The organism is Tsuneonella sp. CC-YZS046 (assembly GCF_035581365.1).
In the GTDB taxonomy this organism is placed as follows: Bacteria; Pseudomonadota; Alphaproteobacteria; order Sphingomonadales; family Sphingomonadaceae; genus JAWKXU01.
This window is the reverse complement of the sequence record NZ_CP141590.1, coordinates 1,640,274-1,751,023: the sequence shown is the minus strand read 5'-3', so window position 1 is coordinate 1,751,023 and position 110,750 is coordinate 1,640,274. Positions and strand designations below refer to the sequence as shown.

Annotated in this window: 115 protein-coding genes (2 of these 115 cut by a window edge); 53 read left to right on the top strand and 62 right to left on the bottom strand. The window is 64.6% G+C overall.

Annotated features, from left to right (window positions below):
* The 3 genes from U8326_RS08665 to fmt all read right to left on the bottom strand — a co-directional run.
* Window positions 1–752: the start of a putative bifunctional diguanylate cyclase/phosphodiesterase gene (locus U8326_RS08665; protein WP_324739754.1), read on the bottom strand. The gene continues 1,645 nt to the left of window position 1, outside the view; only the first 752 of its 2,397 coding nucleotides appear in the window; the start codon lies at window positions 750–752; its stop codon lies beyond the left edge, outside the window.
* 139 nt (window positions 753–891) lie between these two features.
* Complete coding sequence (truA, locus tag U8326_RS08660; RefSeq protein ID WP_324739753.1) at window positions 892–1,632, bottom strand: tRNA pseudouridine(38-40) synthase TruA; 741 nt, start codon at window positions 1,630–1,632, stop codon at window positions 892–894.
* Between the two features lie 10 nt (window positions 1,633–1,642).
* Complete coding sequence (gene fmt / locus U8326_RS08655; RefSeq protein WP_324739752.1) at window positions 1,643–2,548, bottom strand: methionyl-tRNA formyltransferase; 906 nt, start codon at window positions 2,546–2,548, stop codon at window positions 1,643–1,645.
* A 105-nt stretch (window positions 2,549–2,653) separates the two neighbouring features.
* On the opposite strand from fmt, the gene recR reads away from it, so the two are divergent.
* From recR to rmuC, 3 genes are all read left to right on the top strand, one after another.
* Window positions 2,654–3,250, top strand: coding sequence for a recombination mediator RecR (gene recR, locus U8326_RS08650; protein ID WP_324739751.1), 597 nt, complete (start codon window positions 2,654–2,656; stop codon window positions 3,248–3,250).
* Window positions 3,251–3,333: 83 nt separating this feature from the next.
* On the top strand, window positions 3,334–3,903 hold the full coding sequence (def, locus tag U8326_RS08645; RefSeq protein ID WP_324739750.1) for a peptide deformylase: 570 nt from the start codon (window positions 3,334–3,336) through the stop codon (window positions 3,901–3,903).
* A 106-nt stretch (window positions 3,904–4,009) separates the two neighbouring features.
* Window positions 4,010–5,452 carry a DNA recombination protein RmuC gene (rmuC, locus tag U8326_RS08640; RefSeq protein ID WP_416385464.1) on the top strand — a complete coding sequence of 481 codons (1,443 nt, stop codon included), beginning with the start codon at window positions 4,010–4,012 and terminating at the stop codon, window positions 5,450–5,452.
* Window positions 5,453–5,470: 18 nt separating this feature from the next.
* On the opposite strand, the gene U8326_RS08635 is transcribed toward rmuC, so the two are convergent.
* The 8 genes from U8326_RS08635 to U8326_RS08600 form a co-directional block, all read right to left on the bottom strand.
* Window positions 5,471–5,902, bottom strand: coding sequence for an META domain-containing protein (locus tag U8326_RS08635; RefSeq protein ID WP_324739748.1), 432 nt, complete (start codon window positions 5,900–5,902; stop codon window positions 5,471–5,473).
* A gap of 22 nt (window positions 5,903–5,924) precedes the next feature.
* On the bottom strand, window positions 5,925–6,725 hold the full coding sequence (locus U8326_RS08630) for an RNA methyltransferase (protein WP_324739747.1): 801 nt from the start codon (window positions 6,723–6,725) through the stop codon (window positions 5,925–5,927).
* A gap of 31 nt (window positions 6,726–6,756) precedes the next feature.
* Window positions 6,757–7,035 carry an HPr family phosphocarrier protein gene (locus U8326_RS08625; RefSeq protein WP_324739746.1) on the bottom strand — a complete coding sequence of 93 codons (279 nt, stop codon included), beginning with the start codon at window positions 7,033–7,035 and terminating at the stop codon, window positions 6,757–6,759.
* Window positions 7,036–7,063: 28 nt separating this feature from the next.
* Entirely contained in the window at window positions 7,064–7,468 is a 405-nt protein-coding gene (locus tag U8326_RS08620) for a PTS sugar transporter subunit IIA (RefSeq protein WP_324739745.1), read from the bottom strand.
* A gap of 69 nt (window positions 7,469–7,537) precedes the next feature.
* The gene (gene rapZ / locus U8326_RS08615) at window positions 7,538–8,461 is read right to left on the bottom strand and encodes an RNase adapter RapZ (RefSeq protein ID WP_324739744.1); all 924 of its coding nucleotides are present in this window, start codon (window positions 8,459–8,461) and stop codon (window positions 7,538–7,540) included.
* A 46-nt stretch (window positions 8,462–8,507) separates the two neighbouring features.
* Window positions 8,508–8,927 carry an HPr kinase/phosphatase C-terminal domain-containing protein gene (locus U8326_RS08610; protein ID WP_324739743.1) on the bottom strand — a complete coding sequence of 140 codons (420 nt, stop codon included), beginning with the start codon at window positions 8,925–8,927 and terminating at the stop codon, window positions 8,508–8,510.
* On the bottom strand, window positions 8,924–10,507 hold the full coding sequence (locus U8326_RS08605; protein ID WP_324739742.1) for a stimulus-sensing domain-containing protein: 1,584 nt from the start codon (window positions 10,505–10,507) through the stop codon (window positions 8,924–8,926). The genes U8326_RS08610 and U8326_RS08605 overlap by 4 nt, the downstream gene beginning before the upstream one ends.
* Entirely contained in the window at window positions 10,500–11,258 is a 759-nt protein-coding gene (locus U8326_RS08600) for a response regulator transcription factor (RefSeq protein WP_324739741.1), read from the bottom strand. Before U8326_RS08600 ends, U8326_RS08605 begins: the two co-directional genes overlap by 8 nt.
* Window positions 11,259–11,488: 230 nt before the next feature.
* On the opposite strand from U8326_RS08600, the gene U8326_RS08595 reads away from it, so the two are divergent.
* The 5 genes from U8326_RS08595 to U8326_RS08575 all read left to right on the top strand — a co-directional run bounded on the left by U8326_RS08595 (window position 11,489) and on the right by U8326_RS08575 (window position 15,552).
* Window positions 11,489–13,084, top strand: coding sequence for a phosphoenolpyruvate carboxykinase (locus U8326_RS08595; protein ID WP_416385463.1), 1,596 nt, complete (start codon window positions 11,489–11,491; stop codon window positions 13,082–13,084).
* A gap of 162 nt (window positions 13,085–13,246) precedes the next feature.
* Window positions 13,247–13,570 carry a hypothetical protein gene (locus U8326_RS08590; RefSeq protein ID WP_324739739.1) on the top strand — a complete coding sequence of 108 codons (324 nt, stop codon included), beginning with the start codon at window positions 13,247–13,249 and terminating at the stop codon, window positions 13,568–13,570.
* A gap of 156 nt (window positions 13,571–13,726) precedes the next feature.
* Complete coding sequence (locus U8326_RS08585) at window positions 13,727–14,239, top strand: DUF937 domain-containing protein (RefSeq protein ID WP_324739738.1); 513 nt, start codon at window positions 13,727–13,729, stop codon at window positions 14,237–14,239.
* Window positions 14,240–14,245: 6 nt separating this feature from the next.
* On the top strand, window positions 14,246–14,458 hold the full coding sequence (locus U8326_RS08580) for a hypothetical protein (protein WP_324739737.1): 213 nt from the start codon (window positions 14,246–14,248) through the stop codon (window positions 14,456–14,458).
* A 158-nt stretch (window positions 14,459–14,616) separates the two neighbouring features.
* Window positions 14,617–15,552: a DUF7064 domain-containing protein gene (locus tag U8326_RS08575; protein WP_324739736.1), complete on the top strand. Its 936-nt coding sequence runs from the start codon at window positions 14,617–14,619 to the stop codon at window positions 15,550–15,552.
* Between the two features lie 54 nt (window positions 15,553–15,606).
* Here U8326_RS08575 and U8326_RS08570 read toward each other — a convergent pair whose 3' ends face one another.
* Window positions 15,607–16,263: an alpha/beta hydrolase gene (locus U8326_RS08570; RefSeq protein WP_324739735.1), complete on the bottom strand. Its 657-nt coding sequence runs from the start codon at window positions 16,261–16,263 to the stop codon at window positions 15,607–15,609.
* Window positions 16,264–16,365: 102 nt separating this feature from the next.
* Here U8326_RS08570 and U8326_RS08565 point away from each other — a divergent pair, with 102 nt between their 5' ends.
* The 4 genes from U8326_RS08565 to parC all read left to right on the top strand — a co-directional run bounded on the left by U8326_RS08565 (window position 16,366) and on the right by parC (window position 21,337).
* Window positions 16,366–17,451, top strand: coding sequence for a cysteine desulfurase family protein (locus tag U8326_RS08565; protein WP_324739733.1), 1,086 nt, complete (start codon window positions 16,366–16,368; stop codon window positions 17,449–17,451).
* Window positions 17,448–18,542, top strand: coding sequence for a cysteine desulfurase family protein (locus tag U8326_RS08560; protein WP_324739732.1), 1,095 nt, complete (start codon window positions 17,448–17,450; stop codon window positions 18,540–18,542). The genes U8326_RS08565 and U8326_RS08560 overlap by 4 nt, the downstream gene beginning before the upstream one ends.
* Window positions 18,539–18,871 carry a 2Fe-2S iron-sulfur cluster-binding protein gene (locus U8326_RS08555; protein WP_324739731.1) on the top strand — a complete coding sequence of 111 codons (333 nt, stop codon included), beginning with the start codon at window positions 18,539–18,541 and terminating at the stop codon, window positions 18,869–18,871. Before U8326_RS08560 ends, U8326_RS08555 begins: the two co-directional genes overlap by 4 nt.
* Window positions 18,872–19,048: 177 nt before the next feature.
* A complete protein-coding gene (gene parC, locus U8326_RS08550; RefSeq protein WP_324739730.1) occupies window positions 19,049–21,337 on the top strand; it encodes a DNA topoisomerase IV subunit A in 2,289 nt (762 codons plus the stop codon).
* A gap of 95 nt (window positions 21,338–21,432) precedes the next feature.
* On the opposite strand, the gene U8326_RS08545 is transcribed toward parC, so the two are convergent.
* From U8326_RS08545 to U8326_RS08520, 6 genes are all read right to left on the bottom strand, one after another.
* Window positions 21,433–21,825 (bottom strand): hypothetical protein, encoded by a 393-nt coding sequence (locus U8326_RS08545; RefSeq protein WP_324739728.1) that lies wholly within the window; start codon window positions 21,823–21,825, stop codon window positions 21,433–21,435.
* Window positions 21,826–22,117: 292 nt separating this feature from the next.
* Window positions 22,118–23,302, bottom strand: coding sequence for a CCA tRNA nucleotidyltransferase (locus U8326_RS08540; protein WP_324739727.1), 1,185 nt, complete (start codon window positions 23,300–23,302; stop codon window positions 22,118–22,120).
* Entirely contained in the window at window positions 23,289–23,885 is a 597-nt protein-coding gene (locus U8326_RS08535; protein WP_324739725.1) for a CoA pyrophosphatase, read from the bottom strand. Before U8326_RS08535 ends, U8326_RS08540 begins: the two co-directional genes overlap by 14 nt.
* A complete protein-coding gene (locus U8326_RS08530) occupies window positions 23,882–24,430 on the bottom strand; it encodes a DUF1285 domain-containing protein (RefSeq protein ID WP_324739723.1) in 549 nt (182 codons plus the stop codon). The genes U8326_RS08535 and U8326_RS08530 overlap by 4 nt, the downstream gene beginning before the upstream one ends.
* Before the next feature lie 23 nt (window positions 24,431–24,453).
* The gene (locus U8326_RS08525; protein WP_324739722.1) at window positions 24,454–24,963 is read right to left on the bottom strand and encodes an N-acetyltransferase; all 510 of its coding nucleotides are present in this window, start codon (window positions 24,961–24,963) and stop codon (window positions 24,454–24,456) included.
* A gap of 45 nt (window positions 24,964–25,008) precedes the next feature.
* A complete protein-coding gene (locus U8326_RS08520) occupies window positions 25,009–26,193 on the bottom strand; it encodes a PQQ-dependent sugar dehydrogenase (RefSeq protein WP_324739721.1) in 1,185 nt (394 codons plus the stop codon).
* Between U8326_RS08520 and U8326_RS08515 the strand changes: the two genes are divergently transcribed.
* The 3 genes from U8326_RS08515 (at window position 26,192) to folP (ending at window position 29,395) form a co-directional block, all read left to right on the top strand.
* Window positions 26,192–26,827: a ribonuclease HII gene (locus tag U8326_RS08515; protein ID WP_324739719.1), complete on the top strand. Its 636-nt coding sequence runs from the start codon at window positions 26,192–26,194 to the stop codon at window positions 26,825–26,827. The two genes, U8326_RS08520 and U8326_RS08515, sit on opposite strands and share 2 nt — an antisense overlap.
* A gap of 219 nt (window positions 26,828–27,046) precedes the next feature.
* Window positions 27,047–28,180 (top strand): site-specific DNA-methyltransferase, encoded by a 1,134-nt coding sequence (locus tag U8326_RS08510; protein WP_324739717.1) that lies wholly within the window; start codon window positions 27,047–27,049, stop codon window positions 28,178–28,180.
* 87 nt (window positions 28,181–28,267) lie between these two features.
* On the top strand, window positions 28,268–29,395 hold the full coding sequence (gene folP, locus U8326_RS08505; RefSeq protein ID WP_324743563.1) for a dihydropteroate synthase: 1,128 nt from the start codon (window positions 28,268–28,270) through the stop codon (window positions 29,393–29,395).
* A 20-nt stretch (window positions 29,396–29,415) separates the two neighbouring features.
* Here the strand turns inward: folP and U8326_RS08500 are convergent, their stop codons facing one another.
* Window positions 29,416–30,840 (bottom strand): sigma-54 dependent transcriptional regulator, encoded by a 1,425-nt coding sequence (locus tag U8326_RS08500; RefSeq protein WP_324739715.1) that lies wholly within the window; start codon window positions 30,838–30,840, stop codon window positions 29,416–29,418.
* A gap of 140 nt (window positions 30,841–30,980) precedes the next feature.
* On the opposite strand from U8326_RS08500, the gene U8326_RS08495 reads away from it, so the two are divergent.
* The 8 genes from U8326_RS08495 (at window position 30,981) to U8326_RS08460 (ending at window position 37,546) form a co-directional block, all read left to right on the top strand.
* Complete coding sequence (locus U8326_RS08495; RefSeq protein WP_324739713.1) at window positions 30,981–31,169, top strand: aa3-type cytochrome c oxidase subunit IV; 189 nt, start codon at window positions 30,981–30,983, stop codon at window positions 31,167–31,169.
* A 5-nt stretch (window positions 31,170–31,174) separates the two neighbouring features.
* Window positions 31,175–32,308: an NAD(P) transhydrogenase subunit alpha gene (locus U8326_RS08490; RefSeq protein WP_324739711.1), complete on the top strand. Its 1,134-nt coding sequence runs from the start codon at window positions 31,175–31,177 to the stop codon at window positions 32,306–32,308.
* 18 nt (window positions 32,309–32,326) lie between these two features.
* Window positions 32,327–32,611, top strand: a complete 285-nt coding sequence (locus U8326_RS08485; protein ID WP_324739709.1) for an NAD(P) transhydrogenase subunit alpha — start codon at window positions 32,327–32,329, stop codon at window positions 32,609–32,611.
* Window positions 32,612–32,709: 98 nt separating this feature from the next.
* Window positions 32,710–34,167, top strand: a complete 1,458-nt coding sequence (locus U8326_RS08480; protein ID WP_324743561.1) for an NAD(P)(+) transhydrogenase (Re/Si-specific) subunit beta — start codon at window positions 32,710–32,712, stop codon at window positions 34,165–34,167.
* Between the two features lie 144 nt (window positions 34,168–34,311).
* A complete protein-coding gene (locus U8326_RS08475; RefSeq protein WP_324739707.1) occupies window positions 34,312–35,010 on the top strand; it encodes an aspartate/glutamate racemase family protein in 699 nt (232 codons plus the stop codon).
* Between the two features lie 68 nt (window positions 35,011–35,078).
* On the top strand, window positions 35,079–36,239 hold the full coding sequence (locus U8326_RS08470; RefSeq protein ID WP_324739705.1) for a deoxyguanosinetriphosphate triphosphohydrolase: 1,161 nt from the start codon (window positions 35,079–35,081) through the stop codon (window positions 36,237–36,239).
* On the top strand, window positions 36,232–36,912 hold the full coding sequence (locus U8326_RS08465) for an NAD(P)H-binding protein (RefSeq protein ID WP_324739704.1): 681 nt from the start codon (window positions 36,232–36,234) through the stop codon (window positions 36,910–36,912). Before U8326_RS08470 ends, U8326_RS08465 begins: the two co-directional genes overlap by 8 nt.
* A 40-nt stretch (window positions 36,913–36,952) precedes the next feature.
* On the top strand, window positions 36,953–37,546 hold the full coding sequence (locus tag U8326_RS08460) for a DUF938 domain-containing protein (protein ID WP_324739703.1): 594 nt from the start codon (window positions 36,953–36,955) through the stop codon (window positions 37,544–37,546).
* 13 nt (window positions 37,547–37,559) lie between these two features.
* Here the strand turns inward: U8326_RS08460 and U8326_RS08455 are convergent, their stop codons facing one another.
* The 3 genes from U8326_RS08455 to U8326_RS08445 all read right to left on the bottom strand — a co-directional run bounded on the left by U8326_RS08455 (window position 37,560) and on the right by U8326_RS08445 (window position 38,964).
* On the bottom strand, window positions 37,560–37,688 hold the full coding sequence (locus U8326_RS08455; protein WP_324739702.1) for an entericidin A/B family lipoprotein: 129 nt from the start codon (window positions 37,686–37,688) through the stop codon (window positions 37,560–37,562).
* A gap of 166 nt (window positions 37,689–37,854) precedes the next feature.
* Window positions 37,855–37,983, bottom strand: a complete 129-nt coding sequence (locus U8326_RS08450) for an entericidin A/B family lipoprotein (RefSeq protein WP_324739701.1) — start codon at window positions 37,981–37,983, stop codon at window positions 37,855–37,857.
* A gap of 75 nt (window positions 37,984–38,058) precedes the next feature.
* Entirely contained in the window at window positions 38,059–38,964 is a 906-nt protein-coding gene (locus U8326_RS08445) for a DMT family transporter (RefSeq protein WP_324739700.1), read from the bottom strand.
* 80 nt (window positions 38,965–39,044) lie between these two features.
* Here U8326_RS08445 and U8326_RS08440 point away from each other — a divergent pair, with 80 nt between their 5' ends.
* Window positions 39,045–39,278 (top strand): hypothetical protein, encoded by a 234-nt coding sequence (locus U8326_RS08440; RefSeq protein ID WP_324739699.1) that lies wholly within the window; start codon window positions 39,045–39,047, stop codon window positions 39,276–39,278.
* A gap of 3 nt (window positions 39,279–39,281) precedes the next feature.
* Here U8326_RS08440 and U8326_RS08435 read toward each other — a convergent pair whose 3' ends face one another.
* Window positions 39,282–40,820 carry a CpaF family protein gene (locus tag U8326_RS08435; protein ID WP_324739698.1) on the bottom strand — a complete coding sequence of 513 codons (1,539 nt, stop codon included), beginning with the start codon at window positions 40,818–40,820 and terminating at the stop codon, window positions 39,282–39,284.
* A 170-nt stretch (window positions 40,821–40,990) separates the two neighbouring features.
* Window positions 40,991–42,145 (bottom strand): phosphatase PAP2 family protein, encoded by a 1,155-nt coding sequence (locus tag U8326_RS08430; protein ID WP_324739697.1) that lies wholly within the window; start codon window positions 42,143–42,145, stop codon window positions 40,991–40,993.
* A gap of 198 nt (window positions 42,146–42,343) precedes the next feature.
* On the opposite strand from U8326_RS08430, the gene U8326_RS08425 reads away from it, so the two are divergent.
* Genes U8326_RS08425 through U8326_RS08415 form a run of 3 tightly spaced genes read left to right on the top strand, consistent with a single transcriptional unit; the run spans window position 42,344 to window position 44,519 of the window.
* Window positions 42,344–43,225 (top strand): DMT family transporter, encoded by an 882-nt coding sequence (locus U8326_RS08425; RefSeq protein WP_324739696.1) that lies wholly within the window; start codon window positions 42,344–42,346, stop codon window positions 43,223–43,225.
* On the top strand, window positions 43,215–43,505 hold the full coding sequence (locus U8326_RS08420; RefSeq protein WP_324739695.1) for an HNH endonuclease: 291 nt from the start codon (window positions 43,215–43,217) through the stop codon (window positions 43,503–43,505). The genes U8326_RS08425 and U8326_RS08420 overlap by 11 nt, the downstream gene beginning before the upstream one ends.
* A gap of 15 nt (window positions 43,506–43,520) precedes the next feature.
* A complete protein-coding gene (locus U8326_RS08415; protein ID WP_324739694.1) occupies window positions 43,521–44,519 on the top strand; it encodes a nitronate monooxygenase in 999 nt (332 codons plus the stop codon).
* 65 nt (window positions 44,520–44,584) lie between these two features.
* Here the strand turns inward: U8326_RS08415 and U8326_RS08410 are convergent, their stop codons facing one another.
* The 8 genes from U8326_RS08410 to U8326_RS08375 form a co-directional block, all read right to left on the bottom strand.
* Complete coding sequence (locus U8326_RS08410) at window positions 44,585–45,841, bottom strand: O-antigen ligase family protein (protein ID WP_324739693.1); 1,257 nt, start codon at window positions 45,839–45,841, stop codon at window positions 44,585–44,587.
* A gap of 52 nt (window positions 45,842–45,893) precedes the next feature.
* Entirely contained in the window at window positions 45,894–46,151 is a 258-nt protein-coding gene (locus U8326_RS08405; protein WP_324739692.1) for an ATP synthase F1 subunit epsilon, read from the bottom strand.
* 2 nt (window positions 46,152–46,153) lie between these two features.
* Window positions 46,154–47,611, bottom strand: coding sequence for a F0F1 ATP synthase subunit beta (atpD, locus tag U8326_RS08400; RefSeq protein WP_324739691.1), 1,458 nt, complete (start codon window positions 47,609–47,611; stop codon window positions 46,154–46,156).
* A 56-nt stretch (window positions 47,612–47,667) separates the two neighbouring features.
* On the bottom strand, window positions 47,668–48,546 hold the full coding sequence (locus tag U8326_RS08395) for a F0F1 ATP synthase subunit gamma (RefSeq protein WP_324739690.1): 879 nt from the start codon (window positions 48,544–48,546) through the stop codon (window positions 47,668–47,670).
* 24 nt (window positions 48,547–48,570) lie between these two features.
* Window positions 48,571–50,100, bottom strand: a complete 1,530-nt coding sequence (atpA, locus tag U8326_RS08390; protein WP_324739689.1) for a F0F1 ATP synthase subunit alpha — start codon at window positions 50,098–50,100, stop codon at window positions 48,571–48,573.
* A 35-nt stretch (window positions 50,101–50,135) separates the two neighbouring features.
* Complete coding sequence (locus tag U8326_RS08385; protein ID WP_324739688.1) at window positions 50,136–50,690, bottom strand: F0F1 ATP synthase subunit delta; 555 nt, start codon at window positions 50,688–50,690, stop codon at window positions 50,136–50,138.
* Between the two features lie 146 nt (window positions 50,691–50,836).
* On the bottom strand, window positions 50,837–52,441 hold the full coding sequence (locus U8326_RS08380) for a serine protease (RefSeq protein ID WP_324739687.1): 1,605 nt from the start codon (window positions 52,439–52,441) through the stop codon (window positions 50,837–50,839).
* A 43-nt stretch (window positions 52,442–52,484) separates the two neighbouring features.
* Window positions 52,485–54,668, bottom strand: a complete 2,184-nt coding sequence (locus tag U8326_RS08375; RefSeq protein WP_324739686.1) for an FdhF/YdeP family oxidoreductase — start codon at window positions 54,666–54,668, stop codon at window positions 52,485–52,487.
* A gap of 100 nt (window positions 54,669–54,768) precedes the next feature.
* Here U8326_RS08375 and U8326_RS08370 point away from each other — a divergent pair, with 100 nt between their 5' ends.
* Window positions 54,769–55,815, top strand: coding sequence for a methylated-DNA--[protein]-cysteine S-methyltransferase (locus tag U8326_RS08370; RefSeq protein WP_324739685.1), 1,047 nt, complete (start codon window positions 54,769–54,771; stop codon window positions 55,813–55,815).
* Here the strand turns inward: U8326_RS08370 and U8326_RS08365 are convergent.
* Window positions 55,812–57,449 carry a hypothetical protein gene (locus tag U8326_RS08365; protein WP_324739684.1) on the bottom strand — a complete coding sequence of 546 codons (1,638 nt, stop codon included), beginning with the start codon at window positions 57,447–57,449 and terminating at the stop codon, window positions 55,812–55,814. The genes U8326_RS08370 and U8326_RS08365 overlap by 4 nt on opposite strands.
* Before the next feature lie 125 nt (window positions 57,450–57,574).
* A complete protein-coding gene (locus U8326_RS08360) occupies window positions 57,575–59,740 on the bottom strand; it encodes a primosomal protein N' (protein WP_324739683.1) in 2,166 nt (721 codons plus the stop codon).
* A gap of 60 nt (window positions 59,741–59,800) precedes the next feature.
* On the opposite strand from U8326_RS08360, the gene U8326_RS08355 reads away from it, so the two are divergent.
* The 6 genes from U8326_RS08355 to cysS all read left to right on the top strand — a co-directional run bounded on the left by U8326_RS08355 (window position 59,801) and on the right by cysS (window position 66,193).
* Window positions 59,801–60,481 (top strand): DUF4197 domain-containing protein, encoded by a 681-nt coding sequence (locus U8326_RS08355; RefSeq protein ID WP_324739681.1) that lies wholly within the window; start codon window positions 59,801–59,803, stop codon window positions 60,479–60,481.
* 108 nt (window positions 60,482–60,589) lie between these two features.
* Window positions 60,590–61,246, top strand: coding sequence for a fructose-6-phosphate aldolase (gene fsa, locus U8326_RS08350; protein WP_324739680.1), 657 nt, complete (start codon window positions 60,590–60,592; stop codon window positions 61,244–61,246).
* A gap of 18 nt (window positions 61,247–61,264) precedes the next feature.
* Entirely contained in the window at window positions 61,265–63,082 is a 1,818-nt protein-coding gene (cobT, locus tag U8326_RS08345; protein WP_324739678.1) for a cobaltochelatase subunit CobT, read from the top strand.
* A gap of 1 nt (window position 63,083) precedes the next feature.
* Complete coding sequence (locus tag U8326_RS08340) at window positions 63,084–63,755, top strand: nitroreductase (protein ID WP_324739677.1); 672 nt, start codon at window positions 63,084–63,086, stop codon at window positions 63,753–63,755.
* Window positions 63,756–63,773: 18 nt separating this feature from the next.
* The gene (locus U8326_RS08335; RefSeq protein WP_324739676.1) at window positions 63,774–64,682 is read left to right on the top strand and encodes an EamA/RhaT family transporter; all 909 of its coding nucleotides are present in this window, start codon (window positions 63,774–63,776) and stop codon (window positions 64,680–64,682) included.
* Window positions 64,683–64,714: 32 nt separating this feature from the next.
* Window positions 64,715–66,193, top strand: a complete 1,479-nt coding sequence (cysS, locus tag U8326_RS08330; protein ID WP_324739675.1) for a cysteine--tRNA ligase — start codon at window positions 64,715–64,717, stop codon at window positions 66,191–66,193.
* 10 nt (window positions 66,194–66,203) lie between these two features.
* Here the strand turns inward: cysS and U8326_RS08325 are convergent, their stop codons facing one another.
* Window positions 66,204–66,563, bottom strand: a complete 360-nt coding sequence (locus U8326_RS08325; protein WP_324739674.1) for a hypothetical protein — start codon at window positions 66,561–66,563, stop codon at window positions 66,204–66,206.
* Window positions 66,553–66,741: a hypothetical protein gene (locus U8326_RS08320; RefSeq protein WP_324739672.1), complete on the bottom strand. Its 189-nt coding sequence runs from the start codon at window positions 66,739–66,741 to the stop codon at window positions 66,553–66,555. Before U8326_RS08320 ends, U8326_RS08325 begins: the two co-directional genes overlap by 11 nt.
* Before the next feature lie 89 nt (window positions 66,742–66,830).
* On the opposite strand from U8326_RS08320, the gene U8326_RS08315 reads away from it, so the two are divergent.
* The 7 genes from U8326_RS08315 (at window position 66,831) to U8326_RS08285 (ending at window position 71,375) form a co-directional block, all read left to right on the top strand.
* Entirely contained in the window at window positions 66,831–67,499 is a 669-nt protein-coding gene (locus U8326_RS08315; RefSeq protein WP_324739671.1) for a S24 family peptidase, read from the top strand.
* Window positions 67,500–67,569: 70 nt separating this feature from the next.
* Window positions 67,570–68,217 carry an MBL fold metallo-hydrolase gene (locus U8326_RS08310; RefSeq protein ID WP_324743560.1) on the top strand — a complete coding sequence of 216 codons (648 nt, stop codon included), beginning with the start codon at window positions 67,570–67,572 and terminating at the stop codon, window positions 68,215–68,217.
* 166 nt (window positions 68,218–68,383) lie between these two features.
* A complete protein-coding gene (gene rpmF, locus U8326_RS08305; protein WP_324739670.1) occupies window positions 68,384–68,563 on the top strand; it encodes a 50S ribosomal protein L32 in 180 nt (59 codons plus the stop codon).
* 25 nt (window positions 68,564–68,588) lie between these two features.
* Window positions 68,589–69,653 (top strand): phosphate acyltransferase PlsX, encoded by a 1,065-nt coding sequence (gene plsX / locus U8326_RS08300; RefSeq protein ID WP_324739669.1) that lies wholly within the window; start codon window positions 68,589–68,591, stop codon window positions 69,651–69,653.
* On the top strand, window positions 69,650–70,615 hold the full coding sequence (locus U8326_RS08295; protein WP_324739668.1) for a beta-ketoacyl-ACP synthase III: 966 nt from the start codon (window positions 69,650–69,652) through the stop codon (window positions 70,613–70,615). Before plsX ends, U8326_RS08295 begins: the two co-directional genes overlap by 4 nt.
* A 92-nt stretch (window positions 70,616–70,707) precedes the next feature.
* Window positions 70,708–71,007, top strand: coding sequence for an integration host factor subunit alpha (locus tag U8326_RS08290; RefSeq protein WP_324739667.1), 300 nt, complete (start codon window positions 70,708–70,710; stop codon window positions 71,005–71,007).
* Window positions 71,004–71,375 (top strand): MerR family transcriptional regulator, encoded by a 372-nt coding sequence (locus tag U8326_RS08285; protein WP_324739666.1) that lies wholly within the window; start codon window positions 71,004–71,006, stop codon window positions 71,373–71,375. The genes U8326_RS08290 and U8326_RS08285 overlap by 4 nt, the downstream gene beginning before the upstream one ends.
* Before the next feature lie 198 nt (window positions 71,376–71,573).
* On the opposite strand, the gene U8326_RS08280 is transcribed toward U8326_RS08285, so the two are convergent.
* Complete coding sequence (locus U8326_RS08280; protein WP_324739665.1) at window positions 71,574–71,816, bottom strand: helix-turn-helix transcriptional regulator; 243 nt, start codon at window positions 71,814–71,816, stop codon at window positions 71,574–71,576.
* A 233-nt stretch (window positions 71,817–72,049) separates the two neighbouring features.
* Here U8326_RS08280 and U8326_RS08275 point away from each other — a divergent pair, with 233 nt between their 5' ends.
* Both U8326_RS08275 and U8326_RS08270 read left to right on the top strand, forming a co-directional pair.
* Entirely contained in the window at window positions 72,050–72,364 is a 315-nt protein-coding gene (locus tag U8326_RS08275) for a hypothetical protein (protein ID WP_324739664.1), read from the top strand.
* Between the two features lie 231 nt (window positions 72,365–72,595).
* Window positions 72,596–73,612, top strand: coding sequence for a hypothetical protein (locus U8326_RS08270; protein WP_324739663.1), 1,017 nt, complete (start codon window positions 72,596–72,598; stop codon window positions 73,610–73,612).
* A gap of 85 nt (window positions 73,613–73,697) precedes the next feature.
* Here U8326_RS08270 and U8326_RS08265 read toward each other — a convergent pair whose 3' ends face one another.
* Window positions 73,698–74,246, bottom strand: coding sequence for a SixA phosphatase family protein (locus tag U8326_RS08265; RefSeq protein WP_324739662.1), 549 nt, complete (start codon window positions 74,244–74,246; stop codon window positions 73,698–73,700).
* 10 nt (window positions 74,247–74,256) lie between these two features.
* Window positions 74,257–77,034 (bottom strand): ATP-dependent DNA helicase, encoded by a 2,778-nt coding sequence (locus U8326_RS08260; RefSeq protein ID WP_324743506.1) that lies wholly within the window; start codon window positions 77,032–77,034, stop codon window positions 74,257–74,259.
* A gap of 166 nt (window positions 77,035–77,200) precedes the next feature.
* Here U8326_RS08260 and U8326_RS08255 point away from each other — a divergent pair, with 166 nt between their 5' ends.
* Window positions 77,201–77,800, top strand: coding sequence for a PadR family transcriptional regulator (locus U8326_RS08255; protein ID WP_324743505.1), 600 nt, complete (start codon window positions 77,201–77,203; stop codon window positions 77,798–77,800).
* Complete coding sequence (locus U8326_RS08250; protein WP_324743504.1) at window positions 77,797–78,090, top strand: DUF2218 domain-containing protein; 294 nt, start codon at window positions 77,797–77,799, stop codon at window positions 78,088–78,090. Before U8326_RS08255 ends, U8326_RS08250 begins: the two co-directional genes overlap by 4 nt.
* A gap of 11 nt (window positions 78,091–78,101) precedes the next feature.
* On the opposite strand, the gene U8326_RS08245 is transcribed toward U8326_RS08250, so the two are convergent.
* On the bottom strand, window positions 78,102–78,965 hold the full coding sequence (locus U8326_RS08245) for a mechanosensitive ion channel family protein (RefSeq protein WP_324743502.1): 864 nt from the start codon (window positions 78,963–78,965) through the stop codon (window positions 78,102–78,104).
* 205 nt (window positions 78,966–79,170) lie between these two features.
* On the opposite strand from U8326_RS08245, the gene U8326_RS08240 reads away from it, so the two are divergent.
* Together U8326_RS08240 and U8326_RS08235 are read left to right on the top strand one after the other, a co-directional pair.
* A complete protein-coding gene (locus tag U8326_RS08240) occupies window positions 79,171–80,778 on the top strand; it encodes a lysine--tRNA ligase (RefSeq protein WP_324743501.1) in 1,608 nt (535 codons plus the stop codon).
* A 20-nt stretch (window positions 80,779–80,798) separates the two neighbouring features.
* Complete coding sequence (locus U8326_RS08235) at window positions 80,799–81,338, top strand: DUF1003 domain-containing protein (protein ID WP_324743500.1); 540 nt, start codon at window positions 80,799–80,801, stop codon at window positions 81,336–81,338.
* Window positions 81,339–81,370: 32 nt separating this feature from the next.
* Here U8326_RS08235 and U8326_RS08230 read toward each other — a convergent pair whose 3' ends face one another.
* Window positions 81,371–82,051, bottom strand: coding sequence for a 2OG-Fe(II) oxygenase (locus tag U8326_RS08230; protein ID WP_324743499.1), 681 nt, complete (start codon window positions 82,049–82,051; stop codon window positions 81,371–81,373).
* Window positions 82,052–82,170: 119 nt separating this feature from the next.
* On the opposite strand from U8326_RS08230, the gene U8326_RS08225 reads away from it, so the two are divergent.
* A complete protein-coding gene (locus tag U8326_RS08225; protein WP_324743497.1) occupies window positions 82,171–82,752 on the top strand; it encodes a cytochrome b in 582 nt (193 codons plus the stop codon).
* Window positions 82,753–82,876: 124 nt separating this feature from the next.
* On the opposite strand, the gene U8326_RS08220 is transcribed toward U8326_RS08225, so the two are convergent.
* The 6 genes from U8326_RS08220 to U8326_RS08195 form a co-directional block, all read right to left on the bottom strand.
* Window positions 82,877–83,896 carry an RcnB family protein gene (locus tag U8326_RS08220; protein WP_324743495.1) on the bottom strand — a complete coding sequence of 340 codons (1,020 nt, stop codon included), beginning with the start codon at window positions 83,894–83,896 and terminating at the stop codon, window positions 82,877–82,879.
* Between the two features lie 283 nt (window positions 83,897–84,179).
* Window positions 84,180–85,859, bottom strand: a complete 1,680-nt coding sequence (gene ettA, locus U8326_RS08215; RefSeq protein WP_324743494.1) for an energy-dependent translational throttle protein EttA — start codon at window positions 85,857–85,859, stop codon at window positions 84,180–84,182.
* Between the two features lie 87 nt (window positions 85,860–85,946).
* A complete protein-coding gene (locus tag U8326_RS08210) occupies window positions 85,947–89,372 on the bottom strand; it encodes a chromosome segregation SMC family protein (protein WP_324743493.1) in 3,426 nt (1,141 codons plus the stop codon).
* 33 nt (window positions 89,373–89,405) lie between these two features.
* Window positions 89,406–90,164 (bottom strand): thioredoxin domain-containing protein, encoded by a 759-nt coding sequence (locus U8326_RS08205; RefSeq protein ID WP_324743492.1) that lies wholly within the window; start codon window positions 90,162–90,164, stop codon window positions 89,406–89,408.
* Between the two features lie 105 nt (window positions 90,165–90,269).
* On the bottom strand, window positions 90,270–90,962 hold the full coding sequence (locus tag U8326_RS08200) for a thioredoxin domain-containing protein (RefSeq protein WP_324743491.1): 693 nt from the start codon (window positions 90,960–90,962) through the stop codon (window positions 90,270–90,272).
* Window positions 90,959–91,525 (bottom strand): DUF721 domain-containing protein, encoded by a 567-nt coding sequence (locus U8326_RS08195; protein ID WP_416385524.1) that lies wholly within the window; start codon window positions 91,523–91,525, stop codon window positions 90,959–90,961. The genes U8326_RS08200 and U8326_RS08195 overlap by 4 nt, the downstream gene beginning before the upstream one ends.
* 14 nt (window positions 91,526–91,539) lie before the next feature.
* Here U8326_RS08195 and U8326_RS08190 point away from each other — a divergent pair, with 14 nt between their 5' ends.
* Genes U8326_RS08190 through U8326_RS08175 form a run of 4 tightly spaced genes read left to right on the top strand, consistent with a single transcriptional unit; the run spans window position 91,540 to window position 95,463 of the window.
* Window positions 91,540–92,586 carry an A/G-specific adenine glycosylase gene (locus tag U8326_RS08190; protein ID WP_324743490.1) on the top strand — a complete coding sequence of 349 codons (1,047 nt, stop codon included), beginning with the start codon at window positions 91,540–91,542 and terminating at the stop codon, window positions 92,584–92,586.
* On the top strand, window positions 92,586–93,905 hold the full coding sequence (locus U8326_RS08185) for a serine hydrolase domain-containing protein (protein WP_324743489.1): 1,320 nt from the start codon (window positions 92,586–92,588) through the stop codon (window positions 93,903–93,905). Before U8326_RS08190 ends, U8326_RS08185 begins: the two co-directional genes overlap by 1 nt.
* Complete coding sequence (gene nudC / locus U8326_RS08180) at window positions 93,902–94,777, top strand: NAD(+) diphosphatase (RefSeq protein ID WP_324743488.1); 876 nt, start codon at window positions 93,902–93,904, stop codon at window positions 94,775–94,777. The genes U8326_RS08185 and nudC overlap by 4 nt, the downstream gene beginning before the upstream one ends.
* Entirely contained in the window at window positions 94,774–95,463 is a 690-nt protein-coding gene (locus U8326_RS08175) for a DsbA family oxidoreductase (RefSeq protein WP_324743487.1), read from the top strand. The genes nudC and U8326_RS08175 overlap by 4 nt, the downstream gene beginning before the upstream one ends.
* 458 nt (window positions 95,464–95,921) lie before the next feature.
* On the opposite strand, the gene U8326_RS08170 is transcribed toward U8326_RS08175, so the two are convergent.
* The 4 genes from U8326_RS08170 to mgtE form a co-directional block, all read right to left on the bottom strand.
* A complete protein-coding gene (locus U8326_RS08170; RefSeq protein ID WP_324743486.1) occupies window positions 95,922–98,063 on the bottom strand; it encodes a TonB-dependent siderophore receptor in 2,142 nt (713 codons plus the stop codon).
* A 296-nt stretch (window positions 98,064–98,359) separates the two neighbouring features.
* Window positions 98,360–99,520, bottom strand: a complete 1,161-nt coding sequence (locus U8326_RS08165; protein WP_324743485.1) for a metallophosphoesterase — start codon at window positions 99,518–99,520, stop codon at window positions 98,360–98,362.
* A 135-nt stretch (window positions 99,521–99,655) separates the two neighbouring features.
* Window positions 99,656–100,048 (bottom strand): DUF1489 domain-containing protein, encoded by a 393-nt coding sequence (locus U8326_RS08160; protein ID WP_324743484.1) that lies wholly within the window; start codon window positions 100,046–100,048, stop codon window positions 99,656–99,658.
* Window positions 100,049–100,090: 42 nt separating this feature from the next.
* Entirely contained in the window at window positions 100,091–101,527 is a 1,437-nt protein-coding gene (mgtE, locus tag U8326_RS08155) for a magnesium transporter (RefSeq protein ID WP_324743483.1), read from the bottom strand.
* 113 nt (window positions 101,528–101,640) lie between these two features.
* On the opposite strand from mgtE, the gene U8326_RS08150 reads away from it, so the two are divergent.
* Entirely contained in the window at window positions 101,641–102,090 is a 450-nt protein-coding gene (locus tag U8326_RS08150) for a peptidylprolyl isomerase (protein WP_324743481.1), read from the top strand.
* 76 nt (window positions 102,091–102,166) lie between these two features.
* Here the strand turns inward: U8326_RS08150 and U8326_RS08145 are convergent, their stop codons facing one another.
* The 11 genes from U8326_RS08145 to U8326_RS08095 all read right to left on the bottom strand — a co-directional run.
* Complete coding sequence (locus tag U8326_RS08145; RefSeq protein ID WP_324743480.1) at window positions 102,167–103,051, bottom strand: LysR substrate-binding domain-containing protein; 885 nt, start codon at window positions 103,049–103,051, stop codon at window positions 102,167–102,169.
* 134 nt (window positions 103,052–103,185) lie between these two features.
* Window positions 103,186–104,118 (bottom strand): hemolysin family protein, encoded by a 933-nt coding sequence (locus tag U8326_RS08140; protein ID WP_324743479.1) that lies wholly within the window; start codon window positions 104,116–104,118, stop codon window positions 103,186–103,188.
* Between the two features lie 6 nt (window positions 104,119–104,124).
* Window positions 104,125–104,634: an rRNA maturation RNase YbeY gene (gene ybeY, locus U8326_RS08135; protein WP_324743478.1), complete on the bottom strand. Its 510-nt coding sequence runs from the start codon at window positions 104,632–104,634 to the stop codon at window positions 104,125–104,127.
* A gap of 23 nt (window positions 104,635–104,657) precedes the next feature.
* Window positions 104,658–105,689, bottom strand: coding sequence for a PhoH family protein (locus U8326_RS08130; RefSeq protein ID WP_324743477.1), 1,032 nt, complete (start codon window positions 105,687–105,689; stop codon window positions 104,658–104,660).
* 86 nt (window positions 105,690–105,775) lie between these two features.
* Window positions 105,776–107,110 (bottom strand): tRNA (N6-isopentenyl adenosine(37)-C2)-methylthiotransferase MiaB, encoded by a 1,335-nt coding sequence (miaB, locus tag U8326_RS08125; RefSeq protein ID WP_324743476.1) that lies wholly within the window; start codon window positions 107,108–107,110, stop codon window positions 105,776–105,778.
* Between the two features lie 46 nt (window positions 107,111–107,156).
* On the bottom strand, window positions 107,157–107,906 hold the full coding sequence (locus tag U8326_RS08120) for a lysophospholipid acyltransferase family protein (RefSeq protein WP_324743475.1): 750 nt from the start codon (window positions 107,904–107,906) through the stop codon (window positions 107,157–107,159).
* Window positions 107,907–107,914: 8 nt separating this feature from the next.
* The gene (locus tag U8326_RS08115; protein WP_324743474.1) at window positions 107,915–108,337 is read right to left on the bottom strand and encodes a Fur family transcriptional regulator; all 423 of its coding nucleotides are present in this window, start codon (window positions 108,335–108,337) and stop codon (window positions 107,915–107,917) included.
* An 80-nt stretch (window positions 108,338–108,417) separates the two neighbouring features.
* Window positions 108,418–108,861, bottom strand: coding sequence for a MucR family transcriptional regulator (locus tag U8326_RS08110; protein WP_324743473.1), 444 nt, complete (start codon window positions 108,859–108,861; stop codon window positions 108,418–108,420).
* A gap of 164 nt (window positions 108,862–109,025) precedes the next feature.
* Window positions 109,026–109,544 (bottom strand): GNAT family N-acetyltransferase, encoded by a 519-nt coding sequence (locus tag U8326_RS08105; RefSeq protein WP_324743471.1) that lies wholly within the window; start codon window positions 109,542–109,544, stop codon window positions 109,026–109,028.
* The gene (gene tsaB / locus U8326_RS08100; protein WP_324743470.1) at window positions 109,516–110,136 is read right to left on the bottom strand and encodes a tRNA (adenosine(37)-N6)-threonylcarbamoyltransferase complex dimerization subunit type 1 TsaB; all 621 of its coding nucleotides are present in this window, start codon (window positions 110,134–110,136) and stop codon (window positions 109,516–109,518) included. The genes U8326_RS08105 and tsaB overlap by 29 nt, the downstream gene beginning before the upstream one ends.
* A 15-nt stretch (window positions 110,137–110,151) precedes the next feature.
* Window positions 110,152–110,750 carry the 3' portion of a malonic semialdehyde reductase gene (locus U8326_RS08095; protein ID WP_324743469.1) on the bottom strand. Its footprint extends 1 nt past the window's final position, so only the last 599 of its 600 coding nucleotides appear in the window; its start codon straddles the right edge of the window (only 2 of its three bases are visible, at window positions 110,749–110,750); the stop codon is at window positions 110,152–110,154.

Genomic DNA, 110,750 nt, shown 5'->3' with positions numbered 1-110,750 from the left:
CGTTCCGAAGGATGGAGGATGCGGCCCTTGCTGTCGCATTCGACCAGCCAGTCGCTGCCATCCTCGTCATATTGATTGAGCAGCAGCCCGACGGTTTCGTTCGCCTCCCGCAATATCTTGGTGCGCAGCCTGCGGGTCGCGAACATGTAGTTGAGATTGAACAGCGCCCAATGGACGAAAACCAGCGTAAACAGCAGCACCACTGCGGATATGAGCGCGGCGGGCGTTCCGATCCGGATCAGCGGCGCGGCGACGGCCGCCGATTGCAAGGTCACCGCGAAGATGCCGACGCGGGGGAAGGCGATCAGCGCCAGGGCGTCGAAGGGAATGGTAAGCGTGGCGCACAATACCAGCGGCATCAGGATTTCCGGCGGGGCAAGGGCCAGGCCAGGCAGGATGGCGCCGCTCCACCACAGCGCGCGAAGGGTCGCCAGCGGCGCGAAATACCGGGCCAGTTGGCGATAGCTGGTCTTCCCCGCCTTCAACCGGCGGTCGAACCCGAACTGGGCGAGCGTCAGCAGGGCGCCCGCAAGAACCGTCAGCCCGGTTGCCCAGACCGGCAGGAAAGAGAATGAGATCAGGGCAACGATCGCGGTTCTGGCAAGATCGTAGAGCGCGAGGGGGAAAGCGCTGGTATGATTGAGCTGGCAACGGGCGAACCATTCGCGATTGTTCTCCGCGACATCGTGCTTAATCAGGTCGAGGAGCAGGAATTCGCGTAAGCGCTCCCCTGCGAACAATCTTGCCAGCATCCTTTTTCCCCCGGTGCCAGTATAATTCGCCTTGGACTTGGCGAGTTGGTCTTGGCGAGGGGAAGTATCGTAAGCGGGTTAATCAAAAGTTTTGATACACTTCAGGGGATTATCTGAATTTGGTCCACTTTGGTTGTTGTCACGGATAAGCCGCATCCACGAAGTAGAGGCCTTGGGGCGGGGCATTCAGGCCGAGCGCCTGCCGATCCCGCGCCGCCAGCGCTCTTGCGACCTCCGCTTCCGCCCAGCGGCCCATGCCGACCAGCGCCAGGCAGCCGACCATCGAACGGACTTGGTGATGGAGGAAGCTGCGCGCGGCGGCTTCCACCAGCACGAATTCTCCCTCCCGCCGCACCTCCAGCCGGTCGAGCGTCTTGACCGGGCTGGTTGCCTGGCAATGCACCGATCGGAAGGTCGTGAAATCATGCCGCCCGACCAGCGCCTGCGCCGCCCGGTGCATCGCGTCCGCGTCGAGCGGCTGGTGGACCAGCCACGCCCGGTTCGCCTCTAGCGTCAGCGGCGCGCGCCGGTTGCAGATGCGATAGAGATAGCTGCGCCCGATGCAGGAGAAGCGTGCATGCCAATCCTCCGGCCTCTCCTCGCATTCCAGGACCGAGACAGGGGCGGGCCGCATATGCGCGTTGAGCGCTTCCATCAGGCGGAAGGGAGCTATCGGCCTGGCGATGTCGACATGCGCCCGCATGGCCAGCGCATGCACTCCGGCGTCCGTCCGCCCCGCCGCATGCATCGTCGCTCGTTCGCCGGTGGTGGCGAACACCGCGTCCTCGACCGCCTGCTGCACCGACGGGCCATGCGCCTGCCGCTGCAGCCCCATGAACGGAGTGCCGTCGAATTCCAGGGTCAGGGCGAAGCGGGTCATGCGCCCGGAATCAGTGCAGCTGCGTGCCGGGGGCAATGGAATGCCCGCGCAGCAGCGCCCGCGTTTCCATGGCGGGCTTGCCGGCCCGCTGGATCAGGGTGGGGCGGATCGCGGCATGGCTGCAGGCGATGGTCAGTTCCTCGTCCAGCACCATGCCCGGGGCACCTTCCCGCCCGATCACTTCCGCGGCCAGAATGCGATAGCGCTCCTGCCCGATCTCGAAAAAGGCGCCCGGAGCAGGGGCGAAGGCGCGAACCTGCCGCTCCACGAACTCGGCATCGCGATGGAAGTCGATCCGCGCCTCGCGCTTGTCGATCTTGGCGGCGTAGGTCGCCTCCTTGTCGTCCTGCGGAACGGGATGGAGCATGGGCAGGTCGATCAGCGTGCCGACCATGAGCTGCGCGCCGATCTCCGCCAACTCGGCGGTCAGCTCGCCCCCGGTCTTGCGTTCGACCGGCGTGCGTGCGGTGGCGAGCACCGGGCCGGTATCCAGCCCTTTTTCCATCTGCATGATGGTGACGCCGGTAACCGGATCGCCGGCCAGGATCGAACGCTGGATCGGCGCGGCCCCGCGCCAGTGCGGCAGCAGCGAGGCATGGACGTTGAGGCAGCCGTGCTTCGGGGCTTCGAGGATCGGGACGGGCAGGATCAGGCCATAGGCGGCGACCACCGCGACATCCGCCTCAAGCGCGGCGAAGGCCTGCTGCTCGGCCTCGGTTCTCAGCGAGATCGGGCAGCGCACTTCGAGGTGGCGGATCTCCGCCTCCTTCTGGACGGCCGAAGGCTGCAACTGCTTGCCGCGCCCGGCGGGCCGGGGCGGCTGGGTATAGACCGCGACGATTTCGTGCGCGGCCTCGTGCAGCGCCGTGAGCGTGGGCACGGCAAATTCCGGGGTGCCCATGAAGATGATTTTCACTCGACCTCCGTTCGCCGCTTGTCGAAGGGCCGTCCTTACTTCACGGACCGAAAAAGGGAAGGACGGGGCTTCGACAAGTTCGGCCCGAACGATTAGGAAACGGTCATGGCATCGCAAGAGATCGAAACCCTCGCCGCCGCGCTTGCGCGATTGCCGGGGCTGGGGCCGCGCTCCGCGCGCCGGGCCGTGCTGTGGCTGGTGAAGCGGCGCGAGACATCCCTAGCGCAGCTGCTGGATGCCTTGTCCGCGATGCGCGAAAAGCTGGTCGAATGCGCGGTCTGCGGCAATGTCGATACGCGCCAGCCTTGCGCCATCTGCGCCGATCCGCGGCGGGATTCGCGCTCCCTCTGCGTGGTGGAGGATGTGGCGGACCTGTGGGCGCTCGATCGGGCAAAACTGTTCATGGGCCGCTATCATGTGCTGGGCGGCCGCCTGTCCGCGCTGGAGGGGGTGCGGCCCGAGAACCTGTCGATCGGCAAGCTGCTGGAGCGGGTCGAGGCGGGCGGGATCGACGAGGTGGTGCTGGCGATGAACGCCACGCTCGAAGGGCAGACGACCGCGCATTACATCGCGGAGCGGCTCGAGCATTACCCGGTCCGGATCACCCAGCTTGCGCATGGCCTGCCGGTGGGCGGCGAGCTGGATTATCTGGACGAAGGCACGCTGGCGCAGGCGCTGCGGGCGCGCCGGCCGGTCGGCTGATGCGATCAGCGCAATCGATTTTTTGCGGAACGCGGGCCGCATAGCTTCTTGCGATAAGCGGTGGCGGAGCCTATTTTCGGTCCATGGCCATTCGTGAAATCCTTGAAGTGCCGGACCCCCGGCTGAAAACCGTGTCCAAGCCGGTCGAACATTTCGACGAGGAATTGAAGACGCTCGTCTCCGACATGTTCGAGACGATGTATGACGCGCCGGGCATCGGCCTGGCCGCAATCCAGATCGGCGTTCCGCTGCGGGTGCTGGTGATCGACCTTCAGCCGGAAGATCCGGACGCGGAGCCGGAAGTCTGCACCGCGCATGGCGGCCATCATCATACCCACCAGCCGACGAAGAAGGAACCGCGCGTCTTCGTGAATCCGGAAATCCTCGATCCGTCCGAGGAACTCAGCACCTATCAGGAAGGCTGCCTGTCCGTGCCGGAGATCTATGCCGAGGTGGATCGCCCGGCCCAATGCCGCGTGCGCTGGCAGGATCTGGAAGGCAATGTGCATGAGGAGGATCTGGAAGGCCTGATGGCCACCTGTATCCAGCACGAGATGGATCACCTCGAAGGCATACTCTTTATCGACCACCTTTCGCGCCTCAAACGCAACATGGCGCTCAAGAAGCTGGAGAAGCTGCGCAAGGCGGCTTGATCCGGCGCTGCAGCCGGTTTGCTGATTCTATCCACGGCCTCCTGGCGCGGGGCCTTGTCTTGCGCGGTATCCTTCGATAAGTTCCCGGTTCGTTCCGAATTGGGAAATGCTCTTGGATCAGTCTCTCGTGATCGCAATCGTGCTCCTCCTCGGCCTGTTCGCGGGCGCGGGGCTGGGCTGGTTCTTCGGCTCCCGACCGATTGCGGAATGGAAGCAGCGCTGGCTTGTCCGCGATGGCGAGGCGCGCGATCTGGACGAGAAGTTCCGCCGCGCGATCACCGAGCTTGCCGGCGCGACCGAGCGGGCCAGTCATGCCGAGGTGCTGGGCCACGAACTGGCGGGCGTGCGGGCCGAGCGGGAAGGGCTGTCCGCCGAACTCGCCACGCTCAAGGCCCATGCCGCCAATTTCGAGGAGCAGAAGCGGCTGCTCGTGGAAGCGCGCGAGGAATTGCTCAAGGAATTCCAGCTGACCGGCTCGAAGGTGCTGGGCAAGGCGCAGGAGGAGTTTCTCAGGAATGCGGCCGAACGGTTCGGCCATGCCGAGAAATCCTCGGAGGAGAAGATCAAGGCGCTGCTGGCTCCGGTAGGGGATCGGCTGAAAAGCTACGAGGAGCAGGTCGCCGCGCTGGAAGCCAAGCGCGTCGATTCCTTCGGGCAATTGACGGGGCTGATCCAGTCGATGAAGGAAGGGCAGGAGGCGGTGCGGCAGGAAGCGGCCCGGCTCGGCCATTCCTTGCGCAACGCGCCCAAGGCGCGAGGCCGCTGGGGCGAGCAGCAGCTTCGCAACGTGCTGGAGCAATGCGGCCTTGCCGAACATACCGATTTCGTCACCGAGCATTCCGTCAACACCGAGGATGGCCGCCTGCGACCCGATGCGATCGTGCGCATTCCCGGCAACAAGGTGCTGGTGATCGACGCCAAGGTGTCGCTCAATGCCTATCAGGCCGCGTTCGAGGCGGATGCGGACGATGTGCGGGAAAGCGCGCTCGCCGACCATGTCCGGTCCATGCGCAACCATGTCCAGCAGCTTGGCGCCAAGAGCTATCAGAGCCAGTTCGAGGATGCGCCGGACTACGTGGTGATGTTCGTGCCGGGCGAGCATTTCGTCGCCGCCGCGCTCGAGAAGGACCCCGAGCTTTGGGACTTTGCCTTCGGGCGGAATGTGTTGCTGGCGACCCCGACCAATCTCGTCGCGATTGCGCGCACGGTCGCGCAGGTCTGGCGGCAGGATGGACTGGCGCGGGAAGCGCGGGAAATCGGGCGCATGGGCAGTGATCTGTATGACCGGCTGGCCGTGGCCGCCGAGCATCTGAAGCGCGTGGGTTCCGGCCTCGACAGCGCGGTCAACAATTACAACAAGTTCGTCGGCAGCTTCGAGCGGAATGTCCTTTCCGCCGGGCGCAGGCTCAAGGACAAGGGCATCGAGATCGGCAAGCGCGAGATCGAGGATGTGCCGCTGGTGAAAAGCGCCCCTCGCTATGGCGATGGCAAGGATGAGCCGTCCGGGCGTCTTGCGTCGGTCGAAGGGCTAAGCGACGCGGCGGAATAGGGGGCTGCCCGGGCCGGGTTACTCGGCCTCGGCGGTGTGGCTGATCCGTTCCAGTTCCGCATCATGGCCGCTTGAGCGCAGGATGAGCCGGTCGTCCCGCCATTCGACCGATGGGGCCGCGGCGAGCAAGGCTCCGACCGCCTTTTCCTGATCCCACACCGCGCCTTCGCAATACATCTCGGTCTGGGCCAATGGGCCGGCGATCAAGCGGTCATCCTCCACCCGCCACGGCCCGCCCATGCCGTTGCAGCCGACATTCGCGCCGAGATTTCCGTCCCGGAATTCCAGCCTGGTTCCATGAGCGACCGCTTCCATCCCGTCGATTTTCAGGAATCGCCAGGCGGTTCCGCTCAATCCATGGCCCGGCGCGGCATCGGCGGCGCAGGCAGTCAGTGCGAGAAGAGAAAGAAGAGGAAGGAATTGCATGGCCATGGATCGTGGCAGAGACATGCTGAGCCTTCACTGAACAGCTTCAGGGGGCAAGCTGCGCCAGCACTTCATAAGCCAGAACCGCGCCAGCCACCGCCGCATTGAGGCTGTCCGCCCGTCCGCGCATCGGCATGGTCACTCGCAAGTCGCATTCCGCTTCATAGTCTTCCGGCAAGCCTCTGGATTCATTGCCGACCAGAATGAAGCATGGCGCCTGATAAGATGCCTCGCGATAGGGCTGGGCGTCGCGCAGGGAAGCCGCGACGAGCTGGCCCGCGCCGTCGCGCAGCCAGGGGACGAACTCTTCCCATTCGGCTTGCGCCACCCGCTGCGTGAAGATCGCGCCCATGCTGGCCCGCACCGCCTCCACCGAGAACGGATCGGCGCAATTGTCGAGCAGGATCAGGCCGCCGGCGCCCACCGCGTCCCCCGTGCGCAGCATGGTCCCCAGATTGCCGGGATCGCGCAGCGCTTGCGCTACGAGCCAGATCGGAGCGGCGTTCCGGTCCAGGCTGGCAAGCGAACTGTCGAACTCCGCGAAGACCCCTGCGACCGCCTGCGGATTGTCCTTCCCGGTGATCTTGGAAAGGACCTCTTCGGTCACTTCCAGAATCTCGCCGCCGGCCGCTTCCACCTGTTCCTCCAGCGCCGAGAGCAGGGGGTGCGGATCGCGGCTGGCGGCCATCACCAGCGTTTCGGGCAGCTTCCCCGACTCTCTCGCATCGGTAAGCAGCCGCAGCCCTTCGGCCAGGAAACGGCCTTCGCGCCGCCGGTGCTTCTTGTCGCGCAGGGAACGGAGATATTTGACCGTGGGATTGGACAGGCCGGTAATGCTTCGCCGCATCGGGGATCGCGCCAGGATGGCCGGAGCCGTCCTACTCCTCTCCGAAGCCGGCGGCGACGAGGCTGACCAGCCGTTCGAGCGCGATCTGCGCGTCATCGCCTTCCACCGAGATTTCAATGGTGTCGCCACGCGCGGCGCCCAGCATCATCAGGCCCAGGATCGAGCCGCCCGCCGCGTCCGCGCCATCCTTGGCGACCTTAACGTTGTTGGTCGGCGGCAGCTGGCTGACGGCTTCCACGAATTTCGCGCTTGCGCGGGCATGCAAGCCCCGTTTGTTGACGATCACAACCTCTTGCCGCGCATCTGCCATGCCCTGCCCCCTTTCGATTATTATTGCCTCATGCGTCCTGGCCGAGGAATTCCGATGCTATCGTTATGTAATTGCGGCCAGCTTCGCGCGCGGCGACGATGGCTTCCTTTATGTCCATGGTCTTTCGCGCCCCGGCAAGGCGAATCAGCATCGGGAGATTGATGCCGGCGATCACTTCCACCTTTCCGGCCTGCATCAGCGAGATGGCGAGGTTGGAAGGCGTGCCGCCGAACAGGTCGGTCAGGATGATCGCGCCTTCACCCGAATCGACCTTGGCGATCGCATCGCGAATCTCGTTGCGGCGCCGCTCCATGTCGTCGTTGGGGCCGATGCAGACGGTTATCACCGCTTCCTGCTTGCCTACGACATGCTCCATCGCCTGGACAAATTCCTCGGCCAGATGGCCGTGCGTGACCAAAATCATACCGATCATACGGGGGATTGCTCCAGTTCGGGCAGACATTGCTTGCGCGCGCAGCGCTCCAAGGCGATCCATGGCTCGTCACGTCTGCTGCGCCCCTTCAATCATTTCTGCAGCGCGGGATGCCAGGTTGCGGTGCAGCACAGTGGGCGAAAATCCCGCTTCGCGCAAGGCCTGCGCTATCTGCTCCGCCATGAAAACGGAGCGATGCCGTCCGCCCGTGCAGCCGAATGCAATGTTAACATAGCTTTTTCCCTGCGCTTCGTATCTTGGCAACAGGAGCAGGAGCAGGTCGCGAATTTGCGAGAAGCTGGCGGCGAACGCCGGATCGCGGCGGATATGGTCGCCGACGGCCGAATCCTTGCCGGTCTGGTCGCGCAGTTCCGGCACCCAATGCGGATTGTCGAGAAACCGCATGTCGAACAGGAGATCGGCAACCGGAGGCAGGCCGCGCGCAAAGCCGAAGCTGTTGACCGTCACTGTCATCTGGCCGGGTGCCTCATGGGCGAAGCGGTCGCGGATGGCCTGCTGCAGCTCGTTGGAATTGAAATCCGTGGTGGTAATCACCGCATCCGCCCATCGGCGCAGCGGGGCAAGCAATTCGCGCTCCGCCGCGATTCCCGCGGAGACCGGCAGCCCCTGCGCGAGCGGATGGCGGCGGCGGGTTTCGTTATAGCGCCGTTCCAGCTCGTGATCGGCGCAATCCAGAAACAGGGTGGTGACGATCAGGTCGTCTCGTGTGGCGAGCTGCTTGACGAGCTGGATGATTTCCACCGGGTCGAAACCGCGGGTCCGGCTGTCGAACCCGATGGCCATCGGCGCCTTGAGATCGCCGTTCCCGCTTCCGCCGTCGCCGATCAGCCGGTCGAGCAATCTGACGGGGAAGTTGTCGATCGCTTCCCAGCCGAGATCTTCCAGCACGCGCAGGGCGGTTGTCTTGCCTGCACCGAGCAGTCCGGTGACAAGCAGGATACGTTGGCGACTGTCAGCCGAATCGCAGGACATAACGGCGCAGCTGTGCGCTTCCGGCAGATGAAAGGGAAGGGGGCGATCAGTCCGCGCCGTGGATTCTCAAGGCCCACTCCGCCCGCAGCGGCAGTGCCGCGCTGTCCGGGTAAAGGCTGACGGCGGGTATCGCCACGCCACAGATCTCGCGCATCGGGGCCGTATCAACAAAGCGCGGCGCGGCGCGGTCCAGGGCAACGATCAAGGCTACCCGCGCGCTTCGCGCCGGCATGGATACTATCCCGACATTGCGGATCTCCAGGAGGTTAGCGGTGTTGGGCGGCGGGGACGCCCAAAGTGTCCCATCCCGGGATTCGAGCGTCACGCCATCGTCGCCCACCAGGGCGGCGCCACGGTCGATCAGGGCCAGCGCAAGGCTCGACTTGCCGGTGCCCGGGGCGCCTTCGATCAGCACCGCCCGCTCCCCGATCGCGACGCAGCTCGCCTGGCGGACGACCGGATTCATGGCCGCCCGGCCCTGGGCAGGCTCAACAGCAGGCAGGCGCCGGGTTTCCTGTCCGGGCGGTCCACGGCCTGCAAGGTGCCGTCATGCGCCTCGGCGATGGTGCGGGCTATGGCGAGGCCGAGGCCGCTATGATCGCCGAAACTTTCGGCCGCCGGGCGGATGGAATGAAAGCGTTCGAACACCGCCTCCCGTTCCGCTTCGGGAATGCCCGGCCCATCATCCCAGATCGCCGTCTCCACGAGATTGTCGCTCACGGCGATGTCCACGGTCACCACGCCATCCGGCGGAGAGAAGGAGATGGCGTTGTCGAGCAGGTTCTGGAGGATTCGCTCGATGCGTGCCGGAACCCCCATCACCACCGCCGGAAGGCCGCCTCGTTTTCGCAGACGGATTTCGAGGCCGTCGTGAAGCTGGTGATCGGAAAGGCTGCGGATCGAATTGTTTGCCAGGGATGCCATGTCCACCGGCTCGAATGTCGCGCGGCTCAGTTCGGCGTCGATCCGGCTGGCGTCCGCGATCTCCGTCACCAGGCGGTCGATCCTGCCCACGTCATGCACCGCGATTTCAGTCAATTGCCGGCGCAGTTCCGGATCTGTCACCTTGCTGAGCGATTCGAGCGCGCTGCGCAGCGATGCGAGCGGGTTCTTGATTTCATGCGCCACATCGGCGGCAAAGCTTTCCACCGCATCGATCCGGTGGCGAAGGGCGGCGGTCATGTCTGAAATGGCGCGGGCCAGCAGCCCGATCTCGTCCCGCCGTTCCGGCAGGCGCGGCACTTCCACCCCGCGCTCGCGCCCCAGCCGCACCCGCACGGCCGCCCGGACGAGGGTCCGCAGGGGCTGCACGATCGTCCGGGCCAGAAACAGCGAAAGCTGGATCGAGATCACCAGGGCGATCAGCACCACGATCGCGAGCGTCTGGCGGGCGTCTCTTACGTTTTCGGTGATATCGAGCGCGTTGCGGGTGGTGAGCAGCATTTCACCCTTCTTCCCGACCGGAGCCGCAGCCGTGATTACAGGCGTTCGGTCGGGGGCGTAGCGGAGCATCACCTTGCTGCTTCGGTCCTCGCGGGCCTGGATCAATTCCGGCCATTGGTCGGAATCCGTGTCCGCCGGTTCCACATAATCGGGAATGGGGGGCGCGCCGACCAGAAAATCCATGCCGCGATCCAGCAGGCGCGCGGCATGTTGATACCATGGTTCGCGATCCGGATCGATGAGGGCGAATGACGGATCGGCAAGCTCGAAGCTGTCCGCCGCCAACCGCCCCTTCCGGTCATACAGCCGCAGCCGCAACTTCTGCTCCTTGCCGAGCTGGGCGAGCAGGCTCCGGCGCCTTTCGGGAGAGGCGACGACCAGGGCCTCGGCCGTGATCTGCGCTTCGCTGCGGGCAAGTTTGAAGCGTTCCGCCAGCAACTGCTTGCGATAGGAATCGAGGTAGAAGAGGCTTGCCCCGAGCAGGGCCAGCGCGACGATGTTCACCGTCAGGATGCGCGCGGTAAGCGAGGCCCTGCGGGTCCAGAACAGCCGCTGCAGGGGCATCCCCAGCTCATTGGTTCGGTTGGCGGGCCGGTCAGCCATCGGTGAAGCTGTAACCCGCGCCATAGAGCGTTTCTATCGCCGCGAATTCCGGGTCGACCACACGGAACTTGCGACGCAGCCGCTTGATGTGGCTGTCCACGGTCCGGTCATCGACGAAGACATCGTCCGGATAGGCCGCGTCCATCAGCTGGTTGCGGCTCTTGATGACGCCGGGCCGGGCGGCCAGCGCTTCCAGGATCAGGAATTCGGTCACGGTCAGGGATACCGCATGGCCGTTCCATTCCACGAAATGGCGGGCCGGGTCCATGCTCAGCCGGCCCCTCACCAGAACGGGAAGGGAAACGTCCGCCTCGTTCGGCGTGGCGTCCGGGCTTTCCCGCGATGCCGCGTTGCGCCGCAGGATCGCCCGAATCCTGGCCAGCAGAAGGCGCTGGCTGAACGGCTTGGCGAGATAATCGTCCGCGCCCAGGTCCAGCCCGGTCACTTCGTCCTGCTCGTCATCCTTGCTCGTCAGGAAAATTACCGGGAAATAGCAACTGAGCCGGAGTTGCCGGAGAAGCTCCAGGCCGTCCATGCGCGGCATCTTGATGTCGAACACCCCGAGATCCGGCGGATTGTCCGCAAGGGCCTTCAGCGCCGCCGAACTGTCGGAATAGACCCTGGTGGCGAATCCTTCCGCCTGGAGTGCGATCGACACCGAGGTCAGTATATTGCGATCGTCATCGACCAGCGCGATAACCTGTGGCGCATCTGCGCCTGCCGGAGGAATATTGGGTTTGCCTGAAATCATGCAGCGGTAAACGATGCTTCCGGATTGATTTTCCGTCGTTATCCCGAGACGGGGCCGGAGACAATGCAAGGGGGCTTTTATTGCTTGTGCAGATGCGGTAATATGCTGAAAGGAGCGGATAGATTTTCAGCTTGATCGTGTCAAATTGACGTGAGGCTGTCTGGCGACTATGCGCGATGGACCGCCTCAGGAAATTGCGCGGCCCTCGGGCCGATTCCCAGGAGATGATCTTGACTGCTTCGCTTTCCTTCTCGCTCGATCGCCAGGGCATTTCGACCGGTGCCTCCATATTCGCCAATCTGGGGTCCGCGCCGCTTGTCGAGCATGCCATCCAGAACGGCGAGGGCCTGCTTGCCGTTTCCGGCCCGCTCGTGGTCGAAACCGGCCGCCATACCGGGCGCTCCGCCAAGGACAAGTTCACGGTCAAGGATGCGGAAACGGAAAACACGGTCTGGTGGGGCAATACCAATGTTCCGATGACGCCGGAGCACTTCGCCGCACTGAAGGAAGATTTCTTCAAGGCCCTCGCGGACAAGAGCAAGCTCTACGTGGCCGATCTGTTCGGCGGTTCGCAGCCGGAACATCGCGTCAACGTCCGCATAATCAACGAGTTGGCCTGGCACAATCTGTTCATCCGCACTCTCCTGGTTCGGCCCACCGCGAGTGAACTCTCCAGCTTCGAGCCGGAATACACGATCATCGACCTGCCGAGCTTCCAGGCCGATCCGGAACGCCATGGCTGCCGTTCGGAAACCGTGATCGCCGTGAACCTCACCGAAAAGCTGATCCTGATCGGCGGCACCAAATATGCCGGTGAAATAAAGAAGAGCGTGTTCGGCATCCTCAACTATCTGCTGCCGGCCAAGGGCGTGATGCCCATGCATTGCTCGGCCAATATCGGCCCGGATGGCAAGACGGCGGTGTTCTTCGGCCTGTCGGGCACCGGCAAGACCACGCTTTCGGCCGATGCCAGCCGCACCCTTATCGGCGATGACGAACATGGCTGGTCCGATACCGCCGTGTTCAATTTCGAAGGCGGCTGCTACGCCAAGATGATCCGCCTGTCGGAAGAGGCCGAGCCGGAAATCTATGCGACCACCCGCCGCTTCGGCACGGTGCTCGAAAATGTGGTGATCGACCCCGAGACCCGCCTGCTCGATCTCGACGACAGTTCGCTCGCTGAGAATACGCGGGGCGCCTATCCGATCGACTTCATCCCCAATGCTTCGGAAGAGAACCTTGGCCCGGTTCCGGCCAATGTCATCATGCTGACCGCCGATGCCTTCGGCGTGCTGCCTCCGATCGCGCGCCTTACCCCTGACCAGGCGATGTATCACTTCCTGTCCGGCTACACCGCCAAGGTGGCCGGCACGGAAATCGGCGTGATCGAACCCGAAGCGACCTTCTCGACCTGCTTCGGCGCTCCGTTCATGCCACGCCATCCCAGCGTCTACGGCAATCTCCTCAAGGAGCGGATCGCCAAGGGCGGTGTTTCCTGCTGGCTGGTCAACACCGGCTGGACCGGGGGCAAATATGGCGTGGGCAACCGTATGCCGATCAAGGCCACCCGCGCCCTGCTGAATGCGGCGCTCGACGGCAGCCTGAACAATGTGGAATTCCGCAAGGACCCGAATTTCGGCTTCGACGTGCCGGTCGCGGTTCCGGGGGTGGACAGCTCTATCCTCGATCCGCGCTCGACCTGGGCCGACAAGGAAGAGTTCGACCGCACCGCCCAGAAGCTGGTTCAGCTGTTCGTGGACAATTTCGCGCAGTTCGAGGCGCATGTCGATGAAAGCGTGCGTCAGGCCGCGCCGCAGGCTGCCTGAGGCTCCCTCCGGAAGCTGGAAAAGGCGGGGCGGGTTTTTCCCGCCCCATTTTTTTGCACCGGCTCCGCGATGGTTGGCCTGTGTCAAAGATTGGACTTGTGTCGCTGTTATGAAAGGGCATCATGCGCCGGGGTTTGATGCCCTTCTACAGGAGAAGCAGCGATGAGCATTTTCGATACGATCCTCAAGGGAATCGGCGGTGCGCCTGACGACGTGGCGAACCTTTCCGCGAAGCTCGGCATCGATCCGGGTCTGGCGGAAAAGGCGATCGCGGCCCTGGGCCAGTCCCACCAAATGCAAGGCGACACGGTCGAGCTGGCCGCCGCCAAGACCGGGCTGCCCGCTTCCACCTTGCAGCAGATCGTGCAGGCGGTCGGCGGCGAGGGTTCGCTGATGGAATTCGCCAATATTCTCGATCGCGACAAGGATGGCAGCGCTTTCGATGATATCGCGGATATTGCAAAGGGCTTGTTCGGCAAGAAATAGGCAGGCTTCCGGGCCTGCGTTACTGCTCATTTCATCCGTGAGGGAGTAATGTCAGCAACTTTCCGGAAAAGAGCGTTGCCTTCCGTAAAATAATATTATTAAACCCTGTTATAAGATATGAAGCCGGGTCGCATCGGTTTCACGGAGGGGAACCGAATGATCGAGATGCTCGACACGCTGCGGCGTACGGGTGGCCTGGCTGCTTTGTCGCGGCACTTGAACTTGACGCCGACGCAGGCGTCGGCGGGGACGGATGCCCTGCTGCCTTTCCTGCTGGGCGGATTCAAACGCTACTGCCAGCGTCATGACTCTGAAGGGCAGGGGCTTCCCGCGCTGTTGAAGCTGCTGAACCTGTGGGGCGATGGCGAGATGGCCGCCGCCGTGCTGATCCCGGGGAACGGGTCGATGGCGGCAGGCCCCGCCCTCCTCGAAGCGATCTTCGGATCGCCCGAGGCAATCGTATCCGTGGCCAGCGCGGCCGCCGAGAGGTCCGAACTCGACACCGCGCAGCTGCGCAAGATGCTTCCCCTGCTCGCCATGCTGCTCGGCGGCTACATCTCGATCCGGGCCGCTCCCTTGCATGGCAACGACAACGGGGTTCCTGCGCTGCTGGAACTTGAGCATGCGCACAATCCGCTTGATGAAGTGCTTCCGCCTGAAGAAGACTGAGGGACCATGGAAGCTGTATTGTCGATTCTCGTTCTGGCTGCGATCGCCTTGCTGCTTGGCGCGTTCGTCGCATGGCGCAAGGGGAGGCCAAGGCGCCAGATCATGCTGATGCTGCTTCTGGCGGCGGTCATGGTCCTCAATATCGCGATCTGGACATTGCCCGACAAAAGCGGCCAGGCGCCGCTCGGCCGCTCCATCGAAAGCGCTGAACAGCCCTAGCCGTTCGGGTGCCGCCGCTCGTGGATCGGCCGGTGGATAGGGTGGCGTGCCGTCATTTTGCGACCATCGCTCGATTGTGGTGCAGTTGCGGGATTGCTTTTTGCCGGCCAATCCGCTTCGCGCTGAAGAATTGCTGAGTTGAAAGAAGAGACGAGCCGATGAGCGAAACCAACGAGTATTTTGCGTCCTTCCCCGCCGAACATGCCTTTCGGCACAAGCTGAGGGAAGATGGGCGGGAATTGCTCGCTCACATGCTGATGTTCCCTGAGCATGGCATTGCCGGCTTCATTTATCCGTCGATCCGCGCAACCGGGCCGGCAAAGGTGCGCACCTATCTGTTCGGGCCGGCCTTGCCCGAGCCGGTGATCGAGGAAGTGGAAGCGGACGTTCCGGACGGAATGGATTTCGACGACTGGCGGACCGGCCCGCTGGTGATGGCCGTGCGCGATGCCCACAGGATCGTGGATCTCGACTGGAAAGGGGAACGCATCCAGTTCCATGGGCGCTTCGAGGCGATGCACCCGCCCTATGCGTTCAGTTCCCACCCCGGGGGCAATCCGCCCTACTATGGCGACGACCGCACCGAGCAGCATGGCCGCCTCAGCGCGGAATTCAGTGTCGACGGCCTGGGCGGAAAGCATGAAGGCTTCCTCATCAGGGATCACTCATGGGGACCGCGGATCTGGGGCCTCAACCAGAATCACAAATGGTTCCACGCCACGACCGAGGATTGCTCGATCCATTTCTTCGAGATGCAATCCTTCGGATACAATCACTTGCGCGGCTATCTGTTCAAGGATGGGCAGATGCGCCACCTCGCTTCGGTCGACTACAGGATCGATTACGACGACCGGATGATGCAGCAAGGCATGGAAGTGACCGTGGTGGATAGCGAAGACCGCCGGGCAGTGGTCCACGCCAGGGCCTTCGCCACGATCCAGCTCGATTCATACGATCCGAAGGTCTACCTCAACGAGGCGGCTTTCACCGTGGAGATCGAAGGCAAGCAGGGCACCGGCTGGGTCGAATTCTGCTGGAACCGCAACTACCTCGATTTCGCGAAGGATTATGTCGTGCGGTTCGCGGGAGCCTGACCCGGAGACAGGAGACAGGGTAGACGGGCCGCAAGGGAGCAGCCCGTCTGTTCGTTACCGGATGGTGCATTCCGGCGAGAGCCGGAAATCGAGATATTTGTCGACCGAGAGCATCATGTCCTCAAGCTCATGCTCGAAGAAGTGATTGGCGCGCGGAATCTCATCGTGATGGATGGTGATGTGCTTCTGCGTGCGCAGCTTGTCGACCAGCTTCTGCACGGCCCCCGGCTGAACCACCGTGTCCCCGGCGCCCTGGATGATTATGCCTGATGCGGGGCAAGGGGCAAGGAAGCTGAAATCATACATGTTCGCCGGCGGCGAAACCGAGATGAAGCCGCGAATTTCCGGGCGGCGCATGAGCAATTGCATCCCGATCAGGGCGCCGAAGCTGTAGCCTGCGATCCAGGTGGTCTGCGCCTCCGGATGGATCGATTGGACCCAGTCCAGCGCGGCGGCCGCATCGGAAAGCTCGCCGATGCCGTTGTCGAAACTGCCCTGGCTGCGGCCCACGCCGCGAAAGTTGAAGCGCAGCGTCGCGAAGCCGCGATCGGCGAATGTCTTGTAGAGCCGCTGCACGATCCGATCGTTCATGGTGCCGCCGCCCTGGGGGTGGGGATGAAGGATCATCGCCACGGGCGCGCGGGGGCGGGCAGAAGGTTGAAACCGGCCTTCGAGGCGGCCTTCCGGACCGGGAAAGATAACTGAGGGCATATATGACCTGTCTGAATGCGCTGACTGAGCGCGCGGGTGGCGCGCGGGAAGGTGGAGGCTATATAGTGTTCTCGCCGTTTTTCGCAATTCCTACGCAATGGAGTGCATTTGCGCATTTATCTCGATCATGCGGCCACGACGCCGATCCGCCCCGAAGCGGCCGCCGCGGTGGCGGAGGGGATGGGCAAATGGGCGAACCCGTCCAGCCCCCATGCCGAGGGCAGGGCTGCCCGTGCCGCGCTGGAGGATGCCCGCGCGCGCGCGGCCGCCTCGCTGGGCTGGCCGCATGAGCTGATCTTCACCAGCGGCGCGAGCGAGAGCGCCGCGATGGCGCTCGCTCGCGCGAAGGGCGGGGCCAGGCTGGTGAGCGCGGTGGAGCATGACTCCGTGCTGCAAGCCTTGCCGGACGCGGAGATCCTGCCTGTTCGCCCGGACGGCGCGCTGGATCTCGACGTGCTGGAGGAAGCGGTGGACGGCCGGGAGCGCCCGGTTGTGGCGGTGCAGGCCATCAATTCGGAAACGGGCAACGGGCAGGACCTGGATGCGATTGCGCGGATTGTGCATTCGGCGGACGGCCTGCTGCTGGTCGATGCGGCGCAAAGCGCCGGCAAGTTCGCCTTGCCGGCCGGGGCGGATATGGTGATCCTCTCCGCCCACAAGTTCGGCGGCCCACCCGGTGTCGGCGCCTTGCTGGTGAAGGATTTCGCCATGCTGGCGCCGTCCAGCGGGCAGGAGCGGGGGTATCGCCGCGGCACGGAGAATCTGCCGGGCGCGCTTGGCCTTGCCGCGGCATTGGAAGCCTGCAGCGCCCCCTATCTCGATCCGGCGGTTTTGGAACCGATAATTGAAAGGCTCGCCCCGGCCATCGCCCGCCTCGGCGGAATGCGGCTGGCCGACCGTCTTGCCGCTCCCACACCCTATATCGAGGCCATCGCGATGCCCGATATGTCCGGCAGCGCGCAGCTGATGCGCTTCGACATGGCGGGATTTGCCGTGTCGCAGGGCAGCGCCTGCTCGTCCGGCAGCCTCAAGCGAAGCCATGTCCTGCAGGCGATGGGGCTGGACGACGAACTGGCCGGCCGGATCATCCGCGTCAGTTTCGGCTGGAGCACGACGCGCGAGGAGGTGGAACGCTTCTGCGACAGCTGGATCGCGCTGGCGGAAGGCAGCGGAGCGCGGGCCGCATGATCTATTGCGACTATCAGGCGACGACGCCCCTGGCGCCGGAAGCGCGGGAGGCAATGCTGCCCTGGCTCGATGGGCCGGATGGCACCGGGTTCGGCAATCCGCATAGCCCGCATCGGTTCGGGCGGCAGGCGGCGGCGGCGGTCGAACTGGCGCGTGACCGGGTAGCGGCGCTTTTCCCGCCGGGCGGGCGCGTGATCTTCACCGGCAGCGCCACCGAAGCGATCAACCTGGCCTTGCGCGGCTCGCATCCGCCCGGCGATGCCCGCCCCGTGGCGGTATCGGCGATCGAGCACGCGGCCGTGCTGGATACGGCCAGGGCCTTGCGCTGCCCGGTGGAGATATTGCCGGTGGATCGCGCGGGACTGGTCGATCCGGCCTGCGGCTTGCCTGATGCGGTGCGTCTGGTTGCGGTGATGCAGGTCAACAACGAGATCGGCACCATCCAGCCGGTCGATGCGCTCGCCCGGCGAGCGAAGGAGTTGGGCGCGCTTTTCCTGTGCGATGCCGTTCAGGGCGCCGGCAAGCTCGCCCCGCCGGCGGAAGCGGACATGATCGCGGTGTCGGCCCACAAGCTCTACGGGCCGAAGGGAATCGGCGCGTTATGGATACGGGACGGGGTGGTGCTCGAGCCTCTGCTCACTGGCGGAGGGCAGGAACAGGGGCTGCGTTCCGGCACGCTCAGCCCGGCGCTTTGCGCGGGTTTCGGGGTCGCCGCCAGACTGTCGACAGAGCTGTTGGAAAATGATGCGCAGCATGTGGAAAAGCTGTGGGCACGGGTGCATTCCCTGCTGCCGGAATGGGAGCTGAACGGCAGCGCCGATAGCCGCTGGCACGGCAATCTCAATATCCGGCGCGAAGGGCTGGATGTCGCGCGGCTGATGTCCGATCTACGGACGATTGCATTTTCGGCGGGATCGGCTTGCGCGAGCGGCTCCGGCAGGCCAAGCCATGTCCTGTCGGCCCTGGGTTTGAGCGCAAGACAGGCAAAAAGCTCGATCCGGCTTGGCTTCGGGCGTTATACCACGCTGGACGAGATCGAGATGGTGGCCGAAAGCCTGAATGCCGCCGCCGAACGACAGGATATGCGATGATAAGGGTCGAATTCATCACCGCCCAGGGCGAGAGAGTTTCTACCCAGGCAGAGGTAAATTCCAGCCTGCTGGAGACGGGGCAGGCTTGCGGGATGCCGCTGGAGGGCACTTGCGAAGGGCAGATGGCCTGTTCGACCTGCCATGTCATCATCGCGGAAGAGTGGTTCGCGAAGCTGCGCCCCGCCAGTGACGAGGAGGAGGATATGCTCGATCTCGCGGCCGGGGTGGTTCGCTACAGCCGCCTGTCATGCCAGATCGTGCTGACGCCCGATCTCGATGGGCTTATCGCGCATATTCCGCCCGAAAGCCGCGACATGCAGCTTTTGTAGCATTGCCTCAGGCGAACTGACGGACCTTTTGAGATGTCAGCCCCGTGATCGGCCTGCATATCAATACGCGCTTTGTCATGACCTAAGTTCCCTTTCAGCATTCGTTCGCTGAATGGGCGGTGGATTGCGAAGGTTCCGTGCTTACCCGCGGGCCGTGCCGGTGATAGGGCGGAGCGCATGGATACCGTTGCCGATACCGAACCCGATCCCTTCGATGCGATTGTCGATGCGCCGTTCGACAGCGCGCTGTCCGAGCGCTACCTCGTCTATGCGCTTTCCACGATCACGGCGCGCTCGCTCCCGGATCTGAGGGACGGGCTGAAGCCGGTCCATCGCCGCTTGCTCTGGGCGATGCGTCAGTTGAAGCTCGATCCGGCCAGCGCCTTCAAGAAATCGGCGCGCGTGGTGGGCGACGTGATCGGCAAGTATCACCCCCATGGCGACGCCAGCGTCTATGACGCGATGGTCCGGCTCGCCCAGGATTTCGCGCTGCGCTATCCGCTGGTCGAAGGGCAGGGCAACTTCGGCAATATCGATGGCGATAATGCCGCCGCCTATCGCTATACCGAGGCGCGCCTTACCCCTACCGCCATCCGCCTCATGGCGGGGCTGGACGAGGGCACGGTCGATTTCGTGCCCACCTATAATGGCGAAGAGGAAGAGCCGGAAATCTTCCCCGGCCTGTTTCCCAATCTGCTGGCCAATGGCGCGAGTGGAATCGCGGTGGGCATGGCCACCTCGATCCCCAGCCACAATGTCGCGGAAATAATCGACGCCACGCTGGAACTGATCGACAATCCGCATGTGGAACATGCCAGGTTGATGGAACTGTTCCATGGGCCGGATTTCCCCACGGGCGGGGTTATCGTCGACAGCCCCGCCGCGATCTCCAACGCTTATGAGACGGGACGCGGCGCATTCCGGGTGCGCGGGCGTTTCTTCGCGGCCGAAGCGGAGAAAGCCGAGGATCGCGAAGCGGGCATCGAGCGGCTGGGCGGCGGGCAATGGCAGCTCGTTATCAGCGAGATCCCCTATATGGTCCAGAAGGGGAAGCTGATCGAACAGATCGCCCAGGCCATCGCGGACAAGAAACTGCCGATCCTGGACGATGTGCGCGATGAATCCGATGAGCATATCCGGATCGTGCTGGTGCCGCGCAGCCGCAATGTCGAACCGGAACTGCTCAAGGAAAGCCTCTATCGGCTGACCGACCTCGAAAGCCGGTTCTCGCTCAATCTCAATGTGCTGGACGCCAGCCGCACCCCGATGGTGATGGGGCTGAAGGAACTGCTGACCAACTGGGTGGCCAGCCAGATCGACATCCTGCAGCGCCGCAGCCGCCATCGGCTGGAGAAGATCGCGGCCCGGCTGGAACTGGTGGAAGGCTATATCATCGCCTTTCTCAATCTGGACCGGATCATCGAGATCATCCGGACCGAGGATGAGCCGAAGCCGGTCATGATGGCGGAATTCAGCCTGACCGATCGCCAGGCCGAGGCGATCCTCAACATGCGGCTGCGCAGCCTGCGCAAACTTGAGGAGATGGAACTGCGGCAGGAGCGGGACGATCTGCTCGCCGAACGGGACGAACTCGAAAAGCTGCTCGAATCTCCCGCCCGGCAGCGCACCCGCGTGAAGCGCGATCTCAATGCGCTGCGCAAGGAATATGGCGAGGACACGGCGTTGGGCCGCCGCCGCACCACGATTGCCGAAGCGGTGCCGACCGTCGAATTCACGATGGACGCCATGATCGAGAAGGAGCCGGTCACCGTCATCCTTTCGCAGCGGGGCTGGATACGCGCCGCCCGGGGCCATGTGCCGCTGGATGGCGACTTCAAGTTCAAGGAAGGGGATGGGCCGGCCTTCGCGATCCATGCCCAGACCACCGACAAGCTGCTGGTCGCCGCCGATAACGGCCGCTTCTATACGCTGGGCGCGGACAAGCTGCCGGGCGCGCGCGGTTTCGGCGAGCCGATCAGGACCATGGTCGACATCGAATCCGAAGCCCAGATCGTGAGCCTGCTGGCATACAAGCCCAAGGGCCAGCTGTTGCTGGCGAGCAGCGCGGGGAAGGGCTTTGCGGCGGAAATGGAAGAGCTGCTGGCCGAAACCCGCAAGGGCCGCCAGGTGATGAATGTGAAACCCGGCGTCAAGCTGGCCGTGGTGCGCGAGATCGCGGCCCGGCACGATCATGTCGCCGTGGTGGGCGACAATCGCAAGCTCGTGATCTTTGCCCTGGAGGAATTGCCGGTTCTGGCGCGGGGGCAGGGCGTCACCCTGCAGCGCTATCGCGATGGCGGGCTTTCGGATGCGACCACCCTGGCCCTGGAGGAGGGGTTGAGCTGGACGATGGGCGGAGAAAGCGGGCGGGTTCGCTCCGAAAAGGACGTGATGCTGTGGAAGGTCGCCCGGGGCGCGGCGGGCAGGCTGCCGCCGACGGGCTTCCCCAGGGACAATCGGTTCTGACCGTCTCCGGTTCTTAGGCGCCAAAGAGCCAAAGAAAAGCCCCCTCCCGCATGGCAGGAGGGGGCAGGCAGCTTCTCAAGGAAGAATCAAATGGCTTACTGGCCACCTTCCGGGGTGGTCGCCGGAGCGCCCGTCGCGGGCTGATGGCCTTCATGGTTCGCGGCCGCCTGCTTGTTCGCATTCTCGATCGCGGCGTTCAGCTCATCCTTCGAGAAGGCGATCGTCGCGCCCTTTTCGCCCTGGGTGAAGGCAGTGGCGGCGAGGGTGGCCTCCTGCGTGCCGGTGTTAACCACTACATTGCCGTCCGCCACACTGACCACGGTGGCGACTTCCTCGCCCGAGGGGCCGTAAATCGTCTGTCCTGCGGCAAGAGCCGGAGCCGCAGCCGGAGCCTCAGCCGCGGCATCGGCCTCCTGAGCAAGGACGCTCGTGGCGGGAACGGTGGCGAAAGCGGCGAGAGTGATCGCGGCCAGTTTCGAAATCTTCATATCCAACTCCAACTTCATCATTAAAAATCCCTGCGCCGAAGCGGCGCAAACATCCCACGCATCTGCACAGGATAGCGAAAATCGAAACCGCGCTGGCGCAAGACGAACGCCAGCTTCAAGATGCACCTCGAGCGGAGATGCGGTGCGGCTCTAGCCCCGAGGGGGCTGTCGTGGAATTCCCTCGAAGTCGGGTCATCCCACCCCGCCTAAATGAGTGAATCGCCCGGTCAGTTCCAGTAACCAAACGTTAAATGCGCGCAATCCAACGCAGTTTTGGGGCGGTTACTCGCATTCAATGTCCGGAGAGAGTTTCCGCAAGAATTTCCTTGACGCGTTGCGCGCCGGGAAAATTCTCCTCGATCCACTTCGCCTCGACTGCCCGCAGGGTGCGGGCGATCTGTGGCCCCGCCGTCACCCCGCTGGCCACGATATCGCCCCCTTTGAGGGGCAGTTGGGGAACGTGCCAGCCGTGCAGCGCGTCGATGGGAAACCCGCCTGTCAGCAGCCTGTCCCGGGCGCATTCCAACCCTTCCCGATAGGCGAGGGCGCGCGGAAAATCGGCATCATCCGTGGTGCGCTCGGCAATGCAGGCGAGATATTTGCGCTGCTTGCCGGAAAGACGCAGGCGGGCCGCGATCGTTTCGGCGATCGGCGCAATGGGCGGGATCAGAGCGGCGAGGCGCCGCAGCGCCTTGGGAGGCAGGCCGGCACGCGCCTCTGCCGCTATCAGCCGCGCGAGCGTGGCAAGCTCGCGCTTCCCCGCTTCCGGCAACACCACCTGCAGGATGCCCAGGCCATGCATCCTGTCGACTGTGGGCGAAGGGTCGGGAAGGGCGAGCAGGTTCAGAAGCTCCATCGCCACGCGTTCCCGGGAAAGCCCCTTCAGCGTATCGCGCAATTCGGTGCAGGCGCTTTCCGCCTCTTCGTCGAGCATTCCCCCGAAGCGGGCCTGGAAGCGGAAATAGCGCAATATCCGCAAATGATCTTCGCGTATCCGTTCCCGTGCATCGCCGATGAAACGAACCCGCCGTGCCGCGAGATCTTCCTGCCCGCCGAAATAGTCGAAGATCTTCAACGTTTGCGGATCGGCATAAAGCGCATTGATGGTGAAATCCCGCCGCGCCGCGTCCTCCCGCCAGTCGTCGGTGAACTGCACCGTCGCGCGCCTGCCATCGGTCGAAACGTCGCGGCGCAGGGTGGTGATCTCGACATTGCCATCCGCCAGCAGCGCCGTGATGGTGCCATGCGCGATTCCGGTGGGCACGGTGCGGATGCGCGCCTTGCCCAGCCGCTTCATCACGTCGTCGGGCTGAAGCGGCGTCGCCGCATCCACATCGCTGACAGCGTGCCCGAGCAGCGTGTCGCGGACCGCGCCGCCGACCCAGCGCAGATTGCCCGGGCCAAGCGCTGCGGCAAGGCGGGCCAGATCTTCCCGCGCGGTCCATTCCGCATCGGGGAGGCGATCAGAAATGCTCATGGGAAATCCGGCTGGCCAGATTGGCGATGATCGCCGCGGTAACACCCCAGATGCGGTGATTGTCCCACATCACTTCGAGATATTCGCGCCGCATCCCGCCGAAGTCGCCACTTCGCACGACACGGTTGGCCGGGTCCAGCAGGAAGCGCAGGGGAGCCTCGAACCACTGATCGACTTCCGCCGGATTGGGAACGATCGGAATGTCGGGCGGGATCACGCCGAGCACCGGGGTGACGCGAAAGCCGCTGCCGGTCTGGAAATCGTCGGTTGCGCCAATGATCCTGATATTGCGCGGCACGAGACCCAGCTCTTCATGCGCTTCGCGAAGGGCGGCGGTTATGGCGTCCTCGCCGGGATCGACTTTGCCGCCGGGGAAGGCGACCTGGCCCGGGTGGGAGCGCATCGCCTCGGGCCGATGGATCAGCAATACTCCGGGTTCCGCGCGTTCCGTGACCGCGATCAGCACCGCCGCCGCACGCGGGTCGCCGGGGGGCGCATATTGGCCGTCGTCGCGCAGGCGCTCTATCCGCCGCGCATGGCCTTCGTCGAACAGCCGCTTCAGATGATCGAACAGGCTGTTCATTGCGGAATCAGGGAAAAACGGGCGCCCTGGCTCTCGACGGTCCAATCGCCGCCATGCGCCAGGGCATGATCCGCGAGCTGCGCGTAAGTGCTGCGGTTGAGGCGGGCCTCGCAGCCATGCCGGACGGCCAGATAGATGGCCGGAACGTCAGGATCGCCCGTAGCGCGAAGCGGATTTTCCGGGCCGGCCAGAACCAGATCGTCGGTATTGAGGCGAAACGCCAGCGCGCCTTGTTTCTCCACCATGTCGGTGGCGACGAAGGCTGCATCCTCGACCTCGATCGACAGTTTCTGGGATGGCGTGACCAGCCAGTGCCTGCCCGTATCGTCGCGCAGGAGCAGCGATGCGAAGGCCCGCACCATTGCCGGCCGGGTGATTTCGCCGCCTTCGTGGAACCAGCGTCCGTCCGTCGCGATGCGCATGTGGCTTTCCCCTTGTTCGGCCGGGTTCCATTGTTCGAGCGGGGGCAGCTTGCGCGAAGCGACCGCTTCCGCAAGTTCCGGCAGCGACAGCGCGGCAAGTTCGGGGGGCGGATCGTAAGGCATCGCCATTGCGATGCCAGATCGCTCTAGCCTAGCCAAGGCCCGAGCATGCCTTCGCGTGGCAGAGTGGCGGGATTCTCGCATCGAACGAGCAGGCGCTTCGGATCGACCGGGCCGGGAACCTGCCATCCCTGGGTGAGTGCGGCCCGGAACTGGAAGAAGCGGCCATAATATTCCTCGTCGCCGATCATCACCAGCGGCAAGGGTGCCCGGGTATCGATGGCCGCCAGCATCGCCAGCATCAGCGCCTTGCCGTATCCCCGGCCCTGATGCTCCGGCAGGACGGCCACGGGGCCGACCAGCAGCATCGGATGCGGCCGGCCATTGGGGTCGGTCAGGGCGATCGGCCACGTCTGGATGGTACCGACCAGATAGCCTTCGTTGTCGATTGCGGCGAAGCTAAGGCCCGGCAGCCATTCCATGCCTTCGCGAATGCGATAGGCGGTCCGTTTGCGGCGATCCGGCTCGAAGGCGCGATCCAGCAATTCCTCGATCAACGCGGGCTCGATTTCGGAAAGGGGAATCAGATCAGCCATGGGCCGCGCGCCGATAGTGTGCGGGGCACTGAATGTCGATTGTTTTTACCGGGCGCGCTTCGGCGTCAATTTCAGCAAACGGGCGCTCCGGCCGTCTTGGATGAGCCAGATCGCCCCGTCCGGCCCCTGGGCGATGTCGCGCAGGCGTGCGCCGAAGTCATAGCGCGCCCGCTCCACGCCCTTGCCGCCGATGATTTCCACGCGGACCAGAGCCTCGCTTTCCAGCCCCGGGATCAGGGTCTGGCCCTGCCATTCGGGAAAGAGGGAGCCGGAGTAGAATATGAAATTGCCCGGCGCGATCACCGGGGTCCAGCTGATGGCCGGAGCGGCCAGATCGGGCCGCGTGTCGTTGTCCGGGATCGGCGTTCCATTGTAGTGATCGCCATCGGACACCAGCGGCCAGCCATAATTGGCGCCGGGTTTCACGAGATTAAGCTCGTCGCCGCCGCGCGGGCCATGCTCCAGATCCCATAATTGCTCGCTGGCGTCGAACCGCAGGCCCAGGATGTTGCGGTGTCCGATCGACCACAGTTCCGGATTGGCGGAGCCTTTTTCCGCGAATGGATTGCCGGGGGCCGGGCTGCCGTCGGGCTTGAGCCGCACGATCGCGCCCAGATTGTTGGAAACGTCCTGCGCGGGGGCCATCTTCTGCCGGTCGCCCGAGGCGATGAAGAGATATTCCCCATCCGGCGAAAAGGCGATGCGATGGGAATAATGGCCGCGTCCGCTGACCTTGGGATCTTGCCGCCAGATGACCTCCAGCCCTTCGAGCCGGCAATCGCCGGTTTCCGCGCAGGCGAGCTTCGCCCGGCCCACCGCCGCGCCGCGCGTGTCACCCTGGCCCGCTTCCGCCCAGCTCAGATAGACCATGCGGCTGTCCGCATGGTCCGGCGCGAAAACGAAATCGCCCAACCCGCCCTGGCCCCCGTAATCCACGCGGGGCACGCCACCTACCGAGCCGGTCCGGCCATCGGGCCGGACGACTTTGATGGCGCCGCGCTTTTCCGTGATGAACAGATTGCCGGTGCCTGGTTCGAACGCCATGGCCCAGGGCTCGTCGAAGGTGCCGCGCTCGCTGATCTCGAATATTGCTTCGGGATTGGCCAGGCTTCCCGCTTCCTGAGCTGAAACGCTGTCGGTCTGTTTGTCCCCGACACTTTCCGCTCCGCAGCTTGCGGAGATGAATGTGGCGGATAGGATCAGGGCGGATATGTATTTGCGTGGGAACATGCTGGCAGGAACACCTCATCCCGCATTTGGGTCCGAAATTGGCGGGCAGGAGGTCGTTTTCGGGGTCGATGAAGCCGGCAGAGGGCCTCTTGCCGGCCCTGTTGTGGCCGCGGCGGTGCTGTTGTGCAAGCCTCGCCCGGCCGGGCTGGACGATTCCAAGAAGCTCACCGCAGCGCGCCGGGAGCAGCTGGAAGGCGCGATCCGCGCACGATGCGCCTGGGCCGTGGGCGTGGTGGAAGTGGATGAGATCGATAGCCTGAACATCTTTGGCGCGACCATGCTGGCGATGACCAAGGCGGTGGCCGGCCTGTGTGAAATCATCCGGCGGGAACCGGGGCAGGTATTGGTCGATGGCAATCTGACGCCGATGGGGAGACGGCGGGAATGGCGGTGGCCGGCCCGGCCGATCGTGGGCGGCGATGCCCTCGAACCCTGCATTTCCGCGGCATCGATCATCGCCAAGACTTATCGTGACCGCCTGATGTGCCAGGCGGCGCTTTCCCACCCGCATTACGGATGGGAACGGAACAAGGGCTACGGCACCCGGGATCATCTGGAAGCCTTGCGCATCCATGGGCCAACCCCGTTGCATCGCCGCAGTTTCGCCCCCGTGGCGCAACTGGAACTGCTGTAATCGAAAAAAATTTTCGGGGCCGAGTCTTCCCGGCCACACCGCAACATATCGAGTCGCCTGGGGCGATCGAGGGCCAGATGCTGTGCCGGACTCGTTGTGTTCCTGCCCTTCTTAGGCCCCTGTTAACCATGATCTGAGAGCTTCCCGAGCCAAACCGAGCTTGACGCGGGACTCCATTGGACTCACCCTGTGGATAAATATGGGGGTAAAAGGACGGTTATGGGGCAGGTATTGACCAAAGCCCGGGCGCGTGTCCGCGCGTCCGAAGATCAGGTGCGGGCCAAATTGCCGCTGGGGCAGATCCTGGCGGGCGATTGCGTGGAGGCTATGCGCAGCCTGCCCGATGCTTCGGTCGATCTGATTTTCGCCGATCCGCCCTATAATCTCCAGCTTGGCGGCGATCTCAACCGGCCGGACGGCAGCCATGTCGATGCGGTTACGAATGACTGGGACCATTTCGATAGCTTCGCGGCCTACGATGCCTTTACGCGGGCCTGGCTTGCCGAGGCGCGCCGGGTGCTCAGGCCCGACGGCGCAATCTGGGTGATCGGCAGCTATCACAATATCTTCCGCGTCGGCGCGATGATGCAGGACATGGGGTTCTGGCTTCTGAACGACATCGTCTGGCGCAAGTCGAACCCGATGCCGAATTTCCGGGGCACGCGCTTCACCAACGCGCATGAAACGCTGATCTGGGCCTCGATGGGGGAAAAGGCGAAGTATCATTTCAACTATCGCGCCATGAAGACGCTGAATGACGAATTGCAGATGCGTTCGGACTGGGTCATCCCCATCTGCGCCGGGCAGGAACGGCTAAAGAAGGCGGGGCACAAGGTCCATCCGACGCAGAAGCCGGAGGCGCTGCTCTATCGCGTCATGCTGGCGACCACCGAAAAGGGCGACGTGGTGCTGGACCCGTTCTTCGGCACCGGCACGACCGGCGCGGTGGCCAAGCGCCTCGGGCGTGAATGGATCGGCTGCGAGCGTGAGGACATCTATCGCGAAGCCGCCCGCGAACGGATCGAAATGGCCTTGCCGCTGGACGAAAGCGCCCTGACGACAATGCAGAGCCGCAAGGAAGCGCCGCGCGTGGCGTTCGGCGCTTTGGTGGAAGCCGGCTGGATCGCGCCGGGCACGGAGATTTTCGACAAGAAGCGCCGTTTCAGTGCCGTTGTGCGCGCCGACGGTTCCGTTGAAGCGGGCAAGGAAACCGGCTCGATCCACCATGTCGGCAAGGTGCTGCAAAACGCGCCCAGCTGTAATGGCTGGACTTTCTGGCATCTCCAGCACGAGGGCTCGGCAAAGCCGCTCGACGCCTTGCGCCAGTTGTTCCTGCTGACGGTCGAGGACTGAACTCCAGTCCCTTCGTCCCGAGCTTGCCGAAGGACGAATAGCGCGCCATTCGTGGCTCGATAGGTTGATCGCGAACGGAGACGTGCCCTGACCCGGAAGATCTACATTCGCCCGATCGGCCTTTCGCAAAGCCCTCAGAGCGAGGAAGGGGAAGCGATCCGGCTCGGCGGCGGGATGGTTTATGCCCATCGCTTCGCCCTGATCGTACGCGAAGGAAGCCGGATAGTTTCGCGAAGGCGCGTGTCGGCTGCTCAAATGACGGAAGCGCTGGCGGCCTTGCCCGCCGATCTCGGATCGCGGGCGGAAGCGCAATGGGCCGACCTGCGCATCGCTCACCCGCCGCTGATGCTTGCGCTGAGAACGGGTGGCGAGCGCAGCATCCGGCTGGATCAGCCGCAAGTGATGGGGATACTGAACGTCACGCCGGACAGTTTCTCGGATGGCGGCAAATTCCTGGATGATCCCGTGGAGGCCCGCGATCATTCGGCTGCCATGCTCGAAGCGGGGGCGGCGCTGATCGACGTGGGCGGGGAATTGACCCGGCCCGGCGCGGCGGCAGTGTGGGAAGGGGATGAACTGAAGCGCGTCATTCCCGCAATCGAGCATCTGGCGGCGATGGGAGCAGCGATCAGCGTCGATACCCGCCGTGTAGGTGTCATGGAAGCGGCGTTGCAGGCCGGCGCCCGGATCATCAATGACGTTTCCGCGCTGCGCCATGATCCGCGCGCCCTGGAATTCGCGGCAGGAACCGGCGTTCCGGTGGTGCTCATGCATGCGCCGGGCGAGGGGCAGGATCTCCATGACTGCGCGGACTACGAAATGCCCGCGCTGGATGTGTTCGATTGGCTGGAGGCGCGCAGGGATGCGGCAGTCGAAGCGGGAATCGCGCGCGCGAACATCATCCTAGATCCGGGTATCGGCTTCGGCAAATCGCTGGCCCACAACCTTGCGGTGCTGAACGCCCTGCCGCTTTATCATGCGCTCGGCCATCCGATCCTGCTGGGTGCGAGCCGCAAGCGTTTCATCGGCGCTCTTTCGAACGAAGCGCCCGTGCATCGGCGGCTGGGCGGTTCGCTGGCCGTCGCGATCGCCGGGATGAATGCGGGCGTGCAATTGCTGCGCGTGCATGATGTCGCGGAAACCGTGCAGGCCCGCAATGTGTGGCGCGGAATGCGCGACGCGGCGCTTACCGATTTTTCCGAACTGCCTGAGTAGCTTTCCCGGGAGGCGCGCCCTCAGGCCGCGTTGGAATTCTCGATCCCGAGATCGCCGAGCTTGCGGTAGAGCGTCGAGCGCCCGATGCCGAGGCGCCGCGCCACTTCCGTCATCCGGCCGCGATAATGCCCGATGGCGAGGCGGATGATATCGGCTTCGATATCTTCGAGAGGCCGCAGATTTCCGTCGGCTGTGAACAGCATCACCCCGACGCTTTCCTGCAGCGGCGGGGGCGGGCTTGCGCTGGTCCCGAGGAGTTCCTTCAATTGCGGGAAATCGTCGGCGGTGAGGGCTTCGCCTTCGCAGAATACGGCTGCTCTGAACAGCACCGCCTGAAGCTGCCTTACATTGCCGGGCCAGTCATAGGCCGCCAGCAAGGCGAGCGCGCTGTCGGTTATGCCGAGAGGCCGCAGGCCCGGCTGTTCGCCGATGCGGTGAAGGAAATGCCGCGACAGGCCAGGAATGTCTCCGGTCCGGTCGCGCAACGCGGGGAGGGTGACTCTGGTGATGGACAGGGCGTTGAGCAGATTGCCGTCGAACAGCCCGTCCTCGACCAGATCCTGCAATCGGGTATTGGCCGCGGCGATATAGCGGATGTCCACGCGAAAGCGGTGGTTTGCGCCAATTGGGCGCACCTGGCCGGTGGTTATCGCCTCGCCCAGCCTTTCCTGGACGGAAGGCGGAAGGAGGTCGATCTCGTCGAGCACCAGGGTGCCGCCGTCACAATGCTGCAATGCCCCGATCTGACGGTCGAAAGCTCCGGTGAACGCCCCTTTTTCATGCCCGAACAGCATTGATTCGATCGAGTTGGCCGGAACCGACCCGACATTGATGATGCGCAGCGGCGCCTTCGCTCTCGGCGAAGCGGCGTGGATCGCGCGGACCAGCATTTCCTTGCCGGTTCCGCTTTCGCCTTCGATGATCAGCGGTGCGTGGCCGCGAGCGGCCTTGGCCGCTTTCGCCAGGGCATCGCGAAAGGCGGGGGCGGTGCCGATCATGGCGTCGAAATCGAGCGTGGCCGGCATTTTTTCGGCCAGGGGCTGCAATTCGTCGCGCGGCGTTTCGCGAGTGGTCGCGCTGCGCAGCGCCTGCATCAGCCGGTCCGGCGCCACCGGCTTCACGAGATAGTCCGTGGCTCCGGCCCGCATCGCTTCCACCGCCAGCAGTGGCGAGGCGCTGGTGGTGAGCATGAGGATAGGCAGGGCGGGGCGGCGGACCTTGAGTTCTGAAATAAGGGCGCATGCGTCATCCCCGGGCACCCACTGGTCCAGGATGATCGCGCCCAGTTGCATTCCATCGCGCGTGCCCAGTGTGGCGATCGCCGTTTCCGAATCGCCAACCACGATCGTGCGCCAACCCTCGCGGGCGGCGAGCGCGCTGATCAACCGGCTTTGCGCCGGTTCATCGTCGATCAGCATGAGCAGGCGTTGTTCCGGTTCCGCCATGGTCCCCCGTATGTCCCTATCTGGCACGAACAAGGATTTAGCCAGCAGGAGTAAAGGTCTGATTAAGGCTGATCGGCAAGGCGGTCCATGGGTGTAGTGAGGAATGGCAAGAATGCAGGGCATGAAGCGATATTGCGCACTTGACCGCCCTGCCATGGGCGGTAGAGCCTCCCGACATCATTCTTCAAGAACAGGGACAGCAGTTCATGGGTTCGGCAAATGACATGAAAGCCGCTGAAAAGACCTACAGCGGCTTCATCACGATGATTAAGTGGGCCGCGCCGATCATCGCGTTGATCGTGCTGCTAGTGCTTATCCTGATCGCCTGACCTCGATGGCAGCTTCAGTGAGGATCGCCGTCCTTAAGGAAAGGGCGGACGGCGAGAGCAGGGTGTCGGCAACCCCGGAAACGGTGAAGAAATTCATCGCTCTTGGGGCTGTTGTCGCCGTGGAGACCGGCGCTGGAGCGGATGCTTCGATCAGCGACGAGGCCTACCGGGAAGCTGGCGCCGAAGTCGGCGCGCTCGATCCGGTGGTCAAGGATGCGGACATCGTGTTCGGCGTTCAGGGGCCGGAACCTGCCTTGCTGGCCGGCGCCAAGCCGGGTGTCTTGCTGGCGGCGGTATTGGACCCGTTCGGGCAGCGTCCCCGGATAGATGCCTATGCGGCGGCGGGAATCGAGGCGCTGGCCATGGAATTCATGCCGCGTATCACCCGTGCGCAATCCATGGACGTGCTGTCGAGCCAGTCCAATCTTGCCGGTTACAAGGCGGTGATTGCCGCCGCCGATACCTACGGCCGCGCCTTTCCCATGATGATGACCGCCGCAGGCACGATCACCGCGGCGCGCTGCTTCGTCATGGGCGTGGGCGTGGCGGGCCTGCAGGCCATCGCGACGGCCCGCCGTCTGGGCGCGCAGGTTTCCGCCACGGATGTGCGTTCCGCCACCAGGGAGCAGATCCAGTCGCTCGGCGCCAAGCCGATCTTCGTGGAGAGCGTGGCCGGGATCGAGGGTGAGGGCGCGGGCGGCTACGCCACCGAGATGAGCGAGGAATACCAGAAGGCGCAGGCCGAGCTGGTTTCCAGCCATATCGCCAAGCAGGATATCGTCATCACCACGGCGCTGATTCCGGGCCGGGCCGCGCCGCGCCTGATTTCAGACGCCCAGATCGCCTCGATGAAGCCTGGCAGCGTCATTTTCGACCTCGCGGTCGCGCAGGGCGGCAATGTCGAAGGTTCCGTGGCCGATCAGGTGGTGGAACGTCATGGTGTGAAGATCATGGGCTATTCCAACACGCCCGCGCATCTCGCGGCTGATGCATCGGCCTTGTTCTCGCGCAATCTTTACAACTTCCTCTCCGCCTTCTGGGACAAGGAGCAGGGCAGGCCGATCCTCGATGAGGAAATCGGCGATGCCGTGCGCCTGACCAAGGACGGCAAGGTCGTCAATCAGCGCCTGTCGGGCTGAGCGGGAAGGGGGCCGCAAATGGATTTCATCTCTATCCTGTCGATCTTCGTATTGGCCTGCTTCGTGGGCTATTACGTCGTCTGGTCGGTCACTCCGGCGCTGCATACGCCGCTGATGGCGGTCACCAACGCAATCTCGTCGGTCATCATTGTCGGCGCCCTGATCGCGGCTGCCGCCGCAGGCGTTCCGGCTGCGAAGTGGCTCGGGCTGGTCGGCGTCGTGCTGGCGAGCGTCAATATCTTCGGCGGCTTCGCCGTGACCGAACGGATGCTGGCGATGTACAAGAAGAAGGAGCGCAAGTGATGGGCTCCCGCTATCTTGACGTCACCCCGGCCCAGGCTGGAACCTCGGGTCGCAAGAATGCGCGCCGGTGGCTGGCGCTTCCGGCTTTCGCCGGAATGATGATTTCGGGAGCAGGCCCGGCCTGCGCATCGACGGGCGCGGATGTCGCCCATGCCGTGAATCCTTGGGTTGCGCTCGCTTATCTCGTGGCCGGCGTTCTTTTCATCCTTTCGCTGCGCGGCCTCTCGTCGCCGGCATCGTCCCGGCGCGGCAATCGCTTCGGCATGGTCGGCATGCTGATCGCGGTGGTGACGACGCTGGTCACGCATGACATCGCGGGCCTGCCGGAAATCCTGATCGCGATCGCGATCGGTGGCGGGATCGGCTGGGTCATTGCCCGCAAGATCGCGATGACCGACATGCCGCAGCTCGTGGCTGCCTTCCACAGCCTCGTCGGCTTGGCCGCCGTGCTGGTGGGTTGGGCTGCCTATCTCAATCCCGGCGCGTTCGAGATCCTGAAGGATGGCGTCATCAATCCGGTCAGCCGGGTCGAAATGGGGCTGGGCATCGCCATCGGCGCGATCACTTTCTCCGGTTCCGTCATCGCCTTCCTCAAACTGGCCGGGAAGATGAGCGGGGCGCCGATCCTGCTGCCTGCCCGCCATGTGATCAATCTGGGCACGCTGGCGCTGATCGTTGGGCTGACCGCTTATTTCACGCTCGATCAGTCGATCGAGGTGATCGCGGCCATCACCCTATTGTCGTTCCTGATCGGCTTCCTGCTGATTATCCCGATCGGCGGGGCGGACATGCCGGTCGTCGTCTCGATGCTCAATTCCTATTCGGGCTGGGCCGCCGCGGCGATGGGCTTCACGCTCCACAATACGGCGATGATCGTGACCGGCGCGCTGGTCGGCAGCTCGGGCGCGATCCTCAGCTACATCATGTGCCGCGCCATGAACCGCAGCTTCATCTCGGTGATCGCGGGCGGCTTCGGCGCGGACAGTTCCGGCGACAGCGCCGGTGGCGCGGCCAAGGTGGATCGCCCATGGAAGCGCGGCAGCGCGGAAGATGCCGCCTTCCTGATGAAGGAAGCGAACCAGGTCATCATCATCCCCGGCTATGGCATGGCGGTCGCCCAGGCCCAGCATGTGCTGCGCGAGATGGGCGATTTGCTCAAGGAAGCGGGCGTTTCGGTGAAATATGCGATCCATCCGGTTGCCGGACGGATGCCCGGCCACATGAACGTGCTGCTGGCGGAAGCGAACGTGCCCTATGATGAAGTCTTCGAGCTGGAAGACATCAATGGGGAGTTCGCGCAGACCGACGTGGCCTTCATCATCGGCGCGAATGACGTCGTCAACCCGGCCGCGCGCACTGACAAGTCCAGCCCGATCTACGGCATGCCCGTGTTCGATGTGGACAAGGCCAAGACGATCTTCTTCATCAAGCGCTCGATGGGCGGTGTCGGCTATTCCGGCGTCGACAATGATGTGTTCTACATGGATCAGACCATGATGCTGCTGGCCGACGCGAAGAAGATGGTGGAGGAGATCGTCAAGGCGCTCCAGCATTGAGATCGTCATGCGGGGCGGTAGTGGAATAGCGGCCCTGCAATGCTTGCCGTCGCATATTCGCCACAGCTAATCTTCCCCGGCGGTTGATTCGGCTATGGGCGGACTGCCAGGGTTGGTTCATGGTGGCAGCGGGAAATCGGGACATTGCGTAAACTTGGTCTGATCGGCGGAATGAGCTGGGTTTCGACCCGTACCTATTACGAGCATATCAATCGGATCATTCAGCAGCGTGCTGGCTTTCCGATGGCCAGTGCGCCCCTGCTGATAGAAAGTCTCGACTTCACGGAATTGAGCGGACTGACCTCGCCCGAGGATTGGGACCGCGCGGCGGAAGTGCTGATCGCTTCGGCGCGGCGGCTGGAGCAGGCCGGGGCGGGGGCGGTGATAATCGGCGCCAATTCCATGCACAAGGTCTATGACCGGGTTGCCGATGCGGTGAGCATCCCCATCCTTCACATCGCCGAATGCGTGGGTGAACGCATGGGCGCGGATGGTGTGAAGATCGCCTCGCTGATGGGCACGCGCAATGTCATGACGGAGAGCTTCTACCGCCAGCGGCTGGTGGCGCATGGGATAGATCTGCTGCCGCCCGACATGCGCAATGTCGAGGCGCTGGACCGGATCATCTATGAAGAGTTGATGCACGGCAAGGTTACGCGCAGTGCGGAGCGGACGCTCAAGACCATTATCACGGTAAAGGCGCAGGAAGGCGCCCGGGCGATCGTGCTGGCCTGCACGGAACTGGAAATGCTGGTGGATGTGGATGCCAATGTGCTGCCGATTTACGATTGCACGCGGATACATTCGGAAAAGGCGGCGGACTGGATTCTCGGCGAGGATTGAACGGACAGGGGTTGGCAGCGGCCTCGCCCATTGCCAACCCCTGTCCGAATGCGTAGCACTCGCGACCGATGACCCGCACTTCCTTTGCCGCCGATCCCGCGCAGTCGCGTGGCCGCGAGTTTGCTGAGGATCGCACCGGAACGCGCGGCCCCCGTACCGAATTTCAGCGCGACCGCGACCGGATCATTCATTCCATCGCCTTTCGCCGCCTGCGCCACAAGACGCAGGTGTTCATTGCCCCCGACGGCGATCATTACCGCGTCAGACTGACCCACAGCCTCGAGGTCGCGCAGATCGGCCGGGTGGTGGCGCGTGCGCTTGGCCTGGACGAGGATCTGGCCGAAGCGCTCTGCCTTGCGCATGATATCGGCCATCCGCCCTTCGGCCATGCGGGCGAGCAGGCGCTGGATGAAGCCCTGCGCCCGTGCGGCGGTTTCGATCACAACGCCCAGTCTCTGCGCACTCTGATGCGGCTGGAAAGCCCCTATTGCGATCATGACGGCCTGAATCTGAGCTGGGAGGTGCTGGAAGGCCTGGCCAAGCACAATGGGCCGGTCGTGGCGCCGAACTGGGCGCTTGCCGAACTGGATACGGCGTTTCCGCTGGAGCTTGGCAGCTGGCCGTCGCTTGAGGCGCAGGTTGCCGCGCTTTCCGACGACATCGCCTATGACAATCACGATATAGACGATGGCTTGCGGGCCGGCTTCCTGCAATTGGACGACCTGCTCACGCTGGATTTCATCGCGGATCAATGGCGCCGGGTCGAGAAGCGTTTCCCCCATGCCCCGCAGGACAGGCGCTTGCGGGAATTGATACGGGGCCAGATCGGCCTGATGGTGAACGATCTGGTCGCGCAGACGCGCGAGAATACGCGAGACGTCCTCTCCATTGAGGAAATCCGCGCGGCGGGCCGCCCGTTGGCGTCGTTTTCTCCGACGCTGGCAGTCGAGGAGCGAAAGCTCAAGCGCTTCATGTATGACAGATTATATTATCATCCGGATCAGGCGGCGGCGGCGGAAACGGCCCGCGAGGTCATAGCCAGGCTGTTTTCGGCGTTTTTGCGGGATAGCTCCCTGCTTGCCGAACGCTGGTTCCAAACCCTGCCGGACATCGAGCCGGGCCGCAGCCGCCATATTGCGGATTTCATTGCCGGAATGACCGACCGGTATGCGATCGATCAGCATGCCCATATTTTCGGCAGGACGCCGGCGGGTCTGCGCAATGTCTGACATGCGCATCGCGCTGGTCGGCGCGACGGGGCTTGTGGGAAGGACGCTGATCGCTCGCTGCGTCGGATTGCCCGGCATCCGTCTGGGGGCGATCGCGCGGCAGCGGATGGAATTGCCGCCGGGCGCCCGAATGGAAATGTTCGTGGCCGATACGGAGAACTGGGCCGAAACCTTGTGGGCGTTGCAGCCGGAAGCGGTTATCTGTGCGCTGGGCACGACCTGGAGCAAGGCGGGGAAGGACGAGCAGGCGTTTCGCGCGGTGGACGAACGGCTTGTCCTGGCGGTCGCCCATGCCGCCCGGGAAGCGGGAGCAAGGCAGTTCATCTTCGTATCTTCGGCGGGGGCGGACCTGGCCAGCAAGCATCTCTACCTTCGGGTGAAGGGTGAAGTGGAGCAGGCTCTGATGAAGCTGCGCTTCACGCGGCTGGATATTGTCCGCCCCGGACTGTTGCGTGGGGCGAGGGCCGACGATTCCAGGCTGGGGGAGCGCCTGATTATGCTTCTAAGCCCGATAATGGATCTGTTCCTGAATGGCCGCTATCGGGCATGGCGATCGATCTCGGCGGAGCGGCTGGTCGAAGCCATGCTTGGCCTGGCGCGCGAGAAGGCCGGAGGACGCTTCATCCACGAACACGACGCCTTGCTGCGCGCTGCGCGCCGGTTCACCGGCTAACGAGCGCGATGTTCGGCCTGCCGAATGGGAAAGCTCTGACATGAAGCAACATGCCCCTGCCACTGCCCGCAACCGCGAACCGCTGGCGGTTATCCTTGACCAGGAATTGCCCCGATACGGGCTGCTGCTCGAGATCGCCAGCGGTTCGGGCGAACATGCCATCTATTTTGCGGGGCGCTATCCCGGTCTGGAGTGGCAGCCGAGCGATCCGTCGCGCGAGGCGCTGGCTTCGATTGCGGCCTGGCGGGTGGACGAGGGAACGCCCAATCTTCGCGCTCCGCTGTATCTCGACACGCAAATGCGCGATTGGCCGATATCCCGCGCCGATGCGATTCTCTGCATCAACATGGTTCACATCAGCCCGTGGGAAGCCACTGAGGGTCTGTTCGCCGGGGGTCAGGCGCTGCTGGCGTCAGGCGCCCCGCTGGTCCTCTACGGGCCTTATCTGGAAGCGGATGTGGAAACGGCCCCCACCAATCTCGCGTTCGACGAAAATCTGAAGGCGCGCAATGCGCAATGGGGCCTGCGTCAGCTGAGCAGCCTGGACAGCCTTGCCGAAAGCCGTGGTTTTGCCCGCACACGGCGCATCGAGATGCCCGCGAACAACCTGACCCTGGTTTACCGGAAGGCGTGAGCCGCAGCGGCCATCATATCGCGCGGTCGCCTGCTTCTCCCACGGATTCGATATCCCGGCCCAGACCCTTGACCGTGTTGCAGGCGGTTGCGCCGATCGCGATGGTTCCCAGCATCAAGGCAAGCAGCAGATTGCGAATCATCCATGTTTCCTTCTGTTCTCAGCTTCAGTGCGGCCTCCTGCCCGCCCCCGCCTGACTCGATCATTAATTGTGAACGGCATTAATTATGAACGGCGCAAGACAAATGCCCGCCGGAAGCCGGCGGGCATTGGGTCGATCGCGAATTGTCCGGCTCCAGGTCCTGGCCCTAGAGAGCCTTGTCCCCCGCTTCGCCTACCGATTCGATATCCCGGCCAGCGCCTTTGACAGTGTTGCAGGCGGTTGCGGCAAGGGCGATCGAACCGGCGGCCACGGCCAACAGAATTTTGCGGAGCATAGGAGTTCCTTCCATCTATCCGTTCGCGCATTCGCGCTTTTCCCTGCCCAACGCTGTAAACGATGCCCGGTTCCTTCAAGGCTGCGTGACACCTAGGGTATGCGCGCGAGAGAGTGCATGTTCGCGCCAGATGATGATAAGCCCCGCGCCGATGATGAGCGGGGCGCCGAACCATGTGGCGGCGGGCGGCAGGTGGTTCCAGATCAGCGCGCCGTAAAGCGTGGCCCAGATCAAGCCCGTGTAATCCATCACGATCACGCTCGAAACCTCACCGAAGCGAAGGGCCAGTGTAAGCAGGAGTTGGGCCGCCGTGCCCGCCAGCCCGGTTGCGATCAGCAGCGCCCAGGTCGTGCCGTCATGCGGCGTCATCACGAAAGGCAGGCTCAGCGCCGTGAGCGGCGCGCCCAGGGCCGCAAACCAGAAAACGATGGTCAGCGGGTGATCGGATCGATTGAGATCCTTGATGTAGATCGACAGCAGCGCCATCAGGAATGCCGAACCCAGGCCCAGCGCGGCGCCCAGCGCGGGCAGGTGGCCGCTGCCCGGCTGGGTGATGACGATCACGCCCGCAAAGCCCATGGCCAGCGCGGACCAGCGCCACAGCCCGATATGCTCCTTCAGCATCACCATGGACAGCAGGGTGGCGAATAGCGGCACCGTGAAATTCAGGGTCGTCGCCTCCGCCAGCGGCAGGACCAGAAACGAGCCGAACATCAGCGACATGCCGAACACGCCCAGGCCCGCCCGGCGGATATGGGCGCCGAACTGAGGGGTTTTCAGGAGGAACAGCTGCCTGTGAAAGAACAGCCAGGCGAGGATCAGCGGCACCGTGATGAACTGGCGCCAGAACATGATCTCGAAGAGATGCACCCCATGATCCCCGCCGAGCTTCACCAGCATGGCCATGGTGGAAAGACAGACGACTGCGAGAAGGCGGAGACTGAGTGCGAGGAGAGGACGCGACTGGGGCGAGTTGGCCATGCCCCCGCTTTAGGGGGCATCGCGTTTCGATCAAGCATGTTGATTGAGTCGCCGGATCACTTGCACTATGGGCGCATTCCATGACCATGGGCGTTCAATTTATCCGGCTTTATCCGGACGTCGTAAAACTTGCCTTGCTGGGCATGGCGTTCCTTGTTTTTTCCGGCTTCGCAAGCTGGAAGGACAGGCAGCGTTTCAAGCGCACCCGGCTGGATTCGGTGGGCTTCATGCCCTGGCCGACCGTGTCGATCCTGTCATTGTTCACGGCGCTGGTTTTCTTCGCCTTCGCCGTTCACGACTGGACGAGCGGCTAGGCCTCAGAGACAGGCTTCCAGGTAAGCCTGATCGAACCCGAACTGCCGCGCTTTTTCGAGTGTGTAGGGGCGCAGGCCGGAGCTTCGGAATTCACCGATGATCTTGCCGTCCTCGCTTTCGTCGAGATATTCGAAGTTGAACAGCTCCTGGGTCACGATCACATCGCCTTCCATGCCGATCACTTCGGTGATGTTGGTGGTGCGGCGCGAACCGTCGCGCAGGCGCTTCACCTGAACGATCAAATCCACTGATTCCGCGATCTGGCGGCTGATCGCCTCCTTCGGGATCTTGATGTCGCCCATCAGGATCATGTTTTCCATACGGCCGAGGCATTCGCGCGGGCTGTTGGCGTGGAGCGTACACATCGATCCGTCGTGGCCGGTGTTCATCGCGGCGAGCAGATCGAAACATTCGGCGCCGCGGATTTCGCCCAGGATGATCCGGTCCGGGCGCATACGCAGCGCGTTCTTGACCAGGTCGCCGATCGTGATCGCGCCTTGCCCTTCCAGGTTCGGCGGGCGGGTTTCCAGCGGAAGCCAATGCGGCTGCTGCAGGCGAAGCTCCGCCGCGTCCTCGATGGTCAGCACGCGCTCGCCCGGATCGATCATCTTGGAGAGGGCGTTGAGCATGGTGGTCTTGCCGGAGCCGGTGCCGCCGGAGATCACGATGTTCATGCGGCAGGCGCCGGCGATCTTCAGCGCGGTCGCCATCTTGTCGTTCATGGAGCCGAAGTCGCGAAGCATGTCGATGGTGATCGGCTTCTCGGAAAACTTACGGATCGATATCGCCGTGCCGCGCAGGGAAAGCGGCGGCACGATCACGTTGACGCGGCTGCCGTCCTTCAGACGGGCGTCGGCGAGCGGCGTTGTCTGGTCGACCCGGCGGCCGACCTGGTTGACGATGCGCTGGGCGATCTGGAACAGATGCGCTTCGTCGCGAAATTTCGTGGGGGCGAGCTGGAGCTTGCCCTTCTTTTCGATATAGGTCTGGTTCGGGCCGTTCACCATGATGTCGGAGACATCGGGGTCGCCCAGCAATTCCTCCAGCGGGCCGAAGCCCAGCAATTCGTCGACCAGCACCTTCTCCAGGGCGAATTGCTCGCGCCGGTTCAGGGTGATCTTCAATTCCGCCAGAACTTCCATGATGATCGGGCGAAATTCCTCGGTCAGCTCTTCCTTGCTGAGCGTGGCGGCTGCTTCGGGGTCCACGCGCTCCAGCAGGCGGGGCAGAACCTGTTCCTTGATCTTGTGGACGCTGGCTTCGAAGCCTTCCAGCTTGTGCTCGTTGTCCACCACATTGTTCGCGCGGTCGGACAGGCGGCTCATCGCATCGCCCTTGCCGGCCGGGCTGACGGCACCTGCCTGGGAAGGCTCGGTAAGCTCTCCGGGGATGGCGGGGAACTGACCTCCGCCAGGGACGGGGCCGCGCGCGGGCTTCTCGCTCTGCGTTCCGCCACTCTTCATCGGCCGTGCCACGCCAAAGGTCGGACGGGCGCCAGGGCCCATTCCGCCAATGCCGTTCTTACGTCCAAATGCGCTCATTTGCTATTTCCCCGCGGGTCGCTTCCTGGCTTCGCTCAGTCGCCGAGCCATTGAATATGGATCGAAAACGCCTGATTGAACGTGGTGAATAAATGACGAACGTTGATATTGTCCTAAGGCCGAGGTTGGCGCCGGGCGCTTTCAGTTTCGCTCGTCAATGGCCTGCCGGATCATATTGTCGATGTCGCGGCGAGCTTCATACTTCCATTCGAACGAGCGAGGAGAGCCATGGGGGCTGGCATGGTCCGCAACCTCTTTGCTAGCGCCCCGGCGGCTGCCCAGATTGCCGCCGTCACTGCGATCGCGACATATCCGTCGACCGCGTAATGATAGCCCAGATGAACCGAGCCCAGCATGATGAGCAGGCAAAAGGTGCCGAACAGCCAGCCAAGCGGTTTGCTGACCCTTCTCATCGCCAGAACATACAGGAACGCCAGAGCCACATGCATGGACGGCATCGCGGTTATGCCGCGTCCCAAGCCATGATCGCCTGCTTTGTACCACAAGAGGAGCTGCTCTTGGATCTCCACGGTGAAAAGTGGGAAGATGCGATGCACGTCGCTCAGATAGCCCATCTGATCCGCGAAATAGCCATTTCCCAGAAGAGGGCCAATGAAGCATGGGCCGACCGATGCAAAGGCGATGGCAAGCACCATTCCGCAAATCGTCCAGGTGAGGAAAAAGGCCAGGAAGAACTGCAGGCGCAGCATGCGATCCGTGCCGTAAACGGCAAAATATATCGGGCCGAAATAGATCAGCATGAACCAGAGATGGTATGCCGATGAAAGAAGCTGGGTGATTCCCGGATAGCCCAGAAAGGGTTGCAGCAAGCGCCATGGGTCCTGGCCATGAAGGCTCCGGTCAAGTGCAATGAAGGTGGTATCCCAGGTGAAGCTCGAGAAGAGCTCGATCGAGCTCTTGATGGACGAGAATCCGGGCATGAACGCGCCTACCGCAATGATTACCGGAATTGCGCAGGCGATCTTCTGAAGATTGGCGCGACTGAAGATGTAAGCGAAGGCGAAGTGCAGGGGCTTTTCCGGCCTTGCCTTCAGAATGCGCATGACCGCGTCGATCAGAACCGCATAGATCAGCACATTGAAATAGACGAGAATATTGACGGCCAGCCAGCTTGCACCGGGCCCTTCCGCACCAATCGCATGAAGGGCGATAATGACACCGGAAAGGATCGCAAGAGATAGCAGGCAGATTGTCAGATCTTCCCGCCTGAAATCGCGAAAGAATGATTTCCATGCGAGAGCGGGCCCCGCCAGAGGCGCGGGCCGGCTCGTCCGGAACAGGTTCCGTGGAAGTTCGGCTTTCATCGCCCCTCGAATGGCCGCGCACCGGCCTTACCGGCACATGGGGCTAAGCTAAACCCAAGCCGTTTAAAGATTGGTAAACCACGATTTGCTGCTCGTGCTCAGCGTCCGATGAATTGCTGCTTGACCTGACGATTTTTCGGCTATGAGAACGCCGAACCGAAAAAGGGCCATGGCTTGCAACATTTGGAAAGAGGCGGGGTGCTGATTGCCGTCATGGGCTTCAGCATGTTCTCGGTCGGCGACGCCATCATCAAGACGATTGGCGGCGCGTGGCCCGGGATTGCAGTCGCGGCGCTGCGCTTTGCGATAGCGGCGACGGTGCTGGGCACCATTCTTGCCCTTCGGGAAGGCAGGGCCGCTTTCGTCATGCCCCGGCCAGGCATTCAGCTGATGCGCGGCTTCGGCATGACGGTGGGCACGGCAGCCTTCTTCACCGCCCTGTTCATCATGCCGATCGTGGAAGCCACCGCCATCTTCTTCGTGAGCCCGATGCTGACCGCGCTGCTCGCCACGCTGGTTCTGGGGGAGCCCGCGCGGAAATCCGTATGGCTCGCCACATTGCTCGCCTTTGCCGGGATGCTGGTGCTGATCCGGCCGAATTTCGTGCATTTCGGCTGGGCAGTGCTGCTGCCGCTGGCCGCGGCGATGGGCATGAGCATGCTGGTGCTTGGCAATCGCATCGCCGCCGGATTGGCGAGCGGGCTGGCCATGCAGTTCTACACCGCGGTCATCGCTGCTGCGATGCTCGGCATCGGGACCGGGATCGCCGCCGCGACGGGATTGGCAGGCATCGAGATCGGCTGGCCGAGCTGGGGCGTGGTCTTGCGCTGTGTATTGGTGGCATTCACTGCAAGTTGCGGACACTGGCTGGTCTATACCGCGACCACGCGCGCCGGCGCGGCGGTGATCGCTCCCATGGCCTATGTGCAGCTGCTTGTCGCACTGGCGGCCGGGTGGCTGGTGTTCGATGACTGGCCCGATACGCTGAGCATGGTCGGCGCGGCAATGATCGTGGGCGCAGGACTGTATTTGTGGCGTTCGGGCCGGGCACGGGCCGTCGCGGAGTGCGATGTCCCCTGATCCGCAGGGGCAGGGCGGCGATTGCTGGCTCTGCGGCCGTCCATTGGGGCGCCGCGTCGAATGGCACCATCCCGTTCCTAGGAGCCGGGGAGGGCGCGAGGTGGTTCCGCTTCACCCGATCTGCCATCGCACGATACATGCGACATTCGACAATGCGGAACTGGCGCGCATCGGGTGCGCTCCGGAATTGCTGCGGGATCATGTGGAGGTCGCCAAATTCCTGCAATGGATTAAGGGGAAACCACCGGATTTTCATGCACCGACGCGCAGCAGGCGGTGAACGAGGAGGCAGGGAATGCTCGATACCAGGCTGACAGCGCGCCTTGGGCTGACAAGCCCCGTGATGCTCGCCCCCATGGCCTTGTCGGCTGGCGGGGAACTGGCGGCTGCCTGCGCCTGGGCGGGCGCGTTCGGGATGGTCGGCGGTGGCTATGGCGATCTCGAATGGACCAGCCGCGAATGGAATATCGCCGCGAACCGCTTGTCCGGAACCGGCTCCGAAGACCGCCTCGGATGCGGCTTCATCACCTGGAAGCTCGATCAGGATGCGTCGGCGCTGGACTGGGTGCTGGCGCAGCCCCTGCGGCCTCGCGCGATCTTTCTCTCCTTCGGCGACCCGCGCCCCTATGCGCGGCGAATTGCCGATGCCGGAATCGTGCTCATATGCCAGATTCAGCGGATCGCCCAATTGCCGCAATGCGTGGAAGCGGGCGCGGCGGTCATCGTGGCGCAAGGGGCCGAAGCCGGTGGCCATGGCGCGGCCGGGCATGATGCCCGCAGCAGCTTCACGCTGGTTCCGGAGGTGGCGGACTGGCTGAGCCGCCACGCGCCCGGCACGCTGCTGCTCGGCGCTGGCGGTGTGGCGGATGGCCGGGGTCTGGCGGCGATGCTGATGCTGGGGGCGGATGGCGTGGTGGTCGGGACGCGCTTGTGGGCTTCCAGGGAAAGCCTCGCGATGCAAGGTGCGCTGGATGCCGCGATCGAGGCCAATGGCGATGCCACCGCGCGCAGCGAAATCTTCGATGTGCTCCGCCGCAAGAACTGGCCCAAAGCCTATGATTTCCGGGCGCTGCGCAATGCGATGCATCGCGAGTGGGAAGGGCGGCTGGAAGAGTTGAAATGCGATCCGGTGGCCGCCCGCGCCCAATATGATGCGGCTCTCAAGGCTGGAGATTTCAGCGTCGCCCATGTCCCGGTCGGCGAGGGGGTCGGCCTGATTCAGGACGTGCCGAGCGCTGCCGAGCTGCTGGATCGGATGACACGGGAAGCAGCCCGCCTGCTTGGCAAAGCCTGAAAGCCTGACGCCTCGCGATGGACCTGGGACCAATCGCGAGGCATTGTTGGTCTGAGGAACGGGAGTTAGCCTGAGGTGGCTTCGGGCGTTCGCACTGGAGATGCCAAAATTATCAGCGCTATGATCGCCATTACCAGTGGGAAGGGATAAAACAGGGGATCATCCACAACGGAAACTGCACCAAGGCCGCCAAGCAATCCGATTGCCGGAAACGCGCTCTCGGCCTCTTTGCGAATGGCATTTCGCAGGTTTCGTAGCGGATTCAGTGCCAATACAACTACAGCCAAAGTGCCGATGACGCCCCACTGGAAAAGGACCTGCAGCAGGGCATTATGGGGATGATTGATCAATCCGCGTTCGACCGTGATGAGTTGGCGGAATTGTCCCTCCCCATGTCCTAACAGCGGACGCTCAGCGATGAGCTTAAGCGTTTCACGCCAAATCGTCAGCCTTCCAGTCGAGTACGAGTTGAGATCGCCGCCTTGGGCCAGCGAAGTGTTGAGGATGCGCCATATTCCCCAGAATGGCGCGGGAATGAACAGCGCGCTCACAGGTAGTGCGATGGCGAAGGAGAGCAGGCAGAGTTGGCTGGCCCGCAATCTCCCGGCACGGGGCGCGAGTGCGATGAGAAGCAGGGTAATCCCGATTGCAGCTATGAAACTGGTCCGGGCGCCGGACCACGCTGTAAGCGCAAATCCCATCGTAAGTGGCAGCATGAAAAGCGCCATCCGTCGGCTGTCTGGTGCGCTGACCAGCAAGCCGCCGGCGAGGCCTGTTAATGCAACGCCATAGTAGCCGATATGTCGCACATGGGTGACCCCTGCGCCGAACCGCCACCAATTGAAATCGGGATCATTGCGCACGCTCAGAGCGAGCGCATAGGATATCACGCCATATACAGTGAGGCCGAGAGCAAGTGCGATGGCCAGATCGCGTCGCTCCGACCGCGTGAACGAAGCCAGCATGTCTGCCGCCGCCACCGCGAATAGGCAATGAATAATGGTGATTATCAGATGGATCGATGCTCCATATCGATCCGGAGCGACCAATAATGTCGTAACCCCAGCAATTCCGATAATAGCTAGGGCTGCAATACGCGTTATGGGGCGAAGCTGCTGGAATGTCCCGAAAAGGCTACGACCAGCGAGCAAGGCAATGACGATCACTGCAAGTTCGATTGCAAGGACAGTGACGGAATAGTGTCTGATGAAGGTAGTGGTGTATGGCACTTGCCATGTCAGCAGTGCATGTAGCGGTAGGGCCGCAAAAACGAAAAACTGGGCCGCGCGGGCCCAGTTTCGCTGCATCAGTGAAGTAGACATGGCGTAACCCGCCTTCTTCGCGTCTCCGCTCTACTCCACTGCATCAATGTAGTCAGCCCTCGACGTGCTCGGCCAGCACGGTGAGGCCATTGGCTCCGACTTCCGCGAAACCGCCGCGTACCTGGATTTCCTCCGGCTGGCCGCCTTCGGTCTTGTAGATCTGGACGGCGCCGTCACGGATCGTGGACATGAAAGGCGCATGGCCTTCCAGCACGCCGAATTCGCCTTCCGTGCCCGGGACGACCACCATATGGACGTCCTCGGAACGGACCAGCTTGGCCGGCGTGACGAGTTCGAAGTGCAGAGCCATTATCAGGCGTCCTCAGCCAACTTCTTGGCCTTCTCGACCGCTTCGTCGATGCCGCCGACCATATAGAAGGCAGCTTCCGGCAGGTGATCGTATTCGCCGTCGACCACTGCCTTGAAGGACTTCACGGTGTCTTCGAGCTGGACGAACTTGCCGGGGATGCCGGTGAAGACTTCGGCCACGTGGAACGGCTGCGACAGGAAGCGCTGGATCTTGCGGGCGCGGGCGACGGTGAGCTTATCCTCTTCGGACAGTTCGTCCATGCCCAGGATCGCGATGATATCCTGCAGCGACTTGTACTTCTGCAGCGTTTCCTGAACGCGGCGGGCGGTTTCGTAGTGCTCCTGACCGACGACGCGCGGTTCGAGCACGCGGCTGGTGGAGTCCAGCGGGTCAACCGCCGGGTAGATGCCCAGCTCGGAGATGGCGCGCGACAGGGTGGTGGTCGCGTCGAGGTGCGCGAAGGAGGTGGCCGGAGCAGGGTCGGTAAGGTCGTCCGCCGGCACGTAGATCGCCTGCACCGAGGTGATCGAGCCCTTGGTGGTGGAGGTGATGCGTTCCTGCAGCGCGCCCATGTCCGTCGACAGGGTCGGCTGATAGCCCACCGCAGAAGGAATACGGCCGAGCAGGGCGGACACTTCCGAACCCGCCTGGGTGAAGCGGAAGATATTGTCCACGAAGAACAGCACGTCCTGGCCTTCCTGGTCGCGGAAATATTCCGCCATGGTCAGGCCGGAGAGAGCGACGCGGGCGCGGGCGCCCGGCGGCTCGTTCATCTGGCCGAACACCAGCGCCACCTTGGAGCCTTCCGACGTGGCGTTGCCATCGGCGTCCTTGGCGATAACGCCGGCGTCGAGGAATTCGTGGTAGAGGTCGTTGCCTTCGCGGGTGCGCTCACCCACGCCGGCGAACACGGACACGCCGCCGTGGCCCTTGGCGATGTTGTTGATGAGTTCCTGAATGAGCACGGTCTTGCCCACGCCGGCGCCGCCGAACAGGCCGATCTTGCCGCCCTTGGCGTAGGGGGCGAGCAGGTCGATCACCTTGATGCCGGTGACGAGAATGGCGGCTTCGGTCGACTGGTCGATGAACAGCGGAGCTTCCGCGTGGATCGGCGCCTTCTGGTCCGCATTGACCGGGCCGCGCTCGTCGATCGGCTCGCCGACGACGTTGAGAATGCGGCCGAGCGTCTTCGGGCCGACCGGCACGGAGATCTGCGCGCCGGTGTTCACCACCTGCTGACCGCGGGTCAGGCCGTCGGTCGCGTCCATGGCGATGGTGCGCACGGTGTTCTCGCCGAGGTGCTGGGCGACTTCGAGCACGAGGCGCTGGCCGTTGTTGTCGGTTTCGAGCGCGGTGAGGATCGCCGGCAGCTCGCCTTCGAAGGTCACGTCGACGACGGCGCCGATGACCTGGCTGATCGTGCCATTGGTGGTCTTGTTGAGGACGGGAGCGGTGGCCATTTTCGTTTCCTTGCCTTGAATCTCTTACAGCGCTTCCGCGCCAGCTTCGATTGTTGCTACAGCGCTTCCGCGCCAGCAATGATTTCGATCAGTTCGGTGGTGATCGCGGCCTGGCGGCTGCGGTTGTACTGGATGGTCAGCTTGTTGATCAGATCGCCCGCATTGCGGGTGGCATTGTCCATCGCGGTCATCGACGCGCCCTGCTCGGACGCGGAATTCTCGAGCAGCGCGCCGAAGATCTGTGTCTTCAGATAGCGCGGCAGCAATTCGGCCAGGATGGCCTCCTCGTCCGGTTCATATTCCACGACTGCGCCGGAATTGTCTTCGGCGGCGGCTTCGGGGGGCGGAACCGGGATGATCTGCTGCGTGGTCGGGATCTGGGCCAGGGCCGACTGGAAGCGCGAGAAGAACAGATGCGCGACATCGAACTTGCCGGCTTCGTACATCTCGACCAGCTCGTCGGCGATCCCTTCCGCCTCGCCATAGCCCGGCTCGCGAACGTCCGTGGTGTCGAACATCCTGGAGACGTTGTCCGGCCATGCGCGGCGGATCGGGGCGCGGCCCTTGCGGCCGATCAGGTAGAAATCCACCTGCTTGCCCTGGGCCTTCAGCTCGTTTGCCTTGGTCAGGGCCGCGCGGACGATGTTCGAATTGAACGCGCCGGCAAGGCCCTTGTCGGAGTTGGCGACGACCAGCAGGTGACGCTGATCCGCGCCGGTGCCGGCAAGCAGCCGGGGCGCGTTGTCGCTGCCGCCGACCTTGCTGGCGAGGCTGGCCATGACGGCGGCCAGCCGTTGGGCGAAGGGGCGCGCGGCCTCGGCCGCGGCCTGCGCCTTGCGCAGCTTCGCGGCGGCGACCATCTGCTTGGCCTTGGTGATCTTCTGGGTCGACTTGACCGAGTTGATCCGGCCCTTGAGTTCCTTAAGCGAGGCCATGACGGCTCCCTACTGGCTGATGTCTCAGGCGAACTGCTTGGCGAAGGTGTCGAGCGCGGCGACAGTCTTGGCCTTGGCGTCGTCGCCGAAATCCTTGCTGTCGCGGATCAGCGTGAGGACATCGGCATGTTCGCTGCGCATGAAGCTCAGCATGGCGGCTTCATATTCGGTCACCCGGTCGACCGGGATCGCATCGAGATAGCCATTGGTGCCGGCGAAGATCGAGATGGTCTGCTCTTCGAACGGAAGCGGCGAGAACTGCGGCTGCTTGAGCAGCTCGGTCAGGCGCGCGCCGCGATTGAGCAGCTTCTGGGTCGAAGCGTCGAGGTCCGAACCGAACTGGGCGAAGGCGGCCATTTCGCGATACTGGGCAAGCTCCAGCTTGATCGAGCCGGACACCTTCTTCATCGCCTTGGTCTGGGCGGACGAACCCACGCGGGACACCGACAGGCCGACGTTGATGGCCGGGCGGACGCCCTGGTAGAACAGGCCGGTTTCGAGGAAGATCTGACCGTCGGTGATCGAGATCACGTTGGTCGGGATATAGGCCGACACGTCGCCCGCCTGGGTCTCGATGATCGGCAGGGCGGTGAGCGAACCGGCGCCGTTCTCGTCGTTCATCTTCGCGGCGCGCTCGAGCAGGCGGCTGTGGAGATAGAACACGTCGCCCGGATAGGCTTCGCGGCCCGGCGGGCGGCGGAGCAGCAGGGACATCTGGCGATAGGCGACGGCCTGCTTGGAAAGGTCGTCATACACGATCACGGCGTGCATGCCGTTGTCGCGGAAGAATTCGCCCATGGCGCAGCCGGTGTAGGGCGCGAGGAACTGCAGCGGAGCAGGCTCCGAAGCGGTGGCGGCGACGACGATGGAATATTCCATGGCGCCGTTTTCTTCGAGCTGGCGGACGATCTGCGCCACGGTGGAGCGCTTCTGGCCCACGGCGACGTAGATGCAGTAGAGTTTCTTGCCTTCGTCGTCGCCCTGATTGACGCCCTTCTGGTTGATGAAGGTGTCGATGGCGACGGCGGTCTTGCCGGTCTGGCGGTCGCCGATGATAAGCTCGCGCTGGCCACGGCCGACGGGGACGAGGGCGTCGAGCGCCTTGAGGCCGGTCTGCACGGGTTCATGCACCGACTTGCGCGGGATGATGCCGGGAGCCTTCACTTCGACGCGGCTGCGCTTGTCGGCGACGATCGGGCCCTTGCCGTCGATCGGATTGCCCAGCGCGTCCACCACGCGGCCCAGCAGGCCCTTGCCGACCGGCACGTCCACGATGGTGCCGGTGCGCTTCACGCTGTCGCCTTCCTTGATCTCGGCGTCGGAGCCGAAGATCACGACGCCGACATTGTCGGCTTCGAGGTTGAGGGCCATGCCCTGCACGCCGTTGGCGAATTCGACCATTTCGCCGGCCTGGACCTTGTCGAGGCCGTGGATGCGGGCGATGCCGTCACCGACCGAGAGGACGGAGCCGACTTCGCTGACCTGGGCTTCGGTGCCGAAGCTGGCGATCTGGTCCTTGATGACCTTGGAGATTTCTGCGGCGCGGATTTCCATGGTTTAGCCTTTCATCGAAGCCTTTGTTGGGGCTTTCAGCCCTTCATCGCTTGGGCGAGGGAATTGAGACGGGTGCGGATCGAGCCGTCGATGCGGCGGCTGCCGATGGTGACCACAAGGCCACCGAGCAGGCCGGTGTCGACGCTCGTCCTGATCTTCACATTGCGGCCCTCGCGGGCCTTGAGCTTTTCCTGCAGCAGGGCGACCTGCTCGTCGCTCAGCGGGTGGGCGCTGGAGACTTCGGCGGTCACTTCGCCGCGCTGGGCCGCGGCGATCGCCGCGAAGGCGCGGATCACGGCGGGCAATTCCGCCAGGCGGCGGTTCTGGGCCAGCACCCCGAGGAAGTTCCTGGTCAGATCGGAAAGCCTGAGCAGATCGCCAAGCGCGGCCATCGCCTTGCCCAGATCGCCACGGCTTATTTCCGGGTTCCGGATCAGGGCGCCAAGGTCAGCCGATTCGGCCAGGGCGGCGCCCAGATTCTCAAGGTCGGTCTCCACTGCGCTCACGCAGCCATTTTCCGACGCAAGATCGAACAGGGCCGATGCATAGCGCCCGGCTAGACTGGCCTTTATACCGGCGGAAATCTCCACGCGTCTTGGTCCTCCTCAAGGGGTCCGCTTGGGTCCGAAATACGGAAAATCTCGCCCTGCCGAAATGGACGCCATCTAAAGCACCCCGGCAAGGTTGGCGCGCGCCTAGCACCGAGAATCCGAGGATGCAACCCGACTCGCGCGAACTATTCGCGAGAGCCGCCGGTTGGCGCAGCTTGCTGGCATTTGAACACCAGCCGTTCGTTGGGTTGCGGGGGGAGCAGGGCAAGGATCGCCCCCTGCCGTTCCCCTAGGGTGCGGGCCGCCTGATCGCCCGCCCCGCATTCCGGCGCGGAGAAGGCCGCCCGTTCGCTCCGCGCGGCATCCATCGCGGCCTTGCCCAGCAGATAGCGCTCGACGCGGTATTCCTTTCGTTCCGGATCGTAGCGATTCACCGAGACAACTTCCTCGTCGTTCGGCGCGAAGACGCGGCTCCATTGCCCATTCGCCAGGCCATACTGGGTGCGCCGATTGACGCAGCCGTCCGCACGCCAGGTCACGGGAATATCGTCGGTCTTGGCGCTGGTCACGCGGCTTCGGCCGAGATCGATCGAGCAGATCATGCCGATCTCGCCTGCTGCCTGCGGGGTTGCCGTGGCGGCAACCTTGTTGGGCCGGTCCTGACCGAGCGAAGCGATGGCCCGCTGCTCTATCCTGTCCATCCCGGGGCGGGTGAACCATGCCGCCAGCATGCCGATCAGGGCAAGCGCGGTCACTCCGGCGGCAATCGCCGCGTGCCGCTGGTTGCCTTTGGTTCTGGCTTGCCAGGCGAATATTCCGGCGACGAGCGCCAGCGCGAGCAGCAGCGCCGCCGCCGCCATGCCGTTTTCGCGTTCCGCCAGCACGTCCAGCTCGGCCGCGCGCAAGGCTCGCGCCCGCTTGCGCTCCATCTCGCTTGCCTCGCGCCGCGCGATTTCCATGGCCCGTTCCGTCTCGCGCATCGCCTCGGCCTGTTCCTGCGCATCCAGTTCGGCCATGCTGCGGCAGGGCAGGCCGTTGATCTGGGCGGAAACATCGTTGGCCCTCAGGAACGGAAGCAATTCGCGCGCCGACACCGCGAAGAAGAATTCCGCATCGGCGCCTTCCGATTCGGTGCCGAAACTGTTGGTGCCGATAACCCGTCCGCAATTGTCGAGCAGCGGGCCGCCGCTGTTCCCCCGCGCGATCGGGGCCGTATGCAGGACGGTGTCGAATTCGCGGCTGGGCCTTGTGCCCGAAACGAAGCCGCTGCTTTTCACCGGGGGCTGGGGTTTCAGCACGTCGGCGATGGAAAGCCCCTGCGCCCGGTCGACATTCATCGGATAGCCGACGGCAAAAACCATCGCGCTGTCTTCCGGCGGATTGATGGCTATGGCCAGCGCCGGCAAGCGCAGCGGCTGGGTCGCCTCGATCAGCGCCAGGTCATTGCGAGGGGAGAATGAAACTATCTTCGCCGGAACGGCTTCGCCGCCCTGCGGCGGCACGATGCCGATGGTCAGCCCCGGAACCTGGATGGCGTCTTCCACCACATGCGCATTGGTGACGACCTTTCCGTTCTCCACCACGAAGCCGGTGCCATGCGAGATGGGGAACAACTGCCCCCCGTCCGTGCCCAGGATGACCACCCTGACGACCCCCCGCGCGGCGGCGGCGATATCCGCCGGGTCCGCCTGCGCCGGGCGCGGCAAGGCAAGGGCGGCCATCAACAACAGGGCCAGCGCAAGGGCGCGGCGCAGGATTTTCCCGAAAAGGAGAGCGTGGTGGGCGGACATCGGATTCCTTACTGGCGCGAGGCACAGTGCAAGGCAATGGCGTTCAGCATCGCTCCAGCCGCACCGGCGTGGCCTTGAAGCTCGGCGTGCGGGAGCGGGGATCGACCGCGGTGCCGACCAGCACGTTCGCCTCGGGATAATAGGCCATCACCGTGCCGCGCGATACGTCGAAGCCCTTCAGCATCACCCCTTCCATCCGGCCGCTATCCGAAACCAGAGTGGCGCGCTCGCCCTCGGCAAAGCCGGCGGCGGCGATATCGGCGGGATGCATCATCACCGTCATGCGATCGGCATTGTCGCGATAGGTGTCGCGCCGTTCATAGATGATGGAATTGAATTGCCCCTCCGAACGGACGGTGGTGAGCACCAGCCCCGGTTGCGGCGGCGCGGGCAGCGGGCGGGCGACGAAGCGGGCCTTGCCGCCGGGCATGTTGAAATGCGGCGTATGCAGCAAACGGTTCGATATGTGAAATTCGCGCCGGGCGACATCGATATCGGCCAGTTGCTCCATCCCGGGGACGACGCGGGCGATCGCCTCGCGAATATGGCGGTGGTGGGAAAAGGCCGCGAAATCCAGCGGGCTGTCCGGCAGCAGGCGCCGGGCGAGATCGGCCAGGATCGCCACTTCCGGGCGGACATTGTCCAGCCGCTCGATCCCGCCGTCGGACAGGCGGACGTAGTTGAACATGGATTCCTGCGTGGTCGGTTCCCATTCCTCATCCCGCGCTGTGACCGGCAGGATGATGACTTCCCCTTCCTCCATCCCTTCTACATGCCCGCGATTGAGCGTTGTGGTGAGGAACAGGCGGAAGCCGATCCGGCCAAGCGCTTCGCGCGCGAAGGCGCGGTTGGGCGTCGCTTCCAGCAGATTGCCGCCCATGATGACGGCGGCCGCGATCCGGCCCTCTCGCGCGGCCTCGATTCCCGCCAACGTATCCAGCCCCTCGGCGGTGGGAAGGGTAATGCCGAAACTGTCCTCGATCGCCCGGAACACCTCCCCGGACAGGACGGGCTTGACGCCGATCGTGCCGATGCCCTGCACGTTGGAATGCCCGCGCAGGGGCAGAAGGCCCGCGCCGGGCCGCCCGATCTGGCCGGTGAGCAGGGCCAGGCAGGCAATCGCTTCCACCGTGTCGCTGCCATTCACATGATGGGTGATGCCCATGCCCCAGGCGAGGACGGCGTTCTGCGCGGCGGCGATCTTGCGGGCGATTTCGCGAATGCGGGCTTCCGGCAGGCCGCAACCCCGTTCGATAATGTCCCAGCCCGTCGCGGCCGCATCCGCCCGGAACTCCGCGAAGCCGACGGTATGGGCCGCGATGAAGGCGGCGTTTTCGGCTCCGTCTTCGAGGATGGCCTTGGCCAGCCCCTTGAACAGCGCGGCATCGCCGCCGATCCTGGGCTGGAGATATTCGCTGGCGATCCAGTCTCCACCCTTGAGCAGCGATGCGGGGCTTTTCGGCACGGCAAAGCGCACCAGCCCCGCTTCCTTGGCGGGATTGACGATGATTACCTCGCCGCCCCGGTCGCGGCAGGCCTTCAGCTTGTGGATGAAGCGCGGGTGGTTGGACGAAGGATTGGCCCCGATCACCACGATCAGGTCGCAGCGGGTCAGGTCATCCAGTTCGACCGTGGCCGTGCCGGTGCCGATGGTGGCGCCAAGGCCCACGCCCGAGGCCTGGTGGCAGTAGTAGGAGCAATTGTTGACATTGTTGGTGCCCCAGGCCCGCGCCAGCAGCTGGAACAGGAAGCCCGCCTCGTTGGAGGAACGGCCCGAGGAATAGAAGAACGAGCGGCCGGCCCCGGCCTCGCGCAGCTTGCAGGCCGCCCGTTCGAGCGCGAAATCCCAGTCCACCGGAGTATAGCGTTCCGCCCCGGCTGCCTTGTGGAGCGGCGTCGCCAGGCGGCCGAGATGTTCCAGCTCATATCCGTCCAGCTCGGCAAAATCGGCCAGCGGATGAGTGAGCACCTCGACGGGGATGGGCTGCTGGATATCGGTCGATTGCGCCTGCACCGACTTGTTGCAGACCGCCGGAAACTCTCCCAATTCGTTGGTCATGCCGCCGGACTGGCCGCCCATGCCCAGCGCGCAGGCCTTGCAGGCGTTTTTCGACGTCAGGGTCTTGGCGCTGTTTTTCAGCCCCATCCTTCGCGCGGTCGCGAGAGCATAGAGGATTTTCTTGGCCCCGCCGCCTACCGTTTTCGAGCTTTGGCTGACATGCTTCATGGCCCCCTGATAACGCCTTGCGCGCCGGATGGGCAGGGGGCACGGTTTTGATCGCAAGAAACGGGACGCACCTTGCGATGTGTTCCCCTATATGGTGGCCATGCGAATTGAAGATCCTCGACAGATCGCGGCGATGGAAGCCGCCTTTGCCCGGCGGGACCGCTCTGCGGATGGCTGCTTCGTGGTGGCCGTGACGACAACGCGGATATATTGCCGTCCGAGTTGCCCGGCCCGCAGGCCCATGCCTGAAAACTATGTCTTCTTCGACGGGCCGGAAGCTGCGCGAAAGGCGGGATACCGTGCCTGCCGCCGCTGCTTGCCCGATGATGTGGCGAGGGACGAACGCGCGGTGCTGGAGGCGATCGCGGCGATCAAGCGAAGCGATGCCCGCCTGCTGCTGTCGTATCTGGCTGATCTGACGGGCTATTCGCCCACGCATTTCCAGCGTATTTTCAAGCGGCTGACCGGGCTTTCTCCCGCCGCTTATGCACGGAGGCTGAGGGATGAGCGGACCCGCGATGCGCTGTCCGAAGCCCGGATCGAAGGTGGAGGCGTGGCCGGGGCGATCTATGCGGCGGGATACGAGGCTCCCTCGAGATTTTATGCGGATGCGGGAAGGAAACTGGGCATGGAACCGTCTGTTTGGGCCATGGGAGGAAAGGGCGTCACTATAAGATGGTCGGTCGTGCGAAGCTCGTTCGGGCCGATGCTGGTCGCGGCGACCGCCAAGGGCATCTGCCGGCTTTCCTTCGGCGAAGGTCGGGAGGAATTGCAGGCGCGTTTCCCCAATGCCGAGCTGGTCGAAGGCGGCGGCGATTTCGCGGCGCTGCTCCAGCGCGTGGTCGATGCGGTGGAGCATCCCGGCACCGGGCAGGACATTCCGCTCGATGTTCAGGGCACGGCCTTCCAGGAAGCGGTGTGGCAGGCCTTGCGCCAGATTCCCGTGGGCGAAACGCGATCCTATGCGGAAATCGCCGCCGCTATCGGCAAGCCGAAGGCCGTGCGCGCCGCCGGCAGCGCCAATGGCGCCAACAATGTCGCGGTGCTGATTCCGTGCCACAGGGTCGTGCGAACGGATGGCGGCCTCGGCGGCTATGCCTATGGCGAGACGATCAAGGCGGAGCTGCTGAAGCGCGAGCGCGGCTAGTCGGCTGCTGCCTTCGCGGGCGCGATCCTGGATGATTGCCTGGCCTGCATCGCTTCGAGCTGGGCCAGCGCGGCGCGGCCGTATTCCCCGGCGTGCGGATCGTTGGCGAGTATCTTGACCAGGCTGATCGCGGTGTCGAATTCCCCCCGCCGCGCCAGATCGAAGGCGAGCATGAGCCTGACTTCGGTAGCCTCCTTGGCCAGGGTGAAAGCCTTCACGAGGCCGTCTTCCGCGGATTTGGACGGAGTTTCGCCCATCCGGGCAAAGCTCCGATACCAGGCGACCAGCGGAACGGGATCTTCCGTGTCGGCACGGTTTGCCGCGATGATGTAGCCGCGGGCCTCGTCCCAATCCTGTTCCGACGACGTATCCGCCCGCAGCAGGCGCTCCATCATGATGTCGGCTTTCAGGACATTGGCGCGGCCGTGCGTCTTGTCGATCGCCAAAGCCTTGCCGACCGCTTCATCCGCGGCAGCCAGATAGCTGTCGGATACCTCGCCCAGATCTCCGGTCCGGGTGCGCTGCCTGTTCGTCTCGGCATTGTCGGATTCCGCATCGGGATCACCCGCATCCCCTGGGTCAGTCGCCTCGTGGTGCGCGGCATTGATCTGCGCGCGCGCCAGTTCGAACCAGATTTCCGCCCGGCCCGGGTTCTGTTTCGCCAATTCCACAAGGTCATCCCGCACGGCAACGCAATCGCTCTGGCTCGCGATCTTCAACCGCAAGGGGACGAGCGCGGATTCGATGGGATCGAGCGGGCGCATTTCCACTGCCGGTTGAAGCGCCATCGGGGCACTCGATACCCGGTAAGACATTTTGCCGGTAAGATATTGATCCAGCGCCTTGTCCAGGGCCTTGAGATCGCCGAAATTGCGCTCTGCCGCCTCTCGCGGGTCCATGCCGCCGGCATGGTCGTGAAGATAGCCGAGCAGCTTCTTCTGGCCCTCTTCATTATTCATGAGGAAATGGATCAGCAGCCAGGCGCGGCCATAGAAGGGGTCGCGTTCGCTTCGTTTCAGCGCGGACAGGCTGCTGGTGAAGAGCAGCTGCTTGATGGAAACGTCGTTGCCCCGGATCAGCCCATAGGCGCGATGATAGGCCGGCATCCCCACCTTGAACCGGCCGTCCTTGTCGAAGGCGGTGGTCGAATAATATTCCGCGAAACCTTCATTGAACCACAGCGGATAGCTGCCGTTGAAGTTCCTGTGCATGAAGTGATGCGCATATTCATGGAACAGCACCACGGAGCCGTCCAGTTCCAGCTTGTTGCTCGCCTTCTGGCGATTGGAGACAGCGTAGCTTCCTTCGAGCGAGGCGACATAGAAGCCGGCCACATCGCTCCTTTTCCGGGAAAACAGTTTGGCGACGGAGTTGGAATTGGGCAGGGCGTAAATGGTCAGGCGATAGGGCTTCTGCTCCGTGGCCGGAACGCTCAGAAATTCGCGAAGAAGCGCGTCGAAACGCTCGAGATCATTGGCGAATTGGCGGAGCTGCACTTCGGAGCCTTGACTGTAGATGACGAAATTGGACGTATCCGCCCGGCGCCATGCCGGCCCCTTCGCCGTGGCGGGAGCGGGCGCGGCAAGCGCCAGCGCGGCGAGAAATGCCGTTACGTTTTTGCGAATCGCTCTCATCCATCCACCCCCTGCAAGGGGCAGAGGTGGACCAGAACGGAACCTATCTCAACCCGGGACCGGGTCCATTTCGGGATGGAATGGCGACAGCCGGCGGATCGGCGGCCAGCGTGGAAACTCTTTCCTCAGACGAAGCTGTAGGGATCTATATCGACGCTTATCCTGACGCTGGACGGCAGCTTGAACCCGCCCAGCCACTGGCGGATGATGGCCTGCAGCGCGACCGAGCGGCGCGCGGTGACCAGCAGCCGGTAGCGGTATCGGCCCCGCAGCAGCGCCAGCGGCGCGGGCGCCGGGCCGAGGACGGCGACATCGGGCAGGTGCGGCCTCGCGCCGCCGATCGCGCGCGCCGCGTCGCGCGCCTCGGCCTCGTCCTCCGAGGAAATGATGATCGCTGCCCAGCGGCCGAAAGGGGGCGCGCCGGCATGTGCCCGCGCCTCCGCTTCGGCGGCATAGAACGCGTCGCGGTCGCCCGCCGCCAGCGCGGCGATCACCGGCGTGTCGGGATGGCGGGTCTGGATCAGCACCTGGCCCGGCTTGGCCCCTCGGCCCGCCCGGCCCGCGACCTGCGCGACCTGCTGATAGGTGCGCTCCGCCGCGCGCAGATCCCCGCCTTCGAGGCCGAGATCCGCATCGACCACCCCCACCAGCGTCAGCTCGGGAAAATGGAACCCCTTGGTGACAAGCTGCGTGCCGACGATCACGTCGATCAGCCCCGCTTCCGCCTGGGCCACGAACTCCGCCGCCTTCTCCGGAGAATTGAGCGTATCGGACGTGGCCACTACCACCCGGGCCTGGGGCAGCAATTCGGCCACTTCATCGGCGATCCGCTCCACGCCCGGCCCGCAGGCGACGAGGCAATCGGGCGTGCCGCATTCCGGGCAGGTGTCCGGCGGGGACGTCTCGTGCCCGCAATGGTGGCAGGCCAGCCGCCGGCTGAGGCGGTGCTCCACCAGCCAGGCTGTGCAATTGGGGCATTGGAAGCGATAGCCGCAATGGCGGCACAGGGTGAGCGGGGCATAGCCCCGGCGATTGAGGAACAGCAGTGATTGCTCGCCCCGCTCCAGCCGGGTTTCCAGTTCCGCGACCAGTGGGGGGGCAAGCCAGCGTCCGCGTTCCGGCGGCTCGTCGCGCAGGTCCACGATGCCGATTTCCGGCAATTGCGCGCCGCCGAAGCGGGCCGGAAGGTCGAGCTTCTCGTAAACCCCGCTTTCCGCCATCTGCAGGCTTTCCAGCGCCGGGGTGGCGCTCGCCAGGATCACCGGCAGCCTCTCGAAGCGCCCCCGCATCACGGCCACGTCGCGCGCGTTGTAGCGCACCCCGTCGTCCTGCTTGAAGGAAACCTCATGCGCCTCGTCCACCACGATCAGGCCGAGGTTGCCGTAAGGCAGGAACAGGGCCGAACGCGCGCCGACCACCACCTGCGCCTGCCCGGCGGCGATGGCCCGCCAGGCGCGGCGCCGCTCGCTGGATTTGAGCGATGAGTGCCAGACGATTGGGGCGGCGCCGAAGCGATCCTCGAACCGCCGCAGGAACGCTTCGGTCAGGGCGATTTCCGGCAGAAGAACAAGGGTTTGCCTCCCAATCCTGAGAGCTTCCGCGATCGCCTCGAAATAGGTTTCCGTCTTGCCGGAGCCGGTGACGCCGTCCAGCAGGAAGGGGGCGAAGCGGCCTTCGCGGACGGCCGCGACGAAGCGATCCGCCACCTCGCGCTGGCTGGCGGTCAGATCGGGCTGGCTGAAATCCGCTTCGGCCACGGGAAAGGGGCGGTCGCAATCCACCTCGACCGGCTCCAGCACACCTTGCCCGGCCAGTCCGCGCAGCACTCCTTCGGATACGCCGGCCAGTTCCGCCAGCTCGCGGATCGTGCCTTGCTCATGCTCGAGCGCGGCCAGCGCCTGTTCCCGCTGCGGGGTCATGCGGTCGGGCAGCGCGCCGGTGAGGCGGTATTCCGTGATGGTGGACGGGCCTTTCAGTGCGCCGCCGCTGGCCAGCACCATCCGCAGGACCGAGGCGAGGCTGGCGCAGTAGTAATCGGCCGCCCATTCGACCAGCTCCCGCAGTTCCGGCCGGAGCGGGGGCACCGGAACAACCCCGAGCAGGGGGCGCAGCCTGGCATCGGGCACTTCGGTTGCCGGCAGCCGCTCCGGCTCCCAGGCTATTCCGACGACCTGGCGGGGGCCGAGCGGCGCGACCACCACTGATCCCGGCTTGACATCCAGCCCGTCCGGCACTCGATAGTCGAGCGGGCCGAGCGCGGCATTGAGGACGAGGATACGGGCGCGGTTCATGATGGGTGGTGCCTATATGGGCGGCTCGCCGGCCATGCGGCAAGGATGAGGAGAGAGAATATGCGGACAATCCCTCTGGCAATCGGCCGTCGCGGCTTCCTGGCCGGGCTTTCGGCCAGTGCGCTGCTGGCCTTGCCGGGCTGCGCCAGCACCGGCGCCTTGAGCTTCACGGAAGCGATCAGGCGGCTGCTGGCCCTGTCCACCCAGAACGCCTTTGCCGGCCTCACCACGGAGGGCGGGTTCTACGACAATACGCTGGTCAGGCTGGACCTTCCCGATGTGCTGGGTTCGCGCGGCAATACGGTGCAGAACATCCTGACCTCGGCGGTGTTCAAGAATCGCCTGCAGAAGGAATTCAACCACATGGCGGAAGACGGGGCGAGGCGGGCCGCGCCGGTGGTGGCCGACACCGTCCGCACCATCGGCATCGAGAATGCCGTGGCGCTGGTGAAGGGCGGGCCGACCGCGGCGACCGATTTCCTGCGCGGGGCGATGGCCGGCAGCCTGGTCGAAGTGATGGTGCCTGCGCTGGGCGACGCGATCCGCCTTTCCAACGATCCGCTGGTGGGCCAGGTGATTTCCGCGCTGACCGGCATCGATGCGTCGGGCGTGGCGCGGGATCTGGCCGGCGATGTCGATAACGCCATCTGGAAAGCGGTCGCGCAGGAAGAGAGCGCGATCCGGGCCGATCCGTCCAGGACGAAGGACCCGTTGCTGATGGGCGTTTTCGGCGTGCTGTGACCCGACCCGGCCTGGCGATGGGGCCAACTTGGCGACGGGGGTGGTGAAGCGGCCCACGCGCGCATATAGCAAACCCGAATCCCCTATTCGCGCGTCGGAGCCGCACTCATGAAATTCTTCGTCGATACAGCAGACACCGCCGAGATCGAGGACCTGGCTGCCACCGGCCTGCTCGACGGCGTCACCACCAATCCCAGCCTGATCGCCAAGTCCGGCAAGGATTTCATGGAGGTGACGAAGGAGATCTGCGCGCTGGTGGACGGCCCGGTCAGCGCGGAAGTGGTGGCGCTGGATCACGACACCATGATGAAGGAAGCCGACGTCCTGCGGAAGATCGCGGACAATGTGTGCATCAAGGTGCCGCTGACGATCGACGGGTTGAAGACCTGCAAGAAGCTGACCTCGGACGGCACGATGGTGAACGTCACCCTGTGCTTTTCCGCCAATCAGGCGCTGCTCGCCGCGAAGGCGGGGGCGACATTCATCTCGCCGTTCATCGGCCGGCATGACGACAATGGCTTCGACGGGATGGAACTGATCGAGGACATTCGCCTGATCTACGACAATTACGCCTTTGAAACCGAGATTCTGGCCGCTTCCATCCGCCATCCGGTCCATGTGCTGGAAAGCGCGCGGATCGGCGCGGACGTGGCGACCATGCCGCCCGCGGTGATCCGCGGGTTGTTCAAGCATGTCCTCACCGACAAGGGCATCGAGGGCTTCCTGGCCGATTGGGCGAAGACCGGGCAGACCATCCTGCGCTAGGCTGTGGGCTGAGGTATCTTGGCGGAAGAAACTCCTCTCGACAGGTTTAAATCCGCGCTGACCGGCGCGTCGCGGGCGCTTGCCCACGAGCCGGAGCTGGAGCTTTCGTGGACCGCCGATGCCCCGGCGGAAGCGGGCAAGACGCTGCGGGTGCCGATGCCGGGGCGCGATCTTTCGCGGCAGCGCGCGCTGGAGGCGCGCGGTGTCGCCGACAGCTTCGCACTGAAGCTACGCCATCACGATGCCTCGCTTCACGCGCGCGGCGCTCCGTTCGAGGCGTCCGCCCGCGCCTGTTTCGATGCGATCGAGACGGTGCGCTACGAAGCGCTGGGATCGCGCGACTATGTCGGGATCAGGGGCAATATCGGCGCGGCTCATGCCCTGCGGCTCGCTTCCGATCCGATCACGCGCGCCACCCGCGCCGAGGATGTGCCGGTGGAGGCCGCGCTGTCCCTGCTGCTGCGCGAACGGCTGACCGGCGAAGCGGTGCCAGACGCGGCCCGGGCCGGGGTGGACATGGTGCGCAACTGGATCGAGGGGAAGGCGGGGGCCGATCTCGATGCGCTGGCCGGGCTGATCGACGACCAGGCCGCGTTCCAGAACCTGTCGCTCGACCTGCTGCGCCACCTGCAGCTGGTGGAGCCGGACGAAGTCACGCCGGAGGAGAACGAGGAGGACGACGAGGAAGGCGAGGACGACGGCGAGCAGGACGAGGATCAGGAGCAGGACGGCCCCGATCAGGATACGCCCAGCGAAATCGCGGGCGAGACGGGCGACGGCGATCAGGACGGCGAGACCGACACCGAGCCGGGCGACATCGACGAGATGGGCGAGGCCGAGGCCGGCGACGAGGGCGAGGAGGGGATGCTGCCCGTCCGCCCGAACCGCCCGTGGACCGAGCTGCCGGACGATTTCGAATACAAGGTCTATACCTCGCGCTTCGACGAGATCGTCAGCGCGGGCGAGCTGTGCGACGAGGAGGAGCTTACCCGCCTGCGGGCCTATCTCGACAGCCAGCTTACCGGCCTGCAGGGCGTCGTCACCCGGCTCGCCAACCGGCTGCAGCGGCGGCTGATGGCGCAGCAGAACCGGAGCTGGGACTTCGACCAGGAAGAAGGCCTGCTGGACGCCGCCCGGCTGGCGCGCGTGGTCATTTCCCCGGGCCATTCGCTGTCCTACAAGATCGAGCGCGACGTCGAGTTCAAGGATACCATCGTCACCCTGCTGATCGACAATTCCGGCTCGATGCGCGGGCGGCCGATTTCCATCGCGGCGATCAGCGCCGACATCATGGCGCGCACGCTGGAGCGCTGCGGGGTCAAGGTCGAGATCCTCGGCTTCACCACCCGGGCCTGGAAAGGCGGGCAGAGCCGCGAGGCCTGGCTGGCCGAGGGCAAGCCCGCCAGCCCGGGCCGCCTCAACGACCTGCGCCATATCGTCTACAAGCAGGCGGACGAGCCGTGGCGGCGGGCGCGGCGCAATCTCGGCCTGATGATGCGCGAGGGGCTGCTCAAGGAGAATATCGACGGCGAGGCGCTGTTGTGGGCGCATGGCCGCCTGCTCGCCCGGCCCGAGGACCGCCGCATCCTGATGGTCATTTCCGATGGCGCGCCGGTCGACGATTCGACCCTGAGCGTGAACAGCGCGGGCTATCTGGAGACGCATCTGCGGAAAGTGATCGGCTGGATCGAGAAGATGAGCCCGATCCAGCTTGTCGCCATCGGCATCGGGCACGATGTGACGCGCTATTACAAGCGGGCGGTCACCATCATGGATGTGGAGCAGCTGGGCGGCACCATCATCGAGCAGCTTGCCGATCTGTTCGAGGTGGAATGAGATGAATGTCTCCGAAGCTGTCGCCAGCCGCCGTTCGATCCGCGCCTTCCTCGACAAGCCGGTCGAGGCCCGGGTCCTGCGCGAGGTGCTGGAAAAGGCGCAGCGCGCGGCGTCCGGCGGCAATCTCCAGCCCTGGCATGGGGTGATCCTGTCGGGCGAGCCGCTAGAGCGGTTGAAGGCGCATATCGCCGCCGTGCTGCCCGAAGGCCGCTCCGCCTGGGAGCAGGACTATGTGATCTATCCGGAAGCGCTGGCCGATCCCTACGAGGCGCGCCGCGTCGCGGTGGGCGAGGCGATGTATGGGGCGATGGGCATCGCGCGCGAGGACAAGCGCGGCAGGCTGGCGCAGTTCGTCGCCAATTTCCGCGCCTTCGATGCGCCGGTGCTGATGCTGGTCCACATGCCGCGCTACATGGGGCCGCCGCAATGGTCCGATATCGGCATGTGGCTGCAGACAGTGATGCTGCTGCTGCGCGAGCAGGGGCTGGATTCCTGCGCGCAGGAGGCATGGTCGGTCTATCACAGCCGCATCCGCGAGGTGGTCGGCCTGCCGGACGATCATCTGTTCTTCTGCGGCCTGGCGATCGGCTATCGCGATCCCGATGCGGCGGTGAACCTGTTCGACGTGGCCCGCGCGCCGCTGGAGGAAGCGATCCGCTTCGAAGGTTTCTAGGGTCGGGATCTGGAGCGCATGAGCTTCATCCCGCTCTGGATTCCGATCACCATTGCCGGGGCGGCGGCGCAGGTCGTGCGCAACGGGGCGCAGGCTTCGCTCACCGGCAGGATCGGTACCCTGGGCGCGACGCAGGTGCGCTTCGTGTTCGGCTTGCCCTTCGCGGTGCTGTTCCTCGGCATGGCGCTCTGGGCGAGCGGCTCCGCCCTGCCTGCGATCGGCCCGGTATCGCTCGGCTGGGTGACGCTCGGCGCCGTCAGCCAGATCGGTGCGACCGCGCTGATGCTGCTGGTGATGCATCGCCGCGCCTTCGGGGTGGCCTATGCCTATATCAAGACGGAGCCGGTGATCGTCGCGCTGCTTGGCGTGATATTGCTGGGCGATCGCCTGCCGCTGCTGGCCTGGCTGGCGGTCACGGTCGTGACCGGGGGCGTGCTGCTCGCTTCGGTCAAGCCGTCGCAGTTCCGCGCCCTGTTCAGCGAAGGGCCGATGATCGCGGCCGGGGTCAGCGCCGGGGCGCTGTTCGGCCTCTCCGCCATTTCCTTTCGCGGGGCGATCGGGGCGCTGGACGAAGGCAGCTTCTTCATTCGGGCGATGACGATGGTCGCGGTTTCGCTCGCGATCCAGAGCGCGCTGCTCGGCCTGTGGCTGGCGGCGCGCGACCGCGCGGTGTTCGTCGCTTCCCTGCGGGAATGGCGGCACAGCATCGGCGCGGGCTTTCTCGGCGCGGTGGCGAGCGTGTGCTGGTTCACCGCCTTTTCGCTGACGCCCGCCGCCAATGTCCGCACCCTGGGGCTGATCGAGATGCCGCTGGCGGCGGCCATTTCCGGGCGGCTTTCCGGCAGGGCGATGGCCGGGCATGAATTGCTGGGAATGATCGTGGTGATGGCGGGCGTGGCGATGCTGCTGGTTTCGCTCGCGACTTGACCGCGCCTGCCGCGCGCGTAAGGCCCCCCGTCATGACCGATGCCGCACCGCTCACCCTGTTCAACAGCCTGACCCGCCAGCCCGAGCGGTTCCAGCCCGTCCATCCCGGCGAGGCGCGGGTCTACAGCTGCGGGCCGACGGTCTATAATTATCCGCATATCGGCAATATGCGGGCCTATGTCTTTGCCGACATTCTCGGCCGCACGCTGACATGGAAGGGCTACACGCTCACCCATGTCATCAACATCACCGATGTCGGGCACCTGACCGATGACGCCGACGCGGGCGAGGACAAGCTGGAGAAGGCGGCGGCGGAAAGGGCGCAATCCATCTGGGACATCGCCCGGCATTATACCGAAGCCTATTGGGCCGACATCGCGGCGCTCAATATCCGCCAGCCCGCGCAATGGACGATTGCGACCGATTATGTCCCCGCCATGATCGAATTCGCGAAGAGCATTGCGGACAGGCATTGCTACGAGCTGGAAAGCGGCCTCTATTTCGACGTCTCCACCGTTGCGGATTATGGCCGGCTCGCCCGCGCGGCGACGGATGACGAGGGCGAGGGCCGGATCGACCCGGTCGAGGGCAAGCGCCATGCCGCCGATTTCGCGATCTGGCGCAAGACCCCGCCGGGCGAGACGCGGCAGATGGAATGGGATTCGCCCTGGGGCCGGGGCGCGCCGGGCTGGCATCTCGAATGCTCGGTGATGTCCGGAAAGGTGCTGGGCTTCCCCTTCGACATCCATACCGGCGGGATCGACCACCGCGAGATCCACCATCCCAACGAGATCGCGCAGAACCAGGCGTTCTGCTGCACCAATGGCCTCGATGTGCCTGCCAACAGCGGCGCGCGGATCTGGATGCACAACAACTTCCTGGTGGAACGCTCTGGAAAGATGAGCAAATCCTCCGGCGAATTCCTTCGCCTGCAATTGCTGATCGACAAGGGCTACCATCCGCTCGCCTACCGCATGATGTGCCTGCAGGCGCATTACCGGAGCGAGCTGGAATTTTCGTGGGAGGGGCTGGGCGCGGCGTTGACCCGGTTGAAGCGGCTGCTGGCGGCCGCGCGGAATGCGATTGAGGGCGTGAGCGACGGCGCAACGCTGGCGGAGACGGCCGAAGCGGTGACTCATCCCAAGATGGCGCCCCTGCTGGAGAAGTTCGACGCGGCCCTGGCGGACGATCTCAACACGCCGGTCGCGCTGACTGTGCTGGAAGAGGCGCTGGCGGCGAAGAAGGTCGACGCGGCGCAGAAATCGGCACTGGTCGGCGCGATGATGTTCGCGCTCGGCCTGGCCCTGCCGGAGCGTGAGGCGCTGCGCCTGCGTCCGAAAGGAGCCACCATAACCGAAGCCGAAATCGAGGTGGCGATGGAGCGGCGCAAGGCCGCCCGGGCCGGGAAGGATTTCGCGACGTCCGATGCGATCCGCGACGAGCTTGCCGCGCGCGGAGTGGAGGTGATGGACGGCGATCCGCTCGGCTGGGAGTGGAAGCTGGAAGCATAGCCGGCATTCCTCAATTCTCTTCGAGAAGCAGCAATTCCACGCTCACGTCCAGTCGGGGGTGGGGCAGGAGCCTGTGCTCCACGCTTTCTATGGAGGCGTCGGCCACGAGCTGGCGCGGGATCGCGAATTCATGTTCGGGCAGCGCTTCGATGAAGGATTCACCGGCCTCGATACCCTCCATGCCGGAAAAGCGCAGGTTCAGCCGGTGGCGGGTGCCGGAAAAGGTGATGCTGGCCCAGCTGCTTTCGGCGTGATCGAGTATCTCGCCCGCCGGGCCGGCCAGCGCGGCGATGGCTTCGCGCAGGCGTTGCGCCGGGGCGCGGGCGGAGCGGCGGGGATAGGGCGGCGTGTCGTTCGGATCAGCCCGCATGGCTTGCTCCCTGATAGTTGTTCATGAAATGTTCCACCCGTCTTTCGGTGTGATCGCGGGGCATCCGGCCATTGCGCAAATCTCCGACGAAGCGGGGATCGTGGGTGGCGAGTCGCCCGAATTTTGTGGCCGGCATTCCCGTCTGGCGCAGGAATTTCTCGATCTTGCGAATGAGCATGGCATCTCCCCGATGAGTGACTGTGATTCGATACCTCGTCGTTGAAATCCTACTTGTCTAGGAAAAATCTTTCGTGTAGGAATATTTTTATGACAGGCTCTTTTGACCATGATGAGGGGGGCGTTCGCCAGCGCTTGCTGGATCTCGCCAATGAGCGCGGGATGAGCTTGGCCGCGCTTTCCGGGTTCATTGAACGCAATCCTAGCTATCTGCAGCAATTCATCCGCAAGGGCAGCCCGCGCAAGCTCGAGGAGAACGACCGGCGCGCGCTCGCGCAATTCTTCGGGGTCGATGAGAGTGAGCTGGGTGCTCCTGAGGAAAATTCCTCCGGCCAGGCGAAAGCGCGCCGCCGGCGGGAATGGGTGGAGATACCGCGCCTGGCCTTGAGCGCGTCGGCCGGGCCGGGCGCGCTGGGCGATGGCGAGGAGACGATCGGCGCATTCGGCTTTTCGACCAAGTGGCTGCACGAGCAGAATCTGGAAGGTGCCATGCTTTCGGCCATTGCGGTGAGCGGCGACAGCATGGAGCCGCTGCTGCGCGATGGCGACGAGATCCTGGTGGACCGCCGCCCGAATCCGCCGCACGAGGGCATTTATGTGCTGCGATGGGGCGATGCCTTGCTGGTGAAGCGGGTGCAGTTCGGCGGGCCGGGCGAACTGACCCTGGTCAGCGCGAATGACGCCTATCCGGCCCAGACCGTATCCCGCGACGAAATCGAGATAATCGGCCGGGTCGTCTGGAAAAGCGGGCGGCTCTGAGCTTCCGGCCGTTGCAATTGGCGGGCGGAACCGCCACATTTCGCGCATGTCCGACAAGCCCGAACCGCCGATGCGCGCCGCGATCGTCCCCGTCACGCCGCTTCAGCAGAATTGCACCCTGATCTGGTGCACCAGCACCATGCGCGGGGCGCTGGTCGATCCCGGCGGCGATCTCGACCGGCTCAAGCAGGCGGTGGAAAAGGCGGGCGTGACGCTGGAAAAGCTGCTGGTCACGCATGGTCATCTGGACCATTGCGGCCAGACCGGCATCCTCGCCCGGGAACTGGGCCTGCCGATAGAAGGGCCGGAAGAGGCGGACCGCTTCTGGATTGCGCGCCTCGAGGAAGATGGCCGCCGCTGGGGCATGCATGGCGAAAGCTTCGAGCCGGACCGCTGGCTGCACGATGGCGACAAGGTGACGGTGGGCGAGCTGGAGCTGGATGTGATCCACTGCCCGGGCCACACGCCGGGGCATGTCGTATTCTACCACGCGCCGTCGCATTTCGCCATCGTGGGCGATGTGCTGTTCCAAGGGTCGATCGGCCGGACCGATTTTCCGATGAGCAATCACCAGGCGCTGATCGATTCGATCACGCGCAAGCTGTGGCCGCTCGGCAACGATGTGCTGTTCGTGCCCGGCCATGGGCCGACCAGCACTTTCGGGCAGGAACGCGCGGGCAATCCCTTCGTCGGCGACCGGGTATTGGGCGTTGCCTGAACATTGCATGTGACGGGTGCTTGCAAGCGGCGCAGAAATCGCTATAGGCCGCGCCTTCACCGCTGGCCCAATCCGTGCTGCGCCTTCCCCCTCGGGGTTGTGCAACACCGGGTGATCGCCTAGGGCGGCTTCAAACACGTAAGATTTTGCAGGAACAGGTGCCGCAATGGCTGTCCCCAAGAGAAAAGTTTCGCCTCATCGCCGGGGCAATCGTCGGTCCCATGATGGACTCAAGGTCGAAGCATTCCACGAATGCTCGAATTGCGGCGAGCTGAAGCGCCCGCACAATCTTTGCACCCATTGCGGCCATTACAACGGGCGCGAGATCGTCGCCGTCGGGCTCTGAGCCCGATTAGCCGGAGAGCGTCGTAATGTCCTTGCCGCGTATCGCCGTCGATGCGATGGGCGGGGACGAGGGTGTGCGCGTGATGGTGGAAGGCGCGGCTCTCGCCCGCCGCCGGCACGATCGGTTCAAGTTCCTGCTGGTCGGGGATGAGGACCGCATAAAGCGCGCTCTCGAAAATCATCCCAATATGCGCGGCGCGTCGGAAATCCTGCACGCCGCCGATGTCGTGTCCGGCGATGAAAAGCCCACCCAGGCCCTGCGCCGGGCCAAGACGACTTCCATGGGAATGGCGATCAACGCCGTGAAATCGGGCGCTGCGGGGGCCGCCGTCAGCGCGGGCAATACCGGCGCCTTGATGGCCATGTCGAAGATGGCCCTGCGGACCATGCCGGGGATCGACCGGCCGGCGCTGGCCGCGCTGCTGCCCACGCTGGGCGAGAACGACGTGGTGATGCTCGATCTCGGCGCGAACACCGAATGCGATGCCCGCAACCTGGTCCAGTTCGCGATCATGGGCGCGGCCTATGCCCGGATCGTGACCGGCCGCGAGGCGCCGCGCGTGCGGCTGCTGAATATCGGGACCGAGGAAATCAAGGGTACGGATCAGGTCCAGGCCGCCGCCGCCCAACTGCGCGCCGCCACCGGCCTCGCGCTCAGCTTCGACGGCTTCGTCGAGGCGGACAAGATCAATCGCGGCGATGTCGACGTGGTGGTGACCGACGGATTTTCCGGCAATATCGCGCTCAAGGCGGTGGAGGGCGCGGCGCGGTTCGTCGGTGACCTGCTGAAGCGCAGCTTCATGAGCTCGCTGCGCTCCAAGATCGGCTTCCTGATCTCGCGGCCGGCCACCGAATTGCTCAAGCATCATCTCGATCCGAACAACCACAATGGCGCCGTCTTTCTTGGCCTGAACGGCGTGGTGGTGAAAAGCCACGGCAGCGCCAATGCATTGGGCGTCGCCAATGCCGTCGCGGTAACCGCCCGCCTGCTGGAAGAGCGGCTGACGGAACGTATTTCGGCCGACCTCGCGGAACTCGGGGAAGGCAATCTCAGAGGCTTTCAGGGACAGGAAGGGGACGCGGCGGCATGATCCGTTCCGTCATTCGTGGTAGCGGTTCGGCTTTGCCGAGGCGCGTGGTCAGCAATGCGGAACTGGCCGCCCAGGTGGATACCAGCGACGAATGGATCGTGGAGCGGACAGGCATCAGCCAGCGCTACATCGCCGGGGATGGCGAAACCACGTCCAGCCTCGCGACCGAGGCCGCGCGGCGGGCGCTGGAATCCGCGGGCGTGGATGCGGCCAGCATCGACCTCATCGTGCTTGCCACCGCCACCCCCGACCAGACCTTCCCGTCTACCGCCACCCAGGTGCAGCACGCCCTCGGCTGCAAGGGCGGCGCGGCGTTCGATGTCGCGGCGGTGTGTTCCGGCTTCCTCTATTCGCTGGCCGTGGCCGATTCGATGCTCCGCACAGGAATGGCCAAACGGGCGCTGGTGATCGGCGCGGAAACCTTCAGCCGCATTCTGGACTGGGAGGACAGGACCACCTGCGTGCTGTTCGGCGATGGCGCGGGCGCCTTCGTGCTGGAGGCGCAGGAGGTGGCCGAGGACGGGCCGGGCGTGCTTGTCACCCGGCTCCATGCCGATGGCGCGCATAACGAGCTGCTCTATGTCGACGGCGGGCCGTCCACCACGCAGACGGTCGGCAAGCTGCGCATGAAGGGGCGCGAGGTGTTCCGCCATGCGGTCGTGAAACTGGCCGAAGTCCTGCAGGAAGTGATGGAAGAAGCGGGGATCGAGCCGGCGGAGATCGACTGGGTGGTGCCGCATCAGGCGAACGCCCGAATCCTTGACGCCACCGCGAAGAAGCTAGGCCTGCCGATGGAAAAGATCGTCAAGACGGTGGACCGGCACGCCAACACTTCCGCCGCCTCGGTGCCGCTCGCATTCGATCTCGCGGCGCGCGACGGCCGCATCAAGCAGGGCGATCTGGTCATGCTGGAGGCGATGGGCGGAGGTTTTACCTGGGGCGCTTCGCTGGTCCGTATTTGAACGGGTGTTGGCAAATCCATCGGAATCGTTGTAATTCCGCCATAATTGTTTACCCTGAGTCTCAGGGGTCAAACATAATAGGGGATAGCGGCATGATGCGTTCGGTGGGTACGCTCACCCGTGCAGATTTGGCGGAAACCATCAATCGGAAGATGGGCTTTTCTCGGGCCGAATTGATGGCGCTGGTGGAATCGATTCTCGATCACATGTCCGATGCGATGGTAAAGGGCGAGAACGTCAAGATTTCCGGGTTCGGAACCTTTGTGCTGAGGGACAAGAAGGAACGGATCGGCCGCAATCCCAAGACCGGGGTCGAAGTGCCGATCACGCCGCGCCGGGTGATGACCTTTCGCGCCAGCCAGATCCTGAAGGACCGGATTCTCAAAGGATGAGCGGGTTGCCCGAACCGCGTTTCGACGATGGGAAGGATGCCAGCGCGCTGCGGACCATCGGCGAAGTCTCGCGGGCGCTGGGCATAGCCACCCATGTGCTGCGCTATTGGGAACAGCAGTTCCCCATGCTGCGTCCGCTCAAGCGCAGCGGCGGCCGGCGCTATTACCGCAACGAGGATGTGGCCCTTGTCGAAACGATCGACCGGCTGGTCAATCGCGAAGGCTATACGCTGCGCGGGGCGCGCAATGCGCTCAAGGGCGGCGCGCCCGCCGGAGACGAGCCTGCCGCGGATCGCGAGGATGGGGTGGACGTTGTCGCGAGGCTGAGCGCGATTCGCAGCGATCTCGCCCGCGCGCTGGAACGCTGAGGGTTCCTTTCCTTCGTCATCCCCCCCTGCAAACGGGGAGCCAGTTCAAACTCCCTCTGGCTTCCCGCTTTCGCGGGAATGACGAGGGGATGCGACAATGCAGGGCGCGGCTTGTCCGAAAACCGCTGTCCTGCAGGCCGGAGCCTTAGGGAAAGAATTGCAGGTGCCGGCTCGATTCAGAGTTGGACGTGCCCAAGGCTAACCCAGCCGCCCCAAAATCTCGCGCAGCAGTTTCACCGGATCGACATCGAGCGCTTTTGCGATCTCGATGAATTCCACCACATCCACGCGGCGCTGCGAGCCTTCGACCAGGCTGACCCAGCTTTGATCCTTGCCGATGCGGGCGGCCAGTTCCGCTTGCTTCAGCCCCGCCTGCAGGCGCGCTTGCCTGAGCGCTTCCACCACTGTGCGGTTATCTCCGGTGAAGATGGTTTTGGGCATCGACCGGATTGGTAAATGCCGTTACTCCATATGCCGTTTTTCCATATGGAGTCATTATGCGTCTGGTCTTGTTGGGGGCACTGATTTTGACCGGATGCGGCGGAAGCCCGAAAACGGCCCATCCCCCTGAAAGCGACACGGCTACGGTCGAGGAGGCGGAATCCGCGCCGGCTCCACCGTCTCGCGCGGGCGGCGGCAGATTCGACGATATTCTGGAAGCGAGCAGGACGTGCGTGGGCTTCGCCAGCACCATGATGAAACTGGCGGGCGAAACGGCTGCCGACAAATCCGCCGTGCTCGGGATGGCCGAGCAGGGAATGGATACCTGCATTGCCGACAGGCTCGCGCTTCTCGATCTCGGCCTGAAGGAGCCGGCCGAGACGGCCTGCCTGAGAATCACAGGCTCCGGCATGGGCGCGATAAGGGCTATCAGGCGTTGGGCCGAATCTCCGGGTGCGAATGAAGAGAATGCGGCCAGGCGTTCGGTCGCGTTGATCGGAGAGGCCGAAAAAGAGTGCGAAGCCCTCTTGGCGCGCCAGAGCCGCTGACCCCCGCCTGGTTGCCATGTCCTTCCCGCGCTTTCCCTTCGTCATCCCAGCGAAAGCTGGGATCGTTGTGAGTGGCGCGGCACATTGCTGAAAGAGATGCCAGCCTGCGCTGGCATGACGGGAAGGAGGGCAACAATGCAGGGCGCGGTTTATCCGAAACCGCTGTCCTACAGGGGGCTATGTGCATAGTGGGTGTGATTCGCCTTTTGTTCTTGTGAGGAGCAGCGAATCATGTCCGGGCATCACACCATTCCCCACTCCATTCCCCTGCCTTCGCGCGGCTGGACGCCGCAGGCGATGGCGCGGTTTCTCGATCATCTCTCGGTCAAGGGCAATGTCCGGGCGGCCTGCGCCCGGGTCGGGCTTTCGGCCGAGGCGGCCTATCGGCTGCGGCGGCGCGATACGCTGTTCGCGCGGGGCTGGGCGGCGGCGCTGGTGCTGGCGCGCGACAGCAGCGAGCAGGTGCTGGCGACCCGGGCACTCGACGGGGTGGAGCAGCCGGTGTTCCATCGCGGGGAAGAGGTCGGCACACGGATGCAATATGACACGCGGCTGCTGCTGGCGCATCTGGCGCGGCTCGACCGGCTGGTGGAAGAGGACGGGCAGGCCCCCGAGGATGCGGGGCGGTTCGACGAGATCCTGGCGCTGATCGCCGGGGAGCGCTTTCCCGAGGAACTGGCGGGCGGGGACGAGGCGCTGCCGATGGGGCGGGCCGAAGCGGGGGACGAGGCGGCGGCGGATGCGCAGGACTGGCTACTGTATGAGGAAGGGGAGCCGGAGCAGGGAGAAGACTGGCCCGGGGATGAGGACGCGCATGATGCGCGGGCGGGCGCCATCGTGGCGGCCGGAGAGGCGGCGCGGGACGAGATGGAAGCGCAATGGGACGGCTGGTTCGCCCGGGCCTGCGCCACGGTGGACGGGCTGGTCGATGCCACACCGCACAGGCCATCGTCCGTAGAGCCAGCGTCCGCAGAGCCGCCGCCAGCCCAATCCACGCCTACCCAAACTCCGCCCGCTCGATCCACGCCCGCCCAATCCTCACCGGACGAAGACCACCGGGTTTTTGATCCCGGAGTGATTTCGAAGCAGGTGGCGGCACCTGCTGGCTCGGAAATCACGGAGAACAGGCATCCCGGAACCGTGTCAACAGTGTCAACTTCGGCGCTGGCGCATGCCCTGAGCGGCCCGACGCGCGGCCTCTTGGCCGAAAGCCATCCCGCGTTCCATGCCCGCAAGCAGGCGGGGTGAATGGGCTGGGGAGTGAAGGGGCCAAGGGCGAAGAACAGGCCTTCGCGAAATCCCGGCCCCGGACCTCGCGCCGATGGTCCTGACCCTAGTGGTCGACCGTTTCCGGGCCCAGGCTGGCGTCCAGGTCGCGCGGGCGGGCAAGATGCACCAGTTCGCCGCAATGCAGATCCAGCTCGGACCAGCTCTGGATATCGAGCTTGATGACGGCAAAGGCGGCGGTGGGAAACTTGCCGGCCACCTTGTCCAGCAGCGGATTCGCCCCGTCTTCCCGCACCAGGTCGAACACCAGTTCCTGCAGCCCCGGATTATGGCCGCACAGCAGAATGGCCTCGCTGTCGTCGCCCTTCTCGCGCAGGATGTCGATCAGGGTTTCGGAGCTGGCGAGATAGACCCGCTCGTCCCACAGGATGGGCGGGCAGCGGCCGGCCGCTTCGATGGCGCTGTCGATCGTGGCGCGCACGCGGGTCGCGGGGCTGGCGATGACCTGCCCCCACTTCACATCATATTCGGCGATGTGCCGGCCCATCAGCGCCGCGCCCTTTTGCCCACGGGCGTTGAGTGCGCGATCGAAATCACGGACGCCCATATCCTCCCACGAGGATTTGGCATGACGGAACAGACCCAGCAGTTTCACGCGAACGACACTATCCTTCATCCTGCCCGGCTGGCTCGTGCAGCCGCGGCTCGCCCGACAAGCAAACACTGGCGGCGACCCGTTGTAAAGCCTCGTCCAGTGTCAATCGCAAGACAGGGGTGCCTGGGGGAAAGGCGGACAGCAGCCGGCTGGGGAACGCGGCGGACAGGACGATGAAATGACCCCGGTCGTCCTTGCCCCGGATCAGGCGGCCGAACCCCTGCGCCAGCCGCGCGCGGATGATCCGGTCGTCATAGGCGGAACCGCCGTTGGCGGCCCGGCGCGCGCGATGCAGGATGGAGGGCTTGGGCCACGGCACCTGCTCCATCACCACGCAGCGGAGGGAGTGGCCGGGCACGTCGACCCCGTCGCGCAGCGCGTCGGTGCCCAGCAGCGAGGCGCGCGGATCGTCCCGGAAGATGTCCACCAGCGTGCCGGTGTCGATCGGGTCGACATGCTGGGCGTAGAGCGGCAGCCCGGCGCGGGCGAGGCGGTCCACGATCCGCCCATGCACCGCGCGCAGGCGCCGGATCGCGGTGAACAGGCCCAGCACGCCGCCCTGCGCGGCCTCGATCAGCCGCGCATAGGCACCCGCCAGCGCAGGAATGTCGCCCCGCTTCACATCGGTGACGATCAGCACCTCGGCCTGGCTGGCGTAATCGAACGGGCTGTCCGCGCTGGCGAGCATCGGCGCGGTTTCCAGATGCGCGGCGCCGCTGCGGGCGATGGCGGTTTGCCAGTCCTCCCCCGCCGGGCCGCGTTCGCACAGCGTGGCGCTGGTCAGCATCACCCCATGGGCCGGTTCCAGCACTACCTGCGCCAGCGGCTGCGTGGGATCGAGCCAGCGCCGCTGGATGCCCACGTCGTATTCGCGCGCGTCGGAGCGGTCCACCGCCAGCCAGTCGACGAACCGGGATTCCACCTCCCCTTCGCCGGATGCTCCGCCGATCCTTTCCAGCAGCGCCTCCCAGGCGGAGAGGGTGTCGATCCGCCAGGCCAGCGAATGCCGCGCGCCCTCGATTCGCGCGCGGCCCCCAAAGTTACTATCGGGGCCGTCCAGCCAGTCCGGCGGATCTTCCAGCAGCGCGTCCAGCCGCACGCCGAGCCGGATCAGCGGATGGCGCAAGGCGGCGAGCGCAAGCTGCGCCTGCCCGGCCAGCTCCATGAAATTGCCGTCGAGCTGGGCCGCCTCCGTCTCGATCCCGTAGCCCGCTTCCTGCCCCCCGCTTTCGTCGCGTGCATAGGCGATGGCCCTTACCGCGCCGAGCAAGGCCTCGATCGGGCCGGAGGGAGCACCGTCATGCAGGCGTTGCAGCCAGCCGTCCGAGGGCAGGGCCTGCGCCGCTTCGAGCGCGGCGGCGATCGCCCGCGCGCCCGCTTCGTCATAGCTGGCGACATCGGCCAGCCGGGCCGAGAGGCCCCGCCGCCTGCCGCGCGTGCCGCGTTCCGGGCCGACAATCCATCGCCGCAATTCGATCGTCTCGGCCCCGGTCAGCGCGGCCGCGAAGGTCGAATCCGCCGCGTCGAACAGATGATGGCCCTCGTCGAAGATGATGCGGGTGGGGCGCTGCGCCGGGTCCCGCCCGCGCGCGGCGTTTATCATCACCAGCGCATGATTGGCGATCACCAGATCGGCCTGGGCGCTGGCCCGCGCCGCCCGTTCGATGAAGCATTTCCGGTAATGCGGGCAGCCCGCATAGACGCATTCGCCGCGCTGGTCGGTGAGCGAGCGGACGGCGCGATTGCGGAACAGCGTGCCCAGCCAGCCCGGCAGATCGCCGCCGATCATGTCCCCGTCCCGGCTATAGGCGGCCCAGCGTGCGACCAGCTGGGCGAGGATCGCGGCCCTGCCGCCGAAGCCGCCCTGCAGCGCGTCCTCCAGATTGAGCAGGCAGAGATAGTTCTCGCGCCCCTTGCGCACCACGACCCGCGCCGGCTCCCCTTTCCCTTCCGCTTCGGGAAAGGCGCGGCGGCTTTCGCGGCGAAGCTGGCGCTGCAGGTTCTTGGTATAGGTCGAGACCCATACCGTGCCCTGCGCCCGTTCCGCCCAAAGCGAGGCCGGGGCGAGATAGCCCAGCGTCTTGCCGATGCCGGTGCCTGCCTGGGAGAGAAGCAGGTTGGGGGCATGGCGGCTCTGGCGCGGGCCGAAGATCCGGGCGGCGTTGCGCGCATAGTCGCGCTGGCCCTCGCGCCGTTCCGCACCGTCGCCGGTCAGGCGATCCAGCCGCGCCTCGATCTCCTCATCCGCGAGCGTGACCTGGGCTGGTTGCGGGCGCTCGGGCGCTTCCTCCCATTCCGGCAGGCGGGAGAACAGCCATTTCTCGGCGCGGTCCGGGCGGCGGATATGGGGGGCAAGAACCTGCGCCCAGGGCCAGCGCAGCCTGGCCAGCGATTGCAGCGCGCTCCAGGCGCCTTCCCGTTCCTCCCATCCGTCGCTTTCGCAGGTGGCGAGCAGCGCGCCCGCCGCCTCCTGCAACAGGCCGGGCACGGCATCGTCCGTTTCGGCTTCGGGCAGCCCCAGCGCATGGGCCAACCCCTTGGGCGTCGGCACCACGAAGCGGGCGGGATGGATGAAGGCGAACAACTCCAGCAGGTCCAGCCCGGAAAGATCGGGATAGCCCAGCCGCGCCGCCACCAGCGGGGCGTTGAGGATCAGCCGAGGCGTATCCGCCGCCGCCATGATCGCCTCTCCCTTGCCCACCGCGCGCGTTTCCCCCTCGGCGGGCCGGAGCCAGCATCCGCCATGGCTGGCGTGCAGCGCGGGGAGAGCAAGAGGCGTGGCGGGCATGGATCACGATTAGGTCCATGTCGGCGCGCAGGGCAAGCGGCGGCGATGCGGTTCGGCGGGTTTTGCCCGGCGGGGGAGCGGGACGCGGATTTTTTTCGGGGCGGGTCTTGTTTGAATATGTTTTAGATATATCTTAGAAACATCTTGATACTAAGGAGATGATATTTTGAGATCAGGACATAATCGTCGCGGCCGTGGCGGACATCGCTCAGGCGATGGACTTTTCGAAGGATTCGGCAGGGGCCGCGATCAGGCCCGTCACCACGCCCATCATAACGAGGGCGAGGGGCATCGGCGCCGCAAGCGGCTGTTCGACCCGGGCGCGCTGCAATTGCTGCTGCTCAAGCTGATCGCGGATCGGCCCCGTCATGGCTATGAGTTGATCCGCGAGATCGAGGAGCGGTCGCATGGCGGATATTCGCCCAGCCCCGGCGTGGTCTATCCCGCCCTTACCTTCATGGAAGAGGCCGGCTGGATCGCGGTCGAAGTGGCGGACAGCGCGCGCAAGAGCTACCAGGCGACCGAAGCGGGGCTGGCCCATATCGAGGCCCATGCCGATGAGATCGCGGCTGCGGAAACCCGGCTGGCATCGCTCGCCCGGATGCGGGAACGCACGGATGCTGCCCCGATCAGGCGCGCGATGCAGAACCTGAAGACCGCGATCTTCGACCGGCTGTCCCACGACAAGGTGGAACGGGAAACCGTGCTGCGGGTCGCGGAGCTGATCGACGACGCCGCCCGGCAGATCGAAAGGATCGAGGCATGACCATTGCTGTCGCCACGGTGCCGACCGCGAATGGCGGCAAATATGTCCGCCAGCTTTGCAAGCATTGGGCGCACAAGCTGGAGGTCGAGCTTGACGGGGACCGGGGCGTCGTCCGGTTCCCGGAGGCCACCGCCATCATGGAGGGCGGGGCGGACGCGATCCGCATCGAGCTATCCGCGAAGGACGGGGAAACCGTCGAGCGGATGAAGGGTGTGATCGAGCGGCATCTGGATCGGTTCGCATTCCGCGAAGCGCCGCTTGCCTATGATTGGGCGGTCGCGGCAGGATGACCGTTCGATCGTCACGCCGGCCCGGTTTCCCGCGGTTTTTCGGGCCGCACGTCCACCAGCTTCATGTCGGATGAGGGCATATCCACGCCTGCCTCGTCGAAGGCCTGCTGTATGCCCATGATAACGTCGCTCTTCACCCGGGCGAAGTCGTTGGCGCGGGTGTCCGCCCACCATCGGACCACGAAATTGACCGCGCCCGAAGCGAAATTGACCGCATAGACCTCGACCGGCCGGTCCCTGGAAATCGCGGGCAGGCCGTCGAGCACCTTGCGGATGACCGTTTCGGCCTTGCGCAGGTCGGTTTCGACCGCGACGCCGAAGGTGATCTCGTCCCGGCGTGTGGCCTCGTCGGTGATGATCTTCACCGGGTTCTTGAAGATCATGGAGTTCGGCAGGATGGTAAGTTCATTGGTAAGCTGGCGGATATGGGTTTCGCGCAGGGTGATCTTCTCCACCCTGCCCAGAATCCCCTGCGCCTCGATCAGGTCGCCGATCTGCATCTTGTCGCGCAGCATGATGAGCACGCCGGCCAGGAAGTTCTCCAGAATGTCCTGGAAGGCGAAGCCGATCGCGACCGCGCCGATGCCCAGGCCCGCGACGAGGCTGGCCGGGGTGAGGCCCGGCATGACCACCGTGGCCGCGATCAGCAGGCCGAAGATCCATATGGCGAGCCGCACCAGCGTATCGAGCAACTGCTTCAGATCGGCCCGCAACGAGGTTCTGCGGGTGATCCGGTCCGCGATCCGCACCGCGAAGCGGGCCAGCGCCCAGGTTATCATCAGGACCAGCAGGGCGATCACCAGGCTTGGCAGCATGGCGAAAAATCCGTCGACGATCAGGTCCACCTGCTTCTGCACGGTCTTGAGATAATGCAATCCGGCTACTCCATTGGTCCGCTTCGACAACCGGAGACGGAACGAGCGGTTCCATCACAGTTACCATCGGTATGTCCACCGGCTTTGCGGCTTTGCCCGGCGATCCGTCGCGCATCCAGGGCCATTGCCCGGTTTGCATGCGCCAAGGCCGTTTTTGCGTTTCCGCGCTTGCGAAACGAAGCGCAAGGCGCGATGGACGCCCGCCATGAACGATGAATCCCTGATCGAAGCCGCGCGCGTATCCAAGGCCTGGCCTTTCGAGGAAGCGCGCAAGCTGCTGCAGCGCTATCCCGAAGGCAAGACGGCCGGGGACGGAAGCCCTGCGCCGGTCCTGTTCGAAACGGGGTATGGCCCCTCGGGCCTGCCGCATATCGGCACTTTCCAGGAAGTGCTGCGGACCACGCTAGTGCGCCGCGCCTATGAGGTGCTGACCGGCGGCGCGCCGACCCGCCTCGTCGCATTCAGCGACGATATGGATGGCTTGCGCAAGGTGCCTGACAATGTCCCGAACCAGGCGCTGCTGGCGGAGAATCTCGGCAAGCCGCTGACCCGCATTCCCGATCCGTTCGGGAAGTATGAGAGCTTCGCCCATCACAACAATGCGATGCTGTGCCAGTTTCTCGACCGCTTCGGCTTCGACTACGAATTCGTCTCGGCCAGCGACCGCTACAATTCCGGCGCGTTCGACGATGCGCTGCGCAATGTCCTGCGGCATTACGGCGCGATCATGGACATCATGCTGCCGACCCTGCGGGAGGAGCGGCGCCAGACCTATTCGCCGGTGCTGCCGGTTTCGCCGAGCAGCGGCATCGTCCTGCAGGTGCCGGTGGAAGTGATCGACGCCGAGGCCGGCATCGTCCGGTTCGAGGACGAGGGCCAAGTAATCGAGCAATCCATCCTGGGCGGCCGGGCCAAGCTGCAATGGAAGGTGGACTGGGCCATGCGCTGGGTCGCGCTGGGGGTCGATTATGAAATGTGCGGCAAGGACCTGACCGACAGCGTCACCCAGTCCGGCAAGATCGCCAGGGTGCTGGGCGGGCGCAAGCCGGAAGGGCTGATCTACGAGCTGTTCCTGGACGAGAAGGGGGAGAAGATCTCCAAGTCCAGGGGCAATGGCCTGACCATCGAGGAATGGCTGACCTATGGCACCGAGGAGAGCCTCGGCTTCTATCTCTATCGCGAGCCGAAACGGGCCAAGCAGCTCCATGTCGGGGTGATCCCCCGCGCTGTCGACGAATATTGGCAGTTCCGCGCCAGGCTGCCCGAACAGCCGCTGGATCAGCAGCTCGGCAACCCGGTGTGGCATCTGCTGCGCGCCAATGGAGCGGTGAAGGGTGAGGGGGATTCGCTCCCCGTGACCTATGGCCTGCTGCTCAATCTGGTGGGCGTGCTCGGCCCCCATGCGACCCATGCGCAGGTCTGGTCCTATCTCGGCAATTACATCCACGACGCCGATCCCGCGGATCACCCCGAGCTTGCGGCCCTGATAGACCCGGCGCTGGCCTACAACCGCGATTTCGTGCTGCCGACGCTGAACCGCCGCGCTCCGACCCCGAACGAAGCCGCAGCGCTGCGCGCGCTGGATGGCGATCTGGCGGGCATGGCCGAGGACACCCCCGCCGAGGACATCCAGACCGCCGTCTACGAGATCGGCAAGCGCGAGGAATTCGCCTTCGAATCCCTGCGGGACTGGTTCCGCGCCTTGTATGAAACCCTGCTGGGTTCGGAACAGGGGCCGCGCATGGGCAGTTTCATCGCGTTGTATGGCATTGCCAACACGCGCAAGCTGATCGAAGAGGCCATGACGCGATAGATCCTGTCCGGAGACATGGGATGAAGCTCGATACCAGTCCCGAAGCGCTTGCCGAGGAAATTCTGGGGCGGCCTTTTTCCGAACTGGACGAGGAGGAGAGGGCGGTTCTCCATCGCGTTTCGACCGAGGAGGTGGTCGGTCTGGATGCGGATGAGCGGGCCGCCGCCGAGACTACAGTTGGCGACAGGCTGGCGGACCGGGTCGCCGCGATCGGCGGAAGCTGGGCATTTATCACCAGCTTCACGCTGGTTCTGCTGGCCTGGATGGTGCTCAACAGCCGCGCGGCCGAGCATCTCGGGCTGCCTTCCTTCGATGCCTTTCCCTACATCTTTCTCAATCTGATGCTGTCGATGCTGGCCGCGCTCCAGGCCCCGATCATCATGATGAGCCAGAACCGCCAGGCCAAGAAGGATCGGGTCGCCGCCCGGCACGATTACGAGGTGAACCTGCGGACCACCATCGAGCTTCTCCGGCTGCATCGCAAGATCGACAGGATTTCGACAAGGCTCGGGCATATGGACCCGGCGGCGGGGCATGTGCCCCGGCATTCGCAGGATTAGGGCCAAGCCATCTATCAGGCCCCAGGCTGCGCTCAGCTCCATTTGCGGGTGCGATACCATTTGGTGATGACATGCTTCACCCCCTTCACCACCGGGGTAGCAGCGTGCAGGGTCATGTCGTTCACTTCCCCCGTCGGGGTAGCGTTGTTCCAGATGAGAATGGCCCCGGCCTGCGGAGTCACCTGCAGCCCGGTCTTGGCGAACAGGGTCTCTCCGCCTCCCTCCACGTCATTCAGGAAGATCATGGCGGTCCAGCTGCGTTGGCCGCCGCGCTTGCGTTCCGATTTCCAGTAGTCGGTGCCGATATGGAACCAGTCGTAATGCGCCTTGTATTGCTGGCCCGGCATATAGCGCTGGCCCTGGATGGTTTCGCCCCAGGCCGGCTCTATCCCCAACAGATCGTCGATGCGCCGCTCGATCATCTTCACCACGGAATCCGCGGGATCGAGATTTCCGGAATAGCTGGTGCGGTATTCGGGATCGTTGTCGGAGCCGAACAGCGTGGATGGCCGGGCAACGGCATCTATCATCGCGATCAGGCGGAAGCATTCGCCCGCATCCAGGAAGCCTCCCATCGCGTAGATCTCCGCGCCCTCGGCCGGCAGCTTGTGCATGTTGGGATGGGCATCCAGCCTGCGGCGGACTTTCTCGCCGATGCGCGCCAGGGCTTCCCGATCAGGATGCCGCGCGGAATTCTTGCCGAATAAATTCATGATGTTGGTCTTAGGTCCCGATCCCAGAATAGAAGACAGTTTCCGCGCTTCGCAAGGAGCAAGTGCCGGGCAGGCAGGGAACGCTTGCCCAATTTTTCCAAATCCCTCACAATCCGCGAATGTCTACGCTCGACACGGCTGCCGCTGCAACACGCGTGCGCTATTCGCACGGGGCGATCGCGCTCCATTGGCTGATCGCCCTGGCGATCATCGCAAACTGGCTGATCGCTCAGATTGCCGAAGATGCGCCGGAAGCCAGAGAACAGGCGCTGATGGGCCTGCACGTCGCGCTGGGCATGACCATCCTCATCCTGTCCGTCGTCAGGATCGGCTGGCGCATCACGCACAAGCCGCCGCCGCCCAATCCCGATCACCCGAAATGGGAACGGGTGCTGGCCAGCGCCGTCCACAAGATATTCTACTTCCTCATCATCGCTCTGCCGCTCACCGGCTATCTGCTGGTGCAGTATGGAACCGGGGGGTGGCCGATCAGCATGTTCGGCATCTTCGACTTTCCGGGCCTGCCGCTGCCCAAGAGCCACGATGCGCATGAAGCCTTCGAAGGCATCCATGGCGCGCTGGCCAACATCATGCTGGTGCTGTTCTTCCTGCATATCGCGGGGGCATGGAAGCATCAGCTGCTGGATCGCGACGGCACGATCTTCCGCATGTTGCCGTTCGGCCGGCCGGGGCGCCGCTGAACCATCCCTGCATCGCATGGAAAAAGCCCCCGCCAGGGGAAGGGCGGGGGCTCTCCGGGCCTCGGCTAATGATTAGGCCCTAAACTGCCGGGCCACTCTCCCGGCAGAACTCGTTCCGGCTGCCTTACCAGAAGAAATCGTAGATCACGTCCACCACTTCGCCGGAATAGATGTCCACCAGCAGGGCATCGTCGTAATAGCGCACCCAGCGATAGGGGCCGTAGATATCCGGCAGGCGATATTGCCATGGATCGTTGATCCAGTAGCGGTTGGAATAGAACATCGAGTCCATGTAGAAGCCGATGTTCAGGCGGCGATAGCTGTAGCCCTGATACGGGGCGTAATAGCGGCCCAGCCGGTAGACGCTGCGGTTGCTGTCGCGATAGCGGGACCAGTTGTAGCGGTTGTTGTCGCGCCAGCGGCGATCCCACTTGCGATAGTTGCGGTCGTTGTTGCTCCACCGATTGTTGTTGCTGTTGCTCCAGCGATTATTGTTGTCCCGCCAGCGATTGTCGTTGTCGCGCCACCGGGTGTTGTTGGTGTTGCTCCAGCGATTATTGTTGTCCCGCCAGCGATTGTCGTTGTCGCGCCACCGGGTGTTGTTGGTGTTGCTGTTGTTCCGCCAGCGATCTCCATCGCGCCGGTCGTCCCTGCGCGCATTGCGATAGCTGGAGTTCCGATTGGGATCGGCATAGCTGCGATTGCGGTTTTCCACCCGATTGGCGCGTTGCTCGCTGCGCCGGTCGACCTGGCTGGCGCGCCAGTCTCCGCGCCGCTCTACTTGCGCCGCGCGCTGCTGGCTGCGCTGGGTGATCTGGGCGGAGCGCTGGTCGCCCTGGCGTTCGACATTGCGCGGGGCGTTGTTCGTGCGGTTCTGCACCTGCTGCGCGCGCCAGTTGCCCTGGCGCTCGATCCGTGCGGCGCGCTGCTCGCTTTGCCGATTGACCTGAGCCGCGCGAGTGTCGCCACGGCGTTCGATCCGCTGGCTTTGCATATTGCCGCGATTGCCGCTCCGCTCGCTCCAGCCCGCGCGCGCATTGCCGGGCGCGTCGGCGGCGAAAGCCGTGGCTGGCAAGGCCGTGATCGCCAGGGTGGCGGCAAGCGCCGCCGATCCCGCGGATCTCAGTAAATGGGTAAGTTTCATTGCGGCATCTCCATCCAATTTGCCGCCGAGTGGGGAGCGGTCCTTGGACGAGAGTTTTACTTGAGTCGCCCTGTCATCAATGTGAACCGCACTGATGACCTGCCGTTCAGGTTAAGTGACGCTTTTCTGAAAAATAGACGGTTCAGCTTCTCCGGATCGCGCCTCGCAGCGTTTCGATCCTGTCTGCGCGAGGCGTCTGCCTGCCGGGGCAAAGGGAAGGCCCCCAAGGTCGTGGCGACCAGGGGGGCCAGAGTATTGCGAGATGGCAGGCTGGCCTGGCGCGTCAGCGCGTCAGCTTCTTGTAGGCCAGGCGGGTCGGGCGGTCGGCGGCATCGCCCAGGCGCCGCCGCTTGTCCTCCTCATAGGCTTCGAAATTGCCTTCGAACCATTCGACATGGCTGTTGCCCTCGAAAGCGAGGATATGGGTCGCCAGCCGGTCGAGGAAGAAGCGGTCGTGGCTGATGACCACGGCGCAGCCCGCGAAATTCTCGATCGCGTCTTCCAGCGCGGCAAGGGTTTCCACGTCGAGGTCGTTGGTCGGTTCGTCCAGCAGCAGGACATTGCCGCCCAGCTTGAGCATCTTGGCCATGTGGACGCGGTTGCGCTCGCCGCCGGAGAGCTTGCCGACATTCTTCTGCTGGTCCGCACCCTTGAAGTTGAACGCGCCGACATAGGCCCGGGTGGACATGTCGTGGCCGTTGACCTTCATGTAATCCAGCCCGTCGGAGATTTCCTCCCACACGTTCTTGGTGCCGTCGAGATGGTCGCGGCTCTGGTCGACATAGCCCAGCCGCACCGTCTCGCCGATGTCGATGGTGCCGCTATCGGGCGTTTCCTGCCCGGTGATGAGCTTGAACAGCGTGGATTTGCCCGCGCCGTTCGGCCCGATCACGCCGACGATGCCGCCCGGCGGCAGCATGAAGGACAGATCCTCGAACAGCAGCTTGTCGCCATAGGCCTTGGAAATGCCCTTGGCTTCGATGACCTTGCCGCCCAGCCGCTCCGGCACCTGGATGACGATCTGCGCCTTGCCCGGCTTGCGCTCGTTCTGCGCTTCCTGAAGCTGCTCGAACTTGCGGATACGGGCCTTGCTCTTGGTCTGCCGCGCGGCCGGGGTCTGCCGAATCCATTCCAGCTCTTCCTTGAGGGCCTTGGAACGGCCGCTTTCCTCGCGGTCTTCCTGTTCGAGCCGCTTGGCCTTCTTTTCCAGATAGGTCGAATAATTGCCCTCGTAAGGGAAGTATTTCCCGCGATCCAGCTCGAGAATCCAGCCCACCACATTGTCGAGGAAATAGCGGTCGTGGGTAATCATCAGCACCGCGCCGGCATATTCCTTGAGATGGTTTTCCAGCCATTCGACGCTTTCGGCGTCAAGGTGGTTGGTCGGTTCGTCCAGCAGCAGGATCGAAGGCTTCTGGATCAGCAGGCGGGTGAGGGCGATGCGGCGCTTTTCACCCCCGGAAAGGCTGTCCACCGGCCAGTCGCCCGGCGGGCAGCGCAGCGCTTCCATCGCGACTTCCAGTTGGTTGTCGAGCGTCCAGCCGTCCACCGCGTCGATCTTTTCCTGCAGTTCGCCCATTTCGGTCATCAGCGCATCGAAATCGGCGTCTTCGGGCGGATCGCCCATCAGCATGGAAATCTCGTTGAAGCGGTCGATCATATCGGCGGTTTCGCGCGCGCCGTCCTTGACGTTTTCGAGCACGGTCTTGCTCGTATCGAGTTCCGGCTCCTGCGGCAGATAGCCGACGGTGATGTTCTCGCCCGGCCAGGCCTCGCCGGTGAAATCGGTGTCGATGCCCGCCATGATCTTCATCAGGGTGGACTTGCCCGCGCCGTTCGGGCCGACGATGCCGATCTTCGCGCCCTGGTAGAACTGCAGGTTGATATTGTTCAGCACCGGCTTTTGCGCGCCGGGGAAAGTCTTCGTCATGCTCTTCATGACGTATGCGTATTGGGCGGCCATCACGGGTCCTTCAGGGCAGATCGCGGGAATGCGAGGAATTGCCGCGCCATGTAGCGATGGCGGGGGGAAGGGGCAAGGTTCTCGCCGCTACTCCGCCGCCAGCAATTCCTCCGCGCCGCCGAGATCCACGCTGACGAGGCGGGAAACCCCTTTCTCGACCATGGTGACGCCGAACAGCCGGTGCATCCGGCTCATCGTCACCGCGTTGTGCGTGACGATCAGGTAACGCGTGTCGGTTTCCCCGGCCATCGCGTCCAGCAGGTCGCAGAAGCGGTCGATATTGGCGTCGTCGAGCGGGGCGTCCACCTCGTCCAGCACGCAGATCGGGGCCGGGTTGGTCAGGAACAGCGCGAAGATCAGCGCCACGGCGGTCAATGCCTGCTCGCCCCCCGAGAGGAGCGAGAGCGACTGCAGGCGCTTGCCGGGCGGCTGGGCGAATATTTCGAGGCCCGCTTCCAGCGGATCGTCGCTGTCGACCAGCGCGAGATGGGCCAGCCCGCCTTCGAACAGACGGGTGAACAGGCGGCGGAAATGCGTGTCGACCGCCTCGAACGCGATCCGCAGCCTTTCCCGGCCTTCGCGGTTCAGATTGCCGATCGATCCGCGCAGGCGGTTGACCGCTTCGGCAAGCTCGGCCTGCTCGGCCGCGCTTTCGCCATGGCGGGTTTCGATCTCCGCGAGTTCCTGAGCCGCGACCAGATTGACCGGGCCGATCCGTTCCCGGTCCGCGACCAGCTTCTCGAGGGACGCCGATTCGACCGAGGAATTGGCAATCTCCTCACCCGTGAAGCCGAACCGTTCGGCCAGCAGCGGCGGCGGGCACTGGAAGCGCTCGCCGGAAATGCGCCCCATTTCGCTGCGCCGCGCTTCCTCGTTTTCGGCGCGGGCCACGGCGCCGGCTCGGGATTCCCTGGCACTGGCAAGGGCTTCGTTGATCTCGGCAAGCTGCCTGTCCGCCGCCTGCGCCTCGGCGCTTGCGCTGGCGACCGCGCTTTCGGCTTCGGCCAGCTCCCGGCCGAGCCGTTCCCGCATCTGCTCCCCTTCCTCGATCTGGCGCAGCAGGGCGGCGGGCTTGTCGGCAATGATGGCGCGTTCTTCGGCGATCTCCTCGGCGCGCCGGGCCATGTCGGACAGGCGGCGGGCGGCGTCTCCGGCCCGGGCTTGCCAGCCCTTGATGTCAGCCGCCCGCGCGGCGGCGCGTTCCCGCCCCACCGCGAGCGCCTGGTCATGCGCGGCCAGTTGCGCGGCGGCGGCCTGTATCGCCGATCTCGCCAGATCGTTCCGGCTGCGCGCGGTGTCCAGCATGGTCCTGCCGGCTTGCGGATCGGGCAGGGCGGCGCGCCGGGCAGCCGCCGTCCCACGCTCCGCTTCCGCCTGCGCGCGCTGCTCGGCAAGATCGGCTTCGGCCGCGACGATTTCCTGCAGCCTCAGCGCGAGCCGCTCCCGCGCCGCTTCCGCCTGGTCCAGAGCGCGCAGGGCGGCGCGTTCCTCCTCGATGGCCGCGCTTACCTCGCGCTCGGCCGCGATCAGCTCGCGCTGCAGCGCGCTCAATTGTTCTTCCGTTGCCTGCTTGAGCTGTTCTGCCCGTTCCGCATTCGCCCGCCTGGCCGGCAGTTCCGTCGCCAGCTCGGCATGGCGGTTCTCGGCTTCGAGCCGGGCCGCTTCCGCCGCGCCTTCGCCGCGCGCAAGGAAGCCATCCCAGCGCCGCAGCCTGCCATCCTTTGTGACCAGCCATTCACCGGGAGCCAGGGCGCGGCCGTCGTCGGCATCCGCCACATGGACCAGGGCGAGCCGGGCCGCGAGTTGCGGCGGGCATTGCGGAACATGCGCCGCAAGGCTTTCCGGCACCGGGGCGGGGCTGGCCGCTCCGGTCCAGAAGCGGCCTTCCGGGTCGCCTTGCGGTGTCCCCAGCGGGGCCTTGGCATCGCGGCCCAATACAGCCGCCAGCGCGCGCTCATAGCCCGGCGCGGCCCGCACGCCATCGAGCGCGGCAGGCAACCCATGCTTGTTTGCCGCCTGCTTCGATCGCGCTTCGCGATCGCGCTGCAACCCGTTGTATTCCCGTTCGATGCCCGCCAGCTCGGCCTTTGCGGCGGCAAGCGCCGCCGTCGCTTCGTCCCGTGTGCTCGCGAGTTCTTCCTTGCGGGACTGGAGGCGGCTCAGCGCCTCCCGCAACTCCGCCTGCCTTGCCGCGGCGGCTTCTGCCTCCGCTTTCGCCGTGGCGACCGCCTGCTCCAGATCCTCCGGCGGGGCGAGGGCGGAACGTGCTTCCGCCAAGCGGCGCGTTTCCCGCTCCAGCCTTTCAAGCCTTGCTTCCGCCTGCGCGAATTCGGCATCGGCTACCCGCCATTCCGCTTCCACTCCGGCCTGATCGGCGGTGGCCTTGGCCAGCGCCAGTTCCGCTGCCCGGCCTTCGCGCTCCGCCTGTTCGAGCGTGGTGGCGAGCGAAGGGCGGCGCGCTTCTTCCAGGGCGAGGGATTTCTGGCCCTCGGCCAATTCCGCCTCCAGCCGGGTCAGGGCCTCCGCCGCATCCCGGGTCAGCCGGTCGGCCTCCCCCTGATCTTCCTCCAGCCTCGTCTTTTGCCGGTCGAGATCGGCCAGGCGCTGCTCCGCCGCTTCGAGCTGGCTCGCCAGCGTGGCCATGCGGTGACCATGAGCGGTGGCGTCGTCCCGCCGGTCCGCGAGCTGCTCGCGCGCTTGCGCCAGAGCCGCCGCCACCTGGGCCTGCGTCTTTTGCGCCTCGTTCACGGCGGCCTGGGTTTCCGCCACTTTCCGCTCCGCCGCCTCGGCCTGCTGGCGAGCCTCCGCCGCAGCGGCCGCGGCGTCGCGCCACCGCGCGAACAGCAGGCGCGCCTCGGCCTGCTGGATCTGGTCGGACAGCGCCTTGTAGCGTTCCGCCTGCCGCGCCTGACGCCGCAGGCTGGCGATTTGCGAGTCGAGCCCGGCCATGAGGTCGTCGAGCCGGGACAGATTGGCTTCCGTCTGCCTGAGCTTGCCTTCCGCATCGCGCCGGCGGACGTGCAACCCGGCGATCCCGGCCGCTTCCTCCAGCATCTGGCGCCGCTCCGCAGGGCGCGCGGCGATCACGGCGGCGATGCGGCCCTGGCTGACGAGAGCGGGGCTGTGCGCCCCGGTCGCCGCATCGGCGAACACCAGGGCGACGTCCTTGGCCCGCACGTCGCGCCCGTTGACGCGATAGGCGCTGCCCGCGCCGCGTTCGATCCGGCGGGTGACTTGCAGTTCCTCGCGATCGTCGGTTTCGGCATGAAGCACGACTTCGGCAAAATCACGGGGCGGCCGCTGCGCCGTCCCGGCAAAGATCACGTCCTCCATGCCGGCGCCGCGCATGCTCTTGGGCGAGTTCTCGCCCATCACCCAGCGGATCGCTTCAAGCAGGTTGGACTTGCCGCAGCCATTCGGCCCGACCACGCCGGTCAGGCCGGGCTCTATGCGCAGTTCGGCGGGTTCCACGAAGCTCTTGAAGCCGCTGAGCTTGAGCTTGCTGATCCGCATCGCCGCCTCGCCGCGCTTCCGCTCCGGCGCTCTCTACCGGGCGCCGGCGTCTTGCAGGATGGGTTCCAGATCCTTCCAGCTCCGCACATCGAGCTTCTGCCCGTTGAGGAAGAAGGTGGGGGTCCCGTCCACCTGCAGTTCTTCGGATTGCTTCTGCGAGTTCTGGACGATCTGCTCCGCCTTGGCGGCATCGGCCAGACAGCTTCCCGCCTGATCGCTGCTGATCCCGCGCGCGGCGAAGAAATCGGTCAGCCCGGCGGCATCGGCGATTGCCTTGTATCTCTTCGACTGGTCCTCGGACTTCATCGCGGCCGCCATCGCCGCCTGGTTGCCCTGGGCCGTCTGGACGATCTGCGGCAGGTTGAGCCAGACCTGCTCGCTCAACGCATGGAAGCTCTCCGGCGCGCCGCAGCGCGTCAGCATCGCCATGGTCAGGTCCAGCCCGTCATGAATCTGGTTGCGCAATTCATAGCTGACCACACCGCTCGCCACATATTCGTCGCGCAGCTTCTCCGCCGCGTCCCTGGAAAAATCGGCGCAATGCGGGCAGGTGAGGGACGCATATTCCAAGAGCTTGAGCGGGGCGTTCGGGTTGCCCAGCAGATAGCCGCCTTCCGGCGTGATGGTGACGGTATCGGCCCATGCCTTGCCCGCCGGGGCCTGGATCGCGGCGATCGGTTCCCCTTTCGGGGTTCCGGCGGCCGTTTCATCGCCCTTTCCGCAGGCGCCTAAGCCCAGGCAGAACGGGACGGCGAACAGGGTGGCGAGGGCAATGCGGCGAAATCTGCTCATGATAATGACATCCCCGGAATTTCGATTGGAAGGCTAGCCGATGCGTTTCCTTGCGCAAAGCTGCGCGCCTTGCATGGCGGGCCTTATTCCACAGCTAAACCACGCTTAGAAATGGGCATCGATCTGCGGCTTCAGCACATCCCAGCTATGGGTCCCGGCCAGCAGGGTTCCGTTCAGCGCGAAGCTGGGCGTGCCCTCCACGCCGAATTCCCGCGCGCTGGTTTCGCTCTGCTCGGCGAGCTGCCGCGCAAAATTCTCGTCGGCCAGGCACTTGTCGACCGCAAGCTGGTCGTAGCCGCGCCGGGCCATCAGATCGTAGAAGCCGAGATCCTTGGCGATGGCGCGGCGGCGGGCCGCATAATTGCTGGCCACCCAGCGGTTGCGCTGCGCTTCGCTGAGATTGGACATCTTCTTCAGCCATGTGCCCTGGTTGCGGAGCAAGGTCGAATGATTGAGGAAGAACTTCTCCTTCGGGCCGCATTCCGCGAGCATGACGGCGGTCAGGTCGACCGGGTCGCGGATGATGTGGCGGACCTCCACCGACACCTTGCCCTGGGCGATGTAGCCCACCCGCAGCGGATCGGCGGCTTCCGTCTCGAAATGGGCGCAATGCGGGCAGGTATAGCTTACGAATTCCATGAGCTTGACCTTGGCGGCGGGGTTGCCCAGCCGATGGCCGCCGCCTTCCGTCTGCGCCACCGTGATGTTCCAGTTGGGAGCGGCGCCCGCGCTGACGAAAGCGATGCCGAGCAGGGCGACGGCAAGCCGGGTGCTGCGGGCGAGACGGGCAATCTTCATTTATCCTCCTTGCCGCCCAGGCTGCGGGCGAGGGATTCAAGCACGGTGCGCAATTCGGGATCGCCGATGTCGCGCAATGATTCCCCCAGTTCCAGGGGAATCGGCTTGAGCGACGGCGGCGCGCCGGCGCGGCTTTCACCACCGGCCTGCTTAACCGCGCCTTGCCGTATCTTCACCTTGGCGACCGCGCGATAGCCGAAGAAGCGATTCACCCGTTCCATGATTTCCGGAAACAGATGCTGGATCAGCGGGGCATGAGCCGGAACCACCACCAGCTGCAGGATGCCGTCGCTCTTTTCCCCCGGCGGAAACCTGATCGATTCCGGCAGGCACACCTTCGCATGGGTTTCGCCGACGATTTCAGGCCACCGGCTGACGACGCTCGATTGCACGAAGCCGAACCGGCGGAAAGCCGTGCGTCCGACCTGGGGCATCAGATCCCCAATGGCGCGAGGGCCGCCGCCACGGGGGCGCTCATAGGCGCGCGCCGCGCCCTTGCGGGTCTTGGCGCCCGCTTTTTGCGGCCGATCTGTCGGGTCCCGTTCCATTCCGCTTTCCGCCATGCCATAGCGGGCGCGTGGACGCCAGCGAGGACGAGATCGCGAGCAGCTTGCTCGGGTGGTACGGGAACCACGCGCGGGTTCTGCCGTGGCGCAGCCCGCCCGGCCAGGAGCCGCCGGAGCCTTATCGCGTGTGGCTGTCGGAAGTGATGCTGCAGCAGACCACGGTTGCGGCGGTGATCCCTTATTTCGAGCGCTTCACGGCGCGCTGGCCCGATGTCGAGGCGCTGGCCGCCGCCCCGGAAGAGGAGATCATGGCCGCCTGGGCGGGGCTGGGATATTATGCGCGCGCCCGGAACATGGTCGCTTGCGCCAAAGCGGTGGCCGAACTGGGCGAGTTCCCCCGGACGGAAGAGGAACTGCGCGAGCTGCCGGGGCTGGGCGCTTATACCGCCGCCGCGGTCGCCGCCATTGCCTTCGGTAGAAGGGCGGTGGTGGTCGATGCCAATGTGGAGCGGGTGGTCGCCCGCCTCTTCGCCATCGATGAGCCTCTGCCGGGCGCGCGCAAGGCGATCCGCGCCCGAACGGAAGAGATTACGCCGCGCCAGCGAGCGGGGGACTTCGCGCAGGCCATGATGGATCTGGGGGCGACCATCTGCACGCCGAGGGAACCGCACTGCCTGATCTGCCCGCTTTCGATGCAATGCGTAGCGCGTCTCGCAGGCGATCCGGCACGCTATCCGGTCAAGCTGCCCAAGAAGGCCCGGCCGGAACGGCGCGGGCGGGCTTTCTGGATCGAGCGGGACGGCGCGGTCTGGCTGGTCCGGCGGGCGGGGGAAGGCATGCTCGGCGGAATGCGCGCCTTGCCCGACGATGGCTGGTCCGCCCGCGCCGATGGATCGGGCGGCTCCCCGCTGGAAGGGCAGTGGGAGACGGGCGGCGTCGTTCAGCATGGCTTCACCCATTTCGGGCTGAGAATGGAGCTTGCGCTCTACAGAGGCCGGGACTGGGCTGCGCTTGGCCGGAGTGCGGGGGAATGGTGGCCGCTTGGCCGGCTTGACGAGGCGGGCCTTCCCACGCTCTTCGCGAAGGCGGCCCGTCTGGCTCTGGCCACGAGGGATTGATGATGCCGCAGCAAGCTGGCCCGGAACTGCTCCTTTCACGCCGCACCATTCTGGCGGGCTTCGGCGCCAGCCTCGCCGCAATGCCTTTCTTCCCCGCATGGGGCCAGACCCAGGCCCGCGCCGCCCCATGGCAAGGCGTCGGCCGCATGGTTTCGGACTATGTGACGTCGGGCAGGCTGGCGGGGGCCGTGGCGGCCATGGGGTTCGCCCAGGACGAGGCCGAAATCCTGGCCAGGGGCGCCCGGACGCTGGGCAAGCCGGGCGCGGTGGGGGCGGACAGCCTGTTCCGCATCTATTCGATGACCAAGCCGATAACCGGCATGGCGGCGATGATCCTGATCGACGAGGGCAAGCTGGGGCTGGATCAGCCGGTCGCGGAGATCCTGCCCAAATTCGCCCGGATGAAGGTCCAGCGCCTGCCCGACGGGCCGATCGACGATCTGGTCCCGGCCGCGCGGCCGATCACCATCCGCCACCTCCTGACCCATACCGCGGGGCTTGGCTATTCCATCATCCAGAAGGGGCCGCTCAAGGCTGCCTATGTCAAGGCGGGGCTGGTCCCGGGGGAGATCAGCCGCCTGCCGATCGCGCAGGTGTTCGGCGCCGGGCCGACCGCGCCGAGCCTGACGGCGTTCGCCGACCGCCTCGCCGAAATGCCGCTGGTCTATCAGCCCGGCACGAAGTGGAGCTATTCGACCTCGCTGGACCTGATGGGGCGGGTGATCGAGGTCGTCTCCGGCAAGAGCTTCGACCGCTTCCTGCGGGAACGGCTGTTCGATCCGCTGGGCATGACCAGCACCTTCTTCCGGGTGCCCGCAAGCGAAGCGGGCAGGCTGACCACCAATTACGGCATCATGCAGGGCCTTCTGATCCCGCTCGACCCCGCCACGGCATCGGTTTTCCTCGATGAGCCGCCCTTTCCCTTCGGCGGTTCGGGCCTGATCAGCAGCCCGCGCGATTACGACCGCTTCCTGCGGATGCTGCTCGGCTTCGGCAAGCTGGACGGCAAGCGCGTGATGAGCGAGGCGGCGGTGCGTCTCGGCACCTCGAACCTGCTGCCGCCGGGCGTCGGCACGGCTGGCACGCTGGCCAATGGCGGCGGCTTCGGCGCGGGCGGCCGTTCCGGGCTGGGCGAGGAGGAAGGAACCTTCGGCTGGGGCGGGGCCGCCGGCACAATCGCCTTCGCCGATCTCAAACGTGGTTGGCGCGGCGGCCTCTATACGCAATATATGCCGGTGGAAGCCTATCCCCTGCAACGCGATTTTCCTAAGGTGGCCATGAACGACGCAATCCTGATGATCGGAGTCGAGCGGCCATGAGCTATCCCACAATCAGCTTTTCCGGAGGCTCGATCGACCGCGCGGACTATATTCGCACCGATCCGGCGAAGCTGGAGGAGTTGAAGGACTGGCGCGCGCGGCTGGTCAAGCTCGACGGGCTTGACCCTGTCCTGACCCCGCAGAACGAGCTGGAATGGGGCAGCCTGGCCGATTGCCCGCCGGGTGCCGATCTGGTCTTTCTCGGCCTGCGCGACGGGCGGGCCTGCTTCGCCGCGGTGCCGGAGGCGGGCGACGCGGGCGCCCTGCAGATGGGCAGCCGCGCCCGCGCGGCCATGGGCATCCTGGGCCACGACGATCTCGGCATCTACGGAATGGCGCGCAGCCTGGTGGACTGGCACGCGCGCCACCGCTTCTGCGCGCAATGCGGCGCCCCGACCCAGCTCGCCAAGGGCGGCTGGCAGCGCGATTGCGGCGCCTGCAAGGCGCAGCACTTCCCCCGGGTCGATCCCGTCACCATCATGCTGGTGGAGCATGGCGGCAATCTGCTGCTCGGCAGGCAGCCGCGCTTCCCGGCCGGTTTCTATTCCGCGCTGGCGGGCTTCGTGGAGCCGGGCGAGACGATAGAGGGGGCGGTCGCGCGCGAAGTGCTGGAGGAAGCGGGCGTGACGGTGCGCGACGTTTCCTATGTCGCCAGCCAGCCCTGGCCGTTTCCGTCCCAGCTGATGGTGGGCTGCCATGCCTTCGCCAATGAGACGGAACTGACCGTCGACCGGACCGAGCTGGAGGACGCCCGCTGGTTCAGCCGCGCCGAGGTGGTGGACGCGCTGACCGGCGCGCAAGGAGCGGCGTTCACCCCGCCGCCGCCGCAGGCGATCGCCCATCAGCTGCTGAAATGGTGGCTGCAGCGGTGACGTCCCGGGTCGTCATCGACATCTGGTCGGATGTCATGTGCCCATGGTGCGTGATCGGCTACAAGCATCTCGAGCAGGCGCTGGCGGAGCTGGATGGCGAGATCGTCGCGACCCTGCGCTGGCAGCCCTTCGAGCTTAATCCGGACATGCCGCCGCAAGGCGAGCCGCGCGACGCGCATATCGCGCGCAAATATGGCCGCAGCCCGGAACAATTCGCGGAAATCTCCAACAGGATATCCACGCTGGCGGCGCAGGCCGGCTTCGACATGGGTTGGCAGGGGGAAGGCCATCCGCCGCCGGCGATGATGTGGAACACGCGCCGCGCGCATATCCTGCTGCGCTGGGCGCTGGAAACCCACGGGCCGGACGCGCAGACGCGGCTCAAGCTCGCGCTGTTCCGCGCGCATTTCCAGCAGCGGCGCAATGTGTCCGATCCGGTGGTGCTGCTCGACATCGCGGCCGAAGCCGGGTTTGATCGCGGCGGTGTGGAAGCGGCGCTGGCGGATGACGGCCTCGACGGCAAGGTTGCCTGGGAGGAGGATCGCGCCTTCCAGATGAACATCACCGGCGTTCCGGCGATGGTGGTGAACGGGCGGATGCTGATCCCCGGCGCGCAGGACCCGGCGACCTATGCGGCCATCCTGCGGCAGGCTGTCGAGCGTGCGGGCGACGGCGCTTCCGCCTGAAAAGGGCGGGAGAAGGAATGGGCTAACTCGGTCCTCGTTTGCACGGGGGTGACGAAAAGGGGACTTGAACAGCGGGCCGGGCTTCTCGCCGGAGCCTTTCCTACATCGCGTAAATCTGCCTTATCCTGCCGGATGACGCGCAGGGCATCCCGCATCCTTACTTGTCGCTCCATTCGTCATGGATGGCGATCTGGACGGGCCGTGAGGCTGCTCCGCGAAAGGTCACACCGGATGAGCGCCGGTTCTGGCGTGCGAAGGGCTGTTCATAGCGGGGATGCGGGGCGCAGTGGGCCGAAATGCAAATGCACATTTCGGGCGTTCTGCGTCAACCGGCTGGCCCTGCGCCCATGACGAGGAGAACGGGGGTAACGAAAAAAGGGCGGGGGCGCTCCGGCCTCCCCTATCCGGCGCAGGTGCCCGGCAATTCAGCGCCGGGCACCTCGCCTGTCAGGGGCCGGTCAGAAACGATAGTTCGCGCTGATGCTGAAGTTGCGCGGGGCGCCGTAGCGATATTGGCTGTAGAAGCCCATCTGGCTGTAGAACTTCTTGTTGAACAGGTTTTCGACATTGGCCTGCAACTGGAGGTTCTCGTTCACCGCAAGGCGAGTCATCAGGCTGACCAGCGCATAACCGTCCTGCTGGAAGCGGAAAGGCGCGGCCGTGACCGGATTGGTTCCTTCCGAATAAGCCTTGCTGCGGTAATTCACGCCGCCGCCGAAGGTCAGCCCGCCGAGAATATCCGCGACGGTGTAGGTGGTGAACAGCTTCAGCAGCTTGCGCGGCTGATCGGTATTCGCGGGAGTGCCGTTCTCGTCATCCGCCTTGAACTGGCTGTAGCTGGCGTTGATGTTCCAGCCGGGAAGCACCTCGCCGGTAAGCTCCAGCTCGAAGCCCTTGCTGGTCACGCCTTCGGCCGCGATATAGGTCTGCTGCGGCAGACCGCCGCCGGGCGGGATGACCATGATGTCGGGCTGGCCGACATTGTCCTGTTCGATGCGGAACAGCGCGATCGAGGTCTGCAGCGCATTGTCGAAGAAGCTGCTCTTCAGGCCGATCTCATAGGCTTTGCCGTTGAGCGGATCGAGCAGGTCCAGGTTCCGGTCGCGCAGGTTCTGCGGCTGGAAAATCTTGGTGTAGCTCGCATAGAGTTGATGGTTGGACGTGATGTCGAACAGCGCGCCGACATAGGGGATGAACACATCGTCATCGCCATATTCGCTTGGCCCGCTCCAGGCGAAGCCCTTCTGCTTCCAGCTTGCCAGGCGGCCGCCCAGGATGAGCTTGAGCGGGTCGGCGACGTCGAGGCGGACCGCGCCGTAATAGCCCGTCTGCTCGATCCGTTCCTCCTCGTTGCGGATCGGCGTGGTGCCCCACACCGGCTCGGCGAAGGTCGCGCCCTCCAGGCCGACGAATGGAACGTCGCTCGGCCATGGGAACGGCGCCTCGAAATTGTCCGTATGCCGCTTGAGCACACTATGCAGTGCGCCGAGTACGACCTCATGATCGCGGCCGAACAGGGTTACGGCGCCCTTCAACTGTCCGTCGAAGCTGTTCTGGACGCTCTGGCCAGCGGATTTATAGGGATTGCTGAAGGCAATCGTGCCGGCCGCCTTGTCAACCTCGCCATAGAGATAGAGCAACTGGGTCCGGGACGTGTTCTTCAGCCGGTTGTAGTTGACGGTGATGCTCCATTTGTCGCCCAGTTCCTGCCGGACGGTCGCGAAGATATTCTGGTTGGTCGTGTTCCAGTATGTCCAGTCGGCCGCCACGCTCTGCGAACGGGCGAAATCGGTTGCGCTGCCATCGGTATAGAAAGTGGGCAGCGCGCCCCACAGCGCGCCCTTGGGCTTGCCTTCCTGATGGCTGATACCGGCGCGGACCAGCGTCGTGTCGGTCAGATCGGCGTCGACCACGCCGTAGAGCACGAACTTCTTGTTGTCGTAGAGGTCGATATAGCTTTCGCCCTCTTCATACCGGCCCACCCCGCGCACGCGGATGCGGCCGTCCGCGGTGAGCGCGCCACCCACGTCGGCCGAGACGCGCCATGTGTCCCAGCTTCCGTAGCTGGCGTTGACATAGCCGGTCCAGTCGGTGCTGTCGGCATGCTTGCGGACCAGGTTGACCGAAGCGGACGGATCGCCCGCGCCGCTCAGCAGGCCGGTCGCGCCGCGCACGATCTCGACGCGCTCGAAGACCGACACGTCGATATTGGTCTCGCCATTGGAGCCGGCCAGCGTCCAGGCCGCCGGCACGCCATCGATCTGCGTGTTCCTGATCTCGAAACCGCGCGCGTAGAACGAGTTGCGCACATCGTCGACTTCGTTGACCGCCACGCCCACGCTGTTCACCAGCACGTCCGCGACGCTGACCAGATTCTGGTCGAGGATGCGCTGGGCGGTCATGATGCTGACGGATTGGGGCGTTTCCCGGACGGTAAGGCCGAGCCCGGTCGCCGTGTCGATCTTGTCGGGCAGTGTGTAGATACCGGTAACGACGATGTCGTCCCCGGGATCTGCTCGGTTTTCACTCGTCTGGGCCGCGGCCGGTACAGCGAGCACGGCGAGCGAGCCACCGATCAAGAGTGAGAATTTTGATATCATTTGAGCAACCCTCAATTGCTGATCCTGATCCTCCCGCCCTGGATTCGGCCAACCCTTTTGGATCTCGACTCAAACACAAAGCGAGCCGCAATTAATGCAATTGATAATAACTTGCAATTTACTTTGATGCAAATGAGTGGCGGCATTCGCCACAACGCCTCTCACTTGAGGGGAAGAGGGCCGGTTGCGGGGAAGGGAGGCAGTAGGGCGCAAACCCGGAAAGCCTCACCCGTGGGGGCGAGGCTGGGTGGGGCCGGGTGGGGCGGCAGGTCAGTGAGGGCGGAAAAGCCGGGTGGCTATTTCAGCAGCTGTGGCGGGAAATCCAGCACGAAATCGGAATAGCGGGCGGGGGCGCCGAACGTCTTTTCTCCATTCCGGCCCGCATAGCGGTCCAGCAGCGTAGAATAGGTATAGAAGTGAATCTTGCGGCTGTCGGTATCGAACTCGATGAAGCGCAGCCAGCCCGCGCCGCCATTGTCGGAACCCGGCTTGCCATCCGGGCCGATGGTGTTGCCCTGATAGTCCTGCAGCACCTGATAGACCGGATAACCGGCATCGTTGCGGTCGATCCGCAGATTTTCGCCCTGCGAGACGCCATCCACGGTGGGCGTCCAGTTATGGCCGCACAGAACCAGGAAGATCGCCGGATTCTTGCGGATGAAGCGGTCCCATATCTCATCGGGGGGCAGATGATCGCTGCCCTCGAAATAGAACTGGTAGCCATTGGATCGCTTTGTCTCGCCGGGAAGGACGGGGTGCAGCCATTCATGCGTGGTGACGATGACCGGCAGGCCGGGATTGGCGTCGATCGCCTCCTGCGCCCAGGCGAGGGCGGCCGGGGTCGGCTGCATCTCCAGCGACAGGTGCAGGAAGCGTTTGCCGCCGCCGGTGAAGAGCTGATAGCTGTTCAGCCCCTGATTGAACGATCCGCCATACCAGGGCTTGCCCGCGAAATGGCGCGACTGCGGACCGAAATAAAGGTCCCACGTCCGCCCGCCGGAAAGTGGGCGGGCGGCGCCGGGGCTGTCCGGCCCGTCCCACCAGCTGTAATTGTCATAGTCGTGATTGCCGGGCGACATCCCGAAGGGGATCGGCGAGCGGCTGAGGATCGACACGGCGCGATTGGCATTGTCCCATTCGGCGCGGGTATCCCAATAGCGGAACTGGCCTTCGGCGGCGCCCTCGATTTTCTGGCGGAACTGCCCGTCGCCATGCTGGACGATGTCGCCGACGAAGGCGGCGAACACCAGATTCTTTTCTTCGCGCTTGTCCACCAGATATTGCATCTGCTGCGCGAAGGTATCGGCCCCGCGCGGCTGCGGAAGGGCGGCATCGGCATAATTCTGCGTATCCGGCACCACCGCCACGGTAAATCTCTCGGCCCATGCGGGAGCGGCGACGGTCAGCAGCGCCGCGCAAAAGGCTAAGGCGAAATGGCGAAGGCTAAACGCTTTCATATGACCCTCGTTCGGTCGGGAAAGCCTTTCCTTGCCTCGGGTCTGTTGCCCGATTGTGACGGCCGCCGGGCGCCTTGCCACGGACCTGTGCCGCAATGCAGGCGGTCGTTTCCGACCCTTGCGGGCAACAGCAGGTCAGGCCAGACCCAGCTTCGCCAGCTCGCTCACCAGCCTGGCGGGCAGAGGCTCCCCGGCCAGCGAACCTTCCGCAAGATCGGGCGGGGCGTCCTTTTCGTCCAGATAGCGCCAGCCCTGATGGGCGCGCCGGGCGCGCGGCTCCACCCTGACGAGGACGGGTTCGAGCGCGATGGTCCAGCGCCCGTCGTCCCGTTGCGAGAATCGCCTGATCGGGCTGCGGCCGACCAGCACATGCTCGTGAATCCAGTAGAGCGAGCCGCCCACCATCTCCTCATGCCGCTTGGGCAGGTAGCGCGTGGTCAGTTGCGGTTCGTCGCGGCTTTCCAGCCAGTCGCGCAGGCTCTCCACGCTGGCGGCCCCGAAGGCGATCTTGGTCATGTGGAGCGGCATGGGAATGAGATAGGGCCTGCGCCGCGCAGGGCAAGGGCGCCGTCAAACCAGCCCGCTCGCCACCGCCAGGCTGAGGAAGGCGAAGAAGCCCATGGAATTGGTAATCATGGTGACGAACACCGTGCTGGCGACGGCCGGGTCCTGCTTGAGCCGGTCGAACAGCACCGGCACGATCACCCCCGCCATTCCCGCCGTGATGATATTGATGATGACCGCGAGCGCGATCACCGCGCCGAGCAAAGGGGAGAAGATCACGGCGGTGGCAAGGCCGATCAGCGCCGCGACCGTGCTGCCGTTCAGCATCGCAACCCGCAGTTCGCGCCACAATATGCGCCGCGTGTTGGTGCGGGTGAGCTGGTTCATGGCAATGGCGCGCACCGCCACCGCCATGGTCTGCGTGCCCGCGTTGCCGCCGACCGAGGCGACGATGGGCATGAGAATGGCGAGGGCCACCAGCTTTTCGATGGCCGCGCCGAAAGTGGCGATAATCAGGGACGCGATCATGGCCGTGCCGAGATTGGCGATCAGCCAGCGGACCCGGGCGGCATAGGCGTCGCGCAGCGGCTCGTTGATGTCGCCTTCGCCCGCGCCGGAAAGCAGCAGCACGTCTTCCGATGCTTCTTCCTGGATGATGTGGACGATGTCGTCGACCGTGAGCTGGCCGACCAGCCGCCCGCCTTCATCGACCACGGCCGCGGAGATCAGCGCATATTTCTGGAAGCGCAGCGCCACTTCCTCCTGATCCATCGTCACCGGGATCAGGGTCTGGTCGCGCTTCATCACATCGGCCAGGGCAACATGGCGCGGGGTGCGCAGAATCCACGACAGCTGGCAGGTGCCGACCGGGCGATGCTGCGGATCGACCACGAACACTTCCCAGAATTCCGTCGTCAGATTGCCGTTCTCGCGCAGGTAGTCGATCAGGTCGCCCACGGTCATATGCTCGGGCACCGCGACGAGGTCGCGCTGCATCAGGCGGCCGGCGGTTTCCTCCGGATAGGCCAGCGCGCTTTCGATCGCGGCGCGGTCTTCCGGGTCGAGTTCGGCAAGGACGGCGGCCTGATCTTCCTTGTCGAGATCCTCGATCAGCTGGACGGCGTCATCGGTTTCGAGCTGTTCCGCGATCTCGGCGACGGCCTGCGGCGGCAGCGCCTCCATCATGTCGTCGCGGACGTAGTCGTTCAGCTCGGCGATCACGTCGCCGGTCATCAGATCGGTGATGGCGGCGGCGAGGTGGAGGCGTTCCTGAGGTTCCAGCAGCTCGAACAGGTCGGCGATGTCGGCCGGATGGAGCGGCTCGACCAGATCGTAGACCAGCCCGCTCTCGCCTTCTTCCAGCGCGCGGCGGATGCTGCTGACATATCCGGACTTGAGCCGGTCTTCCTCGTCCATGCGATCGGCGCGCGTGCTTTCTCCCGCTATCGCGCGGTCGGCGGCCGACTCGGCCAGCAGCGTTTCGTCATGTTCCTCGCTCGCCATCGCGCGTGGTGTATAATTGTGCGGCGCAAAAGCAACCGGCGAGAGCCGTGGCGCGTGACTTTATTCCTCGCATCCCTATAGCAGCGGCAACACATCAAGGAGTTTGCATTATCATGGCTGACGAAAAGCTGACACTTTCCCTGGAATCCGGCGATGTCGTAATCAAGCTGCGCCCCGATCTGGCGCCCGGCCATGTCGAGCGGATCGCCGAGCTGGTGCGGGAAGGCTTTTATGACGGCGTCGTGTTCCACCGCGTGATTCCCGGCTTCATGGCGCAGGGCGGCTGCCCCAACGGCACCGGCACGGGCGGCTCCGACAAGCCGGACCTGCAGGCGGAATTCAATGACGAGCCGCATGTGCGCGGCGTGTGCTCCATGGCGCGCACATCCTATCCGCACAGCGCGAACAGCCAGTTCTTCATCTGCTTCGACGATGCCCGCTTCCTCGACAAGCAATATACCGTGTGGGGCGAGGTGGAATCCGGCATGGAGCATATCGACGCGCTTCCCAAGGGCGAGCCGCCGGCCAATCCGGGCAAGATCGTCAAGGCGACCGTCAACTGAAGGCGGGCAGGCACCCGTGAATTGATTCCGGGCGGATCGGAGTCCGCCTGGCGCCCTCGCCGCCGATGGCAGGGCCTCAGAGACGGGCCTGGGACAGCCAGTCGTGAAACAGCCGGACCGGGCGCGTTTCCAGCGCCTTGGGCCGGCAGACGAACCAGTAGCTGTAGGGGCTTTCGACCGAGACATTGTAAAGCTGGGTGATCCGCTTGTCGGCCGCGCGGCGGAAATGGTCGTCATGCATGATGGCGATGCCCAGGCCCTGTGCCGCGGCTTCGAGGATCAGCTGGCCCGAATCGTAATGGTCGATCGCGGCCGGTTCCAGATTCGAGATGCCCAGCGCCTCCTTCCATGCGCCGAAACTGTCCGGCAGCTCGTTGTGGATCAGGAAGGTCTGCTTCGCGAGCTTCTCGACATCGGGCACATTGCCAAGCTCCGCCGCCAGTTCCGGCGAACAGATCGCATGGACCAGATTATGGTCCAGCTGCACCGAGTGGAAGGATTCGTCCGGGGTGCGGGTCAGGATGATCGCGCAATCCAGCGTATCGCCCACCCGATTTTCCAGATGCGGGCCGGTGTCGATATCCAGATGCAGGCGCGGATGCAGCTTGCGCAGCTCGGGCAGGCGGGGGAACAGCCGCTGGCTTCCGAACAGCGGCAGGACGCCGAGGTGGAGCCGCAGGAGCGAATGGTTTTCGGACTGCCCTTCCACCGCCAGCGCCAGCGCTTCCAGATGCGGGGCCACCGCGTCGTAGAACACCCGGCCGTCGTCCGTCAGCTTCATCGTCTGATGGGCGCGGGTGAACAGCTTCTTGCCGATGAAATCTTCCAGATTGGCCACACGGCGGGAAAGCGCGGACGGAGACAGGCCGAGTTCATCCGCCGCCGCACGCGCGGAACCGAGGCGCACGATACGCACGAAGGCTTCGAGTGCGCGGAGAGGAGGCAGGCGGCGGACAGGCATCGCGGTAAGTTACAGAGTGTCTGATCCCAGAAGGATGGCTGCTTTGCAGTTCCCCATAGGCATTCGGGCCGAAGGTGGACAAGATTAATGAGCTTACAATACCCTGTCACTGCCTCAATCGGACTTATCGACGCCTATCCGTCCTCTCCCTCGGGCCTGCCCGGGGCGGGCGGATGCAGCCGCAATCGCGTGACGTGGCGTTCATTCCCGCCGATGATTTCGATCCGCCAGCCGCTTTCATGGGTCAGCACCGTTCCGACCGGCGGCACCTGGCCTGCCAGCACGAAGGCCAGCCCGCCCAGCGTATCGACGGATTCCTCGACCTCGCCCAGCCGCTCGTCGATCCTTTCGGCGACATCTTCAAGCTCGGCCCGCGCGTCGGCTTCCCATATTCCGTCGCCGATCGGTATAATCAGTTCCTCGGGCGCGTCGTCATGCTCGTCCTCGATGTCGCCGACGATCTCCTCGACCAGATCCTCGATGGTGATGATCCCGTCGACCCCGGAATATTCATCCACCACTATGGCGAGATGGGTCCGGCGCGCGCGCATGTCGGCCAGCACGTCCACCGCGTTTCGAGCCTGCGGCACGTAAAGCGGCTGGCGCATCAGCGTGGTCCAGTCGGCGGGCGGCTGCTTGCCGGTCGCCAGATAGGGAAACACATCCTTGATGTGGATCATCCCGATCACTTCATCGAGCGTGTCGCGATAGACTGGCAGGCGCGAGTGGCCATGTTCGGCGAACAGCCCGACCAGCTCTTCCCATGACGCACAGGCCGGCGCGGCGATGATCTCGCTGCGGGGAATCGCCACGTCGTCGGCGTCATGCTCGCTGAAGTGGAGGAGATTGCGCAGCATCTGCAATTCGACCTTGGAAAGGTCGCCATTGCTGTTGCCGGCATCGTCGCCGCGATGCTCCTCCTCGTGCTCGTCGATCGCTTCTTCCAGCTGCTCTCGCAGGGATTGCTCATCGCTTTCCCCCTCGAAGAAGCGCCGGATCACGCGCCAGAGACCGCTGCTACTGTCCGCGTCTCCCGCGCTGGCTTCGCCATGTCTTTCGTCGGGCATCGCCCGTTACTCATCCCCCTGAGGTTGTGTATGGTCCCCATATGGGTCGGCGATGCCCAGTTGTGCAAGCGCCTTTATTTCGAGTTTTTCCATAATCCGCGCATCGTCCGCCGAGATTTCATGATCGTGGCCCGCCAGATGGAGCATCCCGTGGATCACCAGATGGGCGGCGTGATCGGCCAGCGGCACTCCCTTCTCGGATGCTTCGCGCGCGCATGTTTCCTGCGCCAGGGCGATGTCTCCCAGCAGAACGGGCGGGCCGGAGGCAGGCAATGCAAGCAGTTCTTCACGTTCGACCATGGGAAAGGACAGCACATTGGTGGGCCTGTCCTTTTTCCGCCATTCCCGGTTCAGTGCGTGGATTTCGCTGTCGCTGGTGAACAGGATGCTGGCGACCAGGCGCGGATTGGCAAGCTCCGGCGCAATGGCCGCGAGCGCCTCCGCCGAACGGCAGGCCAGCCCCTCCCAGTCCACCACGGCGGGCCAGGGGTCCTCAATGTCCGTTTCCAGTTCCATTGCCAGGGGTGCGGCTGAACGGTTCAGTTGTCCTTGCCTTCATAGGCTTCGACGATGCGGCCGACGATGGGATGGCGCACGACGTCCGCCGCGCTGAACCGGATCATGCCGATGCCCTGTATCCCTTCCAGGCGGTTGACCGCATCGGCAAGGCCGCTCTGCGAGACGCCACCCGGAATGTCGACCTGTTTCGGATCGCCGCAAATGACCATGCGGCTGTTCTGGCCGAAGCGGGTGAGGAACATCTTCATCTGCGCCGGGGTGGTGTTCTGGGCCTCGTCCAGGATCACGAAGGCATCGGCCAGGGTGCGGCCGCGCATGAAGGCGATCGGCGCGATCTCGATTTCGCCCGAGGCCAGGCGCCGTTCCACCTGCTCGGGCGGCATGCAGTCGTAAAGCGCGTCGTAGAGCGGACGGAGATAGGGATCGACCTTCTCCTTCATGTCGCCCGGCAGGAAGCCCAGCCGCTCCCCTGCTTCCACTGCCGGACGCGAGAGGATCAGCCGCTGCACGCTGCCGGTGATGAGTTGGCTGACAGCCTGGGCGACGGCAAGATAGGTCTTGCCCGTGCCTGCGGGGCCGAGCGCGAAGATGATCTCGTCCTTGGCGAGGGACCGCATATATTCGATCTGCGTGGCCGAGCGGGGCACAATGGTCTTGCGCCGGGTGCGGATCATGATGGGGGGGCTGCTTTCCTTGCCGGAAATGATCCCTTCGAGCGTAGGTTCGCTGGACATGGCGATCAGGGCTTCGATCGCGCCGGCGTCCAGCTCCTGCCCGGCCAGCAGGCGTTGGTGCATTCCCCGCAGAACCTCGCGCGCGCGCGCGACGCCATCTTCCGGCCCTTCGATCTGCACCCGGTTGCCGCGCGCGGAAATATAAATGCCGAGACGGTTTTCGATCTGGACGAGATTGGCATCGAATTCGCCGAACAGCGCCCCAAGCACCGTCTGTTCGTCGAATTCCACTTCAACCCGGGCGCGGCGCGATGCGTCGCGGCGATCCTCGGGATGGGCGAGCGCAGAATGATCTGCGCGGGAAGCTTTGCGGGCCATGCGCTCCTTTCGTGTGGTGAGTTGCAGGATAAGCGCGCCGTATTCAGGCGCAAGCGCTTCTGCGCCATGCGCCGGTGGAAAAAGCGTCAGGCCGCCGCTTGTGTGGCCAGGATGCCGCGCAGGGAATTGGGGCCTGCTTCGGCCAGGTCGACGGTAACCATATCGCCGATTTTGGCATCCCCTTCGAAATGCACCGATTGCAGCCAGGGCGACTTGCCCAGCCATTGCCCGGGATGCTTGCCCTTGCGCTCCACCAGCACGTCGCAGCGCAGGCCGACCGATTTCCGGTTGAAGGCATATTGGTCCCGGTTGATCGCGGCCTGGAGGCGCTGGAGCCGCTCATCCATTACCCCGGGTGCGATCTGGTGCTCCATCGTGGCTGCCGGAGTGCCGGGGCGGGGGCTGTATTTGAAGCTGAAGGCCTGCGCATAACCCACGGAATCGACGAGTTGCAGCGTGTCGGAAAAATCCTGCTCGGTTTCGCCGGGGAAGCCGACGATGAAATCGCCCGAGAGTGCGATGTCCGGCCTTGCCGCGCGGAAACGCTCCAGCAGCCGGAGGTAGCTTTCGGCCGTGTGGCTGCGGTTCATTGCCTTGAGGATGGGATTGCTGCCCGATTGCACCGGCAAGTGCAGATAGGGCATCAGCTTGCTCACTTCGCCATGCGCGGCGATCAATCCTTCGGTCACGTCATTGGGATGGCTGGTGGTGTAGCGTATGCGCTGCAGGTCCGGCAGCTTTGCCAGTTCGCGGACAAGGCCGTCGAATGCGATCGCCCGGCCCTTCGCATCTTCTCCGGTCCAGGCGTTCACATTCTGCCCCAGCAAGGTGATCTCGCGCGCGCCGGCTTCGGTCAGTCTCTCCGCCTCGGCCAGCAAATCGTCGAAAGGCCGGGAGATTTCCGCGCCACGGGTATAGGGCACCACGCAATAGGTGCAGAACTTGTCGCAGCCTTCCTGAACGGTGAGGAAAGCGGATGCGCCAGCCCTGCGGCGGGCGGGAAGGGCGGCGAACTTGGCGGCCGCGGGCATGTCGGTGTCGGTTGCGCGCTGCCCGGCCGCGGCCCGCTCCACCATTTCGGGCAGCCGATGATAGGCCTGCGGGCCGACCACCATGGAGACCGATGGCGCGCGGGCCATGATTTCCTCGCCTTCCGCCTGTGCGACGCAGCCCGCCACGGCGATGAGCGGGGTGGTGCCATCCTCGCGGCGCAGGCGGCCGATGTCCGAATAGACCTTGTCCGCCGCCTTTTCCCGGATGTGGCAGGTATTGAGGACCACCAGATCCGCGTCCGCCCCGTCGGCAGCCGGAGTCAGGCCCTGCTCGGCCAGCAGCTCGGACATGCGCTCGCCGTCATAGACGTTCATCTGGCAGCCGAAGCTCTTGACCCGATAGGTCCTGGGGGGCGAGGTGGAGCGCATGGGTCGCGCCCTTAGGTCAAAACGCTCGGTTTTTGAAGAGCGGACCTCATGCCTCCTGCAATCGGGCGACTATGGCGGTCCAGGCGACGGCCGCCATGGTCTTGCGATTGTGCAGCGCTTCTCCTGAAAGAGGTTCCAGGAACCATGCGGTGACATGGACGGGGCGCAGGCTGCCGACGATCCGCTTGAAATTGTCCAGGCCGGACTCCTCGCCCAGCCACGCAATCCGCCGCGCTTGCCTGTAGAGGAGCAGGACCGGCTGCACGGCGATGCCTTCGGGCAATGGCTCGATGGCGGAAAGCAGCGCCGATTTGAAGGGAAGCAGGCTTTCCCCATCGCCGGTCGTGCCTTCCGGAAACAGGGTGATCGCCCCGACATCATCCAGCGCGAAGCGGATCGCCTCGGCCTGCCCCGACACACTGCTGCGCCGGTGCCGGGCAACGAACACGGTGTCGTTCATTCGGCACAGCGATCGCAATATGGGGTTCGCCGCCAGCCCGTCATGCGCAACGAATGCGCTGCCGCTGGCGGTGGCGATCGCGGGGATGTCCAGCCAGCTTACATGGTTGGACAAATACAGGGCATTCCGCCTGGGCGTGCCTTTGATGGTCAGCCGCATGCCTGCGATGCGGCCGATACCTGAAAGGAACATGCGGGGCCAGAAGCGGCGCAGGCCGAGCAATCGCCAGAGATAATAGAACGGAAGGCAGAACAGCAGCAGGGCCAGCATCAGCATGACCCTGGCAATCAGCACGGACCAACCCGTCAGCCCGATGCGGGGAGACGGCGCTGACATGGCGTGGCTCAGCCTTCGCGGTCGATCTTGACGCCGTATAGTTCCATGCGATGATCGACCAGCCGGTATCCCAGCTTTTCGGCAATCTGCTTTTGCAGGGCTTCGAGTTCGGGATCGACGAATTCGACGACCTTGCCGGATTCGACATCGATCAGATGATCGTGATGCGCTTCCGGCGCGGCTTCATAACGGGCGCGGCCATCGCCGAAATCGTGCCGGTCAAGGATGCCGGCTTCTTCGAACAGGCGGACGGTTCGATAGACGGTGGCGATCGAGATGCCCGGGTCGATGCTGGATGCACGTTCGTGCAGCTTTTCGACATCGGGGTGGTCATCGCTCTCCGAAAGGACGCGGGCAATGACGCGTCGCTGCTCTGTGATCCGCAAGCCGCGATCATGGCACAATTGTTCGATGTCGATAGCGTGTGGCAAAGTTTGTCTCGTCGAATAAAAAAGCCCCACAGAGCTTAGCGCCGTGGGGCTTTTTTCACAAGTCGTCGGCTTGACGTAAATCAGGCCTTCGCGCGCGGCTTGCGGCCCCTGCGCTGGCCCGGCTTGCGGCCGAGGCCGATCTTCTTGGCGAGTTCCCGGCGCTTCTCCGCGTAATTCGGGGCGACCATCGGATAATCGGCGGGCAGGCCCCAGCGCTGGCGGTATTGCTCCGGCGTGAGATTGTAATGGGTCATCAGATGGCGCTTCAGCATTTTCAGCTTCTTGCCGTCTTCCAGACACACGATGTAATCGGGCTTCACCGAAGAGCGCACGGCGACTGCCGGCTTGGGCGCTTCTTCTTCGATCACTTCGGTTTCGCCGAGGTCGGCCAGCGCCGAATAGATGCTCTTGATAAGCTGGGGCACCTCTTCGACCGCAACATTATTGTTGGCGACGTGAGCGGCGACAATATCAGACGTCAGCGTGATCAATGTTTCTTTCATGTCGATCTCGATATTTTCCATCTTTTCCTCAGCATAGTGCTTTGAGCCATCCAAGGTGAATTGGCTTAATATTATAGTTTTATGGATGGCTCGGAAATCGCGAGTCGCGCCATGCATCGGACTTATCATATTTTCAAGCATAAAATGCTTCGGCAATAGATCGAAGGCGAAAATATTTAGTCCGATCAGCCTTGCAGAATCTTTTCGAAGGTAATCGCGTCGATCCGCTGACCGTTTTCTCCACGGTAATAATTCGGACGCCTGCCGACGGCTGAAAAACCCCACGCCGTGTAAAGCATTTCCGCCGGGTTTCCTTCGCGCATTTCCAGGAAGATGCGCCGAACACCTCTTTCAAGCGCGCCGCCCGCAAGATCTTCCAGCAGTTTGGTGGCGATGCCGCGCCGCCTCGCTGCCGGGCGAACGGCAAGCAGAAGCAGTTCCTCCTCGTCATAGGCATTGCGGGACAGGCAGAAGCCTGCCGCGCCGGAACCGCGCCGGGGCGGCTGGCCGGCCTCATCGAGAATGCCGCAATGACAATTGTCCAGCATCAGCGAACCCCTCAGCTGCGGCCGGGTCCAGGCTTCGCCGAAGGCCGGGTCGAAGGCGTCCTGCATGACGCCCATGATGTTATCGATCATTTCTTCAGCGAGCGGGTCGAAGATCATGCGGTTGATTTCACGATTGGCTGGAAGGAATACGCGCATCCGGCCCGCGCCCGTAAACTGGGCTGTCGGCAGGTTGCAGGAGGCTTTCGGACAGTAGCGCAAAATATCGGGCATCCGGCCATATTGCCAGCGCCTTGCCCGAGCCGCGCGCCTTGACGAGCGCTTCGGCCTGGCTGCCGGCGACCAGCGGCGATCGTGCCGCCTTTGCGGCATCATCGGGCTTGAGGGACGCCAGCGCGGAAACGGGCTGCCCGCCCGCGTTGAAATCCTGGACGAACCATTCGCCGTGGCCGCCCGTCATCGCAACGCTGACCGCCTGCGCGCCCGCTCGTTCGCGCGCTATCGCCGCCACCAGGGCAAGCGTCGGAAAACCCAGGGCCGGAACTTTCCAGGCCAGCGCCAGCGCCCGTGCCGCCGCCAGCCCGATCCGCACGCCGGTGAAACTTCCCGGGCCAAGGGAGACGGCGATCCGGTCGGCGCGTCCCTGGCCCGGCAGTGCGGAAATCATCGGGATCAGGTGTTCGGCATGGCCGCGGCCCAGCATCCGGCATTCGCCGGCGATCACGGTATCGCCTTCCAGCAAGGCGACGGAGCAGCTTTCCGTGGCGCAATCTATCGCGAGGGTATGCACCGCAAGCGCCGGAAATCAGATCACGCTATTGAATGTGCCGAAATCCGGACGAGGGCTGCGCGGAAAGATCGTGGCGTCGTCGCCATATCCCAGCGTGGAGACGAAATTGCTCTTGATATTGGGCGTGTCGCCAAAGAATTCCTTGTCGACGCCATCATTGTCGAAACCCGACATGGGGCCGGTATCGAGGCCCAGCGCGCGGGCCGCCATGATGAAATAGGCGCCCTGAAGCGTTGAATTGCGCATTGCGGATACTTCACGCAACTCCAGGTTGTTCTCGAAGATCGGCTTCATGTCGGCATGGGGGAACAGCCAGGGCAGGTTCTCGTGGAAATCGATGTCCATGCCGATAATCACAGTGACCGGGGCCTTGAGCACCTTGTCGACATTGGTGCCGGAACAAAGCCGGGAAAGCCGTTGCTTCGCGTCCGGCGTGGCGCACCAGACCAGCCGCGCGGGCAGCTGATTGGCGGAAGTCGGCCCCATCTTCATGAGATCCCAGATTGCGTGCAGCGTTTCTTCGCGCACCGGCTTGTCGAGATAGCCGTTATAGGTGCGCGCCGAGCGAAAAAGCTGGTCCAGCGCCGCATCCGGCAGGGGCGATTTATCGGTCA

Coding starts and splice junctions, on each gene's coding strand:
- truA (WP_324739753.1), bottom strand. CDS start 1,632: ATGACCCGCTTCGCCCTGACCCTGGAATTCGACGGCACTCCGTTCATG.
- recR (WP_324739751.1), top strand. CDS start 2,654: ATGGCATCGCAAGAGATCGAAACCCTCGCCGCCGCGCTTGCGCGATTG.
- def (WP_324739750.1), top strand. CDS start 3,334: ATGGCCATTCGTGAAATCCTTGAAGTGCCGGACCCCCGGCTGAAAACC.
- rmuC (WP_416385464.1), top strand. CDS start 4,010: ATGCTCTTGGATCAGTCTCTCGTGATCGCAATCGTGCTCCTCCTCGGC.
- U8326_RS08635 (WP_324739748.1), bottom strand. CDS start 5,902: ATGTCTCTGCCACGATCCATGGCCATGCAATTCCTTCCTCTTCTTTCT.
- U8326_RS08630 (WP_324739747.1), bottom strand. CDS start 6,725: ATGCGGCGAAGCATTACCGGCCTGTCCAATCCCACGGTCAAATATCTC.
- U8326_RS08625 (WP_324739746.1), bottom strand. CDS start 7,035: ATGGCAGATGCGCGGCAAGAGGTTGTGATCGTCAACAAACGGGGCTTG.
- U8326_RS08620 (WP_324739745.1), bottom strand. CDS start 7,468: ATGATCGGTATGATTTTGGTCACGCACGGCCATCTGGCCGAGGAATTT.
- rapZ (WP_324739744.1), bottom strand. CDS start 8,461: ATGTCCTGCGATTCGGCTGACAGTCGCCAACGTATCCTGCTTGTCACC.
- U8326_RS08610 (WP_324739743.1), bottom strand. CDS start 8,927: ATGAATCCGGTCGTCCGCCAGGCGAGCTGCGTCGCGATCGGGGAGCGG.
- U8326_RS08605 (WP_324739742.1), bottom strand. CDS start 10,507: ATGGCTGACCGGCCCGCCAACCGAACCAATGAGCTGGGGATGCCCCTG.
- U8326_RS08600 (WP_324739741.1), bottom strand. CDS start 11,258: ATGATTTCAGGCAAACCCAATATTCCTCCGGCAGGCGCAGATGCGCCA.
- U8326_RS08590 (WP_324739739.1), top strand. CDS start 13,247: ATGAGCATTTTCGATACGATCCTCAAGGGAATCGGCGGTGCGCCTGAC.
- U8326_RS08585 (WP_324739738.1), top strand. CDS start 13,727: ATGATCGAGATGCTCGACACGCTGCGGCGTACGGGTGGCCTGGCTGCT.
- U8326_RS08580 (WP_324739737.1), top strand. CDS start 14,246: ATGGAAGCTGTATTGTCGATTCTCGTTCTGGCTGCGATCGCCTTGCTG.
- U8326_RS08575 (WP_324739736.1), top strand. CDS start 14,617: ATGAGCGAAACCAACGAGTATTTTGCGTCCTTCCCCGCCGAACATGCC.
- U8326_RS08570 (WP_324739735.1), bottom strand. CDS start 16,263: ATGCCCTCAGTTATCTTTCCCGGTCCGGAAGGCCGCCTCGAAGGCCGG.
- U8326_RS08560 (WP_324739732.1), top strand. CDS start 17,448: ATGATCTATTGCGACTATCAGGCGACGACGCCCCTGGCGCCGGAAGCG.
- U8326_RS08555 (WP_324739731.1), top strand. CDS start 18,539: ATGATAAGGGTCGAATTCATCACCGCCCAGGGCGAGAGAGTTTCTACC.
- parC (WP_324739730.1), top strand. CDS start 19,049: ATGGATACCGTTGCCGATACCGAACCCGATCCCTTCGATGCGATTGTC.
- U8326_RS08545 (WP_324739728.1), bottom strand. CDS start 21,825: ATGAAGATTTCGAAACTGGCCGCGATCACTCTCGCCGCTTTCGCCACC.
- U8326_RS08540 (WP_324739727.1), bottom strand. CDS start 23,302: ATGAGCATTTCTGATCGCCTCCCCGATGCGGAATGGACCGCGCGGGAA.
- U8326_RS08535 (WP_324739725.1), bottom strand. CDS start 23,885: ATGAACAGCCTGTTCGATCATCTGAAGCGGCTGTTCGACGAAGGCCAT.
- U8326_RS08530 (WP_324739723.1), bottom strand. CDS start 24,430: ATGCCTTACGATCCGCCCCCCGAACTTGCCGCGCTGTCGCTGCCGGAA.
- U8326_RS08525 (WP_324739722.1), bottom strand. CDS start 24,963: ATGGCTGATCTGATTCCCCTTTCCGAAATCGAGCCCGCGTTGATCGAG.
- U8326_RS08515 (WP_324739719.1), top strand. CDS start 26,192: ATGCTGGCAGGAACACCTCATCCCGCATTTGGGTCCGAAATTGGCGGG.
- U8326_RS08520 (WP_324739721.1), bottom strand. CDS start 26,193: ATGTTCCCACGCAAATACATATCCGCCCTGATCCTATCCGCCACATTC.
- U8326_RS08510 (WP_324739717.1), top strand. CDS start 27,047: ATGGGGCAGGTATTGACCAAAGCCCGGGCGCGTGTCCGCGCGTCCGAA.
- U8326_RS08500 (WP_324739715.1), bottom strand. CDS start 30,840: ATGGCGGAACCGGAACAACGCCTGCTCATGCTGATCGACGATGAACCG.
- U8326_RS08490 (WP_324739711.1), top strand. CDS start 31,175: ATGGCAGCTTCAGTGAGGATCGCCGTCCTTAAGGAAAGGGCGGACGGC.
- U8326_RS08485 (WP_324739709.1), top strand. CDS start 32,327: ATGGATTTCATCTCTATCCTGTCGATCTTCGTATTGGCCTGCTTCGTG.
- U8326_RS08480 (WP_324743561.1), top strand. CDS start 32,710: ATGATTTCGGGAGCAGGCCCGGCCTGCGCATCGACGGGCGCGGATGTC.
- U8326_RS08470 (WP_324739705.1), top strand. CDS start 35,079: ATGACCCGCACTTCCTTTGCCGCCGATCCCGCGCAGTCGCGTGGCCGC.
- U8326_RS08465 (WP_324739704.1), top strand. CDS start 36,232: ATGTCTGACATGCGCATCGCGCTGGTCGGCGCGACGGGGCTTGTGGGA.
- U8326_RS08460 (WP_324739703.1), top strand. CDS start 36,953: ATGAAGCAACATGCCCCTGCCACTGCCCGCAACCGCGAACCGCTGGCG.
- U8326_RS08455 (WP_324739702.1), bottom strand. CDS start 37,688: ATGATTCGCAATCTGCTGCTTGCCTTGATGCTGGGAACCATCGCGATC.
- U8326_RS08450 (WP_324739701.1), bottom strand. CDS start 37,983: ATGCTCCGCAAAATTCTGTTGGCCGTGGCCGCCGGTTCGATCGCCCTT.
- U8326_RS08445 (WP_324739700.1), bottom strand. CDS start 38,964: ATGGCCAACTCGCCCCAGTCGCGTCCTCTCCTCGCACTCAGTCTCCGC.
- U8326_RS08440 (WP_324739699.1), top strand. CDS start 39,045: ATGACCATGGGCGTTCAATTTATCCGGCTTTATCCGGACGTCGTAAAA.
- U8326_RS08435 (WP_324739698.1), bottom strand. CDS start 40,820: ATGAGCGCATTTGGACGTAAGAACGGCATTGGCGGAATGGGCCCTGGC.
- U8326_RS08430 (WP_324739697.1), bottom strand. CDS start 42,145: ATGAAAGCCGAACTTCCACGGAACCTGTTCCGGACGAGCCGGCCCGCG.
- U8326_RS08420 (WP_324739695.1), top strand. CDS start 43,215: ATGTCCCCTGATCCGCAGGGGCAGGGCGGCGATTGCTGGCTCTGCGGC.
- U8326_RS08415 (WP_324739694.1), top strand. CDS start 43,521: ATGCTCGATACCAGGCTGACAGCGCGCCTTGGGCTGACAAGCCCCGTG.
- U8326_RS08410 (WP_324739693.1), bottom strand. CDS start 45,841: ATGTCTACTTCACTGATGCAGCGAAACTGGGCCCGCGCGGCCCAGTTT.
- U8326_RS08405 (WP_324739692.1), bottom strand. CDS start 46,151: ATGGCTCTGCACTTCGAACTCGTCACGCCGGCCAAGCTGGTCCGTTCC.
- atpD (WP_324739691.1), bottom strand. CDS start 47,611: ATGGCCACCGCTCCCGTCCTCAACAAGACCACCAATGGCACGATCAGC.
- U8326_RS08395 (WP_324739690.1), bottom strand. CDS start 48,546: ATGGCCTCGCTTAAGGAACTCAAGGGCCGGATCAACTCGGTCAAGTCG.
- atpA (WP_324739689.1), bottom strand. CDS start 50,100: ATGGAAATCCGCGCCGCAGAAATCTCCAAGGTCATCAAGGACCAGATC.
- U8326_RS08380 (WP_324739687.1), bottom strand. CDS start 52,441: ATGTCCGCCCACCACGCTCTCCTTTTCGGGAAAATCCTGCGCCGCGCC.
- U8326_RS08375 (WP_324739686.1), bottom strand. CDS start 54,668: ATGAAGCATGTCAGCCAAAGCTCGAAAACGGTAGGCGGCGGGGCCAAG.
- U8326_RS08370 (WP_324739685.1), top strand. CDS start 54,769: ATGCGAATTGAAGATCCTCGACAGATCGCGGCGATGGAAGCCGCCTTT.
- U8326_RS08365 (WP_324739684.1), bottom strand. CDS start 57,449: ATGAGAGCGATTCGCAAAAACGTAACGGCATTTCTCGCCGCGCTGGCG.
- U8326_RS08360 (WP_324739683.1), bottom strand. CDS start 59,740: ATGAACCGCGCCCGTATCCTCGTCCTCAATGCCGCGCTCGGCCCGCTC.
- U8326_RS08355 (WP_324739681.1), top strand. CDS start 59,801: ATGCGGACAATCCCTCTGGCAATCGGCCGTCGCGGCTTCCTGGCCGGG.
- fsa (WP_324739680.1), top strand. CDS start 60,590: ATGAAATTCTTCGTCGATACAGCAGACACCGCCGAGATCGAGGACCTG.
- U8326_RS08340 (WP_324739677.1), top strand. CDS start 63,084: ATGAATGTCTCCGAAGCTGTCGCCAGCCGCCGTTCGATCCGCGCCTTC.
- U8326_RS08335 (WP_324739676.1), top strand. CDS start 63,774: ATGAGCTTCATCCCGCTCTGGATTCCGATCACCATTGCCGGGGCGGCG.
- cysS (WP_324739675.1), top strand. CDS start 64,715: ATGACCGATGCCGCACCGCTCACCCTGTTCAACAGCCTGACCCGCCAG.
- U8326_RS08325 (WP_324739674.1), bottom strand. CDS start 66,563: ATGCGGGCTGATCCGAACGACACGCCGCCCTATCCCCGCCGCTCCGCC.
- U8326_RS08320 (WP_324739672.1), bottom strand. CDS start 66,741: ATGCTCATTCGCAAGATCGAGAAATTCCTGCGCCAGACGGGAATGCCG.
- U8326_RS08315 (WP_324739671.1), top strand. CDS start 66,831: ATGACAGGCTCTTTTGACCATGATGAGGGGGGCGTTCGCCAGCGCTTG.
- U8326_RS08310 (WP_324743560.1), top strand. CDS start 67,570: ATGCGCGCCGCGATCGTCCCCGTCACGCCGCTTCAGCAGAATTGCACC.
- rpmF (WP_324739670.1), top strand. CDS start 68,384: ATGGCTGTCCCCAAGAGAAAAGTTTCGCCTCATCGCCGGGGCAATCGT.
- plsX (WP_324739669.1), top strand. CDS start 68,589: ATGTCCTTGCCGCGTATCGCCGTCGATGCGATGGGCGGGGACGAGGGT.
- U8326_RS08295 (WP_324739668.1), top strand. CDS start 69,650: ATGATCCGTTCCGTCATTCGTGGTAGCGGTTCGGCTTTGCCGAGGCGC.
- U8326_RS08290 (WP_324739667.1), top strand. CDS start 70,708: ATGATGCGTTCGGTGGGTACGCTCACCCGTGCAGATTTGGCGGAAACC.
- U8326_RS08285 (WP_324739666.1), top strand. CDS start 71,004: ATGAGCGGGTTGCCCGAACCGCGTTTCGACGATGGGAAGGATGCCAGC.
- U8326_RS08280 (WP_324739665.1), bottom strand. CDS start 71,816: ATGCCCAAAACCATCTTCACCGGAGATAACCGCACAGTGGTGGAAGCG.
- U8326_RS08270 (WP_324739663.1), top strand. CDS start 72,596: ATGTCCGGGCATCACACCATTCCCCACTCCATTCCCCTGCCTTCGCGC.
- U8326_RS08260 (WP_324743506.1), bottom strand. CDS start 77,034: ATGCCCGCCACGCCTCTTGCTCTCCCCGCGCTGCACGCCAGCCATGGC.
- U8326_RS08250 (WP_324743504.1), top strand. CDS start 77,797: ATGACCATTGCTGTCGCCACGGTGCCGACCGCGAATGGCGGCAAATAT.
- U8326_RS08240 (WP_324743501.1), top strand. CDS start 79,171: ATGAACGATGAATCCCTGATCGAAGCCGCGCGCGTATCCAAGGCCTGG.
- U8326_RS08235 (WP_324743500.1), top strand. CDS start 80,799: ATGAAGCTCGATACCAGTCCCGAAGCGCTTGCCGAGGAAATTCTGGGG.
- U8326_RS08230 (WP_324743499.1), bottom strand. CDS start 82,051: ATGAATTTATTCGGCAAGAATTCCGCGCGGCATCCTGATCGGGAAGCC.
- U8326_RS08225 (WP_324743497.1), top strand. CDS start 82,171: ATGTCTACGCTCGACACGGCTGCCGCTGCAACACGCGTGCGCTATTCG.
- U8326_RS08220 (WP_324743495.1), bottom strand. CDS start 83,896: ATGAAACTTACCCATTTACTGAGATCCGCGGGATCGGCGGCGCTTGCC.
- ettA (WP_324743494.1), bottom strand. CDS start 85,859: ATGGCCGCCCAATACGCATACGTCATGAAGAGCATGACGAAGACTTTC.
- U8326_RS08210 (WP_324743493.1), bottom strand. CDS start 89,372: ATGCGGATCAGCAAGCTCAAGCTCAGCGGCTTCAAGAGCTTCGTGGAA.
- U8326_RS08205 (WP_324743492.1), bottom strand. CDS start 90,164: ATGAGCAGATTTCGCCGCATTGCCCTCGCCACCCTGTTCGCCGTCCCG.
- U8326_RS08200 (WP_324743491.1), bottom strand. CDS start 90,962: ATGAAGATTGCCCGTCTCGCCCGCAGCACCCGGCTTGCCGTCGCCCTG.
- U8326_RS08195 (WP_416385524.1), bottom strand. CDS start 91,525: ATGGCGGAAAGCGGAATGGAACGGGACCCGACAGATCGGCCGCAAAAA.
- U8326_RS08185 (WP_324743489.1), top strand. CDS start 92,586: ATGATGCCGCAGCAAGCTGGCCCGGAACTGCTCCTTTCACGCCGCACC.
- nudC (WP_324743488.1), top strand. CDS start 93,902: ATGAGCTATCCCACAATCAGCTTTTCCGGAGGCTCGATCGACCGCGCG.
- U8326_RS08170 (WP_324743486.1), bottom strand. CDS start 98,063: ATGATATCAAAATTCTCACTCTTGATCGGTGGCTCGCTCGCCGTGCTC.
- U8326_RS08165 (WP_324743485.1), bottom strand. CDS start 99,520: ATGAAAGCGTTTAGCCTTCGCCATTTCGCCTTAGCCTTTTGCGCGGCG.
- U8326_RS08160 (WP_324743484.1), bottom strand. CDS start 100,048: ATGCCGCTCCACATGACCAAGATCGCCTTCGGGGCCGCCAGCGTGGAG.
- mgtE (WP_324743483.1), bottom strand. CDS start 101,527: ATGGCGAGCGAGGAACATGACGAAACGCTGCTGGCCGAGTCGGCCGCC.
- U8326_RS08150 (WP_324743481.1), top strand. CDS start 101,641: ATGGCTGACGAAAAGCTGACACTTTCCCTGGAATCCGGCGATGTCGTA.
- U8326_RS08145 (WP_324743480.1), bottom strand. CDS start 103,051: ATGCCTGTCCGCCGCCTGCCTCCTCTCCGCGCACTCGAAGCCTTCGTG.
- U8326_RS08140 (WP_324743479.1), bottom strand. CDS start 104,118: ATGCCCGACGAAAGACATGGCGAAGCCAGCGCGGGAGACGCGGACAGT.
- ybeY (WP_324743478.1), bottom strand. CDS start 104,634: ATGGAACTGGAAACGGACATTGAGGACCCCTGGCCCGCCGTGGTGGAC.
- U8326_RS08130 (WP_324743477.1), bottom strand. CDS start 105,689: ATGGCCCGCAAAGCTTCCCGCGCAGATCATTCTGCGCTCGCCCATCCC.
- miaB (WP_324743476.1), bottom strand. CDS start 107,110: ATGCGCTCCACCTCGCCCCCCAGGACCTATCGGGTCAAGAGCTTCGGC.
- U8326_RS08120 (WP_324743475.1), bottom strand. CDS start 107,906: ATGTCAGCGCCGTCTCCCCGCATCGGGCTGACGGGTTGGTCCGTGCTG.
- U8326_RS08110 (WP_324743473.1), bottom strand. CDS start 108,861: ATGGAAAATATCGAGATCGACATGAAAGAAACATTGATCACGCTGACG.
- U8326_RS08105 (WP_324743471.1), bottom strand. CDS start 109,544: ATGCGCGTATTCCTTCCAGCCAATCGTGAAATCAACCGCATGATCTTC.